Below are 115,343 nucleotides of genomic sequence, written 5' to 3' on the forward strand. Positions count from 1 at the left end.
GAGTGGCCAAAGGGAGCAGACTGTAAATCTGCCGGCACTGCCTTCGATGGTTCGAATCCGTCCCCCTCCACCATATTGAAGAAGCCAGCTCATTGAGCTGGCTTTTTTCGTTTCAGGATCTTGATAGCATAGTCCTACTACAACGAACCTTTCACTCCTAACCGAAACTCTGCTCGATTGAATACCTATCACAGTAAATAAGTGATCAGAAATAGCGTAGGGAAAATGCTTGAGAACAAGGCGCAGTTATCGAGTATTTTAACAAGCTAGAATGACCAGTTATTTACTACGATTGGTATAACCTATACTCAATCTCACTAAAGCAACCAACCCCATGTGAAACTCCACAAACAAAAGGCTGAGGAGCAGATCTTTACCCTACAAACAATGTACTAGCTATTTTGATTTTGTTAGTTCGTATGGCCTTAATATGAATGTTCAATATAAATAGGAAAACACTTGAGGACTTACTAGAAAAAGTGGGCTCGCAAAATTACCAAACGGACTCAATTAGTGATGTTTGTATAAAAACACGTACAAGAAATATAAATGATAGATACAAAAAATCCCGCAGGGGATGCGGGATTTTTACTAGTGACTAAATTGGTTTAAAGGTGACTAGCCTTGAATACCAACGATTAACCATGGCGCACTAGGCGCAGTCAAGTCACGCTCTAGGTGCCAGATATCTTCGATTTCTTCTTCAACACCTTCTACTGTGTCACGGTAACGACCGCTAAACTGCAGACTAAGCTGTGCTTTATTTGCATCGTAATCAGCGCGGACGATCTCCGCATCAACGTACATTACGTCAGTATGCTGCTCACCGTCGAGCTTCGCGCGCTCTGCTTTTAGGTCTTCAAACAAGCTTGGAGAAACATATTCTTCAATAGTTTCTAGCTGGTTGTGATTCCACGCACCTTGCAGGATTCGATAGTGTTCACGAGAACCATTAATGAACGCTGCTTGGTCAAAACCCGGTGGGTAGTTATGTGGTACGTCTGTTTGAGCGCCAAAACCACCAAAGCCACCATTATTTGTGTTTGGTTGTTGCTCAAAGTTTTGCATGTTTGGTTGCTCAAACTTAGATGCGTTGCCACCAAATGCAGGCTGTTGACGATGCTGGTTCATACTGCCCTGCTTCGCACCTAGCATACCGCGCATTAGTTTAAAGATGACAAAGGCAATCAAACCAATAATTAGGATATCCATAAACTGGATACCTTCAAAAGCACCGCCAAAGAATGCAGCAAGTAGACCACCAGCAAGAAGTCCGCCTAGCAGACCACCCATAAGGCCTTTCTTACTTGAAGACTTTGTCGTCTGATCTTTGCCGACCGTATTGGTGTTTTGTTGCTGTTGTTTCGGTGCTGGTGCAGTTTTGTAGCTCTTACCGAAAGACTTACTGCCACCAAACTTCTTCGCTTCCGCGATAGGCGTTACAGCAACAGTAAACATCAATAAAGCAACAATAGAAAATAAACGTTTCATCGTTATCCTTAAAGTTAGCTATCTAAGATAGTGCCCCATTTTCAAGACGAAACAATCGTTGTTTCAAACAGTAGCACGCCAAAGATGATTTTTAAGTCATCATACTCTGTATACCGATTGATGAAAATAGCTTATAGAAGCTGACATGTATCAGAATATTGCCAAAAATGCAGACTGCTCACACTGCTTGCAATTCAGCTGAAGGCGCTTGATCAATGTAAAAAAAGTATGGAATAAGTTCACTAATACTCCAGATTGTTTTACTTGAATTAGAATCAGTGACACAGCTCAGAATCCTACACCTTGAGGGCACTTGGACACATTGCCTTGTTGACGGTTAATAGGTAGCTGACTATCATATTGAACGATGTTCAATAAAGTAGTTTGAGAGTATGGCGCGCAGAAACGATCACACCCGAGAAGAGTTAGTGAATTTGACGTTAACAACGGTCAAAAACTTTTTAGATGAGAATTCTTACCACGAACTCAGTCTTCGTAAAATCGCTAACATGATTGGTTACGTGCCAAGCACATTGGTAAATGTTTTTGGTAATTATAATTTGTTGTTGCTTCATGTTGTCGCTCAAACTTTAGATGAGTTATCTCAAGAAGCACGCAAAGCGACTAATGACAGCAAAGACTCCCATCAAGCGCTTTTTGAACTCGCTTATTGCTACCACGATTTTGCTCAAAAACACCCATACCGTTGGCAGTTAGTGTTCGAACACAACATGAATGGAGCAGAACTTCCGGAATGGCATGCCAAACGTATCGATGGTATGACGGGAATGCTAGAGTCACTATTGGCTCAAATCGCACCACATCGTACTGAATCCGAAGTGATTCAAGCGAGTCGAGTCCTTTGGTCTGGCGTACATGGCATTACTTTACTCAGTGTTGATGATAAGTTTTTCTCTAGTGAACCGATTGATGGCAAAGAATTGATCAGTAATCTTCTTTCTAACTACCTCACGAACTGGTAACAAAGGATTATCCATGTCATCCGACAGACAGCCGTCCTTACTTACGCAGAGAAAATTCCTGCCCTATTTCATTACTCAATTTTTTGGCGCTTTCAACGACAATATTTTTAAAAACGTTTTGCTGTTGTTTGTCGCATTCGCTGGCTCCAGTGCACTGCCTATTTCGAGCAATTTGTTCATCAACCTTGCGGCAGGCTTGTTCATTCTACCGTTCTTTCTGTTCTCTGCTTCCGCTGGCGTATTAGCCGACAAATATGAAAAGTCATGGTTTATTCGTAAGGTCAAACTATTTGAAATAGCCATCATGCTGTTAGGTGCCATCGGATTCATAACCGAAAGTTATGGTGTGCTTTTATTGCTACTGTTTTTAATGGGCACACAGTCAGCATTTTTTGGCCCAGTTAAATATGCCCTTTTGCCTCAAAAGTTAAATGCTAAAGAGTTAGTGCCCGGCAACGCTCTTGTTGAAGCTGGTACCTTTATCGCCATCCTTATTGGCACCTTAGGCGCTGGGATTATAGCCTCTACAGACAACGCAAAATACCTTGCCGCATTTTGTGTCGTGATCTTCGCATTGTTAGGCTACTTGTCGAGCCGCTCAATCCCCTTTGCTGCAGCCAGCGCGCCCAATCTCTCTTTTCGTTGGCAACCATATAAGCAAACCAAACACACGCTCTCTATCGCCAAATCCGATCGAGTTGTTTTTCAATGCATAATGGCAATAAGCTGGTTTTGGTTTTTAGGCGCCGCATATCTAACACAATTCCCGAATTTCACTAAGATTTACCTAAATGGCACCGAGAGTGCGGTGTCTTTCTTGCTCGCTCTATTTTCCATTGGTATCGCGCTAGGGTCGCTACTTTGCAATTGGATCTCAAACCATCGTATCGAAGTCGGTATTGTGCCAATTGGTGCCTTTGGCATTACGGTATTTGGGTACCTAATGGCCACTTCCATTCCCAATGATCTACCTATTTTCCATAACTTTGTAGACTTCTTTAGATATGAGCCTTTTTGGCCATTATTTTTCTACCTATTGATGATTGGCGCTTCGGGCGGTTTGTTTATCGTGCCTCTTTACGCATTAATGCAGCATCGAGCAAAGGAAACCGAACGTGCTCAAGTCATCGCAGGGCTCAACATCTTTAACTCTCTGTTTATGGTCGGCAGCGCTGTCTTGGGTATTGTGTGCCTAAGTGTAATCAAGATGACAATTCCTCAGCTGTTTGCATTGTTAGCCATTTTAAATTTCTTAGTTGCCGCTTACATCTTTTTGCAAATACCTATTTTTGTAGTTCGCTTTGTCATGTGGATGCTTACGCACACCATCTATCGAGTTAAGCATAAGAATCTACACAACCTACCCGAGCATGGTGGGGCATTGATTGTATGTAATCATGTAAGCTACATGGATGCATTGCTACTTAGTGCAGTATGCCCAAGGTTGATTCGTTTTGTGATGGAGGAAGATTACGCCAACCTACCTCCATTAAGGCGCTTTTTACGTCGAACTGGGGTAATTCCAATTTCAGCGAGTAACAGAAGCTCTATCAGACGTGCATTTAACGATGTGGAAGCCGCGCTAAGCGAAGGTCATATCGTCTGTATTTTCCCTGAAGGAAGATTAACTTCAGATGGTGAAATGAATGAATTCATGCGCGGTATTGATATCATTCTACGTCGTAGCCCAGTACCTGTCATACCTGTTGCACTAAAAGGATTATGGGGAAGCTATTTCAGCCGCGCAAAAGGTCGCGCATGCTGTGGCTTACCGACTCGATTTTGGTCAAAGCTAGAAATTGAGGCAGGACAACCGGTGCCACCAAATGAAGCAACGGCAAAAACAATGTTCGATAAAGTGCATCAACTTAGAGGCGACTGGCGATAAATACACTTGAACACATGTTTAGGATAACTGAACATGTGTTCAAATCATTAAGACAAACTGACCACACCCAGTGCGATATACTCTCCCTTTCATTCACAACAGCGAATAAAAACCTTGAATAGAAACTACCTCCTGTTTGGATTGGCGTTACTTTTTTGTCTAACCCCTCTTGCCTCCTCTCCCATTGCTCTAGTTATCGGTTTTCTACTCGCAAGTTTTGGTTTTGTGCCTTCCGAGCTGCCCATCGCTTCTTTTACTAAAAAGCTGCTGTCTTACTCGATTATTGGCTTAGGCTTTGGCATCAACTTTGAGCAAGCACTTGCAGTCACATCGGATGGTATCGGCCTGATCATCGCCACTATTACAGGCACACTGATCATGGGCACTCTCATTGCCAGGGTAATTAAATTGGAGCGAGTAACCGCTTACTTAATCTCATCAGGTACTGCAATTTGTGGTGGTAGCGCAATTGCTGCTGTGGCACCGGCGATTAAAGCGAAAGACGAGCAGATTGGATTAGCACTGGCAACAGTGTTTGTCCTGAACTCCATTGCACTCTTTGTGTTTCCTGTGATTGGACATGCTTTAGGGCTAGATCAACACACGTTTGGCACATGGGCTGCGATTGCCATTCATGACACATCTTCTGTTGTCGGGGCTGCCTCGGCCTATGGGGAAGAAGCACTAACGACGGCAACAACATTGAAACTCGCGCGCGCTTTATGGATCATTCCTGTTGCTTTGATCAGTGCCGTCATCTTTTCAAGAGGCCAAAAAGAGAATGGAAAGAAAAAACTAGCTATCCCTTATTTCATTTTTTGGTACTGTGCAGCTATCGCGTTTAGCGACTTCTTTCCTCAATTTGAAATGGTCTATCACGGCATTTTCATTGGAGCAAAGCAAGCGTTGGTTGTATGTCTGTTCTTGATAGGTTGCAGCATTTCAATTTCAAAACTAAAGTCAGCTGGAGCTAAGCCGCTGTTGTTTGGTGTGACTCTGTGGGTGCTAATTTCTACCACTTCTCTAAGTTGGTTACTGTTTTAGATATTGGTGGTCTGCTTATCGCGTTGAGGGGACGGTATTTCCCGTTTGCTATTTTTGTATATAACGACCAACGCAATAGCGATCAAAAATGCCGTTAGCTCTGCAAGAGAGCGGGCTAGCCCTTCACTACTTATCGCGATACCAATTTGTAGTGCTACTGCCGCAATTAAAACTAGCTTTGCCATCCTGAACCTTATGCATTTTCTCTCCACTAAGAAGCATAATTATGATTCAGAGTTATAAGGATACGAAATTCTCTTTATGACTAATACATAGCAAAATTGACTAATGCTGAAGTGATGACAACAGCCACTCTTTCACGGCCTTACGTGAAATTTTGATCCCACCTTCTAGTAGAGTTTCTGGCATTACATGGTATTCCACTGGCCATTTAAACTTCTCTAACTTTGATTGCAAGTGCTGGTCATACTCCGACTTGCTGCGCAATCCATTGGTCTGAATCACAGCTACTGGTCTATGACCAAACTCCGCGTCTTCGACTGGAACCACTATACTCTGCACTACACCATCAATTTGGTTCAAAGCGGCTTCAATCTCTTCACAATGGATATTCTCACCACCAGAGATAAACTGATTGTCGGCACGGCCGATTATCTTTAATTCATCACCTTGCCACTCGCCAAGATCTTTGCTGTCAAACCAGCCTTTCTCATCCAGAAATGGGGTAACATGTCCTTGATGGAAATACCCTGCCGCTAATGTCTTACCGCCAACAAAAATGCGTTGGTCAACTAATTTTATCTTACGGTGCTTCAATACATGTCCAGCATTACTGGTGCTGTCAATTCTCTTTGCGGTAACGGTAGAGGCCGCCTCCGTCATCCCATAACCTAACCACGTCTCAATGCCTTGCCCTGATGCTCGTAGTGCCAACTCATGATCAACGTGACTGCCGCCCAGTAGCACATGTGTCAATGACAAATGTGCATCATCATCCAATAACCGTTTGAGCTGAGTCGCAACCAAAGAAGCGTGTGATACGCCCTGAATATCATCAACAAGTTTCCCTGAACCGACTTTTAGTGTTGCTCCGACATATAGCCAACGATAGACAATCGCTAATCCAGAGACGTGATACAGCGGAAGCGATAACAGCCAAGCATCTTGCTGAGTGAAAATGAACTCCTGCAACAAGCCCTCTGCAGACGCAAGATGCTGTCGATGTGTATGAACCACAGCTTTAGGCTCCCCTGTAGAGCCAGAAGTAAATACTACTGAAGCGAGCCGGTCATGATGATAGCTATCTTCAGTCAACGAATCACTCTCTTGCTGTGATACTACAGGCGGTGAAAGCAATGTTGCCTTGAGTTTTTGTACATCATGTTCAGAAAAGGTCGAAGCGCACTCCTGAGAAAACCAGATAAACCGAGTTTGATCAGGCCTGTAAAGTGTAGCAAGCTTACCCTGCAACTTATCTAGTGGTTGTTCCATGGTCAGCGCAGCGAGTGCGCCTAACTGTTTGGAGGCAAGATAAAACAACAGTGTTTCTACTTGGTTCTTGCCAACCAAAGTCAGCACATCCCCCCGAGTTACACCCAAGTCATTCAAATAGTGAGTGTATTGGTCAATACGCTTCGAGAGGTGTTGCCAGTTTAATACTTCTGTTGATGTCTTGAGTGCAATAGAAAAAGGGCTCGTTTGAGCCCAATATTTCCATGGTGCCTTCGCAATATTGTCTACGCAGAATGCCACACAATCTCCTGGTCTTTTAGAGGAAGAACGGGAAGTTCACACTTAGGCCAGCCCTGCTCTAGCTGAGCTTTGAATAAGCCAATCGTATCCAAACCTGGAACTTCATCAGGCAGCTGCCATTGGGCAAAGCGCGCTAATTGAGTTAAACCGAGACTGGATTCAATGCTCGAGCTAATCACTGCTTTCATCCCCAGTGACTTCGCTTTCTCTATCAGTGTAATACAAAAATCCACCGAACCAATGAGTGTGGGTTTGATGATGATCGTTTTCACACCAGTTAGATCTTCAAGACGGAAATCTTCACGACGAACCGCATCTTGCAATGTTTCATCCCAAGCGATAGCAATACCAGTATTAATCGCAAAAGAGAGACTATCGCCAGGAGAGCGGCACGGCTCTTCCAAAAAGGTGATGCGCTGACGCAAAGACGGAGTAATGTATTTAGCAAACTGCTGCGCTTTTTCTGGTGTCCAAGCGCGGTTTGCATCAAGTCGAAGCGTTAATTGAGGGATTGATTCAAGAAAAAGGTTCACAAGCATGCCATCGCGAATTGGCTCATAAAGTCCAACTTTCACCTTAGCGACTTTCTCACCTTCCATTTCGTTCAGCTTTGGAATGAGCTCATCTGGGTCGCCAGTGCATAGTGGCGCTGTTTGGTATTTACCTTGTTGTGGTAAGCCACCAGCTAATTCAAGCTGTGCCATCGATAAACCAAACGCAACCGACGGGTACATATTGGCATAATCCACATCCAACTCTGCAACCCAACGCTCCGCCTGTTCTTGTAGCTGAACACCCGCATCTTCGGCGCTCTCTAAGCTAAAACCAGGAAGAGGAGCGACTTCTCCAAGCCCTGTTTTACCATCTTCGGAAAGCGCAACAACATAACCAACACGTTCGGTTAGCTTGTTGTTACGTAGGATGACACCACTATCCATGGGCAAGCTATAACGATAAATTTTCGCTTCACGCATAATTCAAGTCCTATGTAATGCCGTATATTTGAGCGTTCTGACGAGCAATCCCACCAGCCTCCCAGAGGGCGAGGCGCTCAGGAAAAAAGGAACAGAGGAGCTAACACGCTCCTCATTTAGACGGATTATGGGTTGCGAGGGAATTTATCGAAGTCTGGGCGACGCTTCTCGTTAAAGGCATTACGACCTTCTTGGCCTTCATCAGTCATGTAGAACATCATCGTTGCGTTACCCGCTAGCTCTTGCAGACCCGCTTGACCATCACAATCTGCGTTTAATGCAGCTTTCAGGCAGCGCAATGCCATTGGGCTGTGCTGTAGTACTTCACGACACCAACGAACGGTTTCTTTCTCTAGATCCGCTAGTGGTACAACTGTGTTTACTAGGCCCATGTCTACCGCTTCTTGAGCATTGTAGAAACGACATAGGAACCAAATTTCGCGAGCTTTCTTTTGGCCTACGATGCGAGCCATGTAAGATGCACCCCAACCACCATCAAATGAACCCACTTTAGGGCCTGTTTGACCAAATTGAGCGTTGTCAGCTGCAATCGTTAGGTCACACATCATGTGCAGAACATGACCACCGCCCACAGCCCAACCTGCTACCGATGCGATCACTGGTTTTGGACAAGTACGAATATCACGTTGGAAGTCCAATACGTTTAGGTGGTGCGTACCTTGGTCGTCTTTGTAGCCGCCGTAGTCGCCGCGGATCTTCTGGTCACCGCCAGAACAGAATGCGTCTTCACCTAGACCTGTCAGAATGATCACGCCAACACCAGAGTCGTAACGCGCATCTGCCAACGCATCAATCATCTCTTTTACCGTTTGAGGACGAAACGCGTTACGCACTTGAGGACGCGCAATGGTGATTTTCGCGATACCATCTTCAGACTTATGGTAATGAATGTCCTCGTATTTCTCGCCGCAATCTTTCCATTGAACCGGAGCGTAAAGTTCTTCTTCAGAAATGCCTACTGTTTTAGCCATGGTGATTCCCATTGTTCTCGTTACTCTCACCAAAGTGAGACTGAATTATTTGCTTGGTATGTATCGCAAACTGTTTGGGCTGCTCTTGATGGACGTTATGACCAGCGCCTTCAACTTGTCGATACGCCAACCCGCTACGTTGTGCCAGTTGGCTAAATTTTTGGTCTTTCTCACCACACAAGTAATACACTGGTATGTTCTGCTTTTGCAGTGAGGGCAACAAATATGCCTGTTTGGCTAACGATGTCGCCATCAACATATTCGCCACCGCTGAGCCAAGATTATCACTTCGCTTCGCAATGAATGTTTGTCTTTGCTCATGGTTTAGTGAAGAAAACACCGCTTGTTGGTACCAATCGTTCAAAACACGTTCAAGTGGTTCAGTTTTGAAACGCATTGCCCAGCGAGCATCATTCTCTAATCTCACCTGTTTCTCTGACTCAGTTTGAAGCCCGAAGTTTCCCCCTTCAATAATCGCGCCTGCAATATTGAGCTCTGGAAAGCATTGATGGGCAATACCATGCATCGCAATGCGGCCGCCCATAGAGTATCCAATCAAAATAAGTGGTTGTTGTGAGGGAAATAATAAAGATAGTGTGGAACCAAGAAGTTTGCAGCAATCATTTAAATCGCAGCAAAAAATAGATTGGCTGCGTCCGTGACCAGGAAGGTCAACCGTAACACGTTCATATTCGGGTAATGCATTTAAACACGCGAGCCAATCGGCACCGCTACCGAGTAAGCCATGCAAAAACACCAAAGTGGGCAACGTTCTACTTTGGTGTTTTTCTAATACAGGGAAACGTTCAAAGTAAAGCATTCAGACTCTTATTAAATGCCTTGAGTGTCTCAGCAGCTTGATTAGGTGGGGTTTGAACCTCGACCAGCAACGTGCCTTGGCGGTGACATAAATGCTCTTTTACAGATGATTGGAATTGCTCCAGTGTAGAAACATGCAAATACGCCAAACCAAACTGCTTTGCCGCGTGTTCAAACTGATAACCATGAGGCATTTGATAATATGTCGTCCTGCGCTCTGGTGGTACTGGCAACATATCAAAAATCGCACCGCCGTCATTATTAGTAACAACAAGTACCGCCGGCAGTTTATTGTGAGAAAATAGCGCCAGAGAATTGAGATCATAAAGTGCTGCTGTGTCACCGATATACATCAGTAACGGATTACCTCTTGCCCGTTGCACGCCTGATGCCGTAGCAAACAAACCGTCAATCCCTGACGCGCCTCGATTAGTGAAAACCTCTACACCATCAAATTTTCCGTACATATCAACAAGCCGAACAAACAAGCTATTACCCAAGAAAACATCTACGTTCTTTGTGCGCTCGTTGATGTCTGCTGCCAACGCAATTTCGTCAATGGCAGACGCTGAATCAGATAGGAAGGCTTCTTCGATACGTTGATGAACTCGCTTAACGTCATTCGCTAACCTATCAGCCCACCCAGCAAATATTGACTTCTCAAAGCTAATGCGAGAAACCCACGTTTGAGGAGGCTCAACCCAGTGCATTTGCGCCAGATGATTTTGGTTATTCCGGTCCATACAAGGTGAGACATACCAATACTGAACGTCTTTATCTTGTTGACTCTGCGAAACTTGTTTATCAATCCAATGATTCAAACGTTTTGAGATAATTCGGCTACCAAATTGGATAATAAGTTCACAAGACTCAAGCTCGTTTACGAACTCGGGAAGTTGAAGCCATACATCGTAATGCGCCCAATCCGAACTGAGACCACTTTGCGGGTCTGCAAGTACCGGCCATCCCATTTTTTGTGCAAACGCCTGCGCCGACTGCGCTTGTTCAAGCGGTAAGCTGCCAATCACAACCAACCCTTTTTTGTCTGAGCAAGACGGGATGTTCGCCTGTGACAAATGGCTAAAACGCTGAGTATAAGTGCCGCTTCCTTTTCGCCATCCGGCGACCGAATCTAAGTAGGTTTGATAATCCGCTTTTGCGCCGTTGGAATACAAAGGCTCTGGAAATGCACAATTAATATGAACAGCACTACCCTGCAATTGCTGCGTAAACATCACTTCATCAACTGAAGTAAGCAACCAGTTAAGCGACGTTGCTAAATTTGGGCTTGGTAAATTCAAACTGGCCGAAACATGATGTGAAAAAATACCCAATTGATTTATCGCTTGGTTTGCACCACAGCCGACAAGTTCTACTGGACGATCTGCTGTCAGCAGCACCAGTTTTTCACCAGTAAGTTTGGCTTCGGCAACCGACGGTAATAGGTTCGCCACTGCCGTACCAGAGGTAACGATAATTGCCACTGGCTCCTGAGTAGCTTTCGCTAAACCAAGAGCCATAAAGCCCAGTCCACGCTCATCAAAATGAGTATGAATGGAAAAGTCGGACTGTTCTGCCGCTTCTAAAGTTAAAGGAGTAGAACGAGATCCTGGAGCGATACAAACATGCTTAACGCCAAATCGCTGAAGCTCAATCAATATGGTTTCTGACCAAACTCGATTGAGCACCGCTTGGTCATGACTCATGATGCGACTCCCAATGGCGGATGATCAGAAATCAGCGTAAGTAACGTCGACATTTTCTTATCAAGTTCTGCCCACTCATGTTCTGCAATGGAGCCTGGAACAATCCCTGCGCCCGCAAACAGTTGTACTTGCTCACCGAGCACAAGCGCACTTCTGATTGCGACACAAAACTCTGCTCGTTCATGGCTGATGTAACCCATTGACCCCGCGTACCAGCCGCGTGCAAAGGGCTCATTATCAAGAATAAACTGCATAGACTCTTGTCGGGGTAAGCCAGCAACCGCCGCTGTTGGCTGAAGCGCCGATAACAACTGAACACCATTTATCCCCGCTCTTAGACTAGCGTGAATATTTCGCTTAAGGTGCTGCACTTTTCGTAGTCTGACCAAACTCGGTTCAGCTTCCACTTCAACCATTTCAGAATGCGGTGATAGACGATCAATGATGTCGTCCACCACATACTGGTTTTCGTTGAGGTTCTTTTGGTCTTGGGATAACCAATTCGCCAACTCCATATCTTGAGTGGCATTGTCTCCCCGACCAATCGTACCTGCTAACGCTTCGGTATGTAGCTCATGCCCTACGCGAGAATACAAACGTTCTGGCGTAGACCCCATAAAACTGTGCTTACTGTCTAAGCTCAGCATGAAATGGAAGCTATGATGGTTATTTAAGTAACTTGCTTTAAGTAGCTGTGCAGCACTTAATGTGTTATCAAGCTGCACGGTAGAGCGACGCGCTAAAACCACTTTCTTAAAATCATCATTCTCTATACCAGTCAGAACCTTATGAACTAACTCATTCCATTGAGGCTGACTTGGCGTATGAACAATAGAGCGGATGTGAGACGAAATTGGAGCTAAGGTTGCGACCTCACAAACCAGTTTATTCAACCCAGCTAGAGTTCGCGCTTTGTCTTCTGAAATATTAACTGCGAGAGACCACTGTTGGTCAAAACGAATTAACTCAATTTGAGGCAAAAAGAAAAAAGAAGGCATACAGCGACGATTCTTCTCATGCTGTCCATCAAAAGAGCGCCCGCCCCAGACTCTTTGCCCTTCACCTAGAATGGTATAAGCAGGACCTGGCTCAACAAAAGCGTGCAATTGCCCTAGTGCAACGACCTCTTCACGTGTATCGCGGGACTGCCAATAAAACTTAGGGAAAAGTGGTTGTGCATCAAGCCAATCAATAAATGAGAAATTAGGTTTCTCGCTAAGGGGCTCGACCAGACGTGTTTGATTGCCTTCCGATTGCTGAACTCGCTCGATAATTCTCTTTACGGCTTGATGGAACTGTGACAAATCAACCTCGTTGTATGTGAGGATAAATGGTAACTGACGGCTACTCTAAGTTTAGACCCAAAGCAAATCAAGGTCGTATGCGATCTTTTGCAAAATCCTGTGATAGCAAGCGAGCAAAACTTAACCAGCAGACAGATTATTTACAGATATATATTCTAATAAAAAACAAATTATTGTATTTTAATAAAGAAATTAACGAATTTTTAGGAATTAAACAATGCAAAATATCGGGATGTCGTCAAAACTCGACAATGTCTGCTACGACATTAGGGGTCCTGTACTCAAACATGCTAAGCGCATGGAGGAAGAAGGGCATAAAATCCTAAAGCTAAACATTGGTAACCCTGCCCCATTTGGTTTTGACGCCCCTGATGAGATTTTAGTCGACGTGATTCGTAATCTGCCGACTTCTCAAGGCTATTGTGATTCCAAAGGCATTTACTCTGCTCGTAAAGCTGTGGTCCAACACTATCAGCGTAAAGGTATACGCTCGCTAGATGTCGAAGATGTGTATGTAGGTAACGGCGTGTCTGAGTTGATCGTAATGGCCATGCAAGCGCTATTAAACAATGGCGACGAAATGCTGATCCCAGCACCAGACTATCCGTTATGGACAGCTTCAGTTGCACTATCTGGTGGTAAGCCGGTTCATTATCTATGTGATGAAGAGGCTGACTGGTACCCAGACCTTGAAGACATCAAAAAGAAAATCACACCAAAGACACGTGGCATTGTTCTGATCAACCCGAACAACCCGACAGGTGCGGTATACAGCCGTGACTTCCTACTTGAAGTGATTGAGATAGCACGCCAGCACAAACTGATCATTTTCGCAGATGAGATCTACGACAAAGTGTTGTACGACGGTGCAACACATACCTCAGTCGCCACACTCACTGAAGACGTGCTAGTTATGACATTCAATGGCCTTTCAAAAGCCTACCGTGTTTGTGGTTTCCGTGGTGGCTGGATGTTCCTAACGGGGCCTAAACATCTGGCTCAAGGGTACGTGAATGGCTTGGAGCTGCTTTCATCGATGCGTTTATGCGCAAACGTACCAATGCAACATGCGATTCAAACCGCGTTAGGTGGATACCAGAGTATTAATGAACTGATTTTACCTGGCGGACGCTTATTAGAGCAGCGCAACCGAGCGTATGAACTGATCAATCAGATTCCTGGTGTTTCTTGTGTCAAACCTAAGGGTGCGATGTACCTCTTCCCGAAAATCGACACTAAAATGTACAACATCAAGAACGATCAACAGATGGTTTTAGATTTCTTAAAACAAGAGAAGGTCTTACTAGTGCAAGGTTCTGGTTTTAACTGGCCAAAACCAGACCACTTCCGCATCGTGACACTACCGCACGTTGAAGATCTAGAAATCGCCATTGGACGTTTTGAAAGATTCCTATCAACCTACAGCCAGTAATGAATCACTGGTAGTAATTAGTGCTGATCTCTCATATGCTTAGAGGAACTCCTAGTGAGTTCCTTTTTTACACCAGAAACGGAGAAAGCCATGAAAGAAAGCCATTTTTTCGCCCACCTGGCTCGAATGAAGCTGATCCAACGCTGGCCTTTAATGCGGTCCGTCTCACCAGAAAACGTTTCAGAGCATAGCTTACAAGTTGCTTTTGTCGCTCATGCCCTTGCCCTAATTAAAAACAAAAAATTCGGCGGTAACCTTAATCCAGAGCGTATCGCGATTCTTGCCATGTACCATGACTCCAGTGAAGTATTAACGGGTGATCTTCCGACTCCAGTGAAGTATTACAACCCTGAAATTGCCAAAGAATATAAGAAGATAGAATCGGCAGCGGAGCAAAAATTACTCTCAATGTTACCGGAAGAGTTCCAAGATGACTTTGCCCCCTATCTTCTTTCTCACTCTGCTCACGAAGAGGACGCAAAAATCGTTAAGCAAGCCGATTCCATCTGTGCCTATTTAAAATGTCTCGAAGAACTAAGCGCCGGCAACCATGAGTTCGCTCTGGCAAAAAAACGCTTAGACGTCACTTTGCAAGAACGCAGAACGCCTGAAATGGATTACTTTCTCAATACCTTTGCCCCAAGTTTCGAATTATCGTTAGATGAAATCAGTTAGCTTACGGAGATAATCGTGTCGTTTGAATTACACCCGCAATGGCAAGAGCGCCATGATGATGAGCATAAAATCCGTCGAGACGACCATCGGAGCCCGTACCAACGAGACCGAGCGCGCATTCTTCACTCGGCTGCATTTCGACGCCTACAAGCAAAAACCCAAGTACACGGCAATAGCTTGGAAGACTTTCACCGCAGCCGGTTAACACACTCCTTAGAAGCGTCGCAACTCGGGACCGGTATCGTCGCCCAGTTAAAGAAAAAACAGCCAGAGTTCCGTGATCTATTACCATCAGACAGCTTAATTGATTCATTATGTTTGGCGCACGACATCGGGCACCCCCCATACGGTCATGGGGGAGAAGTCGCTCTAAACTACGTAATGCGCGAACATGGCGGCTTCGAGGGGAACGCCCAAACCTTTCGTATAGTCACTAAGTTAGAGCCTTATACCGAGCATTTCGGAATGAATTTATCACGCCGCACACTGCTTGGTTTGATTAAGTACCCTGCCCTCATTAGTCAAACACGCTCCGTCAAGTTGCCTCAGCCAGCCGAGCATCAACGTAAACTAAAAGCAAAAGACTGGAGCCCAGCTAAAGGCATTTATGATTGTGATAAAGACTTATTTGATTGGGTAATTGCACCGCTTTCTGACAACGACAAGGCATTGCTTAGTCTGATGCGTTCAACGCCAGAATCGGAGTTTGAGCACAGTAAAACGCGTTTTAAATCACTCGATTGCTCAATCATGGAGCTGGCAGATGATATCGCCTACGGTGTTCATGATTTAGAAGATGCAATCGTACTTGGTATGGTGACACGTCAGCAATGGCAAGAAGGCGCAGCAAGTCAATTAGCGGACTGTGGCGACCCGTGGTTTGAAGCTCATATCGATTCCATCGGACAGATGCTATTTAGCGGTAAGCACCATGAGCGGAAAGATGCTATCGGTGGTATGGTTAACGCGCTACTGACCAGCATTTCAATCAAAACGGTGGATGAGCCGTTTAATAACCCGTTACTGTCTTGGAATGCGTGTTTAGAACCACAGATGGCACGTGCACTTGACGTACTCAAGCACTTTGTCAGCACCTTCGTTATCCAAGTCCCGCAGGTCCAGATCGTTGAGTATAAGGGTCAGCAAATTATTATGGATATTTTTGAAGCGTTAACAGCAGACCCAGAGCGCTTACTACCCGTTCATACAAAAGATCTGTGGTGTCAGGCGAAGAGCGAGAGCAATAAGATGAGGGTCATCGCCGATTATATTTCTGCAATGACCGATGGTCACGCACAAAAGCTACACCGCCAACTTTTCTCTTCCATCGTTCTTTAGTAACACTCAACCTTTCAAATAATTCTTTTCAAAAACGCCCGGAGGCATCTGGGCGATTTGGAATTCGATCATCTTTTCAAAGGCACGCATCAGCGGTGTAAAGTCTCGCTCGGGTTCAAGCAAGCGAAGCGAATGATAACCAGCCTCGACTGTCGATAAGCTATTCTCAGAGGGCGCCTTACGAATGGTGTAGTGCCCTTGTAGTTGCTTAGGCAACTGCACGGTTGGGAATGAATGTAAGTTGCTTGAGAGTTGCCACATTTTGTACGCTTTTTTCCACGTACCATCGAGCAAAATCAAACGTATTTTCTTAGATACACTATGACTCGCTTGAGTGATTTCAGAAATGCATCGTGACTCTTCTGATGGGTAAAGAACAAAATGTTGATATGACTCATCCGCTAATAAGTGATTTAAGACATCATCACAAGAAAAGTCCTCTCCTATCAAACAAATACAGTTATCTAAACTCAAATTGAGAATCCGTGCCGTACCAAGCGGACGATGTTCTTCACTCGTGTGCTGAAGAATGATAAGTTCTACCTCGCTTGCCAGCGGTACAATCCATTGGCAAATACACGCTTTTTGCGATTTTCCACAACGAGAACAATAACGAGACATAGAGTGAACCTTTATACCTTGCTGAGTATTATCAGCGTGATCTGTTTGATACTTCAATTTGAACCAATGGCAAGCCTAACCGAGTGGCACAGCTACAATATACGCCATGGTGAATGGTGGCGAATCGTAACAGGAAATCTCACACATACCAACTTTGCGCACTTAGGAATGAACCTCGCAGGATTGTGGATCATTACTTTTATTTTTCGCCCAAGCACTCGTAACTTCCTTATCGTTTTTTCAATCTTATGTGCATGTGTTGGTGCGCTGAATTTGTTTACCAACATGTCGGTGTACGTGGGTTTATCCGGCGTATTACACGGATTGTTTGGATTTTGGGCGCTCAGAGAAGTCTTTGAAAGCAGAAGAAGCAGTGTGTTGTTAGTCGGAGGGCTAATCGCCAAAGTAGCATGGGAGCAGGTCTATGGCCCATCCAGCAGTACTGCTGAGCTTATCGGTGCAAACGTTGCTATTGATGCTCATATGTTTGGCGCACTCGGTGGGTTAGTAATGGCTTTAATGGAAAAAGGCCTTCGCCGTCGTTTATTCGGATAAAAAATCCCGAACCACGAAAGAGGGGGCTGGTTCGGGAAAGCAGTAATAGGGAAACAGATATTGTTCTGAATTCAGACTCAATATCTACGATACATCAAGCTACAGTAAAATGCGGTCTTCGTTTTTCTTAACTGTCGCTTCACCTATGCCTTTTACGCTCTTCAAATCTGCTGCCGTTTTAAAAGGGCCATGTTCCTCGCGGTAGTCCACTATACTCTGCGCTTTCTTCTCACCTATACCTTTCAACATGGTCGCAATTTCTTCAGCAGTGGCCGTGTTGATATTTACAGTAATTTCAATTCCTTCATATTTGTCAGTGGCTGAATCCGCAGCCATGCTAAAAGGTGCAAAAACAAATAAGCACAATGTCAAAATCCATTTCATATTGAACATACAATCTCCAAAATAGTAGGCTAAAAACAGTCGTCGAGAGCGAGTCACTATCAAGTTTGCAATGGAAAGCAATATGGTTATGCATTTAACAAACTGAGATGACCCGGAATTCACAACGGCCGCTATCACTTAAACGCGCACTAATTTAAGTAATGCCTATTGATGATTGAAGTTCATAAAGACAAAAATAAAACGGACCGCTTATGCGGTCCGTTTTATTCAACATACAAATTACACTAATTGTGCTTAGTTGCTCACAACAAAGTACTCAATGTCAGTATTTGCACGCAGTACGGCTAGTACAGATGATAAATCTTGCTGAGAAGATGCACGCTGCATTTGCATCGCAACTTGATCTTCTAACTCACTATCTAGCTCTGCGTTTACAGCATCAAGCTCGATGATAATGATGTTACCTTCAAGATCTTTAGACTGACCGTATACTGGTTTACCATCGACTGGTTTTGCCATCGCGAATACCGTTGTTGCCAACGGAGAACGACGATCTACTGTCTCTTGTTCACCAAAGGCAAGATTGTTTTCAGCAAGCACGTTCGTCTTACCTTCTTTCAATGCCGCAACGACTTGTGTTCCAAGTTCCATCGCTTCTTGCTCACCTTTAACACGAGATAGCTCTGCAACAACCTGATCTTTCACTTCTTCTAGTGGAAGAACTGTCTCGTCACGCGCATCTTCAACACGAACAACGATAATATGCTCAGGCGCAACTTCGATAGCTTCAGAGTTTAGGCCATCTTCTTTAACTTCAGGGCTTAGGATAGCTTGCATTACCGCAGGGCTACGAAGCACTTCAGGTGCATCAACCTGAGAAATAAAGTCCGTTGTCTTCACTTCTTGGTTAACCGCTTGAGAAGCATCATACAATGAGTCTGGGTATTCAAACGCTACGCGCTCAAGCTCATTTTGCAACTCGTAGAATTGATCGATCGCTTGTTGGTCGACCATCTCTTGTTTGATTTCAGCAGCGACTTCTTCAAATGGCTTCGCCACAGAATCTTTTAGCTCTTCAAGCTTGATAATGTGATAGCCAAAGTCCGACTTTACTAGACCCGACGTATCGCCAGGATTCTTCAGTGCGAATGCCGCTTCTTCAAAAGCAGGGTCCATCACATCACGCTCAATCCAACCTAGGTCACCACCGTTTTCAGCGCTGCCAAAATCGTCAGATTTCTCTTGAGCAAGCGTCGCAAAATCTGCACCCGCGTTTAGCTCATCTAGGATAGCTTGCGCTTTTGCTTCATCGTCCCCTTCTACAAGAATGTGAGCGACACGTCGTTGCTCTTCTGAAGAGTATTTGTTTAAGTGCTCGTCGTAGTACTTTTTCACCTCAGCATCAGAAACATTAACTTGTTCCTTTAGCGCTTCAGCTGACAGTTCGATGTAAGAGACTTTAACCTGCTCTGGGCGTGTAAAGTTGTCTGGGTTTGCTTTGTAGTACTCTTGAATTTCTTCGTCGGTCAATTCAATATTTTTCGCAAACTCCGCTAAGTCGATCTGAATCGTGCGAATATCACGAGTTTGAGTGAACAGCTTGCCTTCTGCTTGTACTTCACCCGACAGAATAAATTCACTGTTTTGTAGCGCATTCAGCAGTTGCTCACGAACCAATTCACGACGCATGTACTCAGCAAAAGAGTCTGGCGAAAAGCCTGCACGACGCAAAGAAGCTTGATAGATCTCTTGATCAAACTGACCATTAGATTGGAACTGAGGCATGTCTAGAATCATGCTACGCACTTGAGTGTCGCTGATTCGCAGACCCAAAGCTTCAGCTTGTTGGTCAAGCAACACGTCATTGATCATTCGATCTAAAACGGATTTGCGGAAAGATTCAACATATGCAGGGTCAGCCAGCATTTGAGAGAAGTAGTCACCCAACTGAGCTTGCATACGGTTACGCTCATTTTGGTATGCCATCTCGAACTCACCACGAGGAATCTCAGTGTTACCAACTTTCGCTGCAGAGTTGTTGCTACCACCAACGATGTAGCTACCTACACCTGCAAATACGAAAGACAGGATGATAAGTCCAAGGATAATTTTGACCGCGATGCTATTCACGCCTTCGCGTAGTCGATCCATCATAATTTAACTGCTCTCCACAATTGAAGCCTACTGCTTCTATCTAATAGAAATAATGGCGCAATAATATCAGAAAAAGAAATGCGCATCAGTATGATGCGCATAATTTAAGAAAGTTCGGCTCGAAGTTTGTAAATTTTTGTTCGAAACTTATTGTTTGAGCAAAAGTTAAGCAAATGGCCGGTTACAGAAATAACGCCGTGATTAGTTACAAGCGTCTTTCAGTGCTTTACCAGCTTTGAAAGCTGGTACTTTTGCTTCTGCGATTTGGATTTCTTCACCAGTTTTTGGGTTACGACCAGTACGTGCAGCACGAGTACGAACGCTGAATGTACCAAAGCCAACTAGAGCGACTTGATCACCAGATTGAAGAGTTCCGCTTACTGCTTCGATGAATGCATCTAGAGCACGACCCGCTGACGCTTTAGAAATATCTGCATTTTCTGCGATTTGTTCTACTAACTGAGTTTTATTCACTGTAATTTCCCCTTTGTGTCATCTGTGATTATTTTTGTGATGACTTTCGTTCCATTGTTAAGAAAATATGCTCCACCCCTTATTCATCAAGGGCTGGCAGCTATCGAAACTAACTTAGCGCCCAAAAAAAACGCTGACAAGCCTTTTTGGGCTTATCAGCGTAAACTTTTACTTATTTTTGCTACACATCACTATTTTTGAGACTCAAACTCAACGCCCGTCGGGTCTCGCTCTAGTGCGACTTTCAGTACTTCATCAATCCACTGTACAGGGATAACTTCCAGATCCGCGATAACATTATCAGGAATCTCTTCCAAATCACGCTCGTTATCTTTTGGAATTAGCACTGTCTTAATGCCACCACGGTGTGCCGCAAGTAACTTCTCTTTTAGGCCGCCGATAGGTAGAACCTCACCACGCAGTGTGATTTCACCCGTCATCGCTACTTCTGCTTTCACAGGGTTGCCTGTTAGAGAGGAAACCAATGCTGTACACATTGCTGTACCCGCACTTGGGCCATCTTTTGGTGTCGCGCCTTCCGGGACGTGTACGTGAATATCTTTCTTCTCGTAGAAGTCAGTATTGATACCTAGCTTTTCTGCACGAGAGCGAACCACTGTCATTGCTGCTTGGATAGACTCTTGCATCACATCACCAAGAGAACCCGTTTGTGTCAGCTTACCTTTACCTGGCATTGATTGAGTTTCAATCGTTAATAGATCGCCACCCACTTCGGTCCAAGCTAGGCCAGTTACTTGACCAATTCGGTTACTTTCATCCGCTTTACCGTAATCGAAACGTTGAACACCTAAGTACTCTTTTAGGTTGTCCATCGTTACCGTTACTGACTTGATGTCCTTATCCAGCAAGATGTTCTTCACCGCTTTACGGCAGATCTTAGAAATCTCACGCTCTAAGTTACGGACACCCGCTTCACGCGTGTAGTAACGAATGATGCCAATAATCGCAGAATCTTCAATGACGATCTCATCCGCTTTCAAGCCATTACGCTTCACTTGTTTATCAACAAGGTGACGTTTTGCAATGTTCAGCTTCTCGTCTTCGGTGTAACCAGATAAACGAATAACTTCCATACGGTCTAACAATGGGCCCGGGATGTTCATCGAGTTCGATGTCGCAACAAACATAACGTCAGAGAGATCGTAATCCACTTCTAAGTAGTGATCGTTGAACGAGTTATTCTGTTCAGGATCAAGGACTTCTAGTAGAGCCGATGCCGGATCACCACGCATATCTGAAGACATTTTGTCGATTTCGTCCAATAAGAACAGCGGGTTCTTCACACCAACCTTCGACATCTTCTGGATCAATTTGCCTGGTAATGAGCCGATATAAGTACGACGATGACCACGAATTTCCGCTTCATCACGCACACCACCCAACGCCATACGAACATACTTACGGCCTGTAGCTGAAGCAATTGAACGACCAAGAGACGTTTTACCTACACCAGGAGGACCAACAAGACAAAGGATAGGACCTTTTAGCTTGTTGATACGGTTTTGAACCGCCAGGTATTCAAGGATACGTTCTTTGACGCGTTCTAGACCGTAGTGATCTTCATTAAGAACCTCTTCTGCTTTCGCTAAGTTTTTCTTAACTTTTGAGCGCTTAGCCCAAGGAACGCTGACCATCCAATCGATGTAGCTACGAACCACTGTTGCTTCAGCAGACATTGGAGACATCATCTTAAGCTTTTGCAGCTCTTGCTCTGTCTTTTCACGTGCCTCTTGAGGCATTTTTGATTCGTCAATCTTCTTCTGTAGCGTTTCGAACTCGTCTGGTGCGTCTTCCATCTCACCAAGTTCTTTCTGAATCGCTTTCATTTGCTCATTCAGATAATACTCACGCTGAGATTTTTCCATTTGCTTTTTAACGCGACCACGAATTCGTTTTTCAACTTGCAGCAAGTCGATCTCTGATTCCATCTGGCCCATCAGGAATTCCAGACGCTCAGTGACGTCAACAATTTCAAGCACTTGCTGCTTATCCACCAACTTTAACGGCATATGAGCCGCAATGGTATCCGCTAAGCGTGCGGCTTCGTCGATACCATTAAGTGACGTTAGCACTTCTGGTGGAATCTTCTTGTTTAGCTTAATGAACCCTTCAAACTGATTAATCGCGCTGCGAACAATCACTTCTTGCTCACGCTCATCCAATTCAGGCGTAACAACAAATTCAGCTTCTGCTAGGAAGAAGTCACTCTCTTTAAAGTGATTGATTTTTGCTCGCTGCTGGCCTTCGACCAATACTTTTACTGTGCCATCCGGAAGCTTCAAGAGCTGGAGAATGGTGGCTACCGTACCTACGTCAAATAGGTCGTCAACCGTAGGCTCGTCAGTATCCGCTTGCTTTTGTGCCACAAGAAGAACTTGTTTGTTGGTTTCCATCGCCGTTTCTAGACAGCTAATCGATTTCTCACGACCAACAAACAATGGAATAACCATGTGTGGGTAGACCACTACGTCACGTAGAGGTAGTACCGGGATCTCGATACGCTCGGAACGTTCCAAGTTCATATAATTCTCTCTTCCGCTTTCACGTTTAACGTATTACTTAAGGCAGTATATGGGGGCTAATTGTTTGGATTCAATAAGAGAAATAAAAAAAGGAGGTAATTACTTACCTCCTTTTTCATTATGGCTGAATTTACTCTGCTCCAGCTGCCTGATTGTCTGCGTTACTGTAAATAAGCAGTGGCTCTGACTCGCCATTAATGACGGACTCATCAATCACGACTTTACTAACGTCTGTTGCAGATGGTAATTCGTACATGGTTTCAAGTAGCACGCCTTCAAGAATCGAGCGTAAGCCACGAGCACCTGTTTTACGCTCCATTGCTTTTTTCGCGATAGCGCGCAGCGCATCTTCACGGAATTCAAGTTCGGCGTTTTCTAGCTCAAACAATGCTGCATATTGCTTGGTCAGTGCGTTCTTCGGTTCACATAGGATCTGAATCAACGCTTCTTCATCAAGCTCAGTCAGTGTTGTTGTTACAGGTAGACGACCAATGAATTCTGGAATGAGGCCGTACTTCACTAAATCTTCAGGTTCAACTTGAGTAAATAGCTCACCTACCGTCTTCGATTCATTCTTCGAACGAACTTCAGCACCAAAGCCAATACCTGTACCTGTTGCAACACGCTGCTCAATAACTTTGTCTAAGCCAGCAAAAGCACCACCACAGATGAACAGGATCTTAGATGTGTCCACTTGTAGGAATTCTTGCTGAGGATGCTTACGACCACCTTGAGGTGGAACCGATGCAACCGTACCTTCGATAAGTTTTAGTAGCGCCTGCTGAACACCTTCACCAGATACGTCACGCGTAATAGATGGGTTTTCAGCTTTGCGTGAAATCTTATCAATTTCATCAATGTAAACGATGCCGCGTTCCGCTTTAGCTACATCGTAATCACATTTTTGCAGAAGCTTTTGGATGATGTTTTCAACGTCTTCACCTACGTAACCGGCTTCGGTTAGTGTCGTCGCGTCTGCCATTGTAAATGGCACATCCAAGAATCGAGCTAATGTCTCCGCAAGTAGTGTTTTACCGCTACCTGTAGGACCAATTAGAAGGATGTTACTCTTACCAAGCTCCACACCTTCGCTCGTTGTATCACCATTGCGTAAACGCTTGTAGTGGTTATATACCGCAACTGCGAGCACTTTTTTCGCGTAATCTTGCCCGATCACATAGTCATCAAGGTGTTCACGGATCTGTTTTGGCGTTGGTAACGCTTCAGATTCTTTCTTAGGGAGAACATCCTTGATTTCTTCGCGAATAATATCGTTACATAAGTCGACACACTCGTCGCAAATGTACACTGACGGACCTGCGATTAGCTTGCGAACTTCGTGCTGACTTTTGCCGCAGAAAGAACAGTACAGCAATTTACCGCTGCCACTTTCTTTGCTTTTATCTGTCATTCGCTAACCTCTTAGCCTTTACTCTTCATGAATGAGTGTATATCAATTTTTGCCAAAATGCGCTGGCTAATTACTCGCCACGGTGGCTTAACACTGCATCCACGATACCGTATTCCACAGCCTGCTCTGATGACATGAAGTTATCACGATCAGTATCGCGCTCAATGACTTCAAGAGGTTGGCCTGTATGTTCTGCTAACAACTTGTTTAGCTTCTGTTTAATCGTCAGGATTTCCTGAGCATGGATTTGGATATCAGAAGCTTGACCCTGGAAACCACCCAATGGTTGGTGGATCATTACACGAGAGTTAGGCAGTACGTAACGCTTACCTGGCGCACCACCTGCAAGCAGGAAGGCACCCATTGAACATGCTTGACCCATACACACAGTGCTGACATTTGGCTTAATGAACTGCATGGTATCGTAAATAGACATACCAGCTGTTACGCTGCCGCCTGGCGAGTTGATGTATAGGAAAATATCTTTATCTGGATTTTCAGATTCTAGGAAAAGTAGCTGAGCCACGACAAGGTTTGCCATGTGGTCTTCCACTTGACCCGTTAAAAAAATCACGCGCTCTTTCAGCAGACGTGAGTAGATGTCGTAAGAGCGTTCGCCTCGGGAAGTTTGTTCAACCACCATTGGTACTAGCGCGTCCATAATTGGCGACATTGCATTTTTTTCTTGGTAGCTCATATTCTTATGTCCCTAAAATAAATGGCCCGGATGATGACTATCATACGGACCATTGTTAGCAGAATAGTTAACGTTAAGTCAACCTTCTACGCAAGATATTGCTTATTAAGCAGCAGGTTGTTGTTGGTTAAGTAGCTCGTTGAAGCCTACTTCTTTCTCAGAAACCTGTGCTTTAGCGATGATCGCGTCGATTGCTTGCTCTTCTAGAGCTACGTTGCGCATGTTGTTCATCATTTCTTCGTTTTGCTCGTAGTAAGCAATAACTTCTGATGGATCTTCGTATGCAGTAGCCATTTCTTCGATTAGAGCTTTAACTTTCTCGTCGTCCGCTTTTAGCTCTTCAGATTTGATTACTTCACCTAGTAGAAGACCAACAACTACGCGACGTTTAGCTTGTTCTTCGAACAGTTCACGTGGAAGCTGAGCAGCAGCTTCTGGGTTACCACCGAAGCGTTGTGCAGCTTGTTGACGTAGAACTTGGATTTCTTGCTCGATAAGCGCTGATGGTACGTTGATGTCGTTTTGCTCAACTAGACCGTCAATCGCTTGCTCTTTGATGCGGTTCTTAACAGCTTGCTTAAGTTCGCGTTCCATGTTCTTACGAACTTCAGCTTTAAGTGCTTCAACACCACCTTCAACAACACCGAACTTAGCAACGAACTCATCGTTTAGTTCTGGAAGTTCACGAGCTTCAACTTTATTCACTTTGATTGCGAACTTAGCTGCTTTACCTTTTAGGTTTTCAGCGTGGTAATCTTCTGGGAAAGTCACGTCGATGTCGAATTCCATACCAGCAGTTTTACCTGCGATACCGTCTTCGAAACCAGGGATCATGCGACCAGCACCCATTTCTAGAGGGAAGTTCTCAGCTTTACCGCCTTCGAACTCTTCACCGTCGATAGAACCAACGAAGTCGATGCTTACGCGTTTGCCATCTTCTGCTGCTTCTTCAACTTCAACCCAAGTTGCTTGTTGCTTACGTAGAGTATCGATCATCTCTTCTACGTCTGCATCTTTAACTTCTGTTAATGGTTTTTCAACAGTGATGCTCTCTAGGCCTTTAAGCTCAACTTCTGGGTAAACTTCAAAAGTTGCAGTGAAAACTAGGTCTGAACCTTCTTTGTTCTCTACAGGAGCGAAAGTTGGAGCGCCAGCTGGGTTGATTTTCTCTTTAACGATAGCTTCGATGAAGTGGCGTTGCATTACTTCACCAAGAACGTCTTGACGTACTGCTTTGCCGTACATCTTAGCAACCATTTTTAGAGGCACTTTACCCTTACGGAAACCATCGAAACGACGGTTTTTAGCGATGTTGCGTAGTTCAGCTGTTACAGCGTCTTCGATGTTTGCAGCTGGAACAGTAATGTTTAGACGGCGCTCTAGGCCCTCTAGCGTTTCAACAGTAACTTGCATTATATATAAACCTCTAAAGTGGCTCGGTTTTCCGAGCGTATGAGCGAAACTCAGAGGAGCTTACGCTTCATCCTTGTGTAGTGTTCTGTCCGAACACCTAATTTAAAATCGAGTATCGATACTGGTTGTCAGTACCGGACTAATCAGTGATATCTTCGATAAAATAACCAAAGGTATCTCCTATTAGCCTCAGGACAGAATTTTTAGACGCGACATTCTAGCGATCTGTCGCAACCCTGTCGAGCCAATAGCCACTATGTGGACATTGTCTGCGCTAAATTCTCGAATGCTGACCCATTTTTTCTTCAAAAATGCGATTCAGACACCGTCTAAGCATTGCCAGCATATCTAGAATGGGGACAATAGCGACTTTTTCAAGAGAATCGACCGGTTTTTTTATCGAAAAGCCTAAAAAGAGATCTTGCTCTTGTTTTACTCCACAGAGTTGAAAACTAAATCCCTAATCCTTCCTACAAACTATTAACATTTTCTTACGTGACCAAAGGAAGTTGTAAGGAGTGTAAGGATGTCGCAAAAAAAACGGATTCTGCTGACATTTTTTGCTTTCTATTTCCTGTCCGCAATTATCGGTGGCCATTGGGTTTGGCAGACCAGTTATCAATCTCTACTTGATAAACACCAATCACAGTTGGAGCAGTTTTCTGGCCATATAAAAAATAAACTCGATAAGTACGCCCATATTCCAAATCTTCTCGCTAAAGATGATCCTCTTTATCAAGCGCTTCTGCACCCCAACAACAGTGCGCAACTGGAAATCACTAATCGGTATTTAGAATCCGTTAATGGCGTGATTGAAGCAGCGGATACGTACTTAATCGATCAATGGGGTACAACGATCGCGGCCAGCAACTGGCGTAAAGAGCGCTCCTTTATCGGGCGAAATTTTGCATTTCGCCCTTATTTCAAACAAGCCATTGTAGGCAAAAGAAGCCAATACTACGCACTGGGCTCAACATCTGGTAAACGTGGCTACTACTATTCTTATCCCATCATATACGCTGGCGGTGTACTTGGTGTCGTCGTGGTGAAGATGGACCTAAGTAAGATAGAGGACAACTGGCAGCAACCAAACAGTGTTTTTGTCGCCAGCGACCCATACGGAATTGTTTTCATGAGTAGCCGAAGTGAATGGCTACTCAAAAGCTTACAACCACTGACAAAAAAAGAGAAAAAGCAAGTTTGGGCAAGCCAACAATATCTTGATGCGCCAATTGAAACGCTTGGATTAGTGGGTAGTTTGGACGAGGTGCATTCTGAGCTTAAACAGGGTTACCCATACAATAAAGGAACCTTGGTAGTCTCTTCGCTGCCCCTACCCGAACTCAAACTGACTATTCGTGTGCTGTCTCCTAAACAGTCGATCGTTTGGTTCACCATGGGTTACATCTTTGTACTCACTCTAGCATTCATGGTTTTGTTTTTAATTGGTCAGCTTATCTATCACCGTCAACAGCGTCACTTGCAACTTGAACGAATTCAACAAGAAGCAAATCAAAAGTTGGAATATCAAGTCATGGCACGGACTGCCGAGTTGCAAGCGGAGATCGCACAGCGTATCGATACCGAACAAACTTTACGCGTTACTCAAGACGAATTGGTGCAAGCAGCGAAACTCGCGGTGTTAGGACAAATGTCGGCCAGTATCAGCCACGAACTGAATAATCCACTTGCGGCAATTCGTAGCTTTGCGGAGAACGGCAAGCTGTTTCTAAAAAAAGAAAAATATGAGCGAGTGGAAGATAATCTCACTCGCATTTCTGCTCTCACTGACCGTATGGCAAATATCAGTCAGCAACTTCGCTCTTTCGCCAAAAAAACCAGTGGTGACGAGTTGGCTCAATCTCGATTGTTCCCTGTGATAGCCTCTGTAAAAGAACTGATGAAGCCCGCATTTAAATCAGGGCGCGTCACGTTAGAAACAAATTTGCCAGAGCATGATGTTGAAGTGCAGATCAATATTATTCAACTGGAGCAAGTGTTGGTCAATTTACTGACTAATGCGATAGAAGCACTCAAAGAACAACAAGACAAACAGGTAGAATTATCTGTAGAACACGATGAGCACACTGATTTAGTTTGGATTCATGTTGATGATAATGGCCCAGGACTTGGCTCTTTCTCACTTTCTGATTTATGTGAGCCGTTTCTAACCACTAAACTGAACGGTTTAGGTTTGGGTCTCTCTATCTCGCAACAAATCTTAGCCAGTATGAATGGAAAATTATGTGCCCATAATCGAGAACAAGGCGGCGCTCGATTCTCATTGTGTTTACCTATCACTTCTTACAACACTGAACCATCAAAAGGATAAGATCATGTGTCAGGTGTTTTTTATTGATGATGAGGCCGATCTCAGACTCGCTATAGAACAGACCTTTGAACTGGCGGATATCGACGCCAAGTTTTTTGTGGATGCAGAATCGGCTTTAATAGCGATGCAGCAAGGAGAAGAAGCTGGCGTCGTGGTCACTGATATCTGTTTGCCGGGCATTTCTGGTATGGATATGCTGACAACTTTGACTCAACGCGATGCAAACTTACCCGTCATCATGATCACTGGACACGGTGATATTTCCATGGCAGTGCAAGCCCTTCATCAAGGCGCTTACGACTTTATTGAGAAACCTTTTGCGCCAGAGCATTTGGTTGAAACGGTTAAGCGGGCGATTGAGAAGCGCAAACTAACCAATGAAAATGAAAAACTGCGCCTGTCACTTAAAGCCAGTAAAACCCTTGGCCCACGAGTTATTGGTGAAACCTCTAGCATCCAAATATTACGAGAGACCATCACCCAAATCGCCGATACCGACGCCGATATTTTATTGTTTGGTGAAACCGGTACAGGGAAAGAGTTAATCGCTCGTTCTTTACATGAGCAAAGCTCTCGCCGAAACCAAAACTTTGTCGCCGTAAATTGTGGAGCGGTTCCAGAGAACTTAATTGAGAGTGAACTCTACGGCCATGAAAAAGGCGCATTCACTGGCGCCGAAAGCCGTCGTATCGGTAAATTTGAGTTTGCACAAGGCGGCACACTTTTCTTGGATGAGATCGAGTCGATGCCTATCCAAGCCCAAATTCGTTTATTGAGGGTATTACAAGAGCGCGTGATTGAGCGTGTCGGTTCAAATGAATTATTGCCTTTAGATATTCGAGTGATTGCCGCAACAAAGGTCGATTTAAAACACGCAGCTGAAGAAGGTACTTTCCGTCAGGACCTCTATTATCGGCTCAATGTCGTGACCCTGGATCTCCCGCCACTACGCGAACGAAAAGAAGACATTCCCGCCCTCTTTCACCACTTTCTGTTGGTAGCAGCTTCACGTTATGGCAAAAGCTCACCTAGCTTGTCACCCCAAGATCTAGCGCAACTGATGAGCCATGACTGGCCTGGCAATGTTCGAGAACTCAGAAATGCTGCAGAGCGTTTTGTGCTATTGGGTAAGTTAATTCAGTTGGGAGAATCGAACCCAGTTGCTAAGTCTTCCTCAAGCCTTGCAGAGCAAGTGGCGGAGTTTGAGAGAGCAGCCATTGAAGGCGCTTTATTAGAAAACAACGGTAGTATTAAACAGACAATGTGCCAATTGAATGTGCCAAGAAAAACCCTTTACGACAAGATGCAGCGCTACCAAATAAATAAAGACCTTTACAAATAAAACACGTTCAAATAGCTGGCATTATATTCAACTTGAATCATAATTTTTAACAACAGGTTTATCATGGTTGTTACAGATATGAACGAAAAAGTGAGAATACCGATTGTTACAGATACCGTGCTCGTAGACGGTTGCTATCAAGAAGAGAGAAGATTCGGTGAAGAGCGTCGTAAAAATAAAAAGAGGTGGCGACACTATGAACGTCGAATTAATTCAGACCCGCGCAAAACTTGTTACAAGTCAATAGACGAAGAGGTGTGAATTCTCACACCTCTTTCTACTTTCTGGCTTCCATTACTTGGTAATGATCTCCGGCCCCATCAAGGTAGTAGGCAACCAAGTCGAAACCCATGGTACATATGTGACGATAATTAGGAACAAGAACATCACTCCAACCCAGGGTAATGCTGCCTTCACTACGTTCATCATCGACATTTTGGCAACACCAGCGGTCACAAATAAGTTAAGACCCACGGGCGGCGTTATCATTCCTATCTCCATATTCACCACCATCATTATGCCCAAATGAATTGGGTCTATACCTAATGCAATCGCAATTGGGAACACGAGCGGCGCAACAATGATCAACAAGCCTGATGGCTCCATGAACTGACCACCAATCAGCAACAAGACGTTCACCACAATCAAAAAAGTGATTGGTCCGAGACCAGCCGAGAGCATCGACTCGGTGATCATTTGCGGGATCCGTTCTTCCGTTAAAACATGCTTCAAAATTAAGGCATTAGCAATGATGAACAGCAGCATGATGGTGAGTTTGCCCGCTTCATACAGGGTGTGTTTCGTGTCTTTATGAACAAAGGTTTGGAAGATTTTAACGAGCGCAGGTTTAGTGTTTTTCTTGTCTGCAAATGGCCCCATGTCTTTGTATACAAAGTTAGCAATAAAGAATGAGTACACAGCAGCAACCGCAGCGGCTTCTGTCGGCGTAAAGATACCGCCATAGATACCACCAAGAATGATGACGACCAACAACAAGCCCCAGCTTGCATCCTTGGCGGCATCAAAGGTTTCTTTCCAACCGACAAAAGGTTGTTTTGGAAGGTTCTTGATTCTCGCGGCAATGTAAATCGCGATCATCAACATGACACCCGCCAGCAAACCGGGAATCACACCACCAAGGAACATACGTCCAACTGACACATCCGTTGCGGCTGCATACACCACCATCACAATCGAAGGTGGGATCAAAATCCCTAGCGTACCTGCGTTACAAATTACCCCAGAGGCAAACTCTTTTGAGTAACCGTTTTTGATCATACCTGCGATAACAATACTACCTATGGCAACAACCGTTGCAGGTGAGGAACCTGACAACGCGGCAAACATCATACACGCGACAACCGAAGCCATCGCCAAACCGCCGCGGAACCAGCCTACAATGGCAATGGCGAAACGAATGATCCGCTTTGCTACGCCACCCGTCGACATAAAGCTTGAAGCCAATATAAAGAATGGAATAGCCAATAGCGTGTAGTGGCCCGCGAATGCATTAAACAGCGTTTGAGCAACTGATGCTAAAGAGGCATCCGAATGCATTAAAAGGAAAAGAACACTGGAAAGGCCCAGCGAAATAGCAATTGGCACGCCAACCAGCATAAAGCCAATTACCATCAAAAATAGAAATAAGATATCCATGGCTTATTGCTCCTTGTTTTTAGCGTCTTGCGAGGCCTTTGGAGCCATTACGTCTTCAGCGTCACTCATCTCAGCTTTAAGAGATTCGAGCTCTTCCTCCGCTTCATGTCCTGCAATCAAGCGATCGAGCTTACCAGTAGCGATTTGCCACGTGACTTGAACAAATCTAAACGTTAGTAGCGCCATTCCAAGTGGCAAAGCGAAGTAAGGAATAAAACGTGGCAGCTTTTCATAACGCTCTCCCTCATTTAACCAGTCGGCCATGAACTGGAGCATTTCAGGCATTGGAATATCGTCCGTTTCATACCACGCTCGGTCAGTAGCGAACGGATACCAGTAGTTCCAAGCGCCAATTAACAGCAAAATAGAGAAGGCTAAGCAACACATTGCTGCAAAAAGCGCCAGGGCTTTTCGTTTACCTTCCGGAACGATGTTAATAATGACATCGACACCAATATGAAAGTGTTTTTTCACACCATAAGATGCGCCAACCAACACCATCCATGCGAACATGAAAACGGTGAGCTCAAGCGCCCAAAGAATATTGTCGTTAAAGACATAACGAAAGATGACATTGGCAAAGGTCAGCAAGGTCATGGCACCCAAGAAGAAAGCAATCAAAGTCTCTTCAATGGCATCGGTGATTCGTCCAGCCTTGGCAAAAAAAGTCTGTTCCATAATTACATCACGTCGTCTGTAGGGGGAAAGAGCCCCCTCAGTTTGAGAGGGCTAAATGTGCTAGGTGTTATTATTTTTGGTTAGACGCCAAAGCGGCTTCGATTAGGTCAGAACCAATGTCTTTTTCGAACTTCTTCCATACTGGTTGAAGTGCAGTGACCCATTCTTGGCGCTGTTCTGGCGTTAGAGTACGAACCACACCACCTGCTTCGATGATATTGTTCTTATTCGCAAGGTTTACTTTGGTTGACTCAGCATTACGCTGCGCAGTTACCTCTTGAATAATGGTGTTTAACTGCTCGCGCTGATCATCTGGTAAGTTTTTCCAGAAGTCGTTTGACGTCACAACTAAGTAATCCAGAATTCCGTGGTTCGTTTCCGTAATGCCATCTTGAACTTCGAAGAATTTTTTGCCGTAAATGTTTGACCAAGTATTTTCTTGACCATCAATAACCTTAGTTTGCAAGCCGCCGTAAACTTCTTTGAACGACATTTTTTGTGGGTTAGCACCTAGCTGCTCAAACTGAGCAACGAGTACATCAGACGCTTGAACACGGAACTTAAGTCCTTCAGCATCAGTTGGAGAAATGAGCGGCTTGTTGGCTGACATTTGCTTCATGCCGTTATGCCAAAACGCAATGCCTTGTAGGCCACGACGTTTCATTGAATTTTTCAGCTTTTCACCCGCTTCCGAGTTTTGGAAACGGTCAACCGCGTCGACATCATCGAACAAGAAAGGGAGATCGAAAAGGCGGTACTTCTTGGTGAATTTCTCAAACTTAGAAAGAGAAGGAGCAGCGAGTTGAACATCACCATTCAGTAGCGCTTCCAACACTTTGTCATCATCATAAAGAGTTGAGTTAGGAAACACCTGCATACAGACTTTACCGTTCATCTCTTCGTTGACGCGCTTTTCAAGTAACGAAGCCGCGATGCCTTTAGGGTGTTTGTCCGCGTTCGTTACATGGCTAAACTTGATGACCGTTTCACCCGGGTCACAATTTGCGGCAGCATTAAAACTGGTAACAGCAAGTGCAGAGACAGATAGTAGAGTTAGAGGCTTAAACATTATTATTCTCCTTGTTGAATCACATCCCATCCCGTCCATGAGTAACTAGGTGTTAGGCGATGGGTACGGATGTTCAACAAAGAGCAATTAATGGACCATGTTAAAATTTATATATATTTCAATAAATTAACAAAGCCCGTTAACATGAATCCGAAGTGTAACGAGTGAATTCCACCCAAGAAAAAGATATAAATGGGTGGGAAATGACCCATTTATGAAGAACAGCTTATCTCCATTTTCTTCCCCCATTCCGGCGGCAATTTCGCATAATCATCAAACTCGGGTTGCTCATCAAATGGGCGTTTTAACAGTTCGGCCAATCGGTGTAATTCGCTAAAGTCCCCTTCTTCCGCTTTATCAATCGCCAACTGAGCCAAGTAGTTACGCAAGATGTATTTGGGATTGGCTTGACGCATCTGTTTGCAACGCTGTTCGGTTGAAATCAGGCCCCCTAGTTCATCAACCTCTAGCTCACACCGAGCTAAGTACAGATCAAGCCAAGCTCGCGCAGCTTCTCGGTCGAGAAATAAATCGATTACGGCTTGGGAAGGCGCATTATCAAGGTTTGAGAGTGTTCTGAAGAAGCGAGTGTAGTCCGTTTTGTTCTGGTGAAGAAGCTCAAACATAGCTCCAAACAAACGCCCGTCTTCCGCTATCTTAGTTTTTAAGCCCAACTTCTCACGCATGAGGCGGCTGAACTGCTGGCTTAAATGAACTTCAAATTGACTCAACGACGATTCTAAATCTTCTCGTTCAACGAGTGGCGATAACGCATGCGCCAGTGCTGACAGGTTCCAAAGCGCAATTCTAGGCTGTTGATCAAATGCGTAACGACCCTGGTAGTCTGAATGATTACAAATGTATCCCGGCTCATAATCATCAAGAAAGCCAAACGGACCATAATCAAAAGTTTGCCCAAGAATTGACATGTTATCGGTATTCATCACGCCATGCGCAAAACCAAAAGCTTGCCAATATGCGATCATCTCGGCTGTTTTAGTCACGATGGCGTCAAACATCGCGGCATATGGTTTCTCCGCCGATGCACAATCAGCAAAGTGCCACTCAATCACCTTATCCGCCAACAGCTTCTGCTCTGCTAACTGGTTGGTGTAAAAGAAATGCTCAAAGTGACCGAATCGAACATGGGTTTCAGCCATTCGAAGTAACAAAGCGCCCGATTCCGTTTTTTCTCGATAAACAGGTGTATCACTGACCATCATACCGAGAGCACGTGTCGTGGGAACCCCAAGGCCCGCCATGGCTTCACTGCACAGGTACTCACGGATAGTCGAGCGTAATACCGCTCGCCCATCCCCCATTCGCGAGTAAGGCGTTAGCCCTGCACCTTTGAGGTGAAGATCAAACCAAGTACCATCCTGATGCTCAATTTCTGCCAACAGTAATCCACGTCCATCGCCCAAATCTGGGTTGTAAACGCCAAACTGATGGCCTGCATATTTCATCGCAAGAGGACGAAATTGTTCGAATTCACTTAGCCCAGAAAAAACCGCCAATAACTCATCGTTTTGCTCTGCTGGTAAACCAAACTGCTGTGCAAACTCACCATTCCAAGCGACCCAGCGAGTGTTGTCCAAGGGTTGTGGCTCGACCAACGTATAGAACGCTGACGGTAATTGACTAAAGCGATGGGTGAAATTGACCCGTTGCCAAATGGACATGTAGGGTTCCTTAATAAAAAGAAGTACTGTTGTGAGTATACGTGTGAATGTCCCTGTCATTCAGCCATGAAATGGGCATGGGTATTTTGCGTGAATAACGCGAAGGCGGCAGGAAGGTATCAACCTGCCGCAGACCATCTCCTAAACGGAGGTATCATGTAAAAACGATCAAAGGGTTAAGCGGAAAATTCTTCACCCGTTTTTGGTGGCTGTGATGGCGTATCAAAACGAGCGCGTTCGATATCCACTACCGTTTTATAGCTCAACGATAACAATGCCAGCTGGTACGCGCCAAAAATACCATAGGCCACACCGACGAGGCTCAACATAAAGAGATTCGTAAAGTGGCTAAAGATCAGCTGACTGAGCAAGCCCGCACCCAATGGAATTAGTCCCATCAAAATGAATACTTGTTTGTTGTATGGTCTGCTCTGGTTCCACGAACGAAGCAAGCTTCGCGGCTGATGATCCATTGCTGTCGCTGGCAACACAAATGACCATCGCGCCATTACCCAATAGCCAGGAATGCTTGCAATCGTTGTGATAATAGCCATAGCAACAAAGTCGGCTTCACCACTTTCTGCAATGTAGATAAACGACAACACAAAGATCGGGATACCAATAACGAGCATCATCATCAGTCCAAACAGTATCCACCAGCCTATGAAACGGAATTCTCGAGCTGACAAACGACATACATCCAACGCCGAGTGCATGTAATCGCCGACTAAATAAATTCGATGCACACGCACAGCCGCCATAGCGGCAACAAGTGGGTACAAAATAATTGTGACGAAATAAAATCCTGAGACATTGCCTTCTTGAACGTTCGCTTGATCTTGCCCCGTCATTTCAGGATACATAAAAGCAAAAATTGAGTGCACGATAATCAACGGAATACAAGCAATAACAATTGCGAGTAGATTCCTTCTGACCATCACTGCCGCTTCTCGGCATATTTCCGAAACAGAAAAGCCCTCGGTAGACATATAACATCCTTAGTTCATAAAAATCGGCCCCTAGGGTAACCGCAGAGTAGAAAAATCGCTTTAAAAATAATGAGAAACACATCTCATAAGATAATGAGAACGAAACCAAAATAAATCAGATAAAAAATAAGCCACTCAATGTGAGTGGCTTATACCGCAATTCAATACCGTTTTAGACGCGACGTCGCCAGCCTAATGTTGCAAGTAACATCAAAGCCCAATAAGAAACACTGCCGCTACCTTCAGAGTTCTTGAATGTCGTTGTCTTCAAAGAAGCAACAACCGTCACGATAACTTCACCCGTAGCAGTGGCACCATGACCGTCTGAAACCGTATATTGCAGCTTGATGCCGTCAGTAGGGCTATCCGGTGCTTGAAAACGGATTTTGCCATTCTCTACACTCGCACTTCCCACACTCGTTACGTTCTGTACACTTTCTACAACCAGTTTATCGCCGTTCACATCCGAATCATTGCTCGCTACATCAATCAGAATACTTTCACCAACGGCAACGGTCGCCGTATCTGCAAGCGTAAGTGGCGCTGCGTTTTTCATGGTTAAATCGACGGTAGCACTGGACGTTTCATTACTAGGATCAGTCACGGTTAAACGGAATGTCAGAACCTCACCAGCTTTTGCACCTTGAGGCACCGTAAAGCTTGTGCTAACACTGGTGGCATTGCCAAGAGAAACTGAAGTGCCAGCCAACTGCTCCCATTTATAACTCAACACATCACCATCAGCATCCGTACTATTTAACGCAGACAACGTGACTCGCTGCCCAACCGTCATGTCTTTATTATCAACATCAATCACGGCCACTGGCGCTTCGTTGCTGCCAAGCACTTCCACCTGCACATTCACGATTGAAGATGAGTACGCACCATCAACCGACAACAAACGATATTGGAAAGTGTCCAGACCAACGAAGTTAGCTTCAGGTTGGTACTGGTTGCCAGAGATGGTGCCGTGCTCAGGCTTCTGCACAATGTCCACATTGAACTGATACCCTACCGCCATGAAATCATTGTCCATCAGGTTCAGTTTGATTGGCGTATTTTTATTGGTTTGTAACGAATCAGATTTCGCTTCAACCAAGTTGCTCGCATCCACATTTAATAATGCTGCAAACGGAATATAAGAGAACCCGGCTTTTTCTAGACCAAACGTGCCAATCTCACTGTAATCACCAGTCCACATTACAGGTAGGGAGGCTTTTTCAGTTTTTAGCAAGCGACCGAAATCAAAGTTTGCATCAAATTGACCGCCTTCCAATTCAACGACCAATAAATGCTGACCCGCACTCAATTGGCTTGGTTGGGGGAATAAAATTCGAGATGACTTTTGGAAGTTACCTTGCTGTAAAAGCTCAGCGTTGTTTTGATTCAATATTAATCGATAGCCAATGTTTCCAGAAAATGGGAATCGCCAAACTCGATAAGTCATGTCACTTTGAGCGCTATCTCTTTGCGCGTAAAGTTGAAGACCATCAAGCTCTGTATCACTATTCAAGTCCAGTGACACCGCCAGAGTGTTACTCCCACTCGCGTACACATAACCTTGATGAAGAGAGTTCAGCCATGCTGATTTATTTGGTTCGTTTGTATGCTCAAGAGAAAAGCTACCGCCGTTGGTGTTGCTGGCAATGTTGGAAATACGAACCCCAGTATCAAACCCTGTGATCGCTCTCAGACCCGGGGTCGATGTATCTGAAATGACATCGCCACCATTAGGGTATAAATCGTCAGCGTCACTCCTACCATCATTTTCTAACTCATTCAGACCATCAGCCTGCATGATTTGAACCTGCATCGCGCCAACATCATTAAAGCGGTTCTGGACATTGACCGACGTCGCTAGGATACCTTCAGCCGCCAATGCTCGGTCGTAACCGCTAAAGGTGCGATTTTCCAAGTAAATACGTGGACCAAACTCTTTCAAGTACGGGTCGAGATACACCAGCTTGACATCGTCGTTGTTCACAGAAATAGGCGCTGGACTTTCATGAGTTACCGTTGGTACAACAAAGCCAGCAGCGTGTTTGCTCCATGCACTCATGTTCACCGGAGTGTCACCAGCGTATGAATCTCCCGGTTTCTGCGCCCATGAACCGCCACCCATCACGCCCCAAGAGCCGATCGAGGCATCACTGTTCCTTGCGTACAAATCCGGTAAGCCAAGCATTAAGTGGCCAAGCTCGTGTACGATCACGCCCAAGGTCGCTTGATGATCAACTTGATAGTCAGCGAACACACAATAGTCTGTGATCTTTTTACCATCTAGTGTGACATCATCGTGAGAGAATTTGTGCGGCCAAATAGCAGGACGGTTGAGAACCCCTGTTGAACGATCGCCCCCCGCAAAAATAAACATGACAGAGAGTTCTGACGGTTCTACGGTACCATTTTGATTGCTGTCGTAGGCCGAAAGATTAAAGTATGGATCCAGTTTTTGATAAGCCTCGGTGAAAACCGCATTCAACTTGGCGGTGCATGTCTTATCAGTCGAACTAGAGTGACAGTTAGGGTGGCTTTGTGCCACAGTCACATCTATCACACCGTCATTGGCGGTGCCGTAACTCTCAAGTGCAGGAACAACTTTGAATTTACCTTGAGAGTTTTTATCAAAGTAATCCACAACGCTTTGACCATTGGTATTAAATACGCGTTGCTCAAAATCATGCACCATTGCTTGGTCATCAAACGAAACTTGCACAACCAATAGGGGCTGCTGCTTCACCGTTGAACTGCTCATCGCCTGGTAACCTTGCGCCGAACGCAGTAGGTTTTTTCGTGCCATCGGCTCAATGGTTTTTAGAGAAGATAATTGCGGTTTAACTTGTAAATCCGGGCGAAACTTCGCCGACTCAGGTGGCTCACTCGACTGCGTTTTCACCACACCTGTCGAGATCAATATTGGCGTGTCTGACTCGCGCTGAATCCGCGCGAAAAACCAAACGCCGTCTTCCTGAAGTAAGGCATTGCCCTGCTTATCTTCAAACCAGTGGAAATCTGCCGTTCCACGTAGAATTGCCTCACTGGAACTACCATCGCTCAACGCAATAGTATGCCAAACCGGTGATGGCGGAGTAGTTGCCATGCTCTTCCCTGCAAGAAGCGCAGTTAGCATAGCCATGGCGAGTGTGTTGAATTTCAAAGTACGACTCCATCTTTTCGATTCGTTAATTAATACCAAGCACAACAAACACAAAGTAACCCTATGGGCATAGAGTAAGACTGAGTGACTATTGACGAAGGCTGGTATCAATTCGCTCAGATAACACGACGTAGTTTGGTGTCACACTACAAAAGCGTCGGATTCCAAAACGCTGTTATGAGCGTAGCTTCTGAGAATATAAATTGAGTGAATGAATAGTATCGAAACGAAAGGAAGAAGAAATGAACTTCTACGAATTTGTAGGTAAAACTGGGCAACATTCCACATATTCTATAAATGTACGAGCACTGCTATTAATCAATGCTCGTAATGGTCGCGCGGCCATTGTTTAACGCTATATTAACCTGTAAGAACGGCGTCTTCTGGGTATTTGACCAAGGTAGGTTCAGGACGTGCCAACATGTAGGCAAGCGTGAGCGGCCCAATACGACCAATGATCATCACCACGATCATAATGTATTTACCAGGTTCAGAAAGTTCCGCAGTCAAACCGGCGGTGAGCCCCACTGTGGCAAATGCGGAAATGGTTTCAAACATAACTTTATCAAAGCTGGCCTTCTCGGTAAGCATCAATAAAAACATTGCGCTTGTCAGGATGGCTCCGCTCACAACGATAATTGCCAATGACTTAGTCACAGTTTGCCAATTTATGGTTCGCTTAAACATAACCACATGTTTCTTTTGGCGTAAAAAGGTCCACGTAGCCATAAACGCAACAGCAAATGTGGAAACTTTAATACCGCCCCCCGTTGAGGTGGAACCCGCTCCAATTAACATCAGAACAATCATGACCAGTAAGGCCGGCTGGGTAAACAACGCCAAGTCAACACTATTAAACCCTGCCGTTCGCGCACTCGCAGATTGAAAGAATGCCGCCAACCATTGCCCTGTTGCAGGTAAAGACGCCATTGTGTTTGGGTTGCTTCGCTCAAGTAACCAAAACATCATCGTTCCGACTAAGAGCAATATCGGTGTCGCAATCAGCATGATTTTGGTGTGAAGATGCAAAAAGTGGAAACCTTTGCGCCAGTTTAGCCAGATGTCACCCACAACAGTAAAACCAAGCCCGCCAAAAATGAATAGCCCCGCCAGTGTAAAGATAACCAACGGATCATTCACAAAGCTCATCATACTGTCAGAAAACAGCGCGAACCCAGCGTTGTTAAATGCAGAAATTGCATGAAACAAGGCGTAAAACATACCAGTCTGCCAGCCCATTTCAGGGACCCAGCGGATAGAGAGAAAAATAAACCCGACCGTTTCTGCAACAAGCGCGAAAACAACAATCCGCTTTACTAGTCGGTTTAGATTGACTTGCCGATCTTGCCCTAATGCTTCTTTCGCCAGCGCTTGTTGACGCAAACTCAAACGCACGCCGAACATATAGAGTAAGACCGCCGACAAAGTCATCTGCCCCAACCCACCGATTTGCATTAAAAACATCAGCAAGATTTTACCCGCAAGCGTAAAGTGTTGCCCAGTATCGACAACACCAAGCCCTGTCACACTAATAGCGGACGTTGCGGTAAACAAAGCATCCGTTATCGACAGGCCCGTAACAGAAAATACTGGCAAGGTTAGCAATACCGCAGAAGGCAGTAAAACACCGAGAAAACTGAGCAATATAATTCGCGGTTCATTGCCTTTCGCTTTCTCTTGTTTACCATCTGGTGCGTAAAAAACACCTTTCTGATGAAAATACGTCATAGCGATTTTAATTTATTTGCGAGCGCATCTTGAGGGCCGACCACAATAATTAGGTCACCAATTTCTAGTGTGGTATTAAGGTCAGGTGCCTTGGTAATTTCTGGGCCCCGTTTAAACCCTAGCACTTGCACGCCATCGACTTTGCACAGAGCCAAATCACTTAGTGTCTTACCCATCCAACGAGAGCCAATCACAAACTCCGTCATAGCTAAGCCACTGCCTAATGGGTGGAACTCAAGAACCCGTTTATCGAGCATTTTACGCGCGACACGTATCCCCATGTCACGCTCAGGCATGATAATGTGGTCTGCGCCAATTTTTTGCAGAACACGAGCTTGGAAGCGGTCGTTGGCTTTAACCCATACTGACTTTACTCCCGCCTCTTTAGCAATCAATGTCGCAAGAATACTGGCATTGACATCCGCTCCGATGGCAATCATCACCATGTCGTAATCATCAAGTTTGAGCTCAGCAACCGTCTCTTCGTGAGTACAGTTAGCCACAACCGCCTGACTAACAAAACTGGCGGCTTCTTTAACTCTGTCTTCGTTGATGTCAACGGCTAAAACTTGAGCGCCTGAATCTTGTAACTCTTTACACACTGCCAAACCAAATCGGCCAAGACCAATAACGGCGAATTGCTTATCACCTGTTTTCATTTGTGCCCCATCTTATTATGCATTCATTAGCAAGCAAAAAAGTTTGCGCCCATTCCTTACCTTGTGCAAACCTGCGGACAGATAATTGACAAAAGCTTAACGCACCTTGATTCACTTTACGTGTTAAGCGTATGACACTGATTAACTTTTTTCCTCATTACCGAATAGAAACCGTCGCGATGGCTACATAATTGGATGCCTTAAAACGCAAAAAGCCGCAAGAATGCGGCTTTTAGATCATGGGATAAACTGGCTATTTTGATTCGCGCTTATCGTGCGGTTTACGTTTATTCTTAGGCACGTAATTTAAAATTGAAATTGGTACTGGCTTTCTTGGCGCAAAACCTTCAATTTCCACTCGCTCTAGCAAGTGCCCTAAACGACTTTCAATCATGCAGAGGTTCTTAAAGTCGTCTTTTGAAACCAGTGATATCGCCTCACCTTTCGCGCCAGCACGACCTGTACGACCAATACGATGTACATACTCATCCGCTGGGTAAGGTAAATCGTAGTTGATGACAACTGGCAGATTATCAATATCAATACCGCGCGCAGCAACGCCGGTTGCGACTAAGTACTGGATTTCACCCGCTTTAAACTTTTCTATTAATTCCTGGCGAACACGCTGATTACGGCCACTGTGGAATGCTTCTGCCACAATGCCACGTTTCTCAAGTTGGCTTACCAGTTTGGCTGCGCCGTGTTTAGTTTCAATAAATACCAGTACTTGCGACCAGTCATTTTCTTTAAGCAAGTGACTTAACAGCGACGACTTCATGTCTTTATCGACGGTCGTGATCCACTGTTTAATATTTGATTTTGAGGCACTGTGCTTTGCAATCGTGATCTCTTCAGGATCAATAATCGCATTTTTCGCCAAGTCACGAACAGGGTTAGATAACGTCGCTGAGAACAGCAAACTTTGCACATGTTCTGGCATACAGTCGACGATTTTGTCGATCGCATCGATGAATCCCATATCCAACATTTTGTCGGCTTCATCAAGCACTAGCATTTCCACTTCATCAAAGTGAATCGCGCGTTGACCGTACAGATCAATCAAGCGCCCAGGCGTGCTTACCACAATATCGACCCCCTCGATCAAGGCTTGTTTTTGTGGTGCATAATCCACACCACCAAACATCGCCATTGAGCGTAATGGTAAGTTTTTACCATAAGCTTCAATACTTTGATGAACCTGAAGCGCAAGTTCGCGTGTTGGCGTTAGGATAATCGCACGAGCGCGTTTTTTACGTTGCGTTTCGCCTCGACTAAGCTTTTCTAAGATTGGCAGAACAAAACTGGCCGTTTTACCTGTGCCCGTTTGCGCTGCTGCAATTAAATTGCGGCCACGCAATACGATTGGAATGGCTTTTTGTTGGATAGAAGTGGGTTTTTCATAACCTAGCGCTTTTACTGCATCAGCAATCGATGCGCTTAAACCAAGCTTAGAAAATGGCATAGAAAGGTCTCAACAGAGGAAATGGGCGCGTAGTGTATCAGAATCCCCGTGAAGTAACAGAAGGATTCATGCGCGAAAAACTAGGAACATGACACAATCTTAGCCCATGAAATTGGGCTGCAAACCTTTTTCTAATTTTTTCCTCACTTTGTAGGAAACATCATTAAGCGTGATTTTCCCCGTGTTGTGGCGATCGATACCTGCATTCTGTCGATAGGCAATTGAGCCTTGTCTGAACAAAACGAAAGACGGCGGTTTACCAATCGCAGCAGGGTAGAGAATGGCCATGTAAGCATCTTCTAAGCTATTAATTTTATTTCGATAGGGCCAATAGTACGCTTTCACATAGTCAAGTTGTTCAAGCGCGCTCATTCTCGCAAGAGTCTTTGTGTTCACTCCTAATGACTCTGCGGTAGAGGGCATAAATTGAATTAACCCTGTAGCCCCGCTTCCGGAACCATTTTTGATGCTTGGACTGAAAGTTTCAGCAGTTTCAAATGCCATGCACGCCATAAGATGATTAGGATTGATCTTTAGCTCTTTACTAATACGAATGACTTTAGATTTGAACTCTGGAGAAACTTTACCTCCCCACGCTACCGCGTTCTCGGGATCTGCAATCGAAGAGACCGTTGATGCGTCATGTTCTTCAACAATTTTAGAAAGTAGAGGAAGCGTTTGGCGTAGTCGATGGCTCGAACTCACCAAGCGAATTGATTTGGTAAGAAACTTGTCTTTTTTTTGGTGTAGTTTTTGGAACTTTACTAACTTATACAGTTGCTTATAAACCGTTTTCACAACGAAGCCGGATGTAGGGAACACTCCCAGAATGTAATCCATTTCCTACAAATTTAATATAAATATCAGCAACAGGAATTCTAGATGTGATCAATGTCACCATAAAAATTCTCAAATTCGATACACACCGATGTAAGTGGTCAATGTGTCTCCAACACGCTAGAAGTAAAAGTAAAGAGGCATTAAAAAGGTCTTACTAATTTTTTGGTAAGACCTAGGTTTACTGATTCTCGGATAAGCGAATGTATATTCTTACAGTTCAGCTTCCCGAACCAGTTCTGCAAGCGTCGACAAACGCTGCTCACTTTGTTTTACGTAAGGATTATTCGTATCCCAAGCATATCCAGCCAAAATCGCACTAATCATCTGTTTAATACGTGGGTTCGGGTTTTGATAGAAAATCACATCTTGCAACGTGCCGTTGTACCAGCCTTCCACATAAGTGCGGAATGTGTTCACTCCCACCATTAAGCGTTGCGAGTACTCTTCTTGCCAATCAACCTTTTCACCATTCAGCTGACGAACCACGCAGTCCGCTGCAAACTCTGCCGATTTCATGGCGATAGTGACACCCGATGAAAATACAGGATCAAGAAACTCACCAGCATTACCAAGCAACGCGTAGTGCTCTGTCGCTAAACGTTTGACGTTAGCAGAATAGCCACCCAACTCGCCTGCTGGATTCGGGTAATTCGCATTTCGCAATAAAGCAGCCAAACCCGGCTCTTCATTGGCTAACTGCTGCAACGCTGCAATCTTATCTTCTGGGTATTGTTCGAAAAATTCTGGCTCACCCACCACACCAAACGAACAAGTACCATTAGAGAATGGGATTAGCCAGTACCATACGTCGTGATTTTCAGGATGAACTGAAATTAAAATTTTGTTGCGATCGTATTCCGGCTCTTGGGGAGAGATATGATCTTCGATATGGGTAAAGATCGCTTTTCTAGGCGGAAGACAAGAAGGTTCTTCTAGCTCCAACAAGCGTGGCAAAACACGCCCAAAGCCACTTGCATCCAGCACAAAATCTGCTTCGATTTGATAAGCCTTCTTATTTGAGTCGAGCACTTCTAATCGAGACTTTTTCCCTTCAAACGCTAGGTTGAGCAGTTCATGCTGATAGCGAATCTCTACGCCTTGCTCTTCAGCGCTATCTGCCAATACTTTATCAAAGTTGGCACGTTGAACCTGAAACGTCGTGCCCGGTCCTGGCGTGTATTTGTTTGTAAAGTCGAACTGGGTGTATACACCATGACGACGAAATGCAGCACCATCTTTATACTGGAAGCCAAACTGCTTTACTGCATTGGTCATTCCTGCTTGTTCAACAACTTCCATACATGCAGGGAGTAGGCTTTCTCCTATGGAAAAACGTGGAAAAGTCGCTTTTTCTAAGACAACAACATCTATGCCACGCGATTTTAATAACGCAGAAACGGTTGAACCTGATGGCCCCGCTCCTACGACAACAACTTGCTTGAGCTCTGTTTTCATTCTGAATTTAGTTTGCTTGTAGTTTTAATAAGGTATGACCAAGGCCAATATTGTCGGTTCTTTCAACGACAGATAAACCTGCCGCTTCGACAATTTCTAAGAAATCATCACTGCGATAAAAGCGACTATTACCGTTAGCTAAACAGGTAAAATAAAGAGAAGTGGCATTAAGGCTATAGGAAGCTCCCGCGTATTTTTGAGCATCCCAAAACAGCTCCAATACGTAAATAGTATCTCCCTTCGTTAACTGGGCTTTAACTTTTTTAAGGATATTGAGGATCTCAATTGGGGAAAAGCAATCCAAGAACTGGCTCATCCACCAAACGTCAGCATGCTCCGGCAATGTTTGTGCTTTATCAAGCATGTTTGCAGGGTATGGACGTACACGCTCGACGAACTGGTTTTCTGAAACATTCTTCATCGCTACTTCTAATTGCTGCGGTAAATCAACAATCGTCACTTGAACGTCAGGGTCATGTTTACAACACTGAATCGCCCATTTTCCCGTATTTCCGCCAATATCCACAAGATGCTTTGGCTTGCTTGCAAATACCTCTTTAAGCAGAAGTGGGAACGAGCGATCCGAATAGAAATGATCGAACTTAAACCAGCTCTGTTTGGCTTGTTCTGGTAACGTCGATAGACCTTGATAGATGGTCTCCCAATTGCCCAACTCTTTCAAACCTGACGGTTTACCTTCTTGAATTGCTTCCGTCAAATGCATCATCGCGGCGTAACAAACATCTGCCGTAAAATCCATATTTGCATTCGTCATACCATCATGAAGAAGGTAAAAACCAAGGTTTGCAAGCGAATAGTTAGGTCGTTCCCATAAAACAATATGCGCACTAATCGCCATATCCAACAGTACTTTAACACCATATTCTGATACTCCCGTTTTCTCGGCAATATCTGTGGCACTCATGCCTTGTGCGCCAGCGCTGTCTAAAGCGGCTAAAATACCTAAATCTCGAAGCGTTTTGGCGGTCTGGAACACGATTGGTGCAAAAGATAACTTCTGAGCTTCTGTCTTCGCTTCAAAAGCATTAAAAGGGTCATTATTTTGATTTAACACGGAAAAACCTAACTGCAATTAATAGTTTTATTGTTGAGATTGATTGCCCAACAATGCAATAGCTCGCTGAATATCAACATTCAAGTTGTTTACCCAACGATTGTAATTGCGGTGGATTTTGCCATCACTTGCTTTGAGATTTACTGAGTTGAGATAAATAATTGAGTAATATTTATTATTGTATGGGATTTTTACTTCTGCAGAGTGTTTACGAACGTGGATTTTTGCAATAAGAACACCAGGGCTTACTTCTTCGATCGTCCAGCCTCGGTTAGTTGCTGATTGCACTATGGCCATTTTTACTTGTTTATTTTGAAGATCATAAGCAACTGGAGTATCCTCCACATTCATTACAGGTTGTACTCGTCCACAACCAACAAGAAGCAAAGTTAATAATAACGAGACATACAGCTTAAAACGCGACATGATAATTTCCTTTTTATTGTGAATTTGGGTCAACCCCAATTTGTATCGAGCTGTAAAATAAACAATTTAACCCAATATGCCAAACTCGAAGATCAACATTTCGTTCAATATTGATGCGTGGACAGCGAATTCATTCGGTTTATCCGAATCCAATGAATGGAAACAATGGGCAACAGAGATAAAATGGCCAGAAGATGGCAAAATCAATGTTGCAAATATTCCTGCGATGATGCGCAGAAGAATGAGCCCACTCAGTAAACTGGCGGTACAAACTGCAATCGAAATGCTTAATCAACATCAAGTTGATTACCTTGTATTTTCAAGCCGTCATGGTGAACTGCATCGCAGCGTCGCACTAGTTGAAGATATAATTAATGGAGAAGAGGCGTCTCCGATGGCTTTTTCTCAATCGGTGCACAATACCGCCGCAGGGCTTGCCACTATCGCAACTAAACAACCCATTCCCCTAACTTCTATCGCTGCGGCAGAAAACACATTCCAAAGCGCAATATTAGAAGCATGGCTGTTTTTGTCCGACAATCCTGACAAAAAAGTACTGCTTGTTGATTTTGATGAGCCTATGCCTGACTCTTATTTAGAATATGAAAACCAACAATACCAAGGGTTTGGACTTGGCTTAATACTTTCTCATGGAGACAATTTCGCGATACAAAGCTCCATAAACGCAGAACGTTCCGGTCATCCTCTTCCTCAAGGTTTAGTATTTTTGCAACAATACTTGTTAGATAAAAGCCAGTGGACTATTTTCGCTCCGCATCAAGCTTGGGAATGGCACAAAAAATGATTCACTTAAATCAGTATTGGCGTGTGCTAGCAACAGGCTTTTGTTTTTCAGTATTTGGGTTAGGTGGTTTAGTACTGAGCTTCATTGTTATTCCGACCATTCGTATTTTTGTTTCAGACCAAACGGAACGCGAATATAAAGTTCAGGGTGCGATTCGATATTCATTCAACACATTTTGTAAATTGATGAAGTTGAGTGGCGCAATCGATTATCAAATTATTGGTGCCGATATTCTTCAACAAGATCGTAATTGTTTAATTGTTGCCAACCACCCTAGTTTAATCGATTACGTTCTCATTGCTTCACAATTAAATCGCTGCGACTGTTTAGTAAAATCGGCAATATGGTCGAATCCTTTTATGAAGCACATCGTAAAAGCAGCCGGATATATTCCCAATGAAGCACCGGATGATTTATTAGCACTTTGTGATGAACGATTTAACAAAGGCAACGTGTTGCTTATATTTCCTGAAGGAACAAGAACAACACCAGGTGTAGAGCCGAAATTACAACGCGGTGCAGCACAAATTGCGGTAAGAACAGAACGAGATTTAAGAGTTGTCCATATTACGGTAACGCCAAGTTTCCTCACAAAAGAGAAAAAATGGTATCAAGTACCGGCAACAAAGCCCTTTTTCAGGGTTGAAGTTAAGGATAAAGTTGAGATTACCCCCTTTATAAAGCAAACTACGTCGCCGACAATAGCGGCGCGACGCTTACAACAGCACCTAGCTGAAAACATTTTTCCAGAAAACTTTTATTAATAAGCAGGTCCCAGTGGAACAGTTACACAACGACATTAAGCAACTTATTATTGATGCTTTAAACCTTGAAGATTTAACCGTAGATGATATTGAAACGGATGCACCACTTTTTGGTGATGGACTTGGCTTAGATTCTATCGACGCGCTTGAGCTTGGACTCGCAATAAAAAAACAATACAACATCGTTATTGATGCCGACGACTCAAATACGCGCGAACACTTTGCGTCTGTAGCAAATCTAGCGAAATACGTTTCTTCTCAAACTAATGAATAAGTTGTAGGTATATTCATGACTGATGTAAATAAAGATCAAGTATTTGAACAAGTTAAAGATGCGCTTGTTGAGCTGTTCGAAATTGACGCAGCCGACATTCAATCAGATGCGCACTTATACCAAGATCTCGATCTTGATAGCATTGACGCCGTTGATTTGGTCGTACACCTACAGAATGTCACTGGCAAAAAAATCAAGCCAGCAGAGTTTAGTGCAGTAAGAACCGTTGACGATGTGGTTAACGCTGTCACTGAATTATTGAAGGAAAGTTAATGCGCCAATTGCTGACTGGTCTGTCTGCAATTGTACTGTTTGCCTACCCCTTCGCCGTCTATTTCGGTATAGATAAATTTGGCTTGAACTTAGTTGGGGGCTTGTTAATTGCTGCGTTACTTTTGCGTGTTTTCGTCGCAAATAAGACCCCACTAAAGGAGTTTAAGTTCTTGGCGCTCGTTACGGGCGCTGTTGGCATTGTCCTAATTACGCTTGGCATGGTGTTTAAACAACATGGGTGGCTTCAGTTTTACCCTGTCGTTGTCAATGTATGTATGCTGTGTGTGTTTGGACTGAGCTTAAAACAGCCGCAATCGATCATAGAGAGGCTTGCTCGCTTGCAAGAACCCGACCTTCCGGCTAGTGGCGTGGCTTACACTCGCAAAGTGACGATGGTTTGGTGCGCCTTTTTTACGCTCAACGCTGCCGTTGCACTCTATACCTGTTTCCTACCAGTAAAAATATGGACGCTTTATAACGGCCTCATCAGCTACTTACTTGCTGGTGGCTTGTTCGCTGGAGAATGGATCGCGCGTCAATTTGTTCGAAAGGAACACTAATCGTATGAATACAACGTATTCGAGCTTTACCTCCCTAGCGACCTTGTTCATCGCGGAGAGGTCTGAGCAATCCCCAGTCTCTTACGATCGCGATACGGTTATCACGTGGGGTGATTTCCAACAGCACGTCGCAACACTTACTCAACAGCTAGAAACCCAACTAACGCAAAACATTGCGTTGTGTTTTGGCAACAGCTACCTGTTTGCCGTTGGCTTTTTTGCTTGTTGTTATGCAGGAAAATCCATTGTATTGCCTGGTAATTACCAACCAGAAGCACTCAAAGAGCTCAGTGAGCACTACGATTTGTTGCTGCATGATGCCGATGTCTCGGCTCCAGAACTGGTGAGCTCGCTTTTGATCGAAGCTCAATCATTGCTAGAAACCACCGTGATTAACGAGCCAGAGGCCAAACAACCTTATTTTTGGCGAGAATTAAACCTAGCGGAAATACCGGTAACGCTATTCACTTCGGGTTCAAGCGGCACACCAAAAGCCATTGCAAAAACGCTTAAACAGCTCGATATCGAAGTTTCTATTCTAGATAACCTATGGGGCGACACAGTTGCCAACACACGCGTTGAAAGCACCGTTTCTCATCAACACATTTACGGCTTGCTGTTCCGCGTATTGTGGCCTTTGTGCTCTGCACGTCCATTTTCAGCACACAACCTAGAGTTCCCAGAGCAAATTGTCCATCACGCCGATGCTGACACCACGCTAGTAAGTAGCCCTGCGTTACTTAAACGACTCAGTGAAGAGCACGATCCGGTTGCGATTCGGTGTGTATTTTCTTCTGGTGGCCCCTTGCCAAACCAAGCGGCGCAGCACAGCCAGCAGTTGTTTGGGTCACTTCCTATTGAAGTTTTTGGCAGCACAGAAACCGGCGGCATTGCTTACCGTCAGCAGCACGAAGCCAGTACTCCCTGGACGTTATTCCCTGGTGTTGAAGCCGAGCTTAACCATGAAAATTGTTTAAAGCTCCGCTCGCCACACATTGATGAAAACACTTGGTACCAAACTGCGGATGAATGCTATTTCCATGATAGTATTTCTTTTGAATTGCGTGGACGCACTGACCGAATCGTCAAAGTCGAAGAAAAGCGTATTTCCCTTGTCGAAGTGGAAAAACGTTTAGAGCAATTGCCGTGGGTTCAAGAAAGCGTGGTAATCCCAATGGAAGAATCTGGTCGCCTCACGTTAGTCTCAATCATCGTACTTAACGATAAAGGCGGTGATGTGCTTGATGAACTTGGTAAAGGCAAGTTTTGGCTTGAACTTCGCAAGGCACTGCGCAATTGGTTAGAACCGATCGCTATCCCGAGAAAATTCCGAGTGGTCGACGAAATTCCATTGAACAGCCAAGGCAAACGCCAAGTTGCTGAAATTGAAAAACTATTCCAATAAAGCTAGTAACATGGATAAAAGAAAACCAACCATTCAGAATATTGAAGTGAGTGACCACACCGCGGAGCTTTCGCTGCGTGTGGATGCTGACATCTTAGATTTCCAAGGTCATTTCAGTCACTTTCCTCTTTTACCCGGCGTCACTCAAATTGACTGGGCGTTGTTCTACGCCGTTCAATATTTGAACACTCCCAAGGTATTTAAAGGAATGGAAGTCATCAAATTTCAAGAGCCGATTCTGCCAAACGCCGACGTTTGTCTCTCACTCTCTTGGGACAATGAGCGCGAGAAATTGACCTTTAAGTACACATCGAAAAACGGTGAAACCTTGGTGACTCACTCTTCAGGCAAAATGAAACTGGGTGAGTCACGTGAGTGATTACCGTCCCTGCTTTTTAATTCCTTGCTACAACCACGGCAGCACAATTTCAGACGTGGTTGCGTCGTTATCCTCTTTCGATTTGCCAGTGCTTGTCGTGGACGACGGCAGCAATGAAGACACCAAACAAGCGCTTTCAGCGTTGAGTGAGCAAGGGCTGATAAAACTGATTAGTTTGAGCGAAAACCAAGGTAAAGGTGGCGCAGTGATGGCTGGCCTACATCAAGCTCACCAACTTGGTTTTACGCACGCCATTCAAATCGACGCAGATGGTCAGCACGACCTAGAAGCATTGCCGAAATTGCTCAGCGCCAGCGAAACAAAACCAGATAACCTGATTTCGGGCCAACCAATATACGACGAGAGCGTACCTAAATCCCGTTTGTATGGTCGCTACGCTACGCACGTTTGGGTGTGGATAGAAACCTTGTCACTGTCTATCAAAGATAGCATGTGCGGTTTCCGCGCCTACCCAGTGGCGAAAACGGTCGCCGTGTTGAACAAGTACAACATCGGCAAACGCATGGATTTTGATATCGAAATTCTGGTGCGAATGTACTGGGAAGGCGTCGATATTGATTTTGTTCCAACGCGCGTGATCTACCCTGAAGGTGGCATTTCCCACTTCGACGCATTGTGGGATAACGTCAAGATAAGCTGGATGCACACTCGCCTATTTTTTGGCATGTTGCCGCGCATTCCTTCACTACTCGCCAGAAAGCGCCGTCACACAGATGACAGCAATGCCCACTGGTCGAAACGAAAAGAACAAGGCACGATTTTAGGCATCAAAACCTTGCTCGCGGTTTACCGCTTGTTCGGTAGAAAAGCGTTCGACCTGATTTTAAAATTAGTCATGCGCTACTACCACTTCATGGGTAAATCTGCCCGTGAAGCGTCTGAGGTTTACCTGCAAAACTTGCAGTACTACGCAACGCAGCAGAACATCGCACTGCCAAAGCAGTTGGACAGCTATCATCATCTGCTTTCTTTTGGGCGAACCATGCTCGACAAACTGGCTGCCTGGCAAGGTGACTTTAACGTCGATAACCTAACCATTCACGGCCAGCATCATTTCGAAGAGATGGCGCAGAAAAAACAAGGCGTGCTCATTTTAGGCTCGCACCTTGGCAATATCGAACTCTGCCGCGCGCTTGGTCGTCGACACTCTCATGTCAAAATCAATGCCTTGGTATTTACCCAACACGCTGAACAATTTAATGCTGTAATGAAGGCGGTAAACCCAAATTCGGAACTGAATCTGATTCAAGTCAGCTCAATGGGACCAGACACCGCGATTCTGCTTCAACAAAAAATCGAGCAAGGCGAATGGGTGGTGATCGTTGGCGATCGCACTTCCACCAGCAAAGAAAATCGTGTCGTTTGGGCAGATTTTCTTGGTAAACCTGCCCCATTCCCGCAAGGCCCATTCATGCTAGCCTCGGTATTAAAAGCGCCGGTCTATCTACTCTTCGGCCTACGCGACGATGAAGCGAACATTCCGCATTTTAATGTGTACTTTGAACACTTTAGTGACCAAGTCACGCTACCACGCAAGGAGCGTCAGCAGGCACTAGAACGCGTTGTTCAACAGTACGCACAAAGATTAGAACACCACACACTGCAAGCGCCGTTACAGTGGTACAACTTTTTTAACTTCTGGACTTTAAGTAATCAGCCACATGACAAACAACAATAATCACAACATCACTTTTGGTGCCCAATCTTTAACCATCGAAGATGTCGTTGCCATTGCTCAAGGTGCAAAGGCAAACATGAACACCTCGCCAGAATTTACCGCGAAGATTGATCGTGGCGTGGCGTTTCTGGAACGGTTACTGAAAGAAGAAGGCGTTATTTACGGCGTAACCACGGGTTATGGTGATTCATGCACCGTGGCGATTCCACCCGCTCTTGTGGATGAACTTCCGTTGCACCTTACGCGCTTCCATGGCTGTGGCTTAGGTCAAATCCTTTCTCATGAGCAAGCTCGTGCGGTGCTAGCAACACGTTTATGTTCATTGTCGCAAGGCGTATCTGGCGTGTCTCACGATCTGTTGAACCAAATCGTTACGCTTATCAACCACGACATTGCGCCGCGTATTCCACAGGAAGGCTCGGTGGGCGCAAGTGGCGATTTAACGCCTCTGTCGTACCTAGCGGCGACCTTGATTGGCGAGCGTGAAGTACTTTACAAAGGCGATGTGCGATCAACACAAGAAGTGTTTTCAGAGCTGGGCATTGAGCCAATTCGCCTAAAACCAAAAGAAGGTTTGGCGTTAATGAACGGTACATCCGTGATGACTGCTCTCGCCTGTCTTGCCTACAAACGCGCAGAATACCTAGCGCAGCTGTGCACCAAGATTACCGCAATGGTCTCTGTGGGTATGCAAGGTAACGATTTCCACTTTGATGAAGCGTTGTTTGCGGTAAAACCTCACCCTGGTCAACAGCAAGTTGCGGCTTGGCTGCGTGATGATCTCAATGCTGAACGTCCGCCACGCAATAGCGACCGACTGCAAGATCGTTACTCGCTGCGTTGTGCGCCACACGTAATTGGCATGGTGCAAGACTCACTGCCTTGGCTACGTCAATTGATTGAGAATGAACTAAATAGTGCCAACGACAATCCAATTATCGATGGCGACAACGAGCGCGTTCTCCACGGCGGTCACTTCTACGGTGGTCATATCGCAATGGCGATGGATACGTTGAAAGTGAACATTGCCAACTTGGCTGATTTGCTGGACCGTCAGATGGCGCAACTGATGGATTACAAGTTCAATAACGGCCTGCCGTTTAACTTAACCGGTGCAGAAGGCGAGCGTAAACCGATCAACCACGGCTTTAAAGCGGTTCAGATTGGTATCTCAGCTTGGACGGCAGAAGCGTTGAAAAACACCATGCCAGCGAGCGTTTTTTCTCGCTCAACCGAATGTCACAACCAAGACAAAGTGAGCATGGGCACCATTGCGGCTCGTGACTGCCTACGCGTACTTGAGTTAACAGAGCAAGTTGCTGCGGCTTCACTCCTAGCAAGCGTTCAAGCGGTTGAGATTCGTCGTCGTCATAACGAATTGGACGAACACCACATGAGTCAGAGTTTGCGAGTAATTCGTGACGCCGTGCTGAGCGAGTTTGAGTTTGTGATTGAAGATCGCCCATTGGAACAAGATTTGCGTCATTTCATTGAACGCATTCAGCAACGTCATTGGCCACTCTACGCGGAGGTATAATGCAAGAGCAGGTTCTCTACCCATTAGAAGCAGAGGTGACTATGGTCACCTCATTCCAAGATGCTGACCCGATGGGCGTGATTTATCACGGCAACTTCTTTCGGTATTTTGAAGAAGCGCGTCGTGTGCTGATGGAGAAGATCCAATACAGCTATCGCGATATGCAAGACTCTGGGTATATGTGGCCGATCATCGACACGCGCGTTAAATACGTCAAGGCGATTCCGTTTAATCACACCATTCGCATTACCGCGCAACTCACGGAGTGGGAAAACCGCTTGCGTGTGGATTACGTGATTTACGACGCCGAAACGAATCAACGTATGTGCAAAGCGCATACAACGCAAGTCGCCGTATCCATTGAAAAGCAAGAGATGTGCTTTGTTTCTCCAGCAGTCTTTTTAGATAAAGTAGAGCAATGGCACAACCATGGGAGCCTGAACTAATGCAAAAGTGGTTACTCTCTTTTTTGCTGATATTTTCTGTTTCAGCACTAGCCACACCGACAGCAAACGTAACGGATTTGGCATCGCTTCAACAGCAGTTGTCTCAGCATGAAATCGTGCGCGGAGATTTTACGCAGCAGCGTCATCTGGAAATGTTCAGTCAACCTCTAACCTCTAAAGGTCAGTTCACACTAAGCAAAACACATGGCTTGTTGTGGCAACAAACAGAACCTTTCGCAGTCAATTTGGTATTGACGGAAAACAAACTTCGTCAGACTTTTGCCGACCAAGCACCGAAAACGATCTCTGCTGAAGAAAACCCAATGGCGTTCTACTTTAGTCATGTGTTTTTATCCGTGTTCCACGGGGATACTTCTGCACTGCAAGAACAATTCACACTCGATTTTTCAGTTGAGAACACTCAGTGGAAGCTCGTTTTAGTGCCCAAACAGTCGCCATTAAATGCGGTGTTTAAAGCCATCACCCTTTCCGGTAAAACGCACATTGATCGCCTAACCCTGCAAGAGCTGCGCGGCGATAAGACCGAAATCACGTTTACGAACCAGACCTCTCTACCTCAGGAACTCACGGATGCCGAAGACGCTCAATTCCGTTTCTAAACTCAGTCTTGGCACTCACACCTTTGCTCTGGTTTGGCTCAATCTCGTTGTTTTAGCGGGCGCGTTGCTACTCAAACAATGGGTTTGGAGTGCAGAATCTCCGATTGAGACCAACATTTTAAAACTGTTGCCGAAGAACCAACAAAACCCAGTGGCTGAGCAAGCCTTTGAGTCGGTCTCGGCAAGTATGAGCGACAAAGTCATTTTCGTGATCACAGCGCCGGACAAAAATGCCCTTTTTGCAGCGGCCACTGAATTTGATAAGGGGTTACGACAAAGTAATCATTTTCGCGATGTGGTGGGAAAAATCTCACCTCAAGAGCAGCAAGCTTGGGCGAGTTACTACTTTAAGCACCGTTTCCAATTGCTGACGCCTGAACAACGAGAGCGTTTAAGCAAAAATCCAGAACAGCAAGTGCAACATGTGATTCAGTCTCTGTACAACCCGTTTTCTGGAGTGACTGGGCAAGAGTTACAAAATGATCCTTTCTTGCTATTTCGTGATTATTTAAGCCAAGTTACCCAGCAATCGTCCTCTTTCCGATTGGATAACGGCTATCTGTCCGTCGAAAAAGACGGTGCTCAATACTTGCTTATTACTGCTGAGCTAAAAGACTCGCCTTATAGCCTAACTGGGCAGCTTGCCGTCCCTGACATTCAAGCGCTAGAGCAAAGCGTCGCGCAGAAATATGGCGCTGAAGTTGCACATACTGGCGTTCTATTTTACGCCGACTTTGGTACGCAAAGTGCAAAATCGGAGATCAGTACCATCGGTGTGTTCTCTCTGCTCGGTATCATTGCATTGTTCGTGTTGGTCTTTCGTAGTGTGATGCCACTGTCTCTCGCACTGCTTTCCATCACCATTGGTTTGCTCGTTGCGTTGTCCGTTACGACGTGGATTTTTGGAAAAGTCCATCTGTTCAGCTTAGTGTTTGGCGCAAGTTTAATCGGCGTGTCTATCGACTACGCATTCCACTACCTAACCGAACGTCTTGCGGCGGGAAATGAATGGGATAGCGAGCAAGGGTTAAAGCATATTTTCATAGCGATCACACTTGGCTTAATCACCAGTTTGATCGGCTATTTGGGCATGTTAGTGGCACCGTTTCCTGGTTTGCAGCAGCTTGCGCTGTTTTCATCCATTGGTCTGATTGCCGCTTACATCACCGTGGTGGCTTGGTATCCGATACTGGCTCGTAACCCATCGCGCACCATTTCGACTTTACCGGGACAATCATTGTTGGCGAAATGGTTAACGCTTTGGAATCAACCTCGAATTAAAGTCGGATTACCGATGTTATGTGTGGTTGCGAGTGGCATTTTCTTGCTGCAATTAAACTACGATGACGACATTCGTCTGCTGCAAACGATGCCGAAAGATCTCAAGCAGCAAGAAACCTTGATTACGACGCTCAGTGGCATGCAATCTTCGCAGCAAATGTTGGTCGTTACCGCCGACGATGACGAAAACCTAATGAAAAGACTGGAGTCTTTGACGCCAACATTAGAAGCGTGGAAAGCGGACAGCACCATCGAAAGCTACCAGAGCCTGAGCCGCTACTTGAGCTCAGTGGAACGTCAGCAACAAGACTATCAATTGATTCGCGATCTTTACGCGACACAATCCAGCCCACTTACTTCCGGGCTGGGCTTAAGTAAAAAGCCCAAAATGGACGCCGACTTTATCCCTGTTACGGTTGAACAGTACTTGCAAAACCCGGTATCAGCGCCTGTACGTTTTCTTCATTTGGGTAAGATCAAAGGAAAATCGGCAACGGTAGTGGTGTTAAACCAATTGCAAGACTCCGCTGTTGTTAAGGCATTTGCCAAATCACAGTCTGATGTTGTCTACCTAAACAAAGCTGAAGAAATATCCACCCTATTTGGTGAATACCGAATCAAAATCATAGAGCTATTGGCAGCCGCCAGTGCTGTGATCTTTCTGGTATTAATCAAGCGGTACGGTCTGCAACACAGTTGCCGAGTTTTACTGCCATCATTGATTGCTTGCGCCTGCGGTCTGGCAACTGCTGTCGCGATGGGAACAACATTAAACCTGTTCAACTTGCTTGGCTTGGTGCTCATTCTTGGTATAGGGATCGATTACACTCTGTTCTTTGCCGAGAAAGCCCGCAGTGTGAGCACACTATTGGCGATCACCCTTTCGGCAATGACCACTGTGTTGTCATTTGGATTGCTGTCACTCAGCCAAACTCACGCGATTCACAGTTTTGGCATTACGGTGTTAAGTGGTATTTTTGTCGCTTGGCTGCTCTCTCCGATTGCAATTAAAACAGAGGAAACGACGTCATGATTTTCAATCACGCCTTTCGCTGCGCGACGTTATTCGCACTGAGCCTGTTTTTAAGTGCATGCAGCTTGGTCCCTCACCAATCGACGCCTCAGGTCGACATTGCCGAGCACACCCAAGTTAGCTTGCCTACTCCCGCAAGCTTGGGCTATCAGTTGTCTGCCAGTCAGTTAATTACGGCTTCTTGGGCAATAGATGGTAAAACCAAATCTGAGCAACTTCCGGTACAACTGCAAGTGATCAACAACGAAGTGGTGCTGGCAGGCTTCTCATCCTGGGGGACGAGAGTACTCTCACTGTCTTACGATGGAGAACAAATTCAAACCGAAGTGCTCAACGGTTTACAAGGTTCGCTACCGCAGCCAGAACAGGTATTATTTAACTTGATGATCACGCTCTGGCCGAGTTCCGCTTGGGAAGGATCGTTAAATGAGGTAAGGTGGCGAATTATTGATAAAAATAATTCTCGCGCCATCTTTGATAGCGGCGGTGAAAAGATCATTGAGATTCAATACAGCTCTTCTAACAAGTTAGAGGGTAAGATTGATTTTCATCACCTCAAACATCAGTTTTCAATTTCTATTCAAACACTGCAACATCAGATTAACTAAGAACAATTTAGAATAACAATATGCCTATTCGCTCTTCTCAACCTTTGTATATTCAGGCCTGTGGCTTTCACTCTGCCATGGGACAAGATGATGCACTCATCCACCAGTGTTTATCGGGAGCGAAGCCATCCAACATGGTGGTTGACCAAGATATTTTAAATTCAGGCCGCCAAACAGTAATCGGTCGAATTGCACAGACGTTACCGCAATTACCACCCGCACTCAGCCAGTTTGATACGAGAAACAACCGCCTCGCACTTTCGGCTTTGCAGCAAATCGAAGGCGACGTGCGTGACGCCATGGCTAAATATGGTCGTGACCGTATCGCAGTCGTGATCGGCACCAGCACATCTGGCATTTCAGATGGCGAAATCGCATTTGGTGAAAAGCTGGCAAAGGGTAATTTTCCTGCCGACTACCATTACACCAAACAAGAGCTTGGCAACTGCAGCGATTTTATTGCCGCCTACTTTGATTTGAGCGGCCCACATTACTCAGTTTCAACCGCCTGTTCTTCTAGTGGCCGTGTCTTTTTAACCGCGCAACGCATGATTCGCTCTGGCATTGTTGATGCGGTTATTGTGGGTGGTGTGGATACCATTTGTTGCCTCACACTAAACGGCTTTAACGGTTTAGAAGCTCTATCCGATAGCCTTTGTAAGCCGTTTGATCAACATCGCAACGGCATCAATATCGGCGAAGCCGCAGCATTAATGTTGCTAAGCAAAACACCTGCGCCCGTTGCTCTTCTCGGAGCTGGCGACAGCTCAGACGCACACCATATTTCCGCACCACATCCAGAAGGGTTAGGCGCAGAAGAAGCGATGAAAAAAGCGTTGGCCAATGCAGGACTTACAGCGCAAGACATTGGTTACATCAACGCGCATGGCACAGCAACGCCGTTAAACGATGCGATGGAAAGCAAAGCCATTCATCGCTGCTTTGGTGACTCCGTTCCCGTAAGCTCGACAAAGCCACTTACCGGACACACATTAGGCGCAGCAAGTGCAACGGAAGCCGCGATCGCTTGGCATATTCTCAAGTACAACCTTGATTTGCCAATACAACACTGCGAAACCAAGGCAGACGATATCCATATATCGTTAGTTGAGACGCCAACCAAACTGGGTAACAAAGCGATTCTCAGCAACTCTTTTGCTTTTGGTGGCAATAATATTAGTCTTATTTTTGGTTACGCTCATGACTAAACTTCCTCCCATCGAACAACTTTTGCCACACGACAAACCAATGATCTTGGTTGATCGTGCTTTGGATGTTCAACAAGATACGATTCACTGCCAGGTTGATATCGTAGAACACAACCCGTTCTTCGACTCAGCCTCTCAAACTGTGCCAGCTTACGTTGGCATTGAGTTTATGGCGCAATCTGTCGCGGCGTGGTCTGGTTACCACGCATTAATGAAAGAACAAGCGCCACCGATTGGCTTTTTGCTTGGTAGCCGTCGATACACGTCTGAATGCGATGCGTTTTCTCGCGGACAGGTGCTCGATGTGTATGCTGAAAAAGTTATGGAAGATAACGGTATGGCGGTTTTTTCAGCCCGTATTGAGCTACAAGGAACTGTTGTAGCGACTTGCCAATTGAACGTTTACGTTCCATCAGAAGAAAAATTACAAGAAATGAAAATCAGGAGTCAACAATGACCCGACAAGTCCTCGTTACAGGTGCCAGCAAAGGCATCGGTAAAGCCATTGCCGTTCAATTAGCCAAAGATGGTTTCCAAGTCATTGTCCATTACATGGGCGATCAACAAGGCGCGCAAGACACCCTAAACACCATCGAACAGCATGGTGGTAGCGGTCGTCTTATCCAATTCGACATCAGTGACCGTGCAGATTGTCGTGAGAAGCTAGAAGCCGATATCGCCGAACACGGCGCTTACTATGGCGTCGTAAACAACGCTGGCATCACAAAAGATACCGCTTTCCCTGCGATGACCGAAGAAGAATGGGATGGTGTGATTCATACCAACTTAGATAGCTTCTACAACGTTCTTCACCCTTGTGTTATGCCAATGGTGCAAAAGCGCAAAGGAGGCCGAATTGTTACCCTTGCATCAGTATCTGGCCTGATGGGTAACCGTGGTCAAACCAACTACAGCGCAGCAAAAGCGGGCGTAATTGGTGCGACAAAATCACTCGCACTTGAACTGGCAAAACGCAAAATCACCGTTAACTGCGTTGCACCAGGACTTATCGACACAGGCATGGTAGACGAACACGTGAAAGAACACGCGATGCCGCAAATTCCTCTGCGCCGCATGGGAGAGCCAGAAGAAGTTGCTGGTTTAGTCAGTTACCTTATGTCTGACATCGCAGGCTATGTAACTCGCCAAGTCATTTCGGTAAACGGAGGCCTAGTATGAGCCGTCGAGTTGTTGTAACCGGAATGTCGGGTGTGACTGCGTTTGGTAACGATTGGCAATCTGTCGAACCAAAACTGCGTGACTGCCAGAACGCGACGCAATACATGCCTTCTTACGAACAGTATGATGGTTTGAACACCAAGCTCGCGGCACCAATTTTAGATTTTGAACTGCCAAAGCACTACAAGCGCAAGCAAGTACGCGGCATGGGGCGTGTTTCCAAATTGGCGACCGTCGCAACAGAAAACGCACTGAGCCAAGCAGGTTTGATTGGTAACGGCGTACTCACCAATGGTCAAACGGGTATCGCATACGGCTCATCAACAGGCAGTACTGACGCCATCGGCGCATTTGGTGTCATGCTGAATGAGAAAACCACGAAAGCGATCACCGCAACGACTTACGTGCAGATGATGCCGCATACCACAGCAGTGAACGTTGGTCTATTTTTCGGTTTGAAAGGCCGAGTGATCCCAACCAGCAGTGCATGTACCTCTGGCAGCCAAGCAATCGGCTACGCCTACGAAGCGATCAAACATGGCTACCAAACGGTAATGGTTGCTGGTGGCGCTGAAGAATTGTGCCCAACGGAATCCGCTGTCTTCGATACCCTTTTTGCCACCAGTCTGAAGAATGAAGACCCGAAAAGCACACCAAGACCTTATGACTCCGATCGCGATGGTTTGGTGATTGGTGAAGGTGCGGGAACACTGGTTCTGGAAGAGTACGAACACGCCGTCGCTCGTGGCGCGAAAATCTATGCAGAAATCATCGGTTTTGCCAGCAACTGTGATGCCGCACACGTCACTCAACCACAGATGGAAACCATGCAAATCTGTATGGAAATGGCTTTGCAAAACGCGGGCATTCCTGCTGAGAAGATCGACTATGTATCTGCTCACGGCACTGCCACCGACCGCGGCGATATTGCGGAAAGCAACGCAACAGCGAATGCTCTGGGCAAAGTGCCAATCAGTTCACTCAAGAGCTACTTTGGCCACACACTAGGCGCCTGTGGCGCGATTGAAGCGTGGCTAGGTTTAGAAATGATGCACACAGGTTGGTTTAACCCAACGCTCAACCTAGAAAACCTCGACGAGCAATGTGGCGATTTAGACTACATCGCTGGACAAGGTCGAGAGCTGGACGTGAAATATTTGATGAGTAACAACTTCGCCTTTGGCGGCATCAACACCTCCATCATCTTTAAAAAGATGTAATTCCCTTAATAAATGCAAAAGCGCTGGTTAACCAGCGCTTTTTTGTTGGTGGCTATCCAGATTGCTAGAGAATGCCATTCAAAAGTTGTAGATAGAGTGGCAATTACAGCCAAAAACCTAAAAACGACAAAGCCCCGACAACTCAAAGAGTTATCGGGGCTTTTGAATAAATGGCACGCCCTATTGGATTCGAACCAATGACCACATCCTTAGAAGGGACGTGCTCTATCCAGCTGAGCTAAGGGCGCGCTACAGGGACAGGATTATACGAGTTCAAACGGGTAAATCAACGGGTTTTCATAACATTCTGATCTGAATGCCTAAAAAAAGTCCATTAAAACGCTTAATGTTCAAAAACACCACAAAGCAAACGTTTGCGTATGGATGTTGATAAGAAATTCTGCGACAATGCGCCGCAGATAATCTGCCTTCTTAATTTATAAGGAAAGTCATGACTGCTCAAAATATAGACGGAACTCTCATTTCCCAAACTGTTCGATCCGAAGTGGCTGCACGTGTTAAAGCACGTGTTGAAGCTGGGCTACGTGCTCCTGGTTTAGCAGTGGTTCTAGTTGGTGAAGATCCTGCTTCTCAGGTTTATGTCGGTAGCAAACGCCGCGCATGTGAAGAAGTTGGGTTTGTTTCTAAGTCTTTTGACCTTCCTGCGTCTAGCTCAGAAGAAGAGTTACTAGCGCTGATTGATGAATTAAACAGCGATGATGAAATTGACGGCATTCTAGTGCAATTACCCCTTCCTGCGGGCATAGACACAACACATGTTTTAGAGCGCATTCACCCAGAGAAGGACGTGGATGGCTTCCACCCTTATAACGTTGGCCGTCTTGCGCAACGTATTCCAAAGCTTCGCTCTTGCACGCCAAAGGGCATCATTACCCTACTCGACCGTTACAACATTGAGCTACGTGGTAAACATGCGGTTGTGGTTGGCGCATCAAACATTGTTGGTCGTCCAATGACACTTGAGCTGCTGCTTGCGGGCTGCACAACAACAACATGTCACCGTTTTACCAAAGACCTAGAGAGTCATGTGCGTCAAGCTGACGTTGTCGTGGTTGCGGTTGGTAAGCCTAACTTCATCCCTGGTGAGTGGATTAAAAAAGGCGCAGTGGTGGTCGATGTCGGTATTAACCGTCTTGATTCAGGCAAACTAGTTGGTGACGTGGAATACGACAAAGCACGTGAAAGTGCGAGCTTTATTACTCCTGTTCCTGGTGGTGTTGGCCCAATGACCGTCGCAAGTTTAATTGAGAACACAATGCTCGCTTGCGAACAGTTCCACACAGACAAATAATGTAAAACTTCAGATACGAAAAAGGCTCCGCAAGGAGCCTTTTTGCTAATTGTTGATATCTATTTCAATTACAGACTTAAAATCACGCCCGCAATCGAAGCGCTCATTAAGTTCGCCATGACACCAGCGATAATCGCACGGAAACCATGCTTAGAAACAAATGCACGCTTTTCTGGTACCAATGAGCCCAACCCACCAATCAGCATCGCCATGCTTGAGATGTTTGCAAAGCCACACAAAGCAAACGTCACGATTGCTTGTGAGTGTTCACTAAGTTGAGACTTCACTTCTGCAAGCTGGATGAAAGCGACGAACTCATTCACCACAATCTTGTTACCAATCAGCGAGCCTGCTGTGGTTGCTTCTTGCCATGGTATACCCAACAACCAAGCGACTGGCGCAAACACAAAACCTAGGATGAGCTCAAAACTTAATGGTGTCCCAATAAGATCACCTATCCAGCCTAACATGCCGTTTAGCATTGCAATGACACTAATAAACGCCAGTAACGTACCACCGACCGATACAGCAATGCGTACACCCGCCATGGCACCATCGGCTAATGCTTCTACTACGTTGGTTGCACGTGGAATTTCAACTTGGCTAATGTCGATATCTGCTGCTTTATCCGTATCTTCTGGCATTAAAATTTTTGCCATCAACAAGCCGGCAGGTGCTGACATAAATGCAGCAGCAATAAGATAGTTGAGGTCGACACCCAGTGATGCGTAACCAACCAACGTTCCGCCAGCAACTGACGCTAAACCACCTGTCATAACTGCAAAGAACTGCGAGTCAGTCATGTGTTTTAGGTAAGGCTTTACCATTAATGGTGCTTCAATGGTGCCAACAAAGATATTCGCCGTAGCAGACAAAGACTCAGCACGACCGATACCCAGCAGCTTTTGAATACCACCACCGATAAAGTTAATGATTTTTGGCATCACACCAATGTGATAAAGACCTGAGATAAGAGAGGAGAAGAAAACGATGATACCCAGAACATTGATCGCAAAGGTGAAGCCCCCTGTCGCCAAATTACCGAATAAAAACGCAATGCCCTCTTGACCATAGTTGATCAAATTCGACACAACACTGCTCACTGAATTCAGCGCATCTCTTCCTGCTGGTACATATAAAACCAACAACGCAAACAGTACCTGCAAAGCAAACGCAAACGACACCGTTCTCAGCTTTATATTTTTTCTATTTGTAGAAAGTAGCCATGCTAGGAATAGTATGGCTACGATACCAATAATTGAGTTCATAAAATGAATCCGACAGAAGGGGGATATGGAAGGCACCGGATTGTATAGCGGACTCAAAATGCTGCAAGTTGAGGATGTTAACAGTGTGAAAAGTTTAAGCGACCAATAACTGACCAACAAAATAACCAATTGAATTTATTGAAGATAAACGTTTGCTTATTTTAATTATTTCCATATAGAAAATATGTTTCTGGTTCAGGAAAAATTTTTGTGAAGTGAATCACCTTATGTGTCGTTCTACAACGTCATTGATCCTGTTATTTAGGAATAGAGATGTAAGGTGCCAAACGTTGGTCCCAATGACAAGGGTTGCCGATCTTCTGTTTGATAAAGTTAATCACTGCGGATATTTTTTTTGGCATATGCTGGCGGCTTGGGTATACCGCATAAAACGGCATCGACTGGCTGGCTTTCCAGTCAGGTAACAGCTGTATTAACTTACCCGTTCTAAACTCATCCCCCAGCAAGTAAGTGGCAAGGTAGGCAATACCCCAACCTGCAATAGCCGCATCCCGAACGGCTTCTGCCAGATCTACTGAATAGTTACCCGAGACTTTTACGTTCAATTCTTGCTGATCTTTGGTAAACGCCCACCCCGTATAGTCACGCTCCCAGCTTCTGTATATGAGGCAGTTGTGAGCAGATAGGTCATCCGGTTCTGTTGGCGTGTCATGTTTCAATAAGTAATCTGGCGATGCCGCAACAACAAACTGGCAATCCGTCAAACGCTGCGCAATGTAACCTTCAGGCAAATGCTCGTTGTTGGTTACCCATAAATCGAGCCCTTCGGCTAACATATCGACCTTATAGTCAAACAGATGTACTTCCACTTGAAGTTGAGGATACAGTTCGCGTAACTCTTGAATCGCTGGAATAATGTGTAAGGTACCAAATGATTGCGACAACCCAAGACGTACCAAACCTGCTACTTCATCCCGCTGGGTTTCCATCTCTAATGTGGCGCTGCTCACCGCTTGTACCACTTGCTCACAGTGATGAAAAAAGGTTTTCCCTGCCTCTGTCGGCGTAAAGCTTCGCGTAGTGCGTTGAACAAGCTTGATACCAAGAGACGCTTCTAACTGACTCAACTGTTTACTCACATGAGACACCGACACGCCTAAGCTCTTTGCAGCAGCTGTGAAGCTTTTGTGTTTAAGAAGAGCGGAGAAAATCACCATTTGTGCGGCACGTTCAGATAACACGCTTTACCTCGATTTGGTTATAGAAAAAACAAAGGGCTCCGAAGAGCCCTTGTATTGAAGACTGGATGCCGAATTGTTTGTGGCAGATCAGTATTTAATGCGGTCAGCCAAGTGGCTCACAGCAAGTGCGAAGTAGTAAGAGCGGTTCCACTTCATCAATACGTTGTAGTTATTGTAAACCAGATACGTACGACCATTCTCGTCGTCCGGCATGATCAACCATGCTTTGATGTCTTCATCCAGTTTTGGCAACGGGCTACCGTCATATTTTGTGATACCTAATTGGCTCCACTCTTGAAGGTATTTGCCTTTTTCAGCCGTGCGCCCTTCCAGGCTGCGATCAATATTTTTAGGAACCTTAACTTGGCGACCCCAAGTATATTTATCATCCCAACCAGACTTGCTCAAATAGTTAGCGGTCGATGCAAACACGTCCGCTTCAGATTGCCATATGTCTTTTTTACCATCACCGTTGCCGTCAGCAGCAAAACGAAGGAAAGAGCTTGGCATAAACTGGCATTGACCCATCGCACCAGCCCATGAGCCTTTAAAGTTCTCTAGCTCAATATGGCCTTGATCGAGGATCTGCAGTGCCGACATGGTCTCTTTACGGAAAAACTCTTCACGACGGCCTTCAAATGCCATTGTGGATAGTGCATCAATCACTTTAAAGTTGCCGGTAAACTTACCAAAGTTACTTTCAACTCCCCAAAGTGCCACAATAAAGCGCGGGTGGACACCGTACTCATCGCCTATACGCTTTAGCTCAGTGTAATGCTCTTTGTAGAGTTGTCTGGCTTGCTTCACCTTCCATTCAGGCACCGCGCGAGGAATGTACTCATCCAATGTCAGTTTCTTTTCTGGTTGGTTTCGGTCCGCTTTTACTGCTCGGGGCTTGTACTCAACATTAGCAAAAGCAGCACTAATGACCTGCTCTGAGATACCTTTATCACGAGCTTCAGCACGCAGCTTATTCAAGTATTCATCAAAACCCTCGCTACTAGCAAAAGCCGAGGTACACATACCAACGCTAAGCATGGTAGCCAGTATTTTTTTCATATTGCCCTCCTTGAGCAAGGCAGAAATCCCAGATGAAAAACGATGACGTTATTCGCCTTTCTGCTGGGCTTTTTGTTCTTTGTACTTTTCTAATAGGTTCTCCGGCGGCGGTGGAACCTGAAGAAAGAAGCCATCATTTTGTAATGAAGCCTTCACTTTTTCGATATCAACTTGTGCCAATTTACGGCCATCAAGTTTAATCGTCATGACAGCGATAGGCTTACCGAACATCTGCATTAAGGTGTCAGGAACCTGTGAAAAATCATCCTTTTTCGGAATATAGAGATAAGTACCTTCTTTTTTCGAGCTTTTATAAATAGAACAAAGCATGACACGCCTTTTATGCTGATTTAGCCGCGTTGAGTGCGGATTAGGTTGAAAACGTCAAATTCTCGCAAACTTAATAGCAAATTTGAGATTAATTCACCTATTTGCCCACGAGAGAACTTGCTGCGTCAAAGGATGAAATATAACATGACATACCTAGTTTAAGGCAACGCTCTTTCAATAAAGGCAAGAAGTCCACGATGACCCATTCACCAGACCTTAAAGGTAGCAGTTTTACATTGTCAGTTTTACACCTTTCTGACAATGAGATCGCAAAGACTGTCGAATTTTTGCAAGAAAAAGTTTCTCAAGCACCTTCTTTTTTTGCATCCGCGCCTTTGGTAATCAATATAGCAAAAGTACAAGGCGACATTGATTTCCCTAAGCTTAAACAAGGCATCTCAGATGCTGGTTTTATTCCGGTCGGTGTAACGGGCTGTAAAGACAAGCGTGTACAAAACCTTGCTTCCGAAGCTGGCTTCGCCATTATGTCGGCGAGCAAATCACCAAGCCAAGCACCTGCCAAAATGGCACCAACGAAAGTAGTTCGTACGCCTGTCCGCTCAGGACAACAGATCTACGCAAAAGATGGTGATTTGGTGGTGCTGGCGCACGTCAGTGCAGGTGCTGAAGTCATTGCTGACGGCTCTATTCATATCCATGGCACACTTCGAGGTCGTGCGATTGCAGGAGCAAGTGGTCAGCAGGAAGCGCGTATTATTTGCCACGATTTACAAGCAGAACTGGTATCCATTGCGGGTGACTACTGGTTAAGCGATCAAATTGAAAGCGAGTACTGGCAAAAGAAAGTAATGATCAGTAAAGCCGATGAATCATTACATTTAGAAGTTCTCGCGATTTAATCTAAAAAGGAAAAAAAATGGCACGCATTATTGTAGTAACGTCTGGTAAAGGTGGCGTTGGTAAAACCACTTCAAGCGCAGCCATCGCCTCTGGTCTAGCTCTTAAGGGAAAAAAGACCGCGGTGATCGATTTTGACATCGGTTTGCGTAACCTCGATCTAATCATGGGCTGTGAGCGCCGCGTCGTGTATGACTTTGTAAACGTCATTAACGGCGAAGCGACATTAAACCAAGCGCTGATCAAAGATAAGCGCACGGACAACCTATTTATTCTTCCTGCTTCTCAAACTCGTGATAAAGACGCACTGACAAAAGATGGTGTTCAGCGCGTATTCGGCGAACTTGATGAAATGGGCTTTGATTTCATTATTTGTGATTCACCAGCAGGTATCGAGCAAGGCGCGTTAATGGCCTTGTACTATGCCGATGAAGCCATTGTCACAACGAACCCAGAAGTCTCTTCTGTGCGTGACTCTGACCGCATTCTCGGTATTTTAGATTCTAAGTCACTGCGTGCAGAACAAGGGCTAGAGCCAGTAAAACAGCATCTGTTACTGACTCGCTACAACCCATCTCGCGTCACTCAAGGCGAAATGCTAAGCGTTGAAGACGTTGAGGAGATCTTACATATTCCACTACTGGGCGTGATTCCAGAAAGCCAAGCCGTGCTTAACGCGTCAAACAAAGGTGTGCCAGTCACTTTTGACGATAACACCGATGCGGGTATGGCTTATTCTGACACCGTTGATCGCTTATTAGGCAATCAGGTTGAATTTCGTTTCCTTACTGAGGAGAAGAAAGGACTCTTTAAACGACTCTTTGGAGGCTAGACATGTCATTATTAGAATTTTTCCGTCCACAGAAGAAAACTTCTGCGAATCTAGCTAAAGAGCGTTTGCAAATCATTGTCGCAGAGCGCCGCAGCCAAAATGATCCTGCGCCGTCTTACTTGCCTCAATTAAAAGAAGACATCTTGAAGGTGATCAGCAAGTACGTGGCAATTGATCCAAATATGGTTGACTTAACATTTGAGCACAAAGACGACGATATCTCAGTTCTTGAGCTAAATGTGAAGCTACCAGACGAAGAAAAGTAATCAGTTTCTCTCGCCAGACGAATGCTCTAATTAGAACGAAAAAGGTTGGCATCGAGGCCAACCTTTTTCATCTTTCATTACTTTAATGCTTTGTTCATCTTGTCGCCGAGTAAATCCAAACGCCACCCTTGCATCAAATCAGGCAACACTTCTGGGTCACGATCTTTTTTCCAAACCCAACTGATCAACTGATTGATCTGCTTTTTAGAGGCAAGGAACTCCGTGGCTAAACCAGACTTCTGCGAAGCCGATTTCACCAAGTCTTTCATATTTTTGAAGACCTGCTTGTAACCCGGATAGTCCATTAAACGCTCAATTTTCGCAGGATACTCTTCAGAAGGTGTTTGCTTCGCTTGTTTAACAATCGCGGCAATCTTCGCGCCATGGCGGTTAATCGCTCGGATATCAATATCTTCTGCTTCCATCTTCTTAAAGTTCGTTAAACCAAGACGAGCGACCGTTAATAGATCACCTTCTTTGAAGATAAAGTTCAGCGCTAAATCTCGTTTGATTGCTTCACGATAACGCCACGTCGCCAATGGCTTTAAAATCGCCAGCTCAGAAGGTTTTAATTGCCAAGCGCCCTTAATATCAAGGTAGGCATTCTCTTCATTGGTTACGCGAATACGTTTCGAAACGAGTAAATCACTTTCTTGCTGTACAGCTTCCCACCAACCTGCTTGCGTCACCTTATCGAACAGCTTTTCGTATAACGGTAACAAGTAATGAACATCTGCGGCAGCATAATCTAATTGCTTTTGTGTCAGTGGACGAGCCATCCAGTCGGTACGTGATTCACTTTTGTCGAGCTCTACGCCTAAATATTCTTCCACCAGCGATGCGAAGCCTGTCGATAGGCCGTGACCGAGAAAAGCCGCCATCAGCTGCGTATCCACCATAGGGAATGGTGTACAACCAAAAGCGTTTTGGAAAACTTCTAAATCTTCACCACATGCGTGCAGCACTTTTAGCACAGAAGTATCTTTTAATAGCGCTACAAACGGCGTCATATCCGTTAATTCAGTCGGATCAATCAGCGAGAGGCGATTACCATCGAAAAGCTGAATCAGACCTAACTGCGGGTAGAAAGTGCGAATACGAACGAATTCGGTATCCAGCATCACTACGTCTGCCTCTCGGGCATGAGTGCAAACCTCTTCTAGGTCTTTGTTTTTAGTAATAATTTGATAGTTCACATACTTCTCGCTATAAAAATGCCAGCAAAACGCTGGCATTCTATCATTTTTTAAATCTCTCGACTCGACGAAATCGGCTTATGCGCTTTTCTTCGCAAGTTCAGCGTCATTCTCTTCGCGTAAAACACGACGCAAGATCTTACCGACATTGGTTTTAGGTAAGTCTTCGCGGAACTCAACCAACTTCGGAACTTTGTAGCCAGTTAAGTGTTCTCGACAATGCGCGATCACTTCGTCTTTGGTCAAGCTCGGATCACGTTTCACGACATAAATCTTCACTAATTCACCAGACACTTCATGCGGCTGACCAATAGCAGCAACTTCAAGTACTTTGCCGTGTAGTGCTACAACGTCTTCAATTTCGTTCGGGTAAACATTAAAGCCTGATACTAAGATCATGTCTTTCTTACGGTCAACGATATGCAGGAAGCCTTCGTCATCGAACTTAACGATGTCGCCAGTTGATAGCCAGCCGTCTTCGTTAATCGTATCTTTCGTTGCTTCAGGTCGTTGCCAGTAACCTTGCATAACCTGAGGACCACGAACTTGAAGTTCACCAGTTTCAGTATTCGCAAGAGCGTTGCCTTCTTCGTCCACGATACGAACTTCTGTTGATGGTACCGGCAGACCAATAGAGCCATTGTATTCAACAAGATCATGCGGATATGCCGCCACCAACGGAGAACACTCTGTTAGACCGTAACCTTCGAGCAAATAGCAACCCGTGGTCTTTTGCCATCTTTCTGCCACTGAGCGCTGCACTGCCATGCCGCCGCCAACGGCTAAACGTAGATTACTGAAATCCAACTCGTGGAAATCTTCATTGTTGACCAATGCATTAAATAAGGTATTCACGCCCGTAATCGCAGTAAACGGATGCTTTTGTAGCTCTTTCACGAACCCTGGAATATCTCTAGGGTTGGTAATAAGTAAGTTACGACCACCCATTTCGACAAACAGCAGACAGTTTACGGTAAGAGCAAATACGTGATACAGCGGTAATGCTGTTACGACTAATTCACGCCCCGGAGATAAAACCGGTCCGTACGCGCCTTTTGCCTGTAGAACGTTCGCAATCATGTTGCGGTGAGTCAGAATCGCGCCTTTCGCGACACCTGTCGTCCCCCCCGTATATTGCAGGAATGCAATGTCATCCCCAGACATAAACGGTTTAACGTATTGTAGACGACGACCTTTACGTAGAGCCTGACGCATTGAGATTGCACCAGGTAAATCGTACTTAGGCACCATGCCCTTAACGTACTTCACGACAAAATCGACAATCGTACCTTTCGTTCGTGGCAGCATTTGACCAAGACTGGTTAACACTACGTGTTTGACTGGTGTTTTATCGACAATTTGTTCTAACGTATTCGCAAAGTTAGACACAATCACAATCGTCGTCGCACCTGAGTCATTCAATTGGTGTTCAAGTTCACGAGGAGTGTAAAGTGGGTTAACGTTTACGGCGATACAACCTGCACGCAAAATACCAAACAACGCCACTGGGTATTGCAGTAGGTTTGGCATCATCAGAGCAACACGGTCACCCTTTTGCAGTTTTAACTCGTTTTGCAGATACGCTGCGAATGCGCGACTACGCTCTTCCAATTTACGGAAGGTCATAACCGAGCCCATGTTCATGAATGCTGGTTGGTCTGCATATTTTTGTACAGACTGTTCAAACATTTCTACCAAAGACTCATATTGCTCTGGATTAATGGTTTCAGGTACGTCACTTGGATAACGTGAAAGCCATGGTTTATCCACGATGTTACTCCTCGTTTATAACTGGCTAAAAAATAGCGTCCTTTTTATTTTGAAAGCTATTACAGCACAGCGAACGTGCTTGAGCACGCAACTCTCAAACACTTGTTTAAATTTTGTTAACTACACCAAGAATTCGCGTTGCGACCTCGAGTATTTGCTCTAAATGACAGTGATGACCACCCTTGACAGAAACCACTTGCGGTGGGTTCTCTCCCCAATCAGCTTGGTTAGATGGTAAATTCTGAAATCCTTGATCGCCTAATACAATCAAATGAGGACAACGTATTTGGCTGGTAATCGAGTTAGCATGCGCTTGCGCCATTCGGTAAAGCGACGCACATTTTAACTTGGCGTCATGCCGCCAATACCATTTATCTCCTCGCTGCTCTGTTCCACGCTCGACTATCGGTAGAAGTTGCTCAGCGGTTAATTGGTTGGCTTGCATGCGTAATTTTAACGCCAGATCGAAGGAGGCAATGGCTCGCTCTGGCTTGTTTTGCTGTCTTATTCGACTTAAAACGCCATCGCGAAGACGAGGCAAACTGTTAGTAGGATCCTCATGAAGAGGTCCTGCTCCCTCAATTTGCACAAGAGCTTCGACCTGCTCTGGAAACGCTGCACTATAGCAACTTGCGATTAAAGCACCAAGTGAATGCCCTACTAATATCAGTCTGTTTGGTGATAATTCGTCCAAAAACTGATACAAATCGGCAATATAGTCGTGAAAGGGGTAATAATTATCGTGAGATTTATGACTCGATAAACCGTGACCAAAATGATCGATGGCGAGGAGGTGTAAGTGAGGATTAAGTTGATTCAACTGCTCCATGAGCGCTTTAAAGCTGCCCGCATTATCTAACCACCCATGAAGAAAAACGACTGACAAGTCAGCCGTTTTCTCGTTCCCTATCTCAAGGGCTGCCATTTTGCCGGCAGGAAGCTCGAATTGACGCTCATGCATCGCAGATTATTTGACCTGTTTTATCACTTTACCGTCTTGCGGGAAATCATTACGCCACATGCGGCAGTTAATCGAGTAACATGGGTAAAAGTAGGTTGGCGAGTCATACATGCGTACACGTTCTTCAATTTTCCATAAACGGTACCCTTCCCCCTTAATTACTGGGAAGATGTAACCGTGCTCACCGATCTTTCCTTCTTCTTCCCCTGCTCCTTTGCCTACAACCGTCACCAAACGGCCTTCACTAAAGGCGACAGGCTCTAAATAGCCATCAAAATAGGCGACAAAACGCCCCGTAGGCTCTTCATCGATATCAGGTTTACCAGACTTACTGATAGGAAGGTTTACAATCTCTAGACGCGTTTTATCTTTAAAGTTATCCACTTTAGCGATGATTCCACCAAGGCGAACATCTTCACTCACTTGCCCCTGAGACTCAGCAAAAGCTTTATAGTCTGTAACGACCAATTCTGTGCTTGCATTTAGCTCCTCAGGCAACGAGCTACACGCAGACAAACCAACCGTAGCAAATAATGCGAGAAAAAACCGTCCAAAAACCTTCATAAACCACCTTTCAATATTAGTAACCCCAAGCTGGGGAGATCTCACACGTAAATATCGACACCAAGTAATTGAGCCAGTTCCTCTTTTTTAGCTCGATTCATGACATCCATGTACTGCTCCATTGCTTTACGTGCGCCCCCTTCAGGAAGGTCATATTGCACTTGAGCTCGGTGAATTTGGGACTCATCCACGTGTTTTATGGAGTGCGCCACGGCGTTAGCAACCTTTGAAGGCTGACCTACAGGCTGCTTTGTTTGTGATTTATTTACCTGCTTCTTTTGACTGGCTTTATTAGTGCGATTTGCACCGGGAATCAAAGAAGGAGGCAAGCCATTAATCGACGCCATAGCACTCCATAAAAATACAGGGCAAACGCCCTGCTTTTTGTCAGGTTAATGAAAAACGGACTATTCGCGACCAGGAAGTTTTTTCCATGTCACATTATCACGTAAATAAACAGGGCTCGAATCTTCGACCGGCACGGTATTACCCTTTTTAAATTCTTGTTCAGCAAGAATCACAATGTCTTGTGAATCAGGGTACAGAACGTCACCATGCGTCAAATTAAACGGTAGGTCTGCTAATACTTCTTGGTAAGCATCCCAACCAGTACCTGCTGTCGTCCACGTTTTGTCGTCTGCTTGTGCTTCTTCAACTAGACGTGCTGGTGGAATTACGCACTCTGCATCCATCTCTGCCCACTCACCGTTTGCTTGGCGAGTGTAACGTGCCCAGTAAACTTCACCCATACGTGCATCAATGGCCACAGCGACATCGGTCACACCATGTAAGCGATAGCTACCTTGAGCCATTGCAGCCAGCGTTGAAACGCCGATCATAGGTAAGTCAGCACCGAACGCCAAACCTTGTGCGATACCAATACCGATACGAACGCCAGTAAAGCTACCTGGACCACGTCCAAACGCTAACGCATCCAGCTCTTGTAGAGTCAGGCCAGCTTCTTTGAGTACTTCATCAACCATTGGCAGTACTTTTTTGGTGTGATCGCGTGGTGCAACCGCGCTACGTGAAATCACTTGATCATTAGCCAACAACGCAACTGAACAGTTTTCAGTCGCTGTATCGATAGCAAGAATTTTTGCGCTCATTTAACTCTCTACAACTTTCATTTATTGGGTTATGCCTCAGCACTTGCGTCTGTGACAGATTGTTCTGCTTTCAGGAATGCTTTGATTCCATCTAAGTCTCGCGTCCTTGGGATAGGTGGTAGGCTTCCGAGGAAAATACCACCATAGTCTCGCGTGACGAGGCGATTATCACAAATGATCAACGCACCGTGATCCTTCTGATCTCGAATTAATCGCCCTACTCCCTGCTTTAACGTAATCACTGCATCCGGGATTTGTACTTCAGCAAATGGTTCACCGCCACGTAATCGACAATCCTCGATACGGGCTTTGAGTAACGGATCGTCAGGGGCGGTAAACGGTAATTTGTCGATAATAACACAGCTCAGCGCATCACCTCTAACATCAATCCCTTCCCAGAAAGCGCCCGTCGCCACGAGTAAAGCGTTACCCAGTTCCATAAACTCCGCCAAGGTTTTCTGCTTACTCATCTCCCCTTGCATTAACACAGGCAGCTCAAGTACTTCTCGGAACTTCTCACCTAGTTCACGCATCATGCTGTGAGAGGTACATAAAAAGAAGCAGCGACCATCATTTTCTTCAATCACCGGAGCAAGCATTCGGACTAACTTATCCGCTAAGCCGTTACTGTTTGGCTCTGGCAAATACCTTGGCACACAAAGGCGCGCTTGTTTTTGATAATCAAAGGGGGACGGCAGAGAAAATTGCTTTGTAGGCTTGAGGCCAAGGCGCTCAGTAAAGTGCTTGAAGTCGCCCGATACAGCTAGGGTTGCTGACGTGAAAATCCACGCGCCTTGTTTAATCTCTATTTGCTCATGGAACTTGTCCGCGACAGAAAGAGGCGTAATGTGCAGAGCGAAATGACGAGGCGAGGTATCGTACCAGTATGAGTAACCGGTAATATCGACATCACAGACGCGGTCGATGCGGCCTTTGATCAAATTGGCTCGTTCAAAAGCGGTATCCAGTAATTGACTGCGCCCTAAAGCTATTTTGAGTACATCAATCGCCAATTCGAGGCTGTCAGTTAAGCGCAATAATTCTCGCTTAATAGAACCTGATTGCAACGCCTCACGCCAGTTGCCACGAAAGCCTGGCTCACCCAATACAATCCGCATGTCCATTGCGCTTTGCATGAGTTTGTCGCCCACTTTTTGCAATTGACGCATATCTTTGGCTTCGGTGCGGTAGGCTATTTCAATGTCTTTGGCAAGATCGTGAATTTGGCGGCTTGAAACTGACTGGCCGAAATATTCGCTCGCAATATCTGGCAACTGATGAGCTTCATCAAAAATAAACACATCGGCTTCTGGAATCAGTTCACCGAATCCTGTTTCTTTGATCGCTAAATCAGCAAGAAACAAGTGATGGTTCACTACAACAATGTCGGAATCCATGGCTCGCTTACGCGCTTTCAATACAAAGCAATCGGTGTAGCTCGGACACTCTTTACCTAAACAGTTATCATTGGTTGAGGTGATAGTCGGAATGATCATGCTGTCTTCTGGCAGATCATCACAATCACCAAGGTCACCTGTTTTGGTTTCTGATGACCAAGCACGCACTTTAACCAGTTGAGTTAATAACGTCGGGTCAGATTCATTAGTGTGGCTTTCGACCATTTGGCGGCTCAAACGATCCAAACACAGATAATTAGAACGCCCTTTTAATAACGCCACTTGGCCATAAAAACCAAGCGCATTGACCATGAGCGGTAAGTCACGATGGTACAACTGCTCTTGCAAGTTTTTCGAGCCTGTACTGATGATCACTTTTTTACCGCTCAACAGCGCAGGGACTAGGTATGCGAAGGTCTTACCGGTTCCGGTTCCTGCCTCCACCACCAACTGGGTTTGATCTTTGATCGCACTGCTGACGGCTTCCGCCATATCGATTTGTGGCTGACGAGCTTGAAAGCCAGGAATGGCCTTACCTAACGCGCCATCAGAGGAAAAAGTTTTTGCGATCATGCTTGGTATTGAGTTTGAAAAATTATCGAGAGTATATCAGAGGAATAGGAGTGACATCAGCCCACAATCTGACCAGCTTGCGGCGACACGCGGATATTTTGTTGAAACCAAAGTAAGAATAGATTATTTATGGTGAAACATGGCAGTACAATTACACCCGCCAGGGAATAATAACAAATTCGTACGCTAAAATATTAATGCATGGAAGTACCTGATTTATGGAAAAGAAAACACTGTTGACCCACTGTTCTGACGCCCCGGGTCTCATCTCGAAAATTACTAATATCTGTTACAAGCACCAACTCAACATCGTTCACAATAACGAATTTGTTGATAATACCAGTGGCCACTTTTTCATGAGAACGGAGTTGGAGGGGTACTTCAACGATCAAACGTTTCTTGCCGACTTGGACCAAGCTCTCCCGCAAGGTGCTAAGCGTAAATTGGTTGGCTCTCGCCGTAAGCGCATCGTCATTCTCGTCACAAAAGAAGCGCATTGTTTAGGCGATATTCTGATGAAAACCTACGATGGAAGCCTAGATGTTGAGATCGCCGCTGTGGTGGGGAATTACGACAAACTGCAAACTCTCACTGAACGCTTCGACATTCCTTACCACCATGTGACCCATGAAAACCTTAGCCGTGAAGAACACGAGCAGAAGATGCTAGAAGTGATCGATCAATACGATGCTGACTTTTTGGTGCTAGCTAAATACATGCGCGTATTAACGCCGACGTTTGTTGAGAAATATCACCACAAAATCATTAATATTCATCACAGCTTCTTACCTGCTTTTATTGGCGCGAAGCCATATCAACAAGCTTACGATCGCGGTGTGAAAATCATCGGTGCAACAGCACACTTCGTGACTAATGATTTAGATGAAGGGCCGATCATCAAGCAAGACGTAATTCCTGTCGACCATACATTCAATGCCCAAGATATGGCGCAAGCGGGACGCGATGTAGAGAAGAACGTATTGAGTAAGGCTTTGAATAAAGTGATCAATGACCACGTCTTTGTTTATGGGAATAAGACAGTGATCCTGTAATCCCTCCGTACTAGTTACAACGATAGTGAAACCCGTCCAACTTGGCGGGTTTCATCTTTTCAGAAGATCCCCCCTCCAATTCTAACCATCAAAGTTAAACCGATACGTTATAATTTTTCATTTCTCCACAACTATTTACTGAGAGAATGATTCCGTTTATCATTTGCCCTCCTTATAATAAACCACGTTAATATTACGGAATTAAAATGAAAAAACGTTAGTGGCTTTTCTGATTGGGCTGACTTTACCAGCAACCACAATCGCAGATACTCTTGAGCCTGTTCAGAATGATGTATCCACTCGCATTATCGGCGGCGAACCTGCCAACACTTCCGACTGGAAATTTATTGCTTCACTGGTACGTAAAGGACAACCTACATCTATTGGTCACTTTTGTGGTGGCAGTTTCCTAGGTGGAAAATACGTATTAACTGCTGCGCACTGTGTGGAAGGTCTTAATGCGGACGATCTGGATATCGTTCTTGGTCTTTATGACAAAAACAGAGAGTCTCAAGCACAGCGCATCGCCATTAAAAATATCTATTCACATGATGAATATAACAACATAACAACGAACAATGACATCGCTCTTATTGAATTAGAACGCAATATCGATAGCGCAACTATTGACCTGGCAACGCCAGAACTTTTAGATAGCGTACGCGTAGGAGACAAGTTGCACGTGGCTGGATGGGGAAATACGTCCACGACAGACCGAATATACCCAACCGTTTTACAACAAGTAGATTTGGAATACGTAGATCGAGCTACCTGCCAAAACCTACCAGGAAACTACTCTAATGTATCAGATGACGGTATTTGCGCCGGATACTATTGGGGAGGTAAAGATAGCTGCCAAGGAGATAGCGGCGGTCCACTCATCGTTGATGATAACGGTATCAACAAATTGCTAGGCGTGGTCAGCTGGGGGGATGGATGTGCTCAACCAAACGCTTATGGTGTTTACGCCAACGTCGCTCATTTTCAACACAATGGATGGATAGATAGCCATCGCAATACTATCAGCTTCACTAAGTACCGAGATCTTCGTTTCGTTGAGCGAAAAGCGCAGCAAGAGACCTTTACTATTCGTAATGACGATACTATCCCATTCAACATCTACCAAAGCACAATATCATACGGAAGTACCATCGAGAAAAGCACTTGTACTGGTACCTTAAAGCCTTCGCAAAGCTGTCAAATTACCGTCGGCTACCAACCTAGCTATTCGGGATCAGAAACAACGATAGAGCTCTTTACCGATCATCCGAAACTGTCCAGACTCACAACAACTTTCGAGTATTCAGGTGTAGATAAAGCAAGCAGATCAGTGCGTAATGCCATTCCGCTAGCAGACGCAAATGTTTATACCGGTCAAAACGCTTGGACGGCTGAAAATGGTGAACTGCAATCAGCGGATATGGGAGCTTATCCTGGTGTATCTGAGCTGGTTTTGACCGATCTTCCGAAGGGCAAACTTACCATGGATCTCAAAGTAATGTCCGATGGTTTTGATTACTTGTTCATCTTAGTTAATGGTGAAATTTACGATAGCACCAACCAACTCCTCGATTATAAAGAGATCCAGATCGATCTTTACAAAGCATCTAATACGATAACGTTTGAATACGTCCAACACCCGTTTTCAAGTGGCATTTACAGCGCGCAAGCATTTGTTCGCAACATAAATATGTCAGTCAGCACAGATAATACGGGCGATGCTGGTAACGACGTTAATAAAAAGTCTAGTTCAGGCGGCAGTTTATCTATTGGCCTACTGGTGTTAATGGCTGCAGGTTCATTCGTACGACGCAAAAAAAGGTAACGAGATGAAACATAGACTCAAGATATTCCTACTTGGTTTGGGCACTATCAGTTTAACTGCATGTTCAGCAAACGCAGGACTGCAAACAAACCAGACGTCTGAGCACCAAGCAATGATGGTAGAGACTTATAGGACAAGTGAGAGTCAAATTTCATTTATCACAGAGTCTAACGGCTGCAGTAAGAACGATGATTTTAGCCTAAAAATAGAGCAAAGCTCACAGACAGAAGCTCTTATTACTATCGTTAGAGACAAGGCGGATCATTGTAAACGAATGCCGTTTGCCAAAACTTTTACACTGCCTTTAGATGAAGAGTTGAAAGGCAAAAAACTTTCCATTACCAACCCAAAAAGCAAGTCACTGGCTAAATAGTGATTCGCTTACGAAAGGGAGCCTCGGCTCCCTTTTTGCCTATCGCAACTCAGCAATTCTCACCCTAGCGTTTTACGCCTGCTCAGACTCCACAATACGCTTAAGTGAATGCGGGTGCAGCTTGATACAAATGCCTTGGTACTTAAACGCCACCGTTGGGTTGTTCAAGCGTTCGCCATCCCCTTTCGGGCTCGACAGTTTGATCTTCACACCCAGCTCTTCCAACTCATTAAAACGCGCCCCAAACGCTGGGTAAGTATGTTTCAAATCAGCAAGAAACTCGTCTGCAGTTTCGGTATGAGACGGAATAACAAACTCCACATGTTCCCAGCTTTCAGTTGGGTAGATTTTGCCTTCCGCAGGGTATGGCAGTTCCAGATACTCTATCTTCCAGCCACGGCTTTCTAACGCTTTGTCGAATTCAATAACAATAATCGGGCGACCGTTGATTTTCGCTTGTGAAATCACCTTACCGTATTGATTCCATGCTTCATGCGCGGCTTTTGCTGTTTCAGTATCATTAATTCGCAGCGCAATATGGTCAGCTTGAGCAAAGCTCAGATCCAGTTTTAACAGGGATGCAAGCTCTTCAATCTTCGCCATAAATGCATCCAGATCTTGGATCATCAATTTAGGCGCTAGGCGTTTTTCAACTAGTTGAGTCGTCATTGTGGTTCTCTTTTGGGGCGATTTATCTCATTACTCTGAGCGCAATAGTAAACGCAAACCAAACCACATTTCCATTCAATCGAAAAAGTATAAATTTCCCCAATTCCTCTCTGTATGAAAAGCAATAAAGTTGTTATCATTAGCCCCATTTTTGTGAACTCCAACAGAACTCGGCACTTACTTCGCCGAGTTCTTCGTCCTTGAATTGAAGGAAACGCGTGTGAATATCCAAGCACTTATTAATGACAAAGTATCTCAGGCTCTAGAAGCCGCTGGCGCACCTGCAGGCAGTCCTGCGGCAGTACGCCAATCAGCAAAGCCACAATTTGGTGACTACCAAGCAAACGGCGTAATGGGCGTTGCTAAAAAACTGGGTACTAACCCACGAGAATTTGCACAGAAAGTACTGGATGTTCTAGACCTAGATGGTATTGCGAGCAAGACAGAAATCGCTGGCCCTGGTTTCATCAACATTTTCCTAAGCGAAGAGTTCCTAGCAAAACAAGCGGAAGCAGCACTGGCTGACTCACGTCTTGGCGTTGCAGAAGACGAAGCTCAAACTATCGTTGCTGACTACTCTGCACCAAACGTTGCTAAAGAAATGCACGTTGGTCACCTACGTTCAACCATCATCGGTGATGCGGTAGTACGTACTCTTGAGTTCCTAGGTCACAAAGTGATCCGTGCGAACCACATCGGCGACTGGGGTACTCAGTTCGGTATGCTTATCGCAAACCTTGAGCGTGTACAACAAGAGTCTGGCGAAGTTTCTATGGAACTTGCGGACCTTGAAGGCTTCTACCGCGAATCGAAAAAGCTGTACGACGAAGATGAAGACTTCGCAGTAAAGGCGCGAAACTACGTTGTGAAACTGCAAAGCGGTGACGAGTACTGTGCAGAAATGTGGAAAAAACTCGTTGATGTAACCATGATCCAAAACCAGCGCAACTACGACCGTCTAAACGTGTCACTGACTCGTGACGACGTGATGGGCGAGAGCATGTACAACGACATGCTTCCTAAGATCGTTGCAGACCTAAAAGAACAAGGTCTTGCCGTTGAAGATGATGGCGCGCAAGTTGTATTCCTAGATGAATACAAGAACAAAGATGGCGAACCAATGGGCGTTATCGTTCAAAAACGCGATGGCGGTTTCCTATACACAACAACAGACATCGCATGTGCAAAATATCGTTATGAAGAGCTAAGCGCAGACCGTGTGCTTTACTTCATCGACTCACGTCAACACCAGCACCTAATGCAAGCTTGGACAATTGTTCGTAAAGCAGGCTACGTGCCAGAGTCAGTATCTCTTGAGCACCACGCGTTCGGCATGATGCTTGGTAAAGATGGTAAGCCATTCAAGACTCGTGCGGGTGGTACCGTTCGCCTTGCCGACCTTCTAGATGAAGCAGAAGTTCGTGCAGCACAACTGATCGAATCTAAAAACCCTGAGCTAGATGCGGAAGAAAAAGAGAAGATCTCTAAAACAGTTGCAATGGCAGCGGTTAAATACTCTGACTTATCTAAACACCGTACGACTGACTACGTGTTCGATTGGGACAACATGTTAGCGTTTGAAGGTAACACAGCACCATACATGCAATATGCATACACTCGCGTAGCTTCTATTTTCGCTAAAGCTGGTGTTGCTATGGACGCTCTCCAAGGTGACATCAAAATCACTGATGAGAAAGAGAAAGCACTTATTGCTAAGCTTATGCAGTTCGAAGAAGCGGTTCAATCTGTCGCTCGCGAAGGTCAACCACACATCATGTGTAGCTACCTATTCGAACTAGCAGGTCAGTTCTCTAGCTTCTACGAAGCGTGCCCTATCCTAGTTGCTGAAGACGAAGCAGTGAAACAAAGCCGTCTGAAACTAGCAGCGCTAACAGCGAAGACCATCAAGCAAGGTCTGTCTCTACTAGGTATTGATACTCTAGAGCGCATGTAAGCGATTCGAGAATCGAGAATCGAGAATCGATATGATTTCAAAAGGTTGGCGTGAAAGCGTCAACCTTTTGTTTTATCTGGCGTATACTGATGTCATTCAATTCAAATCGGATAATATAATGAGTTTTGAACTGCACCCTCAATTGGCAAAAGACACTACCGTTATCGGTCACTTCCCACTGTGTGTGGCACTTCTGCATAAAGACAATGCCGTGCCATGGGTTATTTTGGTACCTAAACGTGCAAACCTAAAAGAGCTTCACCACTTGCCAATGAAAGAACAGCAACAGTTTTTGCTAGAATCTCAGGCAGTAAGCCAAGCACTGGAAGCAACATTCCGTCCAGACAAGTTAAACCTTGGCGCACTAGGTAACATGGTGCCACAGCTGCACATTCACCATATTGCTCGCTTCAAAGATGACGTCGCATGGCCGGGACCGGTTTGGGGTAACACCAAAGGTGAATTCCGTACAGAAGAAGAGCAAAACGAATTACTTGGTCGCATTAAAAACGTGTTGTCACTGAGCTCTATTTTCCAAAAAGCATAAGAACTGCAAGCGAAAATAATTCGCCTTTGAATACGGCTGAAATAGACAGAGAAAGATTAATACGTATTTGTAACAATCTTTCTCATTTTTCTGGGATTATCACTAAAATAAAACTTGTTTAGACTACCAGCTCAGTTAGAGAGGGTCATCATGAAACAAGTCTTCAACACATTCCGATACGTCAGCTGGATCGCCATCATCTGTTCCATGGCTGCTTCATTCTTGCTTTTTCTTATGGGTGCAGCAAAAACCTATTCGGCATTTGCGGTCTTCATTCTCAATCAAACACCTCCAGAAGCACTCGCACATTTAGATAAAGCAGACATCGCGATCGCTTATTTGATCAAGTCACTGGATACGTTTCTTGTCGCACTAGTTTTGTTCATCTTTGCTCACGGCATCTACACACTATTTATTTCCAACAAAGCTAAAGCGAAAACACAAGAGCAGTCGGTTTTGCATTGGATCAGAACCCCGAACATCGGCCATCTAAAAAACATTTTGGCTGAAGTCATCATCGTGATCTTGTTTGTGAAGTTCTTAGAGCTCGTGCTGATTAACTTCGACAGCTTAGATTGGACGATCTTAACATTACCTATTTCGATTTTAGTTTTAAGTCTTGGTTTGAAGTTCCTAGGGTTAGGCGCGACTAAACACTCTGAAGAACATTAATTTCGCTGTATTCACAAACAATAACCAGCAAAATAAAAGCCGCATCATTGCTGATGCGGCTTTGTCGTTTTTACGTGATAATTTTTAGGTGACTAATTTTGATAGTCGCTACATGGTGACTGTCAGAGACAAACCATCTTGTTTAGTCACTGAGTAGCGAACACGAGTCACGTCATGAGCTTTATTAGTGTCGACTAGGCGGCTAATTTTGCCCTTCTTAATCCACACGTTTAACATCGCGTCGGCGCCATCTTCACTCATCCCAAACTGTTTAGCCAGATCTGACTGGGAGACGGTTCCTTTGTCTGCAATGTATTGATAAAGCTCTTTTAAAATCATGCTACTTGCGCCTCTAATGCACCGTTTTGTTTCTTACCAACTTGTTTGAACACACGGTAGGTACCAAAGAAGATAGCAACGATCACAGCCATCCAAATGCCACTTGTCACTGGGCTATCTGCGAAATGCGTCAATTGGTTGTAGAACGTCGCACATAGGTAAGCCAAGCCCATTGTCCAAACCGCAATAAAGCGTGCGAACTTATGACCAAACTCACGTACGTAAGCCCCCATCGCCGCCACACAAGGTGTGTACAGTAGGATAAAGATTAGGTAAGCAAATGCGGCATTGCCAGAAGCAAACTGAGATTTAATGTTACCGAAGATAGAAGCATCGACTTCTTGTTCTTCGGCAACGGCATTTGAGTCAGTTAAGTCACCCACTTCAATGCCTAGTGGATCTGAGTAGCTCAAACCGGCTAAGTTTTCAGGGATACTCATTACTGCCTCTTCTAGGCTGCCCATTAGATCAAATTCTGCGTCTTCACCGTCGCTTGGCGTGGTGTACAGGCTGTTAAGCGTACCAACTACCGCCTCTTTTGCGAAGATACCGGTAATGATACCAACCGTCGCTGGCCAGTTATCTTCTTGAACACCGATTGGCGCGAATACTGGAGTTACAACTTGCGCAGCTTTAGAAAGCACCGAGTTTTCGCTGTCTTCATTACCAAAACTGCCATCAGTACCCAATGAGTTGAAGAAACTCAGAATAGCAACAACGATAACGATGGTTTTACCTGCACCAAGTACGAAGCGCTTTAGCTTTTGCCAAGTTTTGATCACCACGTTTTGTAGCGTCGGAAGCTCATAGTCTGGCATTTCCATTACTAGGCTATCACTGCTACCTGGGTAAAGCGTATGCTTAAGGAAAAGACCTGTGAAGATCGCTGCCACAATACCAAGTAGGTAAAGTGCGAATACAATGTTCTGGCCAGAACCTGGGAAGAATGCCGCAGCGAATAGCGCGTATACAGGCAGACGAGCACCACATGACATAAATGGCGCCATAGATGCAGCCAGTTTACGCTCACGTTCTTGGTCTAGAGTACGAGTTGCCATGATTGACGGTACGTTACAGCCAAAACCAAGAACCAACGGTACAAATGCTTTGCCCGGTAGGCCGATCTTCTGCATCACTTTATCTAGTACGAATGCTGCACGAGCCATGTAACCTGAGCTCTCAAGTACCGCTAGGAAGAGGTACAAACACGCGATAACCGGAATGAAGGTTGCAACCGTCTGGATACCACCACCGATACCATCAGCAAGAACCGTCACTAACCACACAGGCAAATGACCGTCTAACAAGTGATGCCCACCATCAACCAACAATGCGCCCACACCAATGTCAAAAAAGTCGATAAATGCACTACCGATGTTAATCGAGAACATAAACATCAGGTACATAACAACAAAGAAGAAAGGAATTCCAATCCACTTGTTCAAAATAAACTGGTCGAGTCCTTCAGTCACACTACGACTTAACTTGCCTTCGCTTCGGCGAACTTTTTTACACTGTTCATGCAGATGCGTGTACTTAGTATCCGCGACATGCAAATCGATATCCAAATCTAACGTCGTAATGACTTCCAATACTTTGCTTCTATCAATATCAGAAAGACTATTGAGCACCATTGTGTCTTTTTCAAGCGCACGAATCGCTAGTGCACGATGAGCGACGGTTTGGTCGTTAAAAAGTGCGGAAACCGTTTGAATTGCCGACTCCATCTTCTCACCGTAATGCAAAGACAATTCCTTAAGTGGCACTCCTTGAACGATGGATTTATGAAGCTTTTCTTTAAACTCTGCCACTTGAGTTTTATTGGTTGCAGATAAACTGACAACCGGACAACCTAACGTTTTCTCAAGCTCTGCAACGTTAATCATCTGACGTTCACGCTTTAGCGCATCCATCTTGTTGAGGACAACAATCATAGGGCGACCAAGTTCGCGAAGTTGCAGCGTCATATATAAGCTGCGCTCTAAACTTGTAGCATCCACCACGTTAATAATGAGATCAGCAGGATGAGTTAGAACCGCACGCGATGCGATGGATTCATCAATACTATTACTATCATTACCACTGTCTAATGAGTAAATACCCGGAAGGTCAGTGAGCAAAAACTCATCCCCAGCATGCTTGAATTGTCCTGTTTTCTTTTCAACCGTGACGCCTGCCCAGTTACCAACTTGCTGTTTTGCGCCAGTTAAACCATTAAATAGCGTCGTTTTACCACTATTAGGGTTACCTACGGTTAGCACTTGATATTGCATTACACTCGCTCCACTTCAATTTTCTGAGCAATTGTTTCTCGCAATGCGACAGACACACCACGGACTTCGACTTGTAAAGGATCGCCCATTGGCGCACGTCGAATCACTTTGACTTCTGTATTGGGAAGCAGCCCCATTACCATGAGTTTCTTTCTGATATCTGATGAAAGACCATCTAACAACCGAATCGTCACCGTATCGCCAGGATTAATCTCTGATAACTTCATAGTGGCCCTTAAGAGTATTGCTAATGAGAAATATTATTATTTAATAAGTTTAGGTTGCCAATATTACTCCCCTATACCCCTTCAATCCTTGTGTGAAATCAAAGATTCCGTAAATGTTTTCACGCTTTCAAACGTCAACTTCGTAAATTTCCTCTCGTTATTTACGTCAAAATTAACAATTAAAAATGACACCTAACGAAACAAAAATGTCACAAACCAAGATAGAAAACAAAAAATGCAAATTAAAACAGTGGGTTAATTAAAAAACAAAACGTTGTCGCTTTTCTCATATAAACATGGCGTTATTTTTATAAGAAAAATAAGTAACCTCTCGTATAGTTACTCCATCGAGAGGGCAACCTCTCTAATAAATTCCAGAGGTGGCATGGCAACATGTCACTCCGGCAGCAAGCGAAGGTGTCCTTGACACCCGTGGTATAGTCCCCCCGGCTATACCACGATATTTTTTTTCACCTCTTTCAAAACTTCTTTACCTTATTCATCTTTTCAACACAGTTTTCGTTTTCACGAATGTCGCACACCATCATTCACCCAAATGAACAACGCTCTTTTGATACAGCAATACAACTGTCATTTATTTGTTGCAACTATTAGTAAATCATTCTCTTGAAGCCATTTATGCTTATTGCTATGAACATCGCGACTAACAGATAGAACGTGATCGTGCTTACGTGTTGAGAATGGATTTGTAGGCTAGATGTGATGAAGAAACAATGAAACTTACTGCGTTAGCAACTGCAGCAATAATAGAGCACTGTATGCAGCTCCCCAGCATCTTAACTATTAACTAGGGAGCGTATAATGAAGGTTTTCTAGTTAATTTCTTGGCTTTCTTGAGTCAAAGCAAACTTGGAAGGGGGCAAACCAAAATGCAGCTTAAACTTTTGGCTAAAGTAAGATGGATCATTAAAGCCACAGTTAAAGGCGACTTCACTGATTTTCTCACCCGCCAATAACTTTTCACACGCCGTTTCCAAACGAACCTCTGTGACATAGTCTTTTAACGTTCTTGACGAGGCAGATTTAAAACGTCTCTGCAAAGAGCGTTCAGACATATACAGCATTTTAGCGGCTGACGCAGTGCCAAATTCAGGATCATGGTAATGCTCTGCCACTAATTGATAGACTTTTTGCAACCACTCTTTCTCTGGTGTGGCTTGATCTTCTGCAATAGTTACAGGATTGAGTTCTTGCTGCGGTTCATCCAGATAACTCCTTTCCTTCGCAGATGGCCATGTAATCTCGACTTTGTTTTGAGCATCAGAAGAGAAGACAGCCAAATAACCACCACTCGTTGTCACTAGTTGGGCAAGGTGGTCAATACTCAACTCAGAGTGATTTAAGTTAGATGGAAGCCCAGTCGCGACTTTATTAGGTAATTGCGTCCCGTAATCAAGAAAGCTCAATGACACAATATCATGTCCCTCTTCTAGCATAATTCTAACCGTTTGACCTCGGAAAGAGCGCTTGATGATATTGGCAAAAATGCTATTGAAAATAACATCAAGATTAAAACTTTCCAGAGCAACCCGGCTCTGCTTGCTCTCATCTTCTAGCTCTACCAAAATACCCGCTTTTGCAAAGTCATCTTGCCATACATCAACCACTGACTGAGTTATCTGACTCAAGTTATAGTTCTGACTCCCACCACTTACATCACTTGGAACACTTTTGAGTTCATTTAACTGCCAATTCGTTTTAGCCAAATGATCCTCCGTCGCAGTATCCAGAGGCATAGGTAGTTTCGCCACAATAAAGTCGACGCTTGATTTTATGGATAGAGCTACATGGTCTACGAGTAGGTTTCTAACTTGAATCTGTTTACGTAATTGCTGGTTGCTCGTAAGCAACACTCTACTTTGATGTCTTAACTGATTCGTTTTGAGAGTCACTTGAGCTGCTAGATCACGGTTAGCCTGTACAACGTAGCGAGAGCGCCAGAAAACAAGTAATGCGACGACCGCAATACTAGCTACGACAAAGCCTAAAATAGCAAATCGCGATAGATACCAAGGATGAAGGACGATAAAGTGAGATTCTAAACCAACGACTCCAGCGGCAACTTGAGACTCATTACTGACCTGCAAGTGATATTCACCGGAACTAAGGTGCTCGAGTGTCAGTTGGCCCCCCTCTAACGTTTGCCATGGGTCATCGTTGTTCAATCGATAGTACAAGTTTTGACTGTCTGGTTTTGGCATCACACCGAATAAAAAACTCAGCGAAGATCCATATGGCAGTGTGAGCCCATTCAGATCGGCACTACCAACTTGCAGAACTTCATTTTCAAGCACAACTTGGCTAACAATAAACTTAGACTCTGGGGGATTAGATACAAGCAGCTTGGATGCTTCTGCTTTTACGAGTCCGTACTTCGACCCTAGAACAAGCTCTCGCTCACCAACTTCTGTCTGCTGTATAACGCTACAAATACCAGGGAGGAACTCATTGTTCATTAAGCCTGATGACGATGAGTAATGTTTCACTAACTCACCCGAAAGGTGGTAATAGCTTAAACCGACAGAGGAAGCTAACCATACACCTTGCCTGTCTCTGATCAAGCAAGCAGGTCTGGCGTTGGGCTCACTCATTTCAACAACACGTTTTTCATCGCTTCGTGTATCAGTTTTAAACACACCATAAGATGAAGCAAACCACTGGCTGCCATCAACCGCCGTGGTCATGTCTAATGATTCACCAAACTTTTCTGAAAAACGGATAAACTGGATGTTGTCATTACTGTATTGGTATACGCCATGATCGGTGCCTATTAATAGGGCATCTTCAGTATCATATAGGCGCGTAACCTTAGCAGGCAAATACTGACTTACTAGCCACTCACTTCCAAAGTTTCGTACGCTTCGTGCAGCAGTATCAACATTGTAAAGATGGTATCCGCTTGATACCCAAAGACGGTCATCACCATCAACGGTCACATGCTCTACGGCATGTCCGGCCATAACCTGTAAATAAGGATATGTAATCTTGTTGAGACCATTTAGCTCAAATATTTCCAGCCCTTTTGAGGTCGCAAGCCAAAGCATACCGTTTTGAAACGCAAATTCATTGATCTGCGACTCCAACTCTAAGACTTGGTTAATCCCACTCTTTCCTGAACGATAAATCTTTCGGTCATCAGCAAACCAAAGCGCACCATCAGGACCTTCAATAGTTTGCCGAATTCGTCCTGATAGGGTGTGTGAGTCATAACTACTAAAGGTCACTCGTTCAAATTTTTTACTAAATAGCGAGTAATAACGAATACCTTGGTTAGTCGCAATCCACATCCCTCCCATATTGTCGCTCAACAACGAATAAATCTTCGTGTTATCTAACTCTAACTCAAGAAAACTTGCAGGCGCGACTTCGGTGACCTCACCTGAAAAAAATGAGTACAAATAAAGACCATGCTCGGTCCCCACCCAATACTCTTGATTTGTCTCTGCGAATGTCAAAACATGTGAGCCGCCAATTCTAATCACTTCTTTATCAGGCTGGTAAATGTTGAAAATTAAAGCGCCACGCAATGTACCTATCAGAATTTCTCTTCGCGTGTGTGAATAATAGACTTTCTCAATGTAGTTTTGACCTGAGGCAGCGACATGGTCAAACTTATCACCTTCAGAAAGATAGAAGCCGGAAGTCGTTGCTAGTGCCCACTTGGTTTCAACTAGCACCGCATCATTAATGTAAACGTAGCTATTATTACTATGTTGATAGAGCTGCAATAGAGAGAAAGAGTTTAACTCGCTAGTGTCGATATTGTAGGTATAGAAATGCGCGCCATCACTCACCCAAATATAGTTCTTTGAAGACCCTATTTTTCTTATTTGTGAGCCTGGATTTAAACTAAAGACTAAACGTCGTTCCTGATTTGGATAGGTTCGATAGACCTCATTTTCAATAAAGGTCCAAAAAGCACCTTTATGATAAGCCAACTGCCTAGCCGACGTTTGTAGGAAGCTACCTGATTTAGGCAATATAGTTTGACCATCGTAAAACAGGACTCGTCCGTGTACGTCATGAATCCACAAACCGCCCTTTTCACCCAAGAACAACTTTTTAGCCGCGATAAAAGTACCCTTTGCCTGAGTTGGCAAAGGGTAAAAGATTGCATTTGCATTATGAAGCGCAAATGCTTGGTAGGATAAGACAAAGCCCAACAGAGCAAGGGCTAATTGGCGTAGCAAGACGAAAACCTTTTGTATCAATTTGTGCTCTGAAAGTGACCGTTCATCGTTTGTAAAACATGGATTGATACGGTTATTTTGAGCTGATAATTATTGGTAATGATATCTCAATTACTTTCTGAGAAAAGGCTCGCCTTACCAAAGGTTGTAATTCTTACTACTGGATCACGTTAAAAAGACTACTCCTACATTACGACAGCACTTAATCTGACTTTTTGTTCAAGCATTGCTCAAAACTATTCGCCATATTGTTGAGAAAAGTAAAGTAACTGCCAGGTTTTGCTTCAATTGTACTCCCTAACGGGTCAAGCTCGCCTTTAGCGACATCACTGCCTCTCATTACGCTCTGAACGACAGCCGGGGTAAACTGAGGTTCAGAAAATACACAAGCCACATCTCCACCACTTAGCTTTTGACGAATTTGAATTAAGGTCTTCGCTCCTGGCTTGCGTTCTGGGCTCACAGTAAAATGCCCCATTTGATTTAGTTCATACCGATCTTCGAAATAACCGTAAGCATCATGGAATACAAAGTAACCTTTGTTTTTTACTGGTGCCAGCTTCTGCTTTATCTGTTGGTCAGTGTCTTTTAGCTCGAGTTCAAACTTTTTGAGGTTCGCTTGATATTGAGCTGCATTTTCCGGATCAAGTGATACAAGTTGATTCACAACAGCCTTGGCCACTTGTTGTGCTTGGCTTACACCTAGCCAAAAGTGCGGATCATGTGAGCCATGATCGTGCCCATCATGGTCATGGTTGTGCTCACTATCAAATTCACGCAATTCTAGATTTGGAATTTGACTAATAGTCAAAGTATTCGATCTATCCGAAACAACTTTCTCTAGAAACGGTTCAAGATCATGTCCGTACCAGATAACCAAATCAGCCGAAGCGACCTTTTTAACATCCGATGGACGCAAAGCATAGTCATGGGGTGATGTGTTAGACTGCAATAGCACGTCTGGTGAAGTTACTCCTTGAGTAAGCTCTGTTACTAACAACTGAATAGGTTTGATACTCGTCAGTACCGTTACCGCCTGTGCTGGCAGTGTTAACATTGCTGAGGCAGCAAGAATTAATGCTCTTTTCATAGTTTTACTTGGGATATGGCGTGGAAAGTGAGATAATGTTACATTATAACATTATTGATTTGCAAATGAGTTTCATTCATGTCTTCCTTAGTCCATCTTGAGCAGTTATGCGTCGAGTTCGATGGCCGCAGAGTTCTCGATAACATTAGTATGGAATTAGAAAAGGGCAAAATAACTACCCTAATTGGTCCCAATGGAGCGGGAAAATCAACGTTAGTCAAAGTTATCTTAGGTCTTCAAAAGCCGACTAGCGGCAAGTTGAACCGACAAAGAAAACTGAAAATTGGTTACGTTCCTCAAAAGTTGAAGCTCAATGACTCCCTTCCATTGAATGTAACCCGCTTCCTAAATTTAGCAGGAAAATACAGTAAGCAGGAGTGCATTGATGCATTAAGGCTTGTTGGCGCTGAACATTTACTTAATAGTAATATGCATCGCTTATCCGGTGGTGAAAACCAACGAGTGTTACTGGCGCGCGCTCTGCTTCAGCGTCCTCAGCTATTAGTATTAGACGAACCAGCTCAGGGGGTGGATATCCAAGGTCAAATCGATCTCTATGACTTAATTGAGAGCATTCGTCACCGCTTTGATTGTGGCGTATTTATGGTATCGCATGACTTACATTTAGTGATGGCGAAAACGGACGATGTTATTTGTCTGCATCACCATGTTTGCTGCTCAGGTTCACCTGCCACTATTACTCAGCACCCTTCTTACATCGCGCTATTTGGCAATGCAGCGAGAGAATCTCTCGCGTTTTATCATCACGACCATGAGCACCATCATCACGATTTATCCGGAACGCCAGTAAGCGGTGATGCGACATCATGCTCCCACCATAAACACGGACATCACCATCATGATTGAGTTTCTCCTACCTTCTATTCTTGCTGGTATTGGTATCGCGATCATTGCCGGTCCACTTGGGTCATTTGTCGTTTGGCGTAAAATGGCTTACTTCGGAGATACCCTAGCTCATGCATCGTTAATGGGCCTAGCGCTGGGCTTCTTGCTCAACGTAAATCTCTACCTTGCGCTACTCGTCTGCTGTTTAGCTCTGGCCGTTTTGCTTGTCACTCTGCAAAAGCAACAACTTGTGGCTACAGACACGTTGTTAGGTATCTTGGCACACAGTGCACTCTCTATCGGTTTAGTATCGGTTAGCTTTTTGGAAAACGTGCGCGTCGATTTAATGAGCTACCTATTTGGGGACTTACTTGCCGTCTCTCCACAAGATCTGATGTTTATTTACGCAGGTGTTGTTGCGGTAAGTGCGTGTTTGTACGTCTTCTGGCGCCCACTGCTTTCTAGCACTGTTAGTGAAGAACTTGCCGCTGTTGAGGGCGTGAATACAGACTTAGTTAGATTGGTGTTAATGCTAATGGTGGGTGTAGTAATCGCAGTAGGTATGAAGTTCGTTGGCGCGTTGATCATGACTTCGCTCCTAATTATCCCAGCAGCAACAGCACGTAAAGTCTCTTCATCACCAGAGCAAATGGCATTGTTCGCATCCATTATTGGCTCAGTGGCAGTACTGATGGGGCTTAGCCTATCATGGCACTTCGATACACCGGCCGGCCCTTCCGTAGTGATCAGCGCAACATCCTTATTCATGCTGAGCCAGCTGATTAAAAGCAAAGCATAATCGCATTGAGTATTAAACGCGAAAGACCTTGCTAACAACAAACATAAACCCACGGAAACGGAAAAAGAAAAGCCTGCGAAATCGCAGGCTTTTTAATACTTATTAAGTAGTGTGGTCGATTACCAACCCGTCACTTCACGTAGACCTTGGCCAATCTCTGCTAGAGATTTCACAGTTTTAACGCCAGCCGCTTCTAGTGCAGCAAATTTGTCTTCAGCAGTACCTTTACCACCAGAGATAATCGCACCAGCATGGCCCATACGCTTACCAGGAGGTGCAGTTACACCAGCAATGTAAGAAACCACTGGCTTCGTTACATTTTCTTTAATGTATGCTGCTGCTTCTTCTTCTGCAGTACCACCGATCTCACCGATCATAACGATCGCTTCTGTCTCAGGGTCTTCTTGGAACAGTTTTAGGATATCAATGAAGTTTGAACCCGGGATTGGGTCACCACCGATACCAACACAAGTAGACTGGCCGAAACCTTCGTCAGTGGTTTGTTTAACTGCTTCGTAAGTTAGAGTACCGCTACGAGATACGATACCTACTTTGCCTTTCTTGTGAATGTGACCAGGCATGATACCGATCTTACACTCATCAGGAGTGATAACACCCGGACAGTTAGGACCGATCATGCGAACGCCAGTTTCTTCTAGCTTCACTTTCACGTCGATCATATCTGTTGTAGGGATACCTTCAGTAATCGTTACGATTAGCTCGATACCCGCGTCAATCGCTTCTAGGATTGCATCTTTACAGAAAGGTGCTGGTACGTAGATGACTGTCGCTGTTGCACCAGTCGCTTCTACTGCTTCACGAACTGTGTTGAATACAGGAAGACCTAGGTGAGTTTGGCCACCTTTACCTGGAGACACACCGCCAACCATTTGCGTACCGTATGCGATAGCTTGCTCTGAGTGGAAAGTACCTTGACCACCAGTGAACCCCTGACAGATTACTTTAGTGTCTTTGTTAATTAATACAGACATTATTTAGCCTCCGCAGCAGCAACAACTTTCTGAGCAGCATCAGTTAGCGACTCAGCAGCAATGATATCAACATCAGAATTAGCAAGAACTTCGCGACCTAGGTCAGCGTTAGTACCTTCAAGACGAACAACAACAGGTACGCTTACGCCTACCTCTTTAACCGCACCGATAATACCTTCTGCGATCATGTCACAACGTACAATACCACCGAAGATGTTAACAAGTACCGCTTTCACATTGTCATCAGATAGGATGATCTTGAATGCTTCAGCAACACGCTCTTTCGTCGCGCCGCCACCTACATCTAAGAAGTTAGCTGGTTTGCCGCCGTGTAGGTTTACGATATCCATCGTACCCATTGCTAGGCCTGCACCGTTAACCATACAGCCAACGTTACCGTCTAGTGCTACGTAGTTCAGCTCCCACTGAGCTGCGTGTGCTTCACGCTCATCTTCTTGTGAAGGATCGTGCATTTCACGAAGCTTAGGCTGACGGTACAGTGCGTTTGAGTCGATGTTGATCTTACCGTCAAGACATAGCAAGTTGCCTTCACCAGTAATCACAAGTGGGTTGATCTCTAGCAGAGCAAGATCGTACTGAGAAAACATAGTGCCAAGACCCATAAAGATCTTAACGAATTGTTTGATTTGGTCGCCTTCAAGACCAAGTTTGAACGCTAGCTCACGACCTTGGTAAGCTTGTGGACCTACTAGTGGGTCAATTGCTGCTTTGTGGATGAGTTCCGGCGTTTCTTCCGCAACTTTTTCAATTTCCACACCACCTTCGGTAGAAGCCATGAAAACGATCTTACGGCTAGCACGGTCAACTACCGCACCTAGGTATAGTTCGTTCGCAATATTTGAAGCTTCTTCAACAAGGATTTTTGTTACTGGCTGACCATTTGCGTCTGTTTGGTAAGTTACTAGGTTTTTACCTAACCACTTCTGTGCAAACTCTTTAACGCCTTCTTTTGTATCGTGTAGCTCTACGCCACCCGCTTTACCACGGCCACCAGCGTGAACCTGACATTTAACTACTTTCTTGGCTGTACTAATACGGCCTGCGGCTTCAAAAGCTTCTTGTGGTGTATCACACGCGTAGCCTTCTGGCACAGGCAAACCGAATTCTGCAAACAGCTGTTTGGCTTGGTATTCATGCAAATTCATTTCGATATTCCGTTTGTTTTTCCCTTAAGGGATTTATTATTTCCATAACGCTGCAGTCTTGGCTGCTTGTACGTCTGTAGGGTCTTCTCAAATCAATCCTTTATCATGAGTTCTCATACTGAAGGATTCAAATGAAGGCCAAACGTTGAGCTAGTCTAGCCATTGAAATTTTTAACGTCTAGCTACCTACGATAACTAGACGTTTTAGCGATATTAAACGTCTAATAGGAGACGTGCTGGGTCCTCTAGTAACTCTTTAATCGTTACTAGGAAACCAACTGATTCACGACCGTCAATTAGGCGGTGATCGTAAGATAACGCTAGGTACATCATCGGCAAGATTTCAACTTTGCCATCCACTGCCATCGGACGCTCTTGGATCTTATGCATACCAAGAATCGCTGATTGAGGTGGGTTGATGATTGGTGTAGACATTAGTGAACCGAACACACCACCGTTTGTGATAGTGAAGTTACCGCCCATTAGCTCGTCTACCGTTAGCTTGCCATCACGACCTTTGATAGCCAGTTCTTTGATGCCTTTTTCAACATCAGCGAAACCAAGCTTGTCACAGTCTTTTAGGACAGGTGTAACTAGACCACGTGGCGTTGATACCGCCATGCTAATGTCGAAGTAGTTGTGGTAAACAATGTCATCGCCATCAATCGAAGCATTTACTTCTGGGTAACGCTTAAGCGCTTCTGTCACTGCTTTCACGTAGAAAGACATGAAGCCCAAACGAATACCGTGACGCTCTTCGAACTGATCTTTGTACTGCTTACGAAGGTCCATGATTGGTTTCATGTTCACTTCGTTAAACGTCGTTAGCATTGCCGTGTTGTTCTTCGCTTCTAGCAAACGGTTAGCAACTGTCTTACGAAGGCGAGTCATTGGAACACGTTTCTGACTGCGAGCCGCTGCCGGCACGTCAACCACTGCTGGCGAGTCTTCTTTTGACGCAGATTTAGCGTTCGCAAGATGCGCTTCAATATCTTCGCGCGTAATACGACCACCAACACCAGTGCCTTTCACTTGGCTTGCTTCTAAGCCATGTTCAGCCAATAAACGGCGCACTGCTGGGCTTAGTGCGTCATTACTTTCTTCGCTAAGCGCAGCTTTGTGACGCTTATCAGGAGATGCTTCAGTACCTTCTGTTTTGTCTGCAGTTGGTTCACCTGCAACTGCGCCTGGCTTCAATTTAGCAATGATTTGTTTAGAAAGTACTGTCGCACCTTCTGCTTCAACAATAGCTTCTAAAACGCCAGCTTCCGGAGCTGGAACTTCTAGCACAACTTTGTCTGTTTCGATGTCAACCAAAACCTCGTCACGCTCTACTGCGTCGCCCGGTTGTTTGTGCCATGTCGCTACGGTTGCATCAGCAACTGATTCAGGTAAATCTGGAACCAGAATTTCAATTGTCATATCTGTTTCTTCCTTTAACTTCTAGTTCTTAATTCGAAGTTTTTGAGTTCACGTTCAGAGCGTCTTCAACCAACGCTTTTTGTTGTTTCAAGTGCACCGACATGTAGCCAACTGCTGGCGAAGCAGAAGCTGGGCGACCTGCGTATTTAAGATTTGCACCTGCAGGAATAGCGGCACGGAAGTTATGTTGGCTACAGTACCAAGCACCTTGGTTCTGAGGTTCTTCCTGACACCACACGAAGTCTTCAACGTTAGTGTATTGAGCAATTGCTGTTTGTACTTCTTCCATTGGGAATGGGTAAAGCTGTTCAATACGCACGATAGCAACATCGTCTTGCTCGTTGTTACGGCGCTGCTCTAGTAGGTCAAAGTAAACCTTACCAGCACAGAACACGACACGTTTCACTTTGCTTGGTTCTAAATCATCTACTTCTGGAATTGCAGATTGGAATGTACCATCCGCCAAGTCTTCAATCGTTGAAGTACATAGAGGGTGGCGCAGCAAAGATTTCGGTGACATAACAATGAGAGGTCGACGCATTGGGCGTACAACCTGACGACGAATCATGTGGTACACCTGAGCCGGTGTTGAAGGAACCACAACCTGCATATTTTGCTCAGCACAAAGCTGAAGGTAACGCTCTAAACGTGCAGATGAGTGCTCAGGACCTTGACCTTCATAACCATGAGGTAGAAGCATAGTAAGACCGCACAAACGCGCCCACTTTTGCTCGCCTGACGAGATAAACTGGTCGATAACAACTTGTGCACCGTTGGCAAAATCACCAAACTGTGCTTCCCAGATAGTTAAACCACCTGGTTCGGCTGTTGCGTAACCGTATTCAAACGCCAACACAGCTTCTTCTGACAATACTGAGTCAAAGACTTGGAATGGTCCTTGGTTGTCATGAATATTCGCTAATGGAATGTAAGTGCTTGCATCGGTTTGGTTATGAAGAACCGAGTGACGGTGGAAGAAAGTACCACGACCCGAGTCCTGACCAGAAAGACGAATACGCTTGCCATCGTCAACCAATGTAGCATACGCCAATGTTTCAGCCATACCCCAGTCAATAGCTTTTTCACCGGTCATCATTGCTAGACGATCGTTGTATAGCTTATTAACACGGCTTTGCAGTTTATGGCTTTCTGGGTACTGACACAGACGATTGCCTAGCTCAATAAGGCGTGTCTTGTCGTATTTTGAATCCCACTCCATATCCCATTCATGCCCTAAGTAAGGGGACCAGTCTACAGAGTGCAACGCCATTGGACGCCATTCTTTAACAACCACTTCACCGCGATCTAATGCATCGCGATACTCATTGACTAACTGAGTCGCCGTCTCGATATCTGACTCATTTTTATCGATCAGAACATCTGCATACAATTTGCGTGGTGTAGGATGCTTTTTGATTTTCTGGTACATCAAAGGCTGAGTCGCATTTGGCTCATCTGCCTCATTGTGACCGTGGCGACGGTAACACACAAGATCGATCACGACATCGCGCTTGAACTCGTTACGGTAATCCAATGCAATGCGAGTAACAAAAGCAACTGCTTCTGGGTCATCTGCATTTACATGGAAAATTGGCGCCTGCACCATCTTCGCGATATCGGTACAGTACATCGTAGAACGCGTGTCACGAGGATTAGACGTCGTAAAGCCTACTTGGTTGTTGATGACGATACGTACCGTACCACCAACTTGGAACCCACGAGCAAGAGACATGTTGAACGTTTCGGCAACCACACCCTGACCAGCGATTGCAGAATCACCGTGGATGGTGATAGGAAGTACTTTGCTACCTTGATTATCACCCAAGCGGTCTTGACGTGCTCGAACTGAGCCCATGACTACCGGGTTTACGATTTCTAGGTGCGATGGGTTAAATGCAAGTGCTAAGTGAACATCACCGCCTGGAGTCGCAAAATCAGCAGAGAAACCTTGGTGATATTTCACATCACCCGTACCCCAAGTTTCGTCGTGTTTACCTGCGAACTCATCAAACAGGTCTTGAGGTTTCTTACCAAGTACGTTCACCAGCATGTTCAAACGACCGCGGTGAGCCATACCGATAACCACTTCACGCATTCCACTTGTACCCGCATGACGGATCAACTCTTTCGTCATCGGAATCAGCGCATCACCACCTTCTAAAGAGAAACGTTTTGCACCTGGGAATTTCGCCCCGAGGTAACGCTCCAAACCTTCAGCGGCTGTTAGCTCTTCTAGGAATGTGCGCTTCTCATCTTTGTTGAATGATGGCTGGCCTACGACAGACTCAAGGCGTTGCTGAATCCAACGCTTTTGCTCTGTGTCAGTCATGTGCATGTATTCAGCACCGATGGAACCGCAATAAGTTTTGTTGAGGGCTTCATAGATATCTTTCAACTTCATGGTTTCTTGCCCAACAGCAAAAGAACCTACGTTGAAAGTTTCTTCGAAGTCATCTTCGGTAAGATTATGAAAAGCAGGGTCTAACTCCGCCACGGTTGGGCGTTGCCATAGACCTAGTGGGTCTAATTCTGCAGCTTCATGCCCGCGGAAACGGTATGCGTTGATTAGCTGTAGAACTTTTACTTGTTTTGCATCGACATCTGGGTCACTAACTTGGACATTGTAATGCTTTGTTTCTCTAGCGAGTCGTCGGAAGTAGTCACGGACACGTGAATGTGGTTGTTCTGCCACTTCTTCTGATGGCTTAGGCAAGCCTTCAAAAACACGTTTCCACTCCTCACTTACCAGATCGGGATCACTTAGATACAGTTCGTAGAGGTCCTCTACATACGTTGCATTGGCGCCAGCCAAGTGTGAAGACTCGAGCCATGCCTTCATCACGCCGTTGTGCATATTTTCCCTTAACCAGTAGTTTTCACGTTTGCTTCGGTCTTTGCCGAGCTATAAGAGCCGACTAAAAATACGGTCGGCAATTTTTGTATTCTTTACTCGAATATTACTGAAGCAGTGAAGCGGTCATATCGGGTGATCCGCAACACTGCGACATTCCTAAGAGCGAGTAAATTAAACCGAACGATTAACCAACATCGACTTAATGTGACCGATGGCTTTCGTCGGATTTAATCCCTTAGGACAAACACTTACACAATTCATGATGCCATGGCAACGAAAAACGCTAAATGCATCATCAAGATCAGACAAACGTTCATCTGTTGCCGTATCGCGGCTATCAATTAGCCAACGGTACGCTGCGAGAAGACCAGCTGGGCCGATGAATTTATCAGGGTTCCACCAGAATGATGGGCAAGACGTTGTACAACATGCACACATGATACATTCGTACAATCCATCTAAATGCGCACGGTCATCAGGCGATTGTAGATTCTCACGTGATGGTGGTAATGCACCATCATCAATCAAGAATGGTTTAACTTTCGCATAGTTATCATAGAACTGCGTCATGTCAACGATAAGATCGCGCACGACAGGTAACCCTGGTAGTGGACGAATAACTATCTTATCGCCTTGTAGAGCAGATAACGGTGTGATACACGCTAGGCCGTTTTTACCATTCATATTCAAACCATCAGAACCACATACCCCTTCACGGCATGAGCGACGGAAAGCGATGCTTGGATCTTGCTCTTTTAGCAGAATCAATGCATCAAGCACCATCATGTCTGAGCCTTCGTCTACCTCAAGGGTATACTCTTTCATGTAAGGCTTAGTATCCACATCCGGATTGTAACGGTATAAAGAGAAGTTTAATTTCATAGTCGTATCCTCCCTTTAGTATGTACGTACTTTCGGCGGGAAAGCTTCACGATGCGTTGGCGTCATGTTCACATCACGCTTAGTCATCGCTTCTGTTTCCGGATTGTAGATAGAGTGGCATAGCCAGTTCTCATCATCACGCTCAGGGAAATCGAAACGAGCATGTGCGCCACGACTCTCTGTACGGTAGTTCGCTGCAACGGCAGTTGAAAACGCGGTTTCCATCAGGTTATCAAGTTCTAGACACTCGATACGCTGCGTGTTGAACTCTGAAGACTTGTCCGCTAGATGCGCATCTTTCAAACGTTCGCGAATCACTTTCAACTCTTCTAGGCCGGTTGCCATCGCATCGCCTTCACGGAATACCGAGAAGCTGTTTTGCATGCATGCTTGTAGGTCTTTACGAATCTGAACTGGATCTTCACCACCAGTGCTGTTTTCCCAACGCATAGTACGCGCTAGAGACGCTTCAATATCAGATTCTGTTGCAGGACGAGCTTCCGTTTGCGCTGCTAGCGTTTCGCCAAGGTGCAAGCCAGTGGCACGACCAAATACGACCAAGTCTAGTAATGAGTTGCCGCCAAGACGGTTAGCACCGTGTACCGATACAGAAGCAATCTCACCACATGCGTAAAGGCCTTGTACTTCCATCTCGCTACCGTCGGCCTTCTGCTTAATTGCTTGGCCAGACACTTGAGTAGGTACACCACCCATCATGTAGTGACAAGTTGGAATTACTGGAATTGGCTCTTTCACAGGGTCAACGTGTGCAAATGTACGAGACAGTTCACAGATACCTGGTAGACGTGATTCAAGTACTTCTTTACCAAGGTGATCAAGTTTCAACTTGATATGTGGACCCCAAGGACCATCACAGCCACGGCCTTCGCGGATTTCAATCATCATTGAACGAGCAACCACGTCACGACCAGCAAGGTCTTTCGCGTTTGGTGCGTAGCGCTCCATGAAGCGTTCACCATCTTTATTTAGAAGGTAACCACCTTCACCACGACAACCTTCCGTCACTAGAACACCCGCGCCAGCAATACCTGTTGGGTGGAACTGCCACATTTCCATGTCTTGCATTGGAACGCCTGCGCGAAGTGCCATACCAACGCCATCACCCGTGTTGATGTGCGCGTTAGTGGTCGATGCGTAAATACGACCTGCACCACCTGTAGCTAGAATGGTTGCTTTTGATTTGAAGTAACAGATTTCACCCGTTTCCATACAAATCGCAGTACAACCCATGATTGCGCCGTCTTGGTTTTTCACAAGATCCAAAGCGTACCACTCCGAGAAGATGGTTGTTTTGTGTTTTACGTTTTGCTGGTAAAGCGTGTGAAGAAGTGCGTGACCAGTACGGTCTGCAGCAGCGGCTGTACGAGCAGCCTGCTCACCACCAAACTCTTTAGATTGACCACCGAATGGACGTTGGTAGATGGTACCGTTATCGAAACGAGAGAATGGCAGACCCATTTTTTCAAGCTCGATAACTGACTCAGGACCATTTTTACACATGTATTCAATCGCGTTCTGGTCACCGATGTAGTCGGAACCTTTAACGGTATCGTACATGTGCCATTGCCAATCGTCTTTGTGCGAGTTACCCAGAGCAACAGTAATGCCACCCTGTGCAGACACAGTATGAGAACGTGTTGGAAATACTTTTGACAACAAAGCACATGATAGGCCTTGTTCTGAAATTTGTAGTGCAGCGCGCATACCTGCACCACCAGCGCCGATTACTACGGCATCAAACTCACGAACTGGAATAGACACTTACGCACCCCACAGAATAAATAGACCAGAGAAGACATAGCCGAATAGCACGGCAATAACACCAAGTTGTAGTGCGCCACGTAGTTTCGCGCACTTAATGTAATCAGTTAATACCTGCCACAAACCAACCCAAGCGTGAATCAGGATCGAGACAAGTGCCAACATGGTGAATACTTTAGTGAAGGTACCACCAAAGAATTGGGTCCAAGATGCGTAAGAGATATCTGAAAATGCACAGAAGCTAATCAGATAAATCGTGTATAGCGTCATAATGATTGCAGTTGCACGAATTAGTAGGAAATCGTGTACACCATTACGACCAAATGAAGATACGTGTTTTACCATACCAAGATCCCCGCCAATAATGATAATACTGCTGTTGCACCAAACGCGACTTTAGCGCTCATCGTGCCTGAATCTAGTTCTTCAAAGTGACCTAGATCCATCAATAAGTGACGGATACCACCTGCGATGTGGTAGGCAAGTGCAGTAAGAATTCCCCACAGGATGAATTTTACGAAGAAGCTATCGACGATGTCAGCGGCTTCCATAAAACCCATTGGGGATGACAGAGAAATGGATAGTAACCACAGTAATATACCCACCGCAACAAACGTAATTACCCCAGACACACGGTGTAGGATGGATGCGATTGCTGTGATAGGAAAGTGGATGGTCTGTAAATCTAAATTAACAGGTCTTGACTTTCTTTCTTTCACGGGCTTGCTCACTCAGCTCCATTGAGCATTTATTGTTATAACCAATTTCAGCTTCCAAACGTACAAAAGTTAACATCTATTTAACAAATATCGCGAGTAACCACTCAGATAATTGTAAACAAGTTGTTAACAAACGGAATCCAGCAACAAACCTCACTCTTTGTTTCTAGCCCCGAATTTATAAGGATTTAACTAAAATTTTCTTTGCCAATATACGGCGAGCAACATTCTAATACAATTGGTGTAACAAATTATGCTACATAGAACAGATTTTTAACGATTTTCATGAGAAAAATCATAACAAGTGCACACAAAGATGGAGAAAAATTGACTTTAAGCTTTAACAACAGTACAAAAATGGCACATAAACATCCTGGACGGATTAAATAATAAACAAAGGAGATTGTTATGGCGGATAAGAAAGCGACCCTTCATGTTGAAGGTCAAGCGCCAATCGAACTGCCAATTATGGACGGTACGCTAGGTACACCTGTAATTGACGTTCGTAAGCTGGGAGCCAATGGTTACTTTACTTTTGACCCAGGTTTTCTTGCCACTGCATCTTGTGAATCATCAATCACGTACATCGATGGCGGCAAAGGTATTCTTTTGCACCGCGGTTTCCCGATTGATCAATTAGCCAATAACGCAGATTACTTAGAAGTATGTTACATCCTTCTTTATGGTGAAGCCCCTACCCGAGAACAATACGAGCAATTCAAAACGACCGTTACTCGTCACACAATGGTACACGAGCAAATCGCAAGCTTTTTCCATGGCTTCAGACGCGATGCTCACCCAATGGCGGTAATGTGTGGTGTAGTTGGAGCACTTGCAGCCTTCTATCACGACTCTCTTGACATTAACAACGACGAACACCGCGAAATTGCAGCGTACCGTCTGCTGTCAAAAATGCCAACACTGGCGGCGATGTGTTACAAATACTCTATCGGTCAGCCATTTATTTACCCTCGTAACGACCTTAGCTACGCTGAGAACTTCTTGCATATGATGTTCGCAAACCCTTGCGAAGAGTATGAAGTAAATCCTGTGGTTGCCCGTGCGATGGATAAGATTTTCACTCTACACGCGGATCACGAACAGAATGCGTCGACATCAACTGTACGCCTAGCTGGCTCTTCTGGTGCGAACCCATTTGCATGTATTGCCGCTGGTATTGCATCCCTTTGGGGACCTGCTCACGGTGGTGCAAACGAAGCCTGCTTGAGAATGCTAGAAGAGATTGGCAGCGTCGATAACATCCCTGAATATGTAGACCGCGCGAAAGACAAAGATGACCCATTCCGCTTAATGGGCTTTGGTCACCGCGTTTACAAGAACTACGACCCACGTGCGACAGTAATGCGCGAAACGTGTCATGAAGTTCTCAAAGAGCTAAACATTCAAGACCCTCTGCTAGACGTTGCAATGGAACTTGAGCGCATTGCGCTTTCTGATGAGTACTTCGTGTCTAAGAAGCTGTACCCGAACGTAGACTTCTACTCAGGTATCATTCTTAAAGCGATTGGTATTCCAGTTTCTATGTTTACGGTTATCTTCGCGATTTCTCGTACCATCGGCTGGATTGCTCACTGGAACGAAATGCACAGCGATCCACTGAACCGCATCGGTCGTCCTCGTCAGCTATACACTGGCGAAACACAACGTGAGTTTTCTCCACTTCACGAACGTGAATGATCTTTTAGTACGAAGATAGACAAACAAAAGGGTTGAGATTTTCGTCTCAACCCTTTTTTCTTTTTTGCGTTTAACGTTATTAATGGAGAACGCTAAACCGGATTATCAATATCGATAAACTCCACATGTAGGCCATATTCATCCGCTAGCCATTTGCCTAAGGCCTGAACACCATAACGCTCAGTAGCATGATGACCTGCAGCAAAGTAATGAATGTCCATTTCACGAGCGGTATAAGTGGTGCGCTCTGAAATTTCTCCAGAGATAAATGCATCCAGCCCGTGCTGTACAGCAAGTTCAATGAAATCCTGCCCTCCACCAGTGCACCAGCCGACTGTCTCAATCATCTTATCGGTATTCTCTGGAGCGATATGCAGAGGCTCTCTATCAAGAACTTGGTTGATCTTACTCGCAAATTCAACACCAGACATCGGCTTTTTCAAGCGCCCAAACATAACAACTGACTGAGGGTGCCCTTCAAGCCCACCTTCTACTTCGATTTCAAGTAAGCGAGCTAATTCAGCGTTGTTGCCTAGCTCTGGATGAATATCTAGAGGAAGGTGATAACCATATAAGTTGATATCGTTTTTGATCAGACTACGAATTCGTTTACCTTTCATGCCACGAATTGGCTCAGGCTCACCTTTCCAAAAATAGCCATGATGAACAAGCAATGCGTCTGCATTAAGCTCAATCGCTTTATCGATTAAGGCTTGAGAGGCGGTTACGCCAGTGATAACACGCTTCACCGCTGATTTCCCTTCTACCTGTAACCCATTTGGTGCGTAATCTTTAATTAACTGCGGTGACAGTTTGTCATTAAGAATCTGTTCTAGCTTTAAGTTATTCATTATTACTTCCAATTTCTAGCGCATGTAAACCTAAATAACCTCTTGATGGAATCAGACGAAAGAATGCAACCTAGTTGATACAACAACGTTTTGACATCTGGCACCTTGATATCATTTAGGTCTTTAAAGTGTATCTCGAACCCTAATATCGATGCTAGCCACCCTACCCTCAAAAGCAAATTTAGTTACAATAACAAAGCTTGTCGCCTCACCATAAATTTAGGGATACGGATGAACCAACTGCAACGCTTTTACCAATGGATCGCCACTTCACCTCCGCTTTTCAAGTTAACCCCTCCGTTTGCAACCTTAGAAGATATCTCGGTCAAACCTTTGAATAGCTCAGAACAATACAATGGTAATCCGAGACTGGGTTTTTTATATCAGCACCTATGCACTGCGGCTCTTTCTAATTCAGAACGATATCAGATTATTGCCGAAGAAATTCAGTTAAACGACGCGGAAGGTAAGACCATTGGTGCTGTCGATTTAGTGTTGAGGAATACAGAATCAAATCAGATAGAACATTGGGAAGTGGCGATTAAGTTTTATCTTCTTTACAACGGCATTTGGTATGGCCCGAATGCTCACGACCAGTTACATGTAAAATTGGATAGAATGCTCACGCATCAGCTGAAAATGAGCGATCGCCCGGAATTTCAAAAAATAATTCCTTTAAACGACTCTCCAGAAGAGCGCCTAATGATGCAAGGACGACTCTATATTAATCCGTTTACTCCAGAGCCAACTCCTAAGGAGTGCTTGGGTTATGAATTAAATCCAAGTCAGATTAGTGGTTACTGGTGCTATCAACGTCAATGGGATTTAATTGGTAAACCCCTTTATCATTTACATAAACCATGCTGGGCGACCGGTACAGACGATTTCTCTCAACCTATTGAAAAGCCTTTAGATCGATTCATACACGCACAAACGGAAGACGGTCAATTCTGGTTTGTGGTACCAGATTCATGGCCCGGAGATAAAGCGGTTCGGGGCACTTAAACATGAAAGGGTTGATGTTTTCACATCAACCCTTTGCTAGATACATTGACCATTGGATGTTTTACAAACCAGCGGCTGCAAACACTTGATTAACGATCTCTTGTGCTTCAGCTTCGATTTGTTTCAGATGTTCTTCACCTTTGAAGCTTTCACAGTAAATCTTGTAGATGTCCTCTGTGCCTGATGGACGAGCAGCGAACCAACCGTTAGCCGTCGTTACTTTAAGGCCACCAATCGCAGCACCATTGCCTGGTGCATGCGTTAGACGAGCAGTGATCGCATCACCTGCTAGAGTTTCAGCCGCAACCATTTCTGGTGACAACTTCTTCAATACGTCTTTTTGTGGGCCATTTGCTACAGCTTGAATACGGTTGTACTTCGACTCACCGTGCTTCGCCGCTAGCTCTTCATAGTAATCTTGAGGGTTCTTACCCGTTACCGCAGTGATCTCTGCTGCTAGAAGGCATAGCAAGATGCCATCTTTGTCTGTTGACCAAGGTGTGCCATCTTTACGAAGGAAAGACGCACCAGCACTTTCTTCGCCGCCGAAACCAAACTTACCAGTGTACAGACCGTCTACAAACCATTTGAAACCAACAGGCACTTCACATAGCTCACGACCTAGATCCGCAACAACACGGTCAATCAGCGCACTTGAAACTAGTGTTTTACCAACAGCGACGTCTTTACCCCACGCGTCACGATGACGGTACAAGTAGTCAATACAAACGGCTAAGAAGTGGTTCGGGTTCATCAAACCTTTTGGCGTAACGATACCGTGACGGTCGTAGTCAGGATCGTTACCAAATGCTAAATCGTATTCGTCTTTCAGTGCCAATAGACCCGCCATTGCGTAAGGAGAAGAACAGTCCATACGCACAACGCCGTCTTTATCTAGCGACATGAATTGGAAAGAAGGATCGATCGATTCACTTACTAGCGTTAGGTCTAGGTTGTATGCCTGACCAATTTGACGCCAGTAATCGATACCGCTGCCACCCAATGGATCTACACCAATCTTCAGGTTCGCTTTTTGGATTGCTTCCATATCGATAACGTTCACCAGGTCATCGATGTATGGCTTCACCAAGTCCATCTCTACAAACAGATCCGATGCTTTTGCTTCTGCTAGTGGTAGGCGTTTAACACCTTGTAAACCTTCAGCAATCAATTCGTTCGCACGATCTTCGATAGCTTGAGTCAACTCAGCTTCTGCAGGACCACCATGTGTCGGATTGTATTTGATACCGCCGTCTTGTGGTGGGTTATGTGATGGGGTAATAACGATACCGTCTGCTTTTTCATCGTGTTTGATGTTGTAAGTCAGAATCGCGTGTGAAATACCCGGTGTTGGCGTGTAACCGTTGTCTTGTTGGACAATCACTTTCACACCGTTTGCAATCAGTACTTCAATCACACTTGAGAAAGCAGGCTCAGATAGCGCATGCGTGTCTTTACCCACAAACAACGGGCCAATTGTGCCTTGCTCAGCACGAACTTCTGCTACCGCTTGAGCGATCGCTAAAATGTGGTTTTCGTTAAAAGTGTGCTTGTCTGCAGTACCGCGGTGGCCAGAAGTACCAAATTGAACTTTGTGTTCTGCGTTTGCCGCGTCTGGTTGAAGTAAGAAGTAGTTAGCAACGAGTGCTGGGATATTGTGAAGATCTTCCTGCTGCGCTTTTTGCCCAGCACGAGGGTGCATAGCCATGTTTGACATCCTTTCTTTAAATACAAATAAAATTAAAAAAGCCTCATAATATCCGCTCACTGCGACGCATTATGAGGCTTCTATCAGGTTTCTTAGATTGAACCTGTTACTTTTTCTATTAAGTCAGGTTGGAACCCCATGTGTGCCATCACTTGTTCAACCATCTGTCTTTTACGACTTGTATTGTTATTCGTGATAACCCAAAACGGTGTGCCAGGAATGGCTTTTGGCTTGGTCGTATTACCGTTTGCTAGCAAGGTTTCTTCATTATCTGCAAAGTACACGCGTTTGCGTCCTTTTACATTCGTAGCCTGGGCGAAACCTTCTGGATTCAATTTATGTAAGGTCGATAATACCAACATAAAGCGATCAATCGCTTTTTTTAGACCGGCAAACTCATCAGAAATAAGCAGCGAACGCATTTCTTTCACTACATCAACAGATTCCGTTTTACCCGCATCTTTACTTACTACAATCCCTTGTGGCTTCTCTACTACAGGCGCGGCTTTAGCTTCCTGCAACTGACCATCAAGGTTTAAAAGGCGTCGCAAAATATCCGAGGCGCTTTCACCGATATGCTTAGTTTGACTAGCTATATAACGGTATAGATCCTCATCAACCTCAATTGTTTTCATTCGCTTTTCACATTCTCAATGTTTAAACTCTGGGGGATTATAACGAGATCCACGCGGATACTCCACGTTAAACCCATCACGAATAAGATAAAATGTCAGCATTACTCAACTATAAGCAGGAAGGCCAAGGCCAAACAGTTGTTTTGATTCACGGATTGTTTGGTAGTTTAAGTAATCTGGGTCTACTCGCCCGCGATCTTATTAAAGATCACACGGTGATCAGTATTGATCTGAGAAATCACGGCCTCTCTTTCCACTCCGAAGTCCATAACTATACCGATATGGCAAAAGATGTGGCTCAGCTCCTTCAGCACTTAAACGTTGAGCCATCTATTGTTATTGGGCACTCCATGGGCGGAAAAGTCGCGATGGCTCTTGTGGACATTGCTCCAAATGTAGTCAAGAAGTTAGTCGTTCTCGACATGGCGCCTGTTGCCTACACTACGAACCGTCACGATAATGTTTTTAACGGCTTACATGCTGTTATTAATGAAAAACCAGCAAATCGACAGCAAGCCATGGATATCCTAGCTCAACATATTGAACTCGATGGTGTAAGACAATTTCTCTCTAAATCACTGTACAAAAATGGCGATAAGATGGATTGGCGGTTTAACGTACCGAGCCTTTTTGATAATTATGACCAAATTATTGGCTGGCAAGAAATCACACCAACAGATATCCCAACTTTGTTTATCAAAGGCGGCGACTCTGACTACTTAATGCCAGAACATCAGCCGGCAGTGAAGCGACAATTTAACCATGCTAAAGCACACATTATCGCTGGCACTGGTCACTGGTTACACGCCGAGAAACCGACAGAAGTAATGAGAGTCATTCGAAAATACATTTCGAGTTAACAAATTCGAAAAGCAACACTAGATTATTGAAATAACCCTTCTTGTAGTGCATTAACTTTACCGTTTAACAGTGGTATAGTGCGCCCAAGATTTTTCGGCATGAAGGGCTAAAATGCTTTACGACTATATGGATATGCTCGAGTCTGTTGGGCTCGATCTTCTTTTTGCTGCTATCTTTTTTTTCATCGGGATGGCGATAAAAGATGTGCTAAAGCAAGGCAATGTACCTGTTTTTGGTCGTCGTATTGTGTGGTTAGTCCTTTTCCTAGGCTGTGCTGGCTTTATTGCAAAAGGTGTAATTCAGCTAACTTGGGAAGGCTCAGGGTTAGGTTAAACCCTTAGTAGCATCGCCAATAACAAACAATGTAAAGGTATAGACTCTATGGCAAGTGTAGGTATCTTCTTCGGTAGCGACACAGGTAATACTGAAGCCGTTGCAAAGATGATTCAAAAGCAACTAGGTAAACATCTAGTTCACGTTCAAGACATCGCGAAAAGCAGCAAAGAAGACATTGATAACTTCGATCTTCTTCTTCTAGGTATCCCAACTTGGTACTACGGCGAAGCACAATGTGATTGGGATGACTTCTTCCCTGAACTTGAGCAAATCGACTTCTCTACTAAGCTAGTGGCTATCTTTGGCTGTGGCGACCAAGAAGACTACGCAGAATACTTCTGTGACGCGATGGGCACAGTCCGTGATATCGTTGAGTCTAAAGGCGGCACAATTCTTGGCCATACCTCGACAGAAGGCTACGAATTTGAAGCGTCTAAAGCACTTGTTGAAGGTGACGAAAGCCAATTCGTAGGTCTATGTATTGATGAAGACCGCCAACCAGAATTGACTGACGAGCGTGTTGAAAGCTGGGTTAAACAGATCTATGAAGAGATGTGTTTAGCTGAGCTAGAAGGCTAATCAAATTGAATGATGCAAAGACCTCCACTTGGAGGTCTTTTTGTATGTATTGTCACACAGCATCGGTAAGTACTTCCTCTTCGCGATACTGAGGTTTCTTTCTTACATAAAGCTTGCGTTGAACCTCTGAAACCACATTCCCCTGTTTATCTTTTACATGAGTAATAAACTCAGGAAAACACTTTTCTCCATTCCGTGTCATTTGATAAATGTTTTCCAGCATCCCTTCAGTGACCTCAAATTCTGCAAACAAATCACTTTGCCCCGGCTTAATAAAGTTAATGCTTGCCTCTTTATCCCACACATAATATTCCTCTCGTAGAATCCCCATCAGCATCAACGAGTAAATAGGATCAGTTAAAGAGAAAATACTGCCGCCATATTGGGTGCGATTGGCATTTTTATTCCACCAGCGAAGCTTTAAACGTACCTTTACAGTACGGAAGTCTTGAGAAATATGTAAGATTTTAATACCCGCCCCCCAAAAAGGAGGCCAAATATTGAGTGCGAACTTTACAATTCCTGGTTTGTATATCTTCGCTAGTCGCCTATTCATCGCTATCTCTGCCCTCTCCAAGCTTAATGTTACATAATTGTAACTGGTCAGAGCTGTAATATAATAGACCTGTTTCTAATTTACAAAAAGATTCTATTAACCCTTTGAAGTTCGTGGTTTAATGTTCCGAACGCTTATCCTATAATGGTAGGAAGATTGAATTCTGTTAAATCGCTGCAGATGATCCAACGGGAAAGTATATGTCAGATAATAATCAGGCGCTGAAGGATGCGGGTTTAAAAGTAACCCTTCCGAGGCTAAAAATTCTAGAAGTACTTCAGCAGCCAGACTGCCAGCACATCAGTGCTGAAGATTTGTACAAAAAGTTGATTGATCTAGGTGAAGAAATTGGCCTAGCAACTGTTTACCGAGTTCTAAACCAGTTCGACGATGCTGGTATTGTAACTCGTCACCACTTTGAAGGTGGAAAGTCAGTCTTCGAATTATCGACTCAACATCACCACGACCACCTAGTGTGCCTAGACTGTGGTGAGGTAATTGAATTTTCTGACGATCTTATTGAAGAACGTCAAAAAGAGATTGCAGCTAAGTACAATGTCACACTAACAAACCACAGCTTATACTTGTACGGCAAGTGTAGCGATGGTGGTTGTAAAGATAATCCAGATGCACACAAACCGAAAAAATAAGGGTTTGTTAATTTAAAAAGTAAACGTCAGCACATGCTGGCGTTTTTTGTTTCTAGAAGTCAGAACCTTAGACGTCAGTACTTTGGTTACAGAACAAAAGCTACTAAACACCCATCTTTTTTCTCCACAGTTTTGCACATCTATATAGCACTCTGTGGGATTAGGTATAAAAAATGCCAGCGTTTGCTGGCATTTTTTCATCGTTCTCAGCATTAATTGAGATTATTGATTCTCAATTTTTGCCCAGGTATCACGTAGACCAACCGTGCGGTTGAATACTAGATTATCTGCTGAAGAGTCTTTCGAGTCTGCACAGAAGTAACCCATACGTTCAAACTGGTAACCTTTTTCTGCTTCTGCGGAAGCTAGGCTAGGCTCGACGAAGCCATTGATCACAACTAATGATTCAGGGTTGATAGTAGAAGCAAAATCTTCCGCTGCGCCTGGGTTTGGCACCGTAAATAAACGATCGTACAGACGAATTTCCGCTGGAAGAGCTTTATCAGCTGACACCCAATGAATAACGCCTTTCACTTTACGACCATCTGCTGGGTTTTTACCTAGCGTATCTGCATCGTAAGAACAGAAGATCGTTGTGATGTTGCCTTCGGCATCTTTTTCAACGCGCTCAGCTTTGATCACGTAAGCACCACGTAAACGAACTTCTTTACCTAGCACTAAACGCTTGTACTTTTTGTTCGCTTCTTCACGGAAGTCTTCACGCTCAATCCACAATTCACGCGTGAATGGCACTTCACGCACGCCCATTTCAGGTTTATTTGGGTGGTTGGCAACTGTCAAGTTTTCTACTGCGCCTGCTTCAAAGTTTTCGATAACAACTTTAACAGGATCCAGTACAGCCATTGCACGCGGAGCGTTCTCGTTTAGGTCATCACGAATACAAGATTCTAATGAACTAAACTCGATCATATTTTCTTGCTTCGTTACACCAATACGCTTACAAAACTCACGAATAGATGCAGGTGTGAAGCCACGACGACGCAGACCTGAGACAGTCGGCATACGTGGATCATCCCAACCATTAACCAGTTTTTCAGTAACTAGCTGGTTAAGCTTACGCTTAGACATCACTGTGTATTCAAGGTTTAAACGACTGAACTCGTATTGATGTGGACGGCTTTCGATCGTGATGTTGTCTAGAACCCAATCGTACAGACGACGGTTATCCATGAATTCAAGCGTACAAATAGAGTGCGTAATGCCTTCTAATGCATCAGAAATACAGTGCGTAAAGTCGTACATTGGGTAAATGCACCACTTATCACCAGTTTGGTGGTGCGTAGCAAAACGCACTCGGTATAAAACTGGATCGCGCATGACCATGAATGAAGAATCCATGTCGATTTTAGCACGAAGACACGCTTTACCTTCTTCAAATTCACCAGCGCGCATTTTTTCAAACAACGCCAAGTTCTCTTCAACAGAACGGTCACGGTATGGACTTGGTTTACCTGGCGCCTTTAGTGTGCCGCGGTATTCACGAATTTGCTCTGGACTTAGCTCATCTACGTACGCTAAGCCTTTGTTAATCAATTCAATTGCATATTCGTAAAGCTTATCGAAGTAGTTTGATGAGTAACATACTTCACCACTCCACTCAAAGCCCAACCAGTTTACATCTTTCTTGATAGACTCAACGTATTCGATGTCTTCTTTTTCAGGGTTTGTATCGTCGAAACGCAGATTACATTGACCCTGGTAGTCCTGAGCAATACCGAAGTTCAAACAGATAGACTTAGCATGACCGATATGCAGGTAGCCATTTGGCTCCGGCGGGAATCGAGTATGCACGCTAGTGTGTTTACCATCCGCTAGATCTTTATCAATGATCTGGCGAATAAAGTTTGATGGACGAGCATCAGCTTCACTCATCTATAGCACCTCAAAAATATTAGTATTGTCAGAGAAAACGGAACCCTGTATCCAAGTATGGTTTCACAGAGTACATTGTTCCTAATGATCCACAATTCTAAGCAATTAGACAACAAGAACTCGCTCTAAAACGACAATATTTATCGAGTTAGCGTGAAAGCAAAGCAGATTCAAAGGGCCTAAACGAAAAAAGGCCTCCTGCGGAGGCCTTTTGCGATGTTGTAGTATCAATTGTTTGCAATACCAATAACAAACAATCACACCACTATTAAACAGTTAAGCTGGTAGCTGAACACCACTTAAGTCTTCATCTTTAGATACATTCTTCATCTCACCAGCAACAATCTCTGCTAGTGGACCAAGGATAACTTGTAGGTTGTTTGTACCTAGCTTCACAACTCCCATAGCTCCAAGATCTTTCAGAGTTTTCTCATTGATAACGCTCATATCTTTCACAGAAAGGCGCAAACGAGTAATACAGGCATCGATAGAACTTAGGTTGTCATGACCGCCAAGTGCTTTCAAGTACTGACGAGCAAGCTCTGAAGAATTGCTTGATCCAGCCACGTTAGATGAAGCTTCTTCATCATCTTCACGTCCCGGTGTTTTAAGGCCAAACTTAACAATCACGGTACGGAACACGAAGTAGTAAACCGCAAAGAAACCAAGACCTTGTACAATGAGCATGTACCAGTTTACCGCTAGCGGGTTACGAGTCGACAATACTAAGTCGACTAAACCAGCAGAGAAACCGAAACCTGCAATCC

At 44.8% G+C, this 115,343-nt stretch carries 105 protein-coding genes, 1 tRNA gene and 1 pseudogene (1 of these 107 running past the window's edge); 45 read left to right on the top strand and 62 right to left on the bottom strand.

What is annotated here, in order from left to right:
• Window positions 1–618: 618 nt before the first annotated feature.
• On the bottom strand, window positions 619–1,491 hold the full coding sequence (locus R7Q46_RS16000) for a Tim44 domain-containing protein (RefSeq protein ID WP_154204731.1): 873 nt from the start codon (window positions 1,489–1,491) through the stop codon (window positions 619–621).
• Window positions 1,492–1,883: 392 nt separating this feature from the next.
• Here R7Q46_RS16000 and R7Q46_RS16005 point away from each other — a divergent pair, with 392 nt between their 5' ends.
• The 3 genes from R7Q46_RS16005 to R7Q46_RS16015 all read left to right on the top strand — a co-directional run bounded on the left by R7Q46_RS16005 (window position 1,884) and on the right by R7Q46_RS16015 (window position 5,406).
• Window positions 1,884–2,474 (top strand): TetR/AcrR family transcriptional regulator, encoded by a 591-nt coding sequence (locus tag R7Q46_RS16005; protein ID WP_005382308.1) that lies wholly within the window; start codon window positions 1,884–1,886, stop codon window positions 2,472–2,474.
• A 13-nt stretch (window positions 2,475–2,487) separates the two neighbouring features.
• On the top strand, window positions 2,488–4,362 hold the full coding sequence (locus tag R7Q46_RS16010) for an MFS transporter (protein WP_042524037.1): 1,875 nt from the start codon (window positions 2,488–2,490) through the stop codon (window positions 4,360–4,362).
• A 114-nt stretch (window positions 4,363–4,476) separates the two neighbouring features.
• Entirely contained in the window at window positions 4,477–5,406 is a 930-nt protein-coding gene (locus R7Q46_RS16015) for a YeiH family protein (RefSeq protein WP_005384270.1), read from the top strand.
• On the opposite strand, the gene R7Q46_RS16020 is transcribed toward R7Q46_RS16015, so the two are convergent.
• The 7 genes from R7Q46_RS16020 to R7Q46_RS16050 all read right to left on the bottom strand — a co-directional run bounded on the left by R7Q46_RS16020 (window position 5,403) and on the right by R7Q46_RS16050 (window position 12,914).
• Entirely contained in the window at window positions 5,403–5,591 is a 189-nt protein-coding gene (locus R7Q46_RS16020) for a hypothetical protein (RefSeq protein ID WP_017634658.1), read from the bottom strand. The two genes, R7Q46_RS16015 and R7Q46_RS16020, sit on opposite strands and share 4 nt — an antisense overlap.
• Window positions 5,592–5,691: 100 nt before the next feature.
• A complete protein-coding gene (menE, locus tag R7Q46_RS16025) occupies window positions 5,692–7,119 on the bottom strand; it encodes an o-succinylbenzoate--CoA ligase (protein ID WP_054577993.1) in 1,428 nt (475 codons plus the stop codon).
• The gene (menC, locus tag R7Q46_RS16030; RefSeq protein WP_054577994.1) at window positions 7,104–8,093 is read right to left on the bottom strand and encodes an o-succinylbenzoate synthase; all 990 of its coding nucleotides are present in this window, start codon (window positions 8,091–8,093) and stop codon (window positions 7,104–7,106) included. Before menC ends, menE begins: the two co-directional genes overlap by 16 nt.
• 125 nt (window positions 8,094–8,218) lie before the next feature.
• Window positions 8,219–9,085 (bottom strand): 1,4-dihydroxy-2-naphthoyl-CoA synthase, encoded by an 867-nt coding sequence (gene menB / locus R7Q46_RS16035; protein WP_005382318.1) that lies wholly within the window; start codon window positions 9,083–9,085, stop codon window positions 8,219–8,221.
• Window positions 9,078–9,905, bottom strand: a complete 828-nt coding sequence (gene menH, locus R7Q46_RS16040; RefSeq protein WP_042524030.1) for a 2-succinyl-6-hydroxy-2,4-cyclohexadiene-1-carboxylate synthase — start codon at window positions 9,903–9,905, stop codon at window positions 9,078–9,080. Before menH ends, menB begins: the two co-directional genes overlap by 8 nt.
• Complete coding sequence (gene menD, locus R7Q46_RS16045) at window positions 9,892–11,610, bottom strand: 2-succinyl-5-enolpyruvyl-6-hydroxy-3-cyclohexene-1-carboxylic-acid synthase (protein WP_213871760.1); 1,719 nt, start codon at window positions 11,608–11,610, stop codon at window positions 9,892–9,894. Before menD ends, menH begins: the two co-directional genes overlap by 14 nt.
• A complete protein-coding gene (locus tag R7Q46_RS16050) occupies window positions 11,607–12,914 on the bottom strand; it encodes an isochorismate synthase MenF (protein WP_033906881.1) in 1,308 nt (435 codons plus the stop codon). Before R7Q46_RS16050 ends, menD begins: the two co-directional genes overlap by 4 nt.
• Before the next feature lie 217 nt (window positions 12,915–13,131).
• Between R7Q46_RS16050 and R7Q46_RS16055 the strand changes: the two genes are divergently transcribed.
• The 3 genes from R7Q46_RS16055 to R7Q46_RS16065 all read left to right on the top strand — a co-directional run bounded on the left by R7Q46_RS16055 (window position 13,132) and on the right by R7Q46_RS16065 (window position 16,359).
• Window positions 13,132–14,346: a pyridoxal phosphate-dependent aminotransferase gene (locus R7Q46_RS16055; RefSeq protein ID WP_005384283.1), complete on the top strand. Its 1,215-nt coding sequence runs from the start codon at window positions 13,132–13,134 to the stop codon at window positions 14,344–14,346.
• 90 nt (window positions 14,347–14,436) lie between these two features.
• A complete protein-coding gene (gene yfbR / locus R7Q46_RS16060) occupies window positions 14,437–15,021 on the top strand; it encodes a 5'-deoxynucleotidase (RefSeq protein ID WP_025766954.1) in 585 nt (194 codons plus the stop codon).
• 15 nt (window positions 15,022–15,036) lie between these two features.
• Window positions 15,037–16,359 (top strand): anti-phage deoxyguanosine triphosphatase, encoded by a 1,323-nt coding sequence (locus R7Q46_RS16065; RefSeq protein ID WP_115385831.1) that lies wholly within the window; start codon window positions 15,037–15,039, stop codon window positions 16,357–16,359.
• A gap of 6 nt (window positions 16,360–16,365) precedes the next feature.
• On the opposite strand, the gene R7Q46_RS16070 is transcribed toward R7Q46_RS16065, so the two are convergent.
• Window positions 16,366–16,980 (bottom strand): tRNA-uridine aminocarboxypropyltransferase, encoded by a 615-nt coding sequence (locus R7Q46_RS16070; RefSeq protein ID WP_213871761.1) that lies wholly within the window; start codon window positions 16,978–16,980, stop codon window positions 16,366–16,368.
• Window positions 16,981–16,983: 3 nt separating this feature from the next.
• On the opposite strand from R7Q46_RS16070, the gene rrtA reads away from it, so the two are divergent.
• Window positions 16,984–17,535, top strand: a complete 552-nt coding sequence (gene rrtA / locus R7Q46_RS16075) for a rhombosortase (RefSeq protein WP_165401728.1) — start codon at window positions 16,984–16,986, stop codon at window positions 17,533–17,535.
• 99 nt (window positions 17,536–17,634) lie between these two features.
• Here the strand turns inward: rrtA and R7Q46_RS16080 are convergent, their stop codons facing one another.
• The 8 genes and pseudogenes from R7Q46_RS16080 to R7Q46_RS16115 form a co-directional block, all read right to left on the bottom strand.
• Window positions 17,635–17,919 carry a ComEA family DNA-binding protein gene (locus tag R7Q46_RS16080; RefSeq protein ID WP_031777211.1) on the bottom strand — a complete coding sequence of 95 codons (285 nt, stop codon included), beginning with the start codon at window positions 17,917–17,919 and terminating at the stop codon, window positions 17,635–17,637.
• Window positions 17,920–18,174: 255 nt separating this feature from the next.
• Window positions 18,175–20,034: a peptidylprolyl isomerase gene (ppiD, locus tag R7Q46_RS16085; protein ID WP_318077605.1), complete on the bottom strand. Its 1,860-nt coding sequence runs from the start codon at window positions 20,032–20,034 to the stop codon at window positions 18,175–18,177.
• Window positions 20,035–20,235: 201 nt separating this feature from the next.
• Window positions 20,236–20,508: an HU family DNA-binding protein gene (locus R7Q46_RS16090; protein ID WP_005382341.1), complete on the bottom strand. Its 273-nt coding sequence runs from the start codon at window positions 20,506–20,508 to the stop codon at window positions 20,236–20,238.
• 191 nt (window positions 20,509–20,699) lie between these two features.
• Entirely contained in the window at window positions 20,700–23,051 is a 2,352-nt protein-coding gene (gene lon / locus R7Q46_RS16095) for an endopeptidase La (RefSeq protein ID WP_005382343.1), read from the bottom strand.
• Between the two features lie 130 nt (window positions 23,052–23,181).
• On the bottom strand, window positions 23,182–24,462 hold the full coding sequence (gene clpX, locus R7Q46_RS16100) for an ATP-dependent protease ATP-binding subunit ClpX (RefSeq protein ID WP_005382345.1): 1,281 nt from the start codon (window positions 24,460–24,462) through the stop codon (window positions 23,182–23,184).
• A gap of 70 nt (window positions 24,463–24,532) precedes the next feature.
• The gene (clpP, locus tag R7Q46_RS16105; protein WP_005382347.1) at window positions 24,533–25,159 is read right to left on the bottom strand and encodes an ATP-dependent Clp endopeptidase proteolytic subunit ClpP; all 627 of its coding nucleotides are present in this window, start codon (window positions 25,157–25,159) and stop codon (window positions 24,533–24,535) included.
• A 105-nt stretch (window positions 25,160–25,264) separates the two neighbouring features.
• Window positions 25,265–26,572 (bottom strand): trigger factor, encoded by a 1,308-nt coding sequence (tig, locus tag R7Q46_RS16110; protein WP_005382251.1) that lies wholly within the window; start codon window positions 26,570–26,572, stop codon window positions 25,265–25,267.
• A gap of 274 nt (window positions 26,573–26,846) precedes the next feature.
• Window positions 26,847–27,059, bottom strand: a pseudogene (locus R7Q46_RS16115) (hypothetical protein).
• 39 nt (window positions 27,060–27,098) lie between these two features.
• On the opposite strand from R7Q46_RS16115, the gene R7Q46_RS16120 reads away from it, so the two are divergent.
• The 3 genes from R7Q46_RS16120 to R7Q46_RS16130 all read left to right on the top strand — a co-directional run bounded on the left by R7Q46_RS16120 (window position 27,099) and on the right by R7Q46_RS16130 (window position 30,507).
• Window positions 27,099–28,904 carry a sensor histidine kinase gene (locus tag R7Q46_RS16120; protein WP_104975972.1) on the top strand — a complete coding sequence of 602 codons (1,806 nt, stop codon included), beginning with the start codon at window positions 27,099–27,101 and terminating at the stop codon, window positions 28,902–28,904.
• Window positions 28,905–28,908: 4 nt separating this feature from the next.
• Window positions 28,909–30,246 (top strand): sigma-54-dependent transcriptional regulator, encoded by a 1,338-nt coding sequence (locus R7Q46_RS16125; protein WP_017819922.1) that lies wholly within the window; start codon window positions 28,909–28,911, stop codon window positions 30,244–30,246.
• A 78-nt stretch (window positions 30,247–30,324) separates the two neighbouring features.
• Window positions 30,325–30,507, top strand: a complete 183-nt coding sequence (locus R7Q46_RS16130) for a hypothetical protein (protein WP_021034161.1) — start codon at window positions 30,325–30,327, stop codon at window positions 30,505–30,507.
• 33 nt (window positions 30,508–30,540) lie between these two features.
• Here R7Q46_RS16130 and R7Q46_RS16135 read toward each other — a convergent pair whose 3' ends face one another.
• The 13 genes from R7Q46_RS16135 to R7Q46_RS16195 form a co-directional block, all read right to left on the bottom strand.
• Window positions 30,541–31,902 carry a TRAP transporter large permease gene (locus R7Q46_RS16135; protein WP_005382255.1) on the bottom strand — a complete coding sequence of 454 codons (1,362 nt, stop codon included), beginning with the start codon at window positions 31,900–31,902 and terminating at the stop codon, window positions 30,541–30,543.
• Between the two features lie 3 nt (window positions 31,903–31,905).
• Entirely contained in the window at window positions 31,906–32,580 is a 675-nt protein-coding gene (locus R7Q46_RS16140; RefSeq protein WP_005382256.1) for a TRAP transporter small permease, read from the bottom strand.
• Window positions 32,581–32,650: 70 nt separating this feature from the next.
• On the bottom strand, window positions 32,651–33,649 hold the full coding sequence (locus tag R7Q46_RS16145; RefSeq protein ID WP_017634784.1) for a TRAP transporter substrate-binding protein: 999 nt from the start codon (window positions 33,647–33,649) through the stop codon (window positions 32,651–32,653).
• Window positions 33,650–33,861: 212 nt separating this feature from the next.
• Window positions 33,862–35,331 (bottom strand): protein adenylyltransferase SelO, encoded by a 1,470-nt coding sequence (locus R7Q46_RS16150; RefSeq protein ID WP_318077607.1) that lies wholly within the window; start codon window positions 35,329–35,331, stop codon window positions 33,862–33,864.
• Between the two features lie 176 nt (window positions 35,332–35,507).
• On the bottom strand, window positions 35,508–36,320 hold the full coding sequence (locus tag R7Q46_RS16155; protein WP_042524012.1) for a hypothetical protein: 813 nt from the start codon (window positions 36,318–36,320) through the stop codon (window positions 35,508–35,510).
• Between the two features lie 172 nt (window positions 36,321–36,492).
• Window positions 36,493–39,477, bottom strand: coding sequence for a M6 family metalloprotease domain-containing protein (locus R7Q46_RS16160; RefSeq protein ID WP_262647552.1), 2,985 nt, complete (start codon window positions 39,475–39,477; stop codon window positions 36,493–36,495).
• A 360-nt stretch (window positions 39,478–39,837) separates the two neighbouring features.
• Window positions 39,838–41,205, bottom strand: coding sequence for a TrkH family potassium uptake protein (locus R7Q46_RS16165; RefSeq protein ID WP_025766961.1), 1,368 nt, complete (start codon window positions 41,203–41,205; stop codon window positions 39,838–39,840).
• Window positions 41,202–41,864: a potassium channel family protein gene (locus R7Q46_RS16170; RefSeq protein ID WP_005388291.1), complete on the bottom strand. Its 663-nt coding sequence runs from the start codon at window positions 41,862–41,864 to the stop codon at window positions 41,202–41,204. The genes R7Q46_RS16165 and R7Q46_RS16170 overlap by 4 nt, the downstream gene beginning before the upstream one ends.
• Before the next feature lie 253 nt (window positions 41,865–42,117).
• A complete protein-coding gene (locus R7Q46_RS16175; RefSeq protein ID WP_005382264.1) occupies window positions 42,118–43,326 on the bottom strand; it encodes a DEAD/DEAH box helicase in 1,209 nt (402 codons plus the stop codon).
• Window positions 43,327–43,425: 99 nt separating this feature from the next.
• The gene (locus R7Q46_RS16180; RefSeq protein ID WP_081008346.1) at window positions 43,426–44,166 is read right to left on the bottom strand and encodes a transglycosylase SLT domain-containing protein; all 741 of its coding nucleotides are present in this window, start codon (window positions 44,164–44,166) and stop codon (window positions 43,426–43,428) included.
• A 210-nt stretch (window positions 44,167–44,376) separates the two neighbouring features.
• On the bottom strand, window positions 44,377–45,621 hold the full coding sequence (locus R7Q46_RS16185) for an NAD(P)/FAD-dependent oxidoreductase (RefSeq protein ID WP_054865735.1): 1,245 nt from the start codon (window positions 45,619–45,621) through the stop codon (window positions 44,377–44,379).
• A 7-nt stretch (window positions 45,622–45,628) separates the two neighbouring features.
• Window positions 45,629–46,696, bottom strand: a complete 1,068-nt coding sequence (locus R7Q46_RS16190; RefSeq protein WP_053307501.1) for a class I SAM-dependent methyltransferase — start codon at window positions 46,694–46,696, stop codon at window positions 45,629–45,631.
• Between the two features lie 27 nt (window positions 46,697–46,723).
• Window positions 46,724–47,122: a hypothetical protein gene (locus tag R7Q46_RS16195; RefSeq protein ID WP_005382272.1), complete on the bottom strand. Its 399-nt coding sequence runs from the start codon at window positions 47,120–47,122 to the stop codon at window positions 46,724–46,726.
• Window positions 47,123–47,198: 76 nt separating this feature from the next.
• Here R7Q46_RS16195 and R7Q46_RS16200 point away from each other — a divergent pair, with 76 nt between their 5' ends.
• The 17 genes from R7Q46_RS16200 to R7Q46_RS16280 are packed head-to-tail and all read left to right on the top strand — an operon-like array spanning window position 47,199 to window position 62,413.
• A complete protein-coding gene (locus R7Q46_RS16200) occupies window positions 47,199–47,927 on the top strand; it encodes a beta-ketoacyl synthase chain length factor (protein ID WP_054865733.1) in 729 nt (242 codons plus the stop codon).
• Window positions 47,924–48,691 (top strand): lysophospholipid acyltransferase family protein, encoded by a 768-nt coding sequence (locus R7Q46_RS16205; protein WP_064353718.1) that lies wholly within the window; start codon window positions 47,924–47,926, stop codon window positions 48,689–48,691. Before R7Q46_RS16200 ends, R7Q46_RS16205 begins: the two co-directional genes overlap by 4 nt.
• 13 nt (window positions 48,692–48,704) lie before the next feature.
• Window positions 48,705–48,965, top strand: a complete 261-nt coding sequence (locus R7Q46_RS16210; protein WP_005382278.1) for a phosphopantetheine-binding protein — start codon at window positions 48,705–48,707, stop codon at window positions 48,963–48,965.
• 15 nt (window positions 48,966–48,980) lie between these two features.
• Window positions 48,981–49,238 carry an acyl carrier protein gene (locus R7Q46_RS16215; protein ID WP_005382279.1) on the top strand — a complete coding sequence of 86 codons (258 nt, stop codon included), beginning with the start codon at window positions 48,981–48,983 and terminating at the stop codon, window positions 49,236–49,238.
• Window positions 49,238–49,798, top strand: a complete 561-nt coding sequence (locus tag R7Q46_RS16220; RefSeq protein ID WP_213871766.1) for a hypothetical protein — start codon at window positions 49,238–49,240, stop codon at window positions 49,796–49,798. The genes R7Q46_RS16215 and R7Q46_RS16220 overlap by 1 nt, the downstream gene beginning before the upstream one ends.
• Before the next feature lie 4 nt (window positions 49,799–49,802).
• A complete protein-coding gene (locus tag R7Q46_RS16225; RefSeq protein WP_318077609.1) occupies window positions 49,803–51,203 on the top strand; it encodes an AMP-binding protein in 1,401 nt (466 codons plus the stop codon).
• A 10-nt stretch (window positions 51,204–51,213) separates the two neighbouring features.
• Window positions 51,214–51,582, top strand: coding sequence for a hypothetical protein (locus R7Q46_RS16230; RefSeq protein WP_021449611.1), 369 nt, complete (start codon window positions 51,214–51,216; stop codon window positions 51,580–51,582).
• On the top strand, window positions 51,575–53,281 hold the full coding sequence (locus R7Q46_RS16235) for a glycosyltransferase family 2 protein (protein ID WP_318077611.1): 1,707 nt from the start codon (window positions 51,575–51,577) through the stop codon (window positions 53,279–53,281). The genes R7Q46_RS16230 and R7Q46_RS16235 overlap by 8 nt, the downstream gene beginning before the upstream one ends.
• Entirely contained in the window at window positions 53,265–54,818 is a 1,554-nt protein-coding gene (hutH, locus tag R7Q46_RS16240) for an HAL/PAL/TAL family ammonia-lyase (RefSeq protein WP_085569954.1), read from the top strand. Before R7Q46_RS16235 ends, hutH begins: the two co-directional genes overlap by 17 nt.
• Window positions 54,818–55,264, top strand: coding sequence for an acyl-CoA thioesterase (locus R7Q46_RS16245; protein WP_005388315.1), 447 nt, complete (start codon window positions 54,818–54,820; stop codon window positions 55,262–55,264). The genes hutH and R7Q46_RS16245 overlap by 1 nt, the downstream gene beginning before the upstream one ends.
• Window positions 55,264–55,884 (top strand): LolA family protein, encoded by a 621-nt coding sequence (locus R7Q46_RS16250; protein ID WP_064353716.1) that lies wholly within the window; start codon window positions 55,264–55,266, stop codon window positions 55,882–55,884. Before R7Q46_RS16245 ends, R7Q46_RS16250 begins: the two co-directional genes overlap by 1 nt.
• Window positions 55,856–58,198 carry an MMPL family transporter gene (locus R7Q46_RS16255; protein WP_318077612.1) on the top strand — a complete coding sequence of 781 codons (2,343 nt, stop codon included), beginning with the start codon at window positions 55,856–55,858 and terminating at the stop codon, window positions 58,196–58,198. The genes R7Q46_RS16250 and R7Q46_RS16255 overlap by 29 nt, the downstream gene beginning before the upstream one ends.
• A complete protein-coding gene (locus R7Q46_RS16260; RefSeq protein WP_225473948.1) occupies window positions 58,195–58,806 on the top strand; it encodes a DUF3261 domain-containing protein in 612 nt (203 codons plus the stop codon). Before R7Q46_RS16255 ends, R7Q46_RS16260 begins: the two co-directional genes overlap by 4 nt.
• Window positions 58,807–58,826: 20 nt before the next feature.
• Complete coding sequence (locus R7Q46_RS16265) at window positions 58,827–60,014, top strand: beta-ketoacyl-[acyl-carrier-protein] synthase family protein (RefSeq protein ID WP_225497036.1); 1,188 nt, start codon at window positions 58,827–58,829, stop codon at window positions 60,012–60,014.
• On the top strand, window positions 60,007–60,471 hold the full coding sequence (locus R7Q46_RS16270) for a hotdog family protein (RefSeq protein WP_047009504.1): 465 nt from the start codon (window positions 60,007–60,009) through the stop codon (window positions 60,469–60,471). Before R7Q46_RS16265 ends, R7Q46_RS16270 begins: the two co-directional genes overlap by 8 nt.
• Complete coding sequence (gene fabG, locus R7Q46_RS16275; RefSeq protein WP_005388326.1) at window positions 60,468–61,193, top strand: 3-oxoacyl-ACP reductase FabG; 726 nt, start codon at window positions 60,468–60,470, stop codon at window positions 61,191–61,193. The genes R7Q46_RS16270 and fabG overlap by 4 nt, the downstream gene beginning before the upstream one ends.
• Complete coding sequence (locus R7Q46_RS16280) at window positions 61,190–62,413, top strand: beta-ketoacyl-ACP synthase (protein WP_138939384.1); 1,224 nt, start codon at window positions 61,190–61,192, stop codon at window positions 62,411–62,413. The genes fabG and R7Q46_RS16280 overlap by 4 nt, the downstream gene beginning before the upstream one ends.
• Before the next feature lie 171 nt (window positions 62,414–62,584).
• Here R7Q46_RS16280 and R7Q46_RS16285 read toward each other — a convergent pair.
• A tRNA-Arg gene (locus tag R7Q46_RS16285) sits at window positions 62,585–62,661 on the bottom strand.
• Window positions 62,662–62,864: 203 nt separating this feature from the next.
• Between R7Q46_RS16285 and folD the strand changes: the two genes are divergently transcribed.
• The gene (gene folD / locus R7Q46_RS16290; RefSeq protein ID WP_318077614.1) at window positions 62,865–63,725 is read left to right on the top strand and encodes a bifunctional methylenetetrahydrofolate dehydrogenase/methenyltetrahydrofolate cyclohydrolase FolD; all 861 of its coding nucleotides are present in this window, start codon (window positions 62,865–62,867) and stop codon (window positions 63,723–63,725) included.
• Between the two features lie 68 nt (window positions 63,726–63,793).
• Here folD and R7Q46_RS16295 read toward each other — a convergent pair whose 3' ends face one another.
• From R7Q46_RS16295 to R7Q46_RS16310, 4 genes are all read right to left on the bottom strand, one after another.
• Window positions 63,794–64,993, bottom strand: a complete 1,200-nt coding sequence (locus R7Q46_RS16295) for a NupC/NupG family nucleoside CNT transporter (RefSeq protein WP_005382298.1) — start codon at window positions 64,991–64,993, stop codon at window positions 63,794–63,796.
• 257 nt (window positions 64,994–65,250) lie between these two features.
• Entirely contained in the window at window positions 65,251–66,195 is a 945-nt protein-coding gene (locus R7Q46_RS16300; RefSeq protein ID WP_017634801.1) for a LysR family transcriptional regulator, read from the bottom strand.
• Window positions 66,196–66,282: 87 nt separating this feature from the next.
• A complete protein-coding gene (locus tag R7Q46_RS16305; protein WP_005388330.1) occupies window positions 66,283–67,254 on the bottom strand; it encodes a lytic transglycosylase domain-containing protein in 972 nt (323 codons plus the stop codon).
• Between the two features lie 48 nt (window positions 67,255–67,302).
• Window positions 67,303–67,584 carry a YcgL domain-containing protein gene (locus R7Q46_RS16310; RefSeq protein ID WP_005382303.1) on the bottom strand — a complete coding sequence of 94 codons (282 nt, stop codon included), beginning with the start codon at window positions 67,582–67,584 and terminating at the stop codon, window positions 67,303–67,305.
• A gap of 197 nt (window positions 67,585–67,781) precedes the next feature.
• On the opposite strand from R7Q46_RS16310, the gene minC reads away from it, so the two are divergent.
• Genes minC through minE form a run of 3 tightly spaced genes read left to right on the top strand, consistent with a single transcriptional unit; the run spans window position 67,782 to window position 69,540 of the window.
• On the top strand, window positions 67,782–68,444 hold the full coding sequence (gene minC / locus R7Q46_RS16315) for a septum site-determining protein MinC (protein WP_005382304.1): 663 nt from the start codon (window positions 67,782–67,784) through the stop codon (window positions 68,442–68,444).
• A 17-nt stretch (window positions 68,445–68,461) separates the two neighbouring features.
• The gene (gene minD / locus R7Q46_RS16320; RefSeq protein ID WP_005388331.1) at window positions 68,462–69,274 is read left to right on the top strand and encodes a septum site-determining protein MinD; all 813 of its coding nucleotides are present in this window, start codon (window positions 68,462–68,464) and stop codon (window positions 69,272–69,274) included.
• A 2-nt stretch (window positions 69,275–69,276) separates the two neighbouring features.
• A complete protein-coding gene (gene minE, locus R7Q46_RS16325) occupies window positions 69,277–69,540 on the top strand; it encodes a cell division topological specificity factor MinE (protein WP_005388332.1) in 264 nt (87 codons plus the stop codon).
• 77 nt (window positions 69,541–69,617) lie between these two features.
• Here minE and rnd read toward each other — a convergent pair whose 3' ends face one another.
• The 7 genes from rnd to R7Q46_RS16360 form a co-directional block, all read right to left on the bottom strand.
• Window positions 69,618–70,736 carry a ribonuclease D gene (gene rnd, locus R7Q46_RS16330; RefSeq protein WP_031777213.1) on the bottom strand — a complete coding sequence of 373 codons (1,119 nt, stop codon included), beginning with the start codon at window positions 70,734–70,736 and terminating at the stop codon, window positions 69,618–69,620.
• Between the two features lie 78 nt (window positions 70,737–70,814).
• The gene (fadD, locus tag R7Q46_RS16335) at window positions 70,815–72,506 is read right to left on the bottom strand and encodes a long-chain-fatty-acid--CoA ligase FadD (protein ID WP_318077616.1); all 1,692 of its coding nucleotides are present in this window, start codon (window positions 72,504–72,506) and stop codon (window positions 70,815–70,817) included.
• Window positions 72,507–72,612: 106 nt separating this feature from the next.
• Entirely contained in the window at window positions 72,613–73,467 is an 855-nt protein-coding gene (locus R7Q46_RS16340) for an alpha/beta fold hydrolase (RefSeq protein ID WP_005382215.1), read from the bottom strand.
• Between the two features lie 6 nt (window positions 73,468–73,473).
• Window positions 73,474–74,031 (bottom strand): Slp family lipoprotein, encoded by a 558-nt coding sequence (locus tag R7Q46_RS16345; protein WP_005382214.1) that lies wholly within the window; start codon window positions 74,029–74,031, stop codon window positions 73,474–73,476.
• A gap of 41 nt (window positions 74,032–74,072) precedes the next feature.
• Window positions 74,073–74,378, bottom strand: a complete 306-nt coding sequence (locus R7Q46_RS16350) for a hypothetical protein (protein WP_047102883.1) — start codon at window positions 74,376–74,378, stop codon at window positions 74,073–74,075.
• 60 nt (window positions 74,379–74,438) lie between these two features.
• Entirely contained in the window at window positions 74,439–75,140 is a 702-nt protein-coding gene (gene tsaB / locus R7Q46_RS16355) for a tRNA (adenosine(37)-N6)-threonylcarbamoyltransferase complex dimerization subunit type 1 TsaB (RefSeq protein WP_033906910.1), read from the bottom strand.
• Window positions 75,141–75,169: 29 nt separating this feature from the next.
• On the bottom strand, window positions 75,170–77,110 hold the full coding sequence (locus tag R7Q46_RS16360) for an ATP-dependent DNA helicase (protein WP_005382210.1): 1,941 nt from the start codon (window positions 77,108–77,110) through the stop codon (window positions 75,170–75,172).
• Between the two features lie 218 nt (window positions 77,111–77,328).
• Here R7Q46_RS16360 and purU point away from each other — a divergent pair, with 218 nt between their 5' ends.
• The 3 genes from purU (at window position 77,329) to R7Q46_RS16375 (ending at window position 80,360) form a co-directional block, all read left to right on the top strand.
• Window positions 77,329–78,162: a formyltetrahydrofolate deformylase gene (purU, locus tag R7Q46_RS16365; RefSeq protein ID WP_005382206.1), complete on the top strand. Its 834-nt coding sequence runs from the start codon at window positions 77,329–77,331 to the stop codon at window positions 78,160–78,162.
• A 220-nt stretch (window positions 78,163–78,382) separates the two neighbouring features.
• Complete coding sequence (locus tag R7Q46_RS16370) at window positions 78,383–79,987, top strand: S1 family peptidase (RefSeq protein ID WP_213871771.1); 1,605 nt, start codon at window positions 78,383–78,385, stop codon at window positions 79,985–79,987.
• A 4-nt stretch (window positions 79,988–79,991) separates the two neighbouring features.
• Window positions 79,992–80,360: a hypothetical protein gene (locus tag R7Q46_RS16375; RefSeq protein WP_005382200.1), complete on the top strand. Its 369-nt coding sequence runs from the start codon at window positions 79,992–79,994 to the stop codon at window positions 80,358–80,360.
• Window positions 80,361–80,432: 72 nt separating this feature from the next.
• On the opposite strand, the gene R7Q46_RS16380 is transcribed toward R7Q46_RS16375, so the two are convergent.
• Window positions 80,433–81,029: a VOC family protein gene (locus R7Q46_RS16380; protein ID WP_213871772.1), complete on the bottom strand. Its 597-nt coding sequence runs from the start codon at window positions 81,027–81,029 to the stop codon at window positions 80,433–80,435.
• A 220-nt stretch (window positions 81,030–81,249) separates the two neighbouring features.
• On the opposite strand from R7Q46_RS16380, the gene argS reads away from it, so the two are divergent.
• The 3 genes from argS to R7Q46_RS16395 all read left to right on the top strand — a co-directional run bounded on the left by argS (window position 81,250) and on the right by R7Q46_RS16395 (window position 84,202).
• The gene (gene argS / locus R7Q46_RS16385; protein ID WP_054576704.1) at window positions 81,250–82,983 is read left to right on the top strand and encodes an arginine--tRNA ligase; all 1,734 of its coding nucleotides are present in this window, start codon (window positions 81,250–81,252) and stop codon (window positions 82,981–82,983) included.
• Between the two features lie 118 nt (window positions 82,984–83,101).
• A complete protein-coding gene (locus R7Q46_RS16390) occupies window positions 83,102–83,530 on the top strand; it encodes an HIT family protein (protein WP_005446436.1) in 429 nt (142 codons plus the stop codon).
• A 150-nt stretch (window positions 83,531–83,680) separates the two neighbouring features.
• The gene (locus R7Q46_RS16395) at window positions 83,681–84,202 is read left to right on the top strand and encodes a YqhA family protein (RefSeq protein WP_042523163.1); all 522 of its coding nucleotides are present in this window, start codon (window positions 83,681–83,683) and stop codon (window positions 84,200–84,202) included.
• 108 nt (window positions 84,203–84,310) lie between these two features.
• Here R7Q46_RS16395 and R7Q46_RS16400 read toward each other — a convergent pair whose 3' ends face one another.
• From R7Q46_RS16400 to znuA, 5 genes are all read right to left on the bottom strand, one after another.
• On the bottom strand, window positions 84,311–84,541 hold the full coding sequence (locus R7Q46_RS16400) for a FeoC-like transcriptional regulator (RefSeq protein WP_005382192.1): 231 nt from the start codon (window positions 84,539–84,541) through the stop codon (window positions 84,311–84,313).
• Window positions 84,538–86,814 (bottom strand): Fe(2+) transporter permease subunit FeoB, encoded by a 2,277-nt coding sequence (gene feoB / locus R7Q46_RS16405; protein WP_213871774.1) that lies wholly within the window; start codon window positions 86,812–86,814, stop codon window positions 84,538–84,540. Before feoB ends, R7Q46_RS16400 begins: the two co-directional genes overlap by 4 nt.
• Complete coding sequence (locus tag R7Q46_RS16410; RefSeq protein ID WP_005382190.1) at window positions 86,814–87,041, bottom strand: FeoA family protein; 228 nt, start codon at window positions 87,039–87,041, stop codon at window positions 86,814–86,816. The genes feoB and R7Q46_RS16410 overlap by 1 nt, the downstream gene beginning before the upstream one ends.
• Window positions 87,042–87,874: 833 nt before the next feature.
• Window positions 87,875–91,252 (bottom strand): helix-turn-helix domain-containing protein, encoded by a 3,378-nt coding sequence (locus R7Q46_RS16415; protein WP_318077617.1) that lies wholly within the window; start codon window positions 91,250–91,252, stop codon window positions 87,875–87,877.
• Between the two features lie 202 nt (window positions 91,253–91,454).
• The gene (znuA, locus tag R7Q46_RS16420) at window positions 91,455–92,342 is read right to left on the bottom strand and encodes a zinc ABC transporter substrate-binding protein ZnuA (protein ID WP_033906913.1); all 888 of its coding nucleotides are present in this window, start codon (window positions 92,340–92,342) and stop codon (window positions 91,455–91,457) included.
• Window positions 92,343–92,420: 78 nt separating this feature from the next.
• On the opposite strand from znuA, the gene znuC reads away from it, so the two are divergent.
• Window positions 92,421–93,209: a zinc ABC transporter ATP-binding protein ZnuC gene (znuC, locus tag R7Q46_RS16425; RefSeq protein ID WP_005382185.1), complete on the top strand. Its 789-nt coding sequence runs from the start codon at window positions 92,421–92,423 to the stop codon at window positions 93,207–93,209.
• A complete protein-coding gene (gene znuB / locus R7Q46_RS16430) occupies window positions 93,202–93,987 on the top strand; it encodes a zinc ABC transporter permease subunit ZnuB (RefSeq protein ID WP_005382183.1) in 786 nt (261 codons plus the stop codon). Before znuC ends, znuB begins: the two co-directional genes overlap by 8 nt.
• A 119-nt stretch (window positions 93,988–94,106) precedes the next feature.
• Here the strand turns inward: znuB and sucD are convergent, their stop codons facing one another.
• From sucD to sdhC, 8 genes are all read right to left on the bottom strand, one after another.
• Window positions 94,107–94,979, bottom strand: a complete 873-nt coding sequence (gene sucD / locus R7Q46_RS16435) for a succinate--CoA ligase subunit alpha (RefSeq protein WP_005382181.1) — start codon at window positions 94,977–94,979, stop codon at window positions 94,107–94,109.
• Entirely contained in the window at window positions 94,979–96,145 is a 1,167-nt protein-coding gene (gene sucC, locus R7Q46_RS16440; RefSeq protein ID WP_005382179.1) for an ADP-forming succinate--CoA ligase subunit beta, read from the bottom strand. Before sucC ends, sucD begins: the two co-directional genes overlap by 1 nt.
• A gap of 213 nt (window positions 96,146–96,358) precedes the next feature.
• Window positions 96,359–97,567 carry a 2-oxoglutarate dehydrogenase complex dihydrolipoyllysine-residue succinyltransferase gene (gene odhB, locus R7Q46_RS16445; protein ID WP_005382177.1) on the bottom strand — a complete coding sequence of 403 codons (1,209 nt, stop codon included), beginning with the start codon at window positions 97,565–97,567 and terminating at the stop codon, window positions 96,359–96,361.
• A gap of 28 nt (window positions 97,568–97,595) precedes the next feature.
• Window positions 97,596–100,421 (bottom strand): 2-oxoglutarate dehydrogenase E1 component, encoded by a 2,826-nt coding sequence (gene sucA / locus R7Q46_RS16450; protein WP_017634810.1) that lies wholly within the window; start codon window positions 100,419–100,421, stop codon window positions 97,596–97,598.
• Between the two features lie 171 nt (window positions 100,422–100,592).
• Complete coding sequence (locus tag R7Q46_RS16455; protein ID WP_005382174.1) at window positions 100,593–101,303, bottom strand: succinate dehydrogenase iron-sulfur subunit; 711 nt, start codon at window positions 101,301–101,303, stop codon at window positions 100,593–100,595.
• Window positions 101,304–101,318: 15 nt separating this feature from the next.
• Window positions 101,319–103,085 (bottom strand): succinate dehydrogenase flavoprotein subunit, encoded by a 1,767-nt coding sequence (gene sdhA, locus R7Q46_RS16460; RefSeq protein ID WP_213871776.1) that lies wholly within the window; start codon window positions 103,083–103,085, stop codon window positions 101,319–101,321.
• Window positions 103,086–103,430: a succinate dehydrogenase, hydrophobic membrane anchor protein gene (gene sdhD, locus R7Q46_RS16465; RefSeq protein WP_005382169.1), complete on the bottom strand. Its 345-nt coding sequence runs from the start codon at window positions 103,428–103,430 to the stop codon at window positions 103,086–103,088.
• Complete coding sequence (gene sdhC / locus R7Q46_RS16470) at window positions 103,424–103,816, bottom strand: succinate dehydrogenase cytochrome b556 subunit (protein ID WP_017634811.1); 393 nt, start codon at window positions 103,814–103,816, stop codon at window positions 103,424–103,426. The genes sdhD and sdhC overlap by 7 nt, the downstream gene beginning before the upstream one ends.
• A gap of 396 nt (window positions 103,817–104,212) precedes the next feature.
• Here sdhC and R7Q46_RS16475 point away from each other — a divergent pair, with 396 nt between their 5' ends.
• Window positions 104,213–105,502: a citrate synthase gene (locus tag R7Q46_RS16475; protein ID WP_005382163.1), complete on the top strand. Its 1,290-nt coding sequence runs from the start codon at window positions 104,213–104,215 to the stop codon at window positions 105,500–105,502.
• Window positions 105,503–105,594: 92 nt separating this feature from the next.
• On the opposite strand, the gene R7Q46_RS16480 is transcribed toward R7Q46_RS16475, so the two are convergent.
• The gene (locus R7Q46_RS16480) at window positions 105,595–106,353 is read right to left on the bottom strand and encodes a Nif3-like dinuclear metal center hexameric protein (protein ID WP_033906914.1); all 759 of its coding nucleotides are present in this window, start codon (window positions 106,351–106,353) and stop codon (window positions 105,595–105,597) included.
• A gap of 231 nt (window positions 106,354–106,584) precedes the next feature.
• Between R7Q46_RS16480 and R7Q46_RS16485 the strand changes: the two genes are divergently transcribed.
• Entirely contained in the window at window positions 106,585–107,358 is a 774-nt protein-coding gene (locus R7Q46_RS16485) for a DUF1853 family protein (protein ID WP_033906915.1), read from the top strand.
• Window positions 107,359–107,419: 61 nt separating this feature from the next.
• Here R7Q46_RS16485 and pgm read toward each other — a convergent pair whose 3' ends face one another.
• Together pgm and seqA are read right to left on the bottom strand one after the other, a co-directional pair.
• On the bottom strand, window positions 107,420–109,066 hold the full coding sequence (gene pgm, locus R7Q46_RS16490; protein WP_170893754.1) for a phosphoglucomutase (alpha-D-glucose-1,6-bisphosphate-dependent): 1,647 nt from the start codon (window positions 109,064–109,066) through the stop codon (window positions 107,420–107,422).
• A 92-nt stretch (window positions 109,067–109,158) separates the two neighbouring features.
• Window positions 109,159–109,701: a replication initiation negative regulator SeqA gene (gene seqA / locus R7Q46_RS16495; RefSeq protein WP_005382149.1), complete on the bottom strand. Its 543-nt coding sequence runs from the start codon at window positions 109,699–109,701 to the stop codon at window positions 109,159–109,161.
• Window positions 109,702–109,793: 92 nt separating this feature from the next.
• On the opposite strand from seqA, the gene R7Q46_RS16500 reads away from it, so the two are divergent.
• From R7Q46_RS16500 to fldA, 3 genes are all read left to right on the top strand, one after another.
• Window positions 109,794–110,561 (top strand): alpha/beta fold hydrolase, encoded by a 768-nt coding sequence (locus R7Q46_RS16500; protein WP_017634814.1) that lies wholly within the window; start codon window positions 109,794–109,796, stop codon window positions 110,559–110,561.
• 112 nt (window positions 110,562–110,673) lie between these two features.
• Complete coding sequence (locus R7Q46_RS16505) at window positions 110,674–110,895, top strand: DUF2788 domain-containing protein (RefSeq protein ID WP_318077618.1); 222 nt, start codon at window positions 110,674–110,676, stop codon at window positions 110,893–110,895.
• Window positions 110,896–110,943: 48 nt separating this feature from the next.
• Complete coding sequence (gene fldA / locus R7Q46_RS16510; protein WP_005382146.1) at window positions 110,944–111,477, top strand: flavodoxin FldA; 534 nt, start codon at window positions 110,944–110,946, stop codon at window positions 111,475–111,477.
• 52 nt (window positions 111,478–111,529) lie between these two features.
• Here the strand turns inward: fldA and R7Q46_RS16515 are convergent, their stop codons facing one another.
• Window positions 111,530–112,033: a DUF4442 domain-containing protein gene (locus tag R7Q46_RS16515; protein ID WP_005382144.1), complete on the bottom strand. Its 504-nt coding sequence runs from the start codon at window positions 112,031–112,033 to the stop codon at window positions 111,530–111,532.
• Between the two features lie 200 nt (window positions 112,034–112,233).
• Here R7Q46_RS16515 and fcrX point away from each other — a divergent pair, with 200 nt between their 5' ends.
• A complete protein-coding gene (gene fcrX, locus R7Q46_RS16520; RefSeq protein ID WP_005382141.1) occupies window positions 112,234–112,683 on the top strand; it encodes a ferric iron uptake transcriptional regulator FcrX in 450 nt (149 codons plus the stop codon).
• Window positions 112,684–112,905: 222 nt separating this feature from the next.
• Here fcrX and glnS read toward each other — a convergent pair whose 3' ends face one another.
• Window positions 112,906–114,576: a glutamine--tRNA ligase gene (gene glnS / locus R7Q46_RS16525; protein ID WP_318077620.1), complete on the bottom strand. Its 1,671-nt coding sequence runs from the start codon at window positions 114,574–114,576 to the stop codon at window positions 112,906–112,908.
• Window positions 114,577–114,852: 276 nt separating this feature from the next.
• On the bottom strand, window positions 114,853–115,343 hold the 3' end of the coding sequence (gene nagE / locus R7Q46_RS16530) for an N-acetylglucosamine-specific PTS transporter subunit IIBC (protein ID WP_005384985.1). 1,003 nt of this gene lie beyond the right edge of the window; 491 of the gene's 1,494 nt are visible here — the last part of the coding sequence; its start codon lies beyond the right edge, outside the window; it ends in the stop codon at window positions 114,853–114,855.

This window comes from Vibrio sp. 811, from assembly GCF_033339195.1.

Coding starts and splice junctions, on each gene's coding strand:
- R7Q46_RS16000 (WP_154204731.1), bottom strand. CDS start 1,491: ATGAAACGTTTATTTTCTATTGTTGCTTTATTGATGTTTACTGTTGCT.
- R7Q46_RS16005 (WP_005382308.1), top strand. CDS start 1,884: ATGGCGCGCAGAAACGATCACACCCGAGAAGAGTTAGTGAATTTGACG.
- R7Q46_RS16010 (WP_042524037.1), top strand. CDS start 2,488: ATGTCATCCGACAGACAGCCGTCCTTACTTACGCAGAGAAAATTCCTG.
- R7Q46_RS16020 (WP_017634658.1), bottom strand. CDS start 5,591: ATGGCAAAGCTAGTTTTAATTGCGGCAGTAGCACTACAAATTGGTATC.
- menC (WP_054577994.1), bottom strand. CDS start 8,093: ATGCGTGAAGCGAAAATTTATCGTTATAGCTTGCCCATGGATAGTGGT.
- menB (WP_005382318.1), bottom strand. CDS start 9,085: ATGGCTAAAACAGTAGGCATTTCTGAAGAAGAACTTTACGCTCCGGTT.
- menH (WP_042524030.1), bottom strand. CDS start 9,905: ATGCTTTACTTTGAACGTTTCCCTGTATTAGAAAAACACCAAAGTAGA.
- menD (WP_213871760.1), bottom strand. CDS start 11,610: ATGAGTCATGACCAAGCGGTGCTCAATCGAGTTTGGTCAGAAACCATA.
- R7Q46_RS16055 (WP_005384283.1), top strand. CDS start 13,132: ATGCAAAATATCGGGATGTCGTCAAAACTCGACAATGTCTGCTACGAC.
- yfbR (WP_025766954.1), top strand. CDS start 14,437: ATGAAAGAAAGCCATTTTTTCGCCCACCTGGCTCGAATGAAGCTGATC.
- R7Q46_RS16070 (WP_213871761.1), bottom strand. CDS start 16,980: ATGTCTCGTTATTGTTCTCGTTGTGGAAAATCGCAAAAAGCGTGTATT.
- R7Q46_RS16080 (WP_031777211.1), bottom strand. CDS start 17,919: ATGAAATGGATTTTGACATTGTGCTTATTTGTTTTTGCACCTTTTAGC.
- ppiD (WP_318077605.1), bottom strand. CDS start 20,034: ATGATGGATCGACTACGCGAAGGCGTGAATAGCATCGCGGTCAAAATT.
- lon (WP_005382343.1), bottom strand. CDS start 23,051: ATGAACTTGGAACGTTCCGAGCGTATCGAGATCCCGGTACTACCTCTA.
- clpX (WP_005382345.1), bottom strand. CDS start 24,462: ATGACAGATAAAAGCAAAGAAAGTGGCAGCGGTAAATTGCTGTACTGT.
- clpP (WP_005382347.1), bottom strand. CDS start 25,159: ATGAGCTACCAAGAAAAAAATGCAATGTCGCCAATTATGGACGCGCTA.
- tig (WP_005382251.1), bottom strand. CDS start 26,572: ATGCAAGTTACTGTTGAAACGCTAGAGGGCCTAGAGCGCCGTCTAAAC.
- R7Q46_RS16120 (WP_104975972.1), top strand. CDS start 27,099: ATGTCGCAAAAAAAACGGATTCTGCTGACATTTTTTGCTTTCTATTTC.
- R7Q46_RS16125 (WP_017819922.1), top strand. CDS start 28,909: ATGTGTCAGGTGTTTTTTATTGATGATGAGGCCGATCTCAGACTCGCT.
- R7Q46_RS16130 (WP_021034161.1), top strand. CDS start 30,325: ATGAACGAAAAAGTGAGAATACCGATTGTTACAGATACCGTGCTCGTA.
- R7Q46_RS16135 (WP_005382255.1), bottom strand. CDS start 31,902: ATGGATATCTTATTTCTATTTTTGATGGTAATTGGCTTTATGCTGGTT.
- R7Q46_RS16140 (WP_005382256.1), bottom strand. CDS start 32,580: ATGGAACAGACTTTTTTTGCCAAGGCTGGACGAATCACCGATGCCATT.
- R7Q46_RS16145 (WP_017634784.1), bottom strand. CDS start 33,649: ATGTTTAAGCCTCTAACTCTACTATCTGTCTCTGCACTTGCTGTTACC.
- R7Q46_RS16150 (WP_318077607.1), bottom strand. CDS start 35,331: ATGTCCATTTGGCAACGGGTCAATTTCACCCATCGCTTTAGTCAATTA.
- R7Q46_RS16155 (WP_042524012.1), bottom strand. CDS start 36,320: ATGTCTACCGAGGGCTTTTCTGTTTCGGAAATATGCCGAGAAGCGGCA.
- R7Q46_RS16165 (WP_025766961.1), bottom strand. CDS start 41,205: ATGACGTATTTTCATCAGAAAGGTGTTTTTTACGCACCAGATGGTAAA.
- R7Q46_RS16170 (WP_005388291.1), bottom strand. CDS start 41,864: ATGAAAACAGGTGATAAGCAATTCGCCGTTATTGGTCTTGGCCGATTT.
- R7Q46_RS16175 (WP_005382264.1), bottom strand. CDS start 43,326: ATGCCATTTTCTAAGCTTGGTTTAAGCGCATCGATTGCTGATGCAGTA.
- R7Q46_RS16180 (WP_081008346.1), bottom strand. CDS start 44,166: ATGGATTACATTCTGGGAGTGTTCCCTACATCCGGCTTCGTTGTGAAA.
- R7Q46_RS16185 (WP_054865735.1), bottom strand. CDS start 45,621: ATGAAAACAGAGCTCAAGCAAGTTGTTGTCGTAGGAGCGGGGCCATCA.
- R7Q46_RS16195 (WP_005382272.1), bottom strand. CDS start 47,122: ATGTCGCGTTTTAAGCTGTATGTCTCGTTATTATTAACTTTGCTTCTT.
- R7Q46_RS16200 (WP_054865733.1), top strand. CDS start 47,199: ATGCCAAACTCGAAGATCAACATTTCGTTCAATATTGATGCGTGGACA.
- R7Q46_RS16205 (WP_064353718.1), top strand. CDS start 47,924: ATGATTCACTTAAATCAGTATTGGCGTGTGCTAGCAACAGGCTTTTGT.
- R7Q46_RS16215 (WP_005382279.1), top strand. CDS start 48,981: ATGACTGATGTAAATAAAGATCAAGTATTTGAACAAGTTAAAGATGCG.
- R7Q46_RS16220 (WP_213871766.1), top strand. CDS start 49,238: ATGCGCCAATTGCTGACTGGTCTGTCTGCAATTGTACTGTTTGCCTAC.
- R7Q46_RS16225 (WP_318077609.1), top strand. CDS start 49,803: ATGAATACAACGTATTCGAGCTTTACCTCCCTAGCGACCTTGTTCATC.
- R7Q46_RS16230 (WP_021449611.1), top strand. CDS start 51,214: ATGGATAAAAGAAAACCAACCATTCAGAATATTGAAGTGAGTGACCAC.
- hutH (WP_085569954.1), top strand. CDS start 53,265: ATGACAAACAACAATAATCACAACATCACTTTTGGTGCCCAATCTTTA.
- R7Q46_RS16245 (WP_005388315.1), top strand. CDS start 54,818: ATGCAAGAGCAGGTTCTCTACCCATTAGAAGCAGAGGTGACTATGGTC.
- R7Q46_RS16250 (WP_064353716.1), top strand. CDS start 55,264: ATGCAAAAGTGGTTACTCTCTTTTTTGCTGATATTTTCTGTTTCAGCA.
- R7Q46_RS16255 (WP_318077612.1), top strand. CDS start 55,856: ATGCCGAAGACGCTCAATTCCGTTTCTAAACTCAGTCTTGGCACTCAC.
- R7Q46_RS16260 (WP_225473948.1), top strand. CDS start 58,195: ATGATTTTCAATCACGCCTTTCGCTGCGCGACGTTATTCGCACTGAGC.
- R7Q46_RS16265 (WP_225497036.1), top strand. CDS start 58,827: ATGCCTATTCGCTCTTCTCAACCTTTGTATATTCAGGCCTGTGGCTTT.
- R7Q46_RS16270 (WP_047009504.1), top strand. CDS start 60,007: ATGACTAAACTTCCTCCCATCGAACAACTTTTGCCACACGACAAACCA.
- fabG (WP_005388326.1), top strand. CDS start 60,468: ATGACCCGACAAGTCCTCGTTACAGGTGCCAGCAAAGGCATCGGTAAA.
- R7Q46_RS16280 (WP_138939384.1), top strand. CDS start 61,190: ATGAGCCGTCGAGTTGTTGTAACCGGAATGTCGGGTGTGACTGCGTTT.
- folD (WP_318077614.1), top strand. CDS start 62,865: ATGACTGCTCAAAATATAGACGGAACTCTCATTTCCCAAACTGTTCGA.
- R7Q46_RS16295 (WP_005382298.1), bottom strand. CDS start 64,993: ATGAACTCAATTATTGGTATCGTAGCCATACTATTCCTAGCATGGCTA.
- R7Q46_RS16305 (WP_005388330.1), bottom strand. CDS start 67,254: ATGAAAAAAATACTGGCTACCATGCTTAGCGTTGGTATGTGTACCTCG.
- R7Q46_RS16310 (WP_005382303.1), bottom strand. CDS start 67,584: ATGCTTTGTTCTATTTATAAAAGCTCGAAAAAAGAAGGTACTTATCTC.
- minC (WP_005382304.1), top strand. CDS start 67,782: ATGACCCATTCACCAGACCTTAAAGGTAGCAGTTTTACATTGTCAGTT.
- minD (WP_005388331.1), top strand. CDS start 68,462: ATGGCACGCATTATTGTAGTAACGTCTGGTAAAGGTGGCGTTGGTAAA.
- minE (WP_005388332.1), top strand. CDS start 69,277: ATGTCATTATTAGAATTTTTCCGTCCACAGAAGAAAACTTCTGCGAAT.
- R7Q46_RS16340 (WP_005382215.1), bottom strand. CDS start 73,467: ATGCATGAGCGTCAATTCGAGCTTCCTGCCGGCAAAATGGCAGCCCTT.
- R7Q46_RS16345 (WP_005382214.1), bottom strand. CDS start 74,031: ATGAAGGTTTTTGGACGGTTTTTTCTCGCATTATTTGCTACGGTTGGT.
- R7Q46_RS16350 (WP_047102883.1), bottom strand. CDS start 74,378: ATGGCGTCGATTAATGGCTTGCCTCCTTCTTTGATTCCCGGTGCAAAT.
- tsaB (WP_033906910.1), bottom strand. CDS start 75,140: ATGAGCGCAAAAATTCTTGCTATCGATACAGCGACTGAAAACTGTTCA.
- R7Q46_RS16360 (WP_005382210.1), bottom strand. CDS start 77,110: ATGATCGCAAAAACTTTTTCCTCTGATGGCGCGTTAGGTAAGGCCATT.
- purU (WP_005382206.1), top strand. CDS start 77,329: ATGGAAAAGAAAACACTGTTGACCCACTGTTCTGACGCCCCGGGTCTC.
- R7Q46_RS16375 (WP_005382200.1), top strand. CDS start 79,992: ATGAAACATAGACTCAAGATATTCCTACTTGGTTTGGGCACTATCAGT.
- R7Q46_RS16380 (WP_213871772.1), bottom strand. CDS start 81,029: ATGACGACTCAACTAGTTGAAAAACGCCTAGCGCCTAAATTGATGATC.
- R7Q46_RS16390 (WP_005446436.1), top strand. CDS start 83,102: ATGAGTTTTGAACTGCACCCTCAATTGGCAAAAGACACTACCGTTATC.
- R7Q46_RS16395 (WP_042523163.1), top strand. CDS start 83,681: ATGAAACAAGTCTTCAACACATTCCGATACGTCAGCTGGATCGCCATC.
- R7Q46_RS16400 (WP_005382192.1), bottom strand. CDS start 84,541: ATGATTTTAAAAGAGCTTTATCAATACATTGCAGACAAAGGAACCGTC.
- feoB (WP_213871774.1), bottom strand. CDS start 86,814: ATGCAATATCAAGTGCTAACCGTAGGTAACCCTAATAGTGGTAAAACG.
- R7Q46_RS16410 (WP_005382190.1), bottom strand. CDS start 87,041: ATGAAGTTATCAGAGATTAATCCTGGCGATACGGTGACGATTCGGTTG.
- znuA (WP_033906913.1), bottom strand. CDS start 92,342: ATGAAAAGAGCATTAATTCTTGCTGCCTCAGCAATGTTAACACTGCCA.
- znuC (WP_005382185.1), top strand. CDS start 92,421: ATGTCTTCCTTAGTCCATCTTGAGCAGTTATGCGTCGAGTTCGATGGC.
- znuB (WP_005382183.1), top strand. CDS start 93,202: ATGATTGAGTTTCTCCTACCTTCTATTCTTGCTGGTATTGGTATCGCG.
- sucD (WP_005382181.1), bottom strand. CDS start 94,979: ATGTCTGTATTAATTAACAAAGACACTAAAGTAATCTGTCAGGGGTTC.
- sucC (WP_005382179.1), bottom strand. CDS start 96,145: ATGAATTTGCATGAATACCAAGCCAAACAGCTGTTTGCAGAATTCGGT.
- odhB (WP_005382177.1), bottom strand. CDS start 97,567: ATGACAATTGAAATTCTGGTTCCAGATTTACCTGAATCAGTTGCTGAT.
- sucA (WP_017634810.1), bottom strand. CDS start 100,421: ATGCACAACGGCGTGATGAAGGCATGGCTCGAGTCTTCACACTTGGCT.
- R7Q46_RS16455 (WP_005382174.1), bottom strand. CDS start 101,303: ATGAAATTAAACTTCTCTTTATACCGTTACAATCCGGATGTGGATACT.
- sdhD (WP_005382169.1), bottom strand. CDS start 103,430: ATGGTAAAACACGTATCTTCATTTGGTCGTAATGGTGTACACGATTTC.
- R7Q46_RS16475 (WP_005382163.1), top strand. CDS start 104,213: ATGGCGGATAAGAAAGCGACCCTTCATGTTGAAGGTCAAGCGCCAATC.
- R7Q46_RS16480 (WP_033906914.1), bottom strand. CDS start 106,353: ATGAATAACTTAAAGCTAGAACAGATTCTTAATGACAAACTGTCACCG.
- R7Q46_RS16485 (WP_033906915.1), top strand. CDS start 106,585: ATGAACCAACTGCAACGCTTTTACCAATGGATCGCCACTTCACCTCCG.
- pgm (WP_170893754.1), bottom strand. CDS start 109,066: ATGGCTATGCACCCTCGTGCTGGGCAAAAAGCGCAGCAGGAAGATCTT.
- seqA (WP_005382149.1), bottom strand. CDS start 109,701: ATGAAAACAATTGAGGTTGATGAGGATCTATACCGTTATATAGCTAGT.
- R7Q46_RS16500 (WP_017634814.1), top strand. CDS start 109,794: ATGTCAGCATTACTCAACTATAAGCAGGAAGGCCAAGGCCAAACAGTT.
- R7Q46_RS16505 (WP_318077618.1), top strand. CDS start 110,674: ATGCTTTACGACTATATGGATATGCTCGAGTCTGTTGGGCTCGATCTT.
- fldA (WP_005382146.1), top strand. CDS start 110,944: ATGGCAAGTGTAGGTATCTTCTTCGGTAGCGACACAGGTAATACTGAA.
- R7Q46_RS16515 (WP_005382144.1), bottom strand. CDS start 112,033: ATGAATAGGCGACTAGCGAAGATATACAAACCAGGAATTGTAAAGTTC.
- fcrX (WP_005382141.1), top strand. CDS start 112,234: ATGTCAGATAATAATCAGGCGCTGAAGGATGCGGGTTTAAAAGTAACC.
- glnS (WP_318077620.1), bottom strand. CDS start 114,576: ATGAGTGAAGCTGATGCTCGTCCATCAAACTTTATTCGCCAGATCATT.